Annotated in this window: 102 protein-coding genes, 1 tRNA gene and 1 riboswitch (2 of these 104 cut by a window edge); of the genes, 34 read left to right on the forward strand and 69 right to left on the reverse strand. The window is 65.2% G+C overall.

The window, feature by feature from the left end:
• On the forward strand, positions 1-2,675 hold the 3' portion of the coding sequence (gene uvrB, locus ACZ1A1_RS07325; protein ID WP_463619353.1) for an excinuclease ABC subunit UvrB. It extends 388 nt beyond the left edge of the window; only the last 2,675 of its 3,063 coding nucleotides appear in the window; the start codon falls outside the window, past its left edge; the stop codon is at positions 2,673-2,675.
• A 316-nt stretch (positions 2,676-2,991) separates the two neighbouring features.
• Here uvrB and ACZ1A1_RS07330 read toward each other — a convergent pair whose 3' ends face one another.
• A complete protein-coding gene (locus ACZ1A1_RS07330; RefSeq protein WP_313193113.1) occupies positions 2,992-3,567 on the reverse strand; it encodes a DnaJ domain-containing protein in 576 nt (191 codons plus the stop codon).
• A gap of 124 nt (positions 3,568-3,691) precedes the next feature.
• Positions 3,692-4,777: a tRNA dihydrouridine(20/20a) synthase DusA gene (gene dusA, locus ACZ1A1_RS07335; protein ID WP_463619354.1), complete on the reverse strand. Its 1,086-nt coding sequence runs from the start codon at positions 4,775-4,777 to the stop codon at positions 3,692-3,694.
• Positions 4,778-4,881: 104 nt separating this feature from the next.
• Between dusA and ACZ1A1_RS07340 the strand changes: the two genes are divergently transcribed.
• Positions 4,882-5,412, forward strand: a complete 531-nt coding sequence (locus ACZ1A1_RS07340) for a gamma carbonic anhydrase family protein (RefSeq protein ID WP_463619355.1) — start codon at positions 4,882-4,884, stop codon at positions 5,410-5,412.
• Between the two features lie 60 nt (positions 5,413-5,472).
• Here the strand turns inward: ACZ1A1_RS07340 and ACZ1A1_RS07345 are convergent, their stop codons facing one another.
• Genes ACZ1A1_RS07345 through ACZ1A1_RS07355 form a run of 3 tightly spaced genes read right to left on the reverse strand, consistent with a single transcriptional unit; the run spans position 5,473 to position 7,623 of the window.
• Complete coding sequence (locus ACZ1A1_RS07345) at positions 5,473-5,868, reverse strand: Fur family transcriptional regulator (protein ID WP_203319755.1); 396 nt, start codon at positions 5,866-5,868, stop codon at positions 5,473-5,475.
• 8 nt (positions 5,869-5,876) lie between these two features.
• Positions 5,877-6,698 (reverse strand): zinc ABC transporter permease subunit ZnuB, encoded by an 822-nt coding sequence (gene znuB / locus ACZ1A1_RS07350; RefSeq protein WP_313192920.1) that lies wholly within the window; start codon positions 6,696-6,698, stop codon positions 5,877-5,879.
• Complete coding sequence (locus ACZ1A1_RS07355) at positions 6,691-7,623, reverse strand: ATP-binding cassette domain-containing protein (protein WP_463619356.1); 933 nt, start codon at positions 7,621-7,623, stop codon at positions 6,691-6,693. Before ACZ1A1_RS07355 ends, znuB begins: the two co-directional genes overlap by 8 nt.
• 100 nt (positions 7,624-7,723) lie before the next feature.
• Here ACZ1A1_RS07355 and znuA point away from each other — a divergent pair, with 100 nt between their 5' ends.
• A complete protein-coding gene (znuA, locus tag ACZ1A1_RS07360) occupies positions 7,724-8,758 on the forward strand; it encodes a zinc ABC transporter substrate-binding protein ZnuA (RefSeq protein WP_463619357.1) in 1,035 nt (344 codons plus the stop codon).
• A 6-nt stretch (positions 8,759-8,764) separates the two neighbouring features.
• Here znuA and mgrA read toward each other — a convergent pair whose 3' ends face one another.
• The 8 genes from mgrA to ACZ1A1_RS07400 form a co-directional block, all read right to left on the reverse strand.
• Entirely contained in the window at positions 8,765-9,796 is a 1,032-nt protein-coding gene (mgrA, locus tag ACZ1A1_RS07365) for an L-glyceraldehyde 3-phosphate reductase (protein WP_463619358.1), read from the reverse strand.
• 202 nt (positions 9,797-9,998) lie between these two features.
• The gene (locus ACZ1A1_RS07370; RefSeq protein ID WP_463619359.1) at positions 9,999-11,132 is read right to left on the reverse strand and encodes a Gfo/Idh/MocA family protein; all 1,134 of its coding nucleotides are present in this window, start codon (positions 11,130-11,132) and stop codon (positions 9,999-10,001) included.
• A gap of 11 nt (positions 11,133-11,143) precedes the next feature.
• Positions 11,144-11,905, reverse strand: a complete 762-nt coding sequence (locus tag ACZ1A1_RS07375; protein ID WP_463619361.1) for a sugar phosphate isomerase/epimerase family protein — start codon at positions 11,903-11,905, stop codon at positions 11,144-11,146.
• Between the two features lie 15 nt (positions 11,906-11,920).
• Positions 11,921-14,374: a beta-mannosidase gene (locus ACZ1A1_RS07380; RefSeq protein WP_463619362.1), complete on the reverse strand. Its 2,454-nt coding sequence runs from the start codon at positions 14,372-14,374 to the stop codon at positions 11,921-11,923.
• A 152-nt stretch (positions 14,375-14,526) separates the two neighbouring features.
• The gene (locus ACZ1A1_RS07385; RefSeq protein WP_463619363.1) at positions 14,527-15,615 is read right to left on the reverse strand and encodes an ABC transporter ATP-binding protein; all 1,089 of its coding nucleotides are present in this window, start codon (positions 15,613-15,615) and stop codon (positions 14,527-14,529) included.
• A gap of 3 nt (positions 15,616-15,618) precedes the next feature.
• Entirely contained in the window at positions 15,619-16,527 is a 909-nt protein-coding gene (locus ACZ1A1_RS07390; protein WP_313192912.1) for a carbohydrate ABC transporter permease, read from the reverse strand.
• Positions 16,520-17,422, reverse strand: a complete 903-nt coding sequence (locus tag ACZ1A1_RS07395; protein WP_463619364.1) for a carbohydrate ABC transporter permease — start codon at positions 17,420-17,422, stop codon at positions 16,520-16,522. The genes ACZ1A1_RS07390 and ACZ1A1_RS07395 overlap by 8 nt, the downstream gene beginning before the upstream one ends.
• Positions 17,423-17,499: 77 nt before the next feature.
• Positions 17,500-18,735 carry an ABC transporter substrate-binding protein gene (locus tag ACZ1A1_RS07400; protein WP_463619365.1) on the reverse strand — a complete coding sequence of 412 codons (1,236 nt, stop codon included), beginning with the start codon at positions 18,733-18,735 and terminating at the stop codon, positions 17,500-17,502.
• A gap of 411 nt (positions 18,736-19,146) precedes the next feature.
• Between ACZ1A1_RS07400 and ACZ1A1_RS07405 the strand changes: the two genes are divergently transcribed.
• A complete protein-coding gene (locus ACZ1A1_RS07405) occupies positions 19,147-20,181 on the forward strand; it encodes a LacI family transcriptional regulator (protein ID WP_463619366.1) in 1,035 nt (344 codons plus the stop codon).
• Between the two features lie 264 nt (positions 20,182-20,445).
• Here the strand turns inward: ACZ1A1_RS07405 and gndA are convergent, their stop codons facing one another.
• The 5 genes from gndA to ccoG form a co-directional block, all read right to left on the reverse strand.
• Entirely contained in the window at positions 20,446-21,876 is a 1,431-nt protein-coding gene (gene gndA, locus ACZ1A1_RS07410; RefSeq protein ID WP_463619367.1) for an NADP-dependent phosphogluconate dehydrogenase, read from the reverse strand.
• 168 nt (positions 21,877-22,044) lie between these two features.
• Positions 22,045-22,200, reverse strand: coding sequence for a cbb3-type cytochrome oxidase assembly protein CcoS (gene ccoS / locus ACZ1A1_RS07415; protein WP_313192907.1), 156 nt, complete (start codon positions 22,198-22,200; stop codon positions 22,045-22,047).
• Complete coding sequence (locus tag ACZ1A1_RS07420; RefSeq protein WP_463619368.1) at positions 22,197-24,491, reverse strand: cation-translocating P-type ATPase; 2,295 nt, start codon at positions 24,489-24,491, stop codon at positions 22,197-22,199. The genes ccoS and ACZ1A1_RS07420 overlap by 4 nt, the downstream gene beginning before the upstream one ends.
• Entirely contained in the window at positions 24,488-24,988 is a 501-nt protein-coding gene (locus ACZ1A1_RS07425; protein ID WP_409529982.1) for a FixH family protein, read from the reverse strand. The genes ACZ1A1_RS07420 and ACZ1A1_RS07425 overlap by 4 nt, the downstream gene beginning before the upstream one ends.
• Positions 24,985-26,556 (reverse strand): cytochrome c oxidase accessory protein CcoG, encoded by a 1,572-nt coding sequence (gene ccoG, locus ACZ1A1_RS07430; RefSeq protein ID WP_463619369.1) that lies wholly within the window; start codon positions 26,554-26,556, stop codon positions 24,985-24,987. The genes ACZ1A1_RS07425 and ccoG overlap by 4 nt, the downstream gene beginning before the upstream one ends.
• Positions 26,557-26,769: 213 nt before the next feature.
• Here ccoG and ACZ1A1_RS07435 point away from each other — a divergent pair, with 213 nt between their 5' ends.
• The 3 genes from ACZ1A1_RS07435 to ACZ1A1_RS07445 all read left to right on the forward strand — a co-directional run bounded on the left by ACZ1A1_RS07435 (position 26,770) and on the right by ACZ1A1_RS07445 (position 28,491).
• Entirely contained in the window at positions 26,770-27,186 is a 417-nt protein-coding gene (locus ACZ1A1_RS07435; RefSeq protein ID WP_463619370.1) for an SRPBCC family protein, read from the forward strand.
• Complete coding sequence (locus ACZ1A1_RS07440) at positions 27,183-27,539, forward strand: VOC family protein (protein WP_463619371.1); 357 nt, start codon at positions 27,183-27,185, stop codon at positions 27,537-27,539. The genes ACZ1A1_RS07435 and ACZ1A1_RS07440 overlap by 4 nt, the downstream gene beginning before the upstream one ends.
• Before the next feature lie 214 nt (positions 27,540-27,753).
• Positions 27,754-28,491, forward strand: coding sequence for a GGDEF domain-containing protein (locus tag ACZ1A1_RS07445; RefSeq protein WP_463619372.1), 738 nt, complete (start codon positions 27,754-27,756; stop codon positions 28,489-28,491).
• 310 nt (positions 28,492-28,801) lie between these two features.
• On the opposite strand, the gene ccoP is transcribed toward ACZ1A1_RS07445, so the two are convergent.
• The 4 genes from ccoP to ccoN are packed head-to-tail and all read right to left on the reverse strand — an operon-like array spanning position 28,802 to position 32,198.
• A complete protein-coding gene (gene ccoP / locus ACZ1A1_RS07450; protein WP_463619373.1) occupies positions 28,802-29,665 on the reverse strand; it encodes a cytochrome-c oxidase, cbb3-type subunit III in 864 nt (287 codons plus the stop codon).
• 2 nt (positions 29,666-29,667) lie between these two features.
• The gene (locus ACZ1A1_RS07455) at positions 29,668-29,820 is read right to left on the reverse strand and encodes a cbb3-type cytochrome c oxidase subunit 3 (RefSeq protein WP_119256127.1); all 153 of its coding nucleotides are present in this window, start codon (positions 29,818-29,820) and stop codon (positions 29,668-29,670) included.
• Positions 29,821-29,832: 12 nt separating this feature from the next.
• A complete protein-coding gene (ccoO, locus tag ACZ1A1_RS07460; protein WP_313192899.1) occupies positions 29,833-30,564 on the reverse strand; it encodes a cytochrome-c oxidase, cbb3-type subunit II in 732 nt (243 codons plus the stop codon).
• An 11-nt stretch (positions 30,565-30,575) separates the two neighbouring features.
• Positions 30,576-32,198 (reverse strand): cytochrome-c oxidase, cbb3-type subunit I, encoded by a 1,623-nt coding sequence (gene ccoN, locus ACZ1A1_RS07465; protein ID WP_313192898.1) that lies wholly within the window; start codon positions 32,196-32,198, stop codon positions 30,576-30,578.
• Between the two features lie 210 nt (positions 32,199-32,408).
• Here ccoN and ACZ1A1_RS07470 point away from each other — a divergent pair, with 210 nt between their 5' ends.
• Positions 32,409-32,891: a hemerythrin domain-containing protein gene (locus tag ACZ1A1_RS07470; RefSeq protein WP_415213164.1), complete on the forward strand. Its 483-nt coding sequence runs from the start codon at positions 32,409-32,411 to the stop codon at positions 32,889-32,891.
• 105 nt (positions 32,892-32,996) lie between these two features.
• Here the strand turns inward: ACZ1A1_RS07470 and ACZ1A1_RS07475 are convergent, their stop codons facing one another.
• The 8 genes from ACZ1A1_RS07475 to hemN form a co-directional block, all read right to left on the reverse strand.
• Complete coding sequence (locus ACZ1A1_RS07475) at positions 32,997-33,623, reverse strand: PAS domain-containing protein (protein WP_463619374.1); 627 nt, start codon at positions 33,621-33,623, stop codon at positions 32,997-32,999.
• A gap of 321 nt (positions 33,624-33,944) precedes the next feature.
• On the reverse strand, positions 33,945-34,874 hold the full coding sequence (locus tag ACZ1A1_RS07480; protein ID WP_463619375.1) for a lipid A biosynthesis lauroyl acyltransferase: 930 nt from the start codon (positions 34,872-34,874) through the stop codon (positions 33,945-33,947).
• A gap of 11 nt (positions 34,875-34,885) precedes the next feature.
• On the reverse strand, positions 34,886-35,914 hold the full coding sequence (locus ACZ1A1_RS07485) for a zinc-binding dehydrogenase (protein WP_463619376.1): 1,029 nt from the start codon (positions 35,912-35,914) through the stop codon (positions 34,886-34,888).
• 13 nt (positions 35,915-35,927) lie between these two features.
• Complete coding sequence (locus ACZ1A1_RS07490) at positions 35,928-37,214, reverse strand: beta-ketoacyl-ACP synthase (protein ID WP_463619377.1); 1,287 nt, start codon at positions 37,212-37,214, stop codon at positions 35,928-35,930.
• Between the two features lie 10 nt (positions 37,215-37,224).
• Positions 37,225-38,424 carry a beta-ketoacyl-ACP synthase gene (locus ACZ1A1_RS07495; protein WP_463619378.1) on the reverse strand — a complete coding sequence of 400 codons (1,200 nt, stop codon included), beginning with the start codon at positions 38,422-38,424 and terminating at the stop codon, positions 37,225-37,227.
• Positions 38,425-38,426: 2 nt separating this feature from the next.
• Entirely contained in the window at positions 38,427-38,909 is a 483-nt protein-coding gene (locus tag ACZ1A1_RS07500) for a 3-hydroxyacyl-ACP dehydratase FabZ family protein (RefSeq protein ID WP_203319165.1), read from the reverse strand.
• Between the two features lie 112 nt (positions 38,910-39,021).
• Positions 39,022-39,306, reverse strand: coding sequence for an acyl carrier protein (locus ACZ1A1_RS07505; protein WP_134650064.1), 285 nt, complete (start codon positions 39,304-39,306; stop codon positions 39,022-39,024).
• A 122-nt stretch (positions 39,307-39,428) separates the two neighbouring features.
• Complete coding sequence (hemN, locus tag ACZ1A1_RS07510) at positions 39,429-40,778, reverse strand: oxygen-independent coproporphyrinogen III oxidase (RefSeq protein ID WP_463619379.1); 1,350 nt, start codon at positions 40,776-40,778, stop codon at positions 39,429-39,431.
• Between the two features lie 208 nt (positions 40,779-40,986).
• Between hemN and ACZ1A1_RS07515 the strand changes: the two genes are divergently transcribed.
• Positions 40,987-41,712, forward strand: a complete 726-nt coding sequence (locus ACZ1A1_RS07515) for a Crp/Fnr family transcriptional regulator (protein ID WP_313192889.1) — start codon at positions 40,987-40,989, stop codon at positions 41,710-41,712.
• Positions 41,713-41,950: 238 nt separating this feature from the next.
• Positions 41,951-43,579 carry a phosphoethanolamine transferase gene (locus ACZ1A1_RS07520; protein ID WP_463619380.1) on the forward strand — a complete coding sequence of 543 codons (1,629 nt, stop codon included), beginning with the start codon at positions 41,951-41,953 and terminating at the stop codon, positions 43,577-43,579.
• Between the two features lie 23 nt (positions 43,580-43,602).
• On the opposite strand, the gene ACZ1A1_RS07525 is transcribed toward ACZ1A1_RS07520, so the two are convergent.
• The 6 genes from ACZ1A1_RS07525 to ACZ1A1_RS07550 form a co-directional block, all read right to left on the reverse strand.
• Positions 43,603-44,031, reverse strand: a complete 429-nt coding sequence (locus ACZ1A1_RS07525) for a L,D-transpeptidase (protein ID WP_313192888.1) — start codon at positions 44,029-44,031, stop codon at positions 43,603-43,605.
• A gap of 141 nt (positions 44,032-44,172) precedes the next feature.
• Positions 44,173-45,153, reverse strand: coding sequence for an adenosylcobinamide-phosphate synthase CbiB (gene cbiB, locus ACZ1A1_RS07530; protein WP_463619381.1), 981 nt, complete (start codon positions 45,151-45,153; stop codon positions 44,173-44,175).
• Entirely contained in the window at positions 45,150-46,160 is a 1,011-nt protein-coding gene (gene cobD, locus ACZ1A1_RS07535; protein ID WP_463619382.1) for a threonine-phosphate decarboxylase CobD, read from the reverse strand. The genes cbiB and cobD overlap by 4 nt, the downstream gene beginning before the upstream one ends.
• Positions 46,157-47,464, reverse strand: a complete 1,308-nt coding sequence (locus ACZ1A1_RS07540; protein WP_463619383.1) for a cobyrinate a,c-diamide synthase — start codon at positions 47,462-47,464, stop codon at positions 46,157-46,159. Before ACZ1A1_RS07540 ends, cobD begins: the two co-directional genes overlap by 4 nt.
• A complete protein-coding gene (gene cobA, locus ACZ1A1_RS07545; RefSeq protein WP_463619384.1) occupies positions 47,461-48,303 on the reverse strand; it encodes a uroporphyrinogen-III C-methyltransferase in 843 nt (280 codons plus the stop codon). Before cobA ends, ACZ1A1_RS07540 begins: the two co-directional genes overlap by 4 nt.
• Positions 48,303-48,779: a cobalamin biosynthesis protein gene (locus ACZ1A1_RS07550; protein WP_463619385.1), complete on the reverse strand. Its 477-nt coding sequence runs from the start codon at positions 48,777-48,779 to the stop codon at positions 48,303-48,305. The genes cobA and ACZ1A1_RS07550 overlap by 1 nt, the downstream gene beginning before the upstream one ends.
• Before the next feature lie 244 nt (positions 48,780-49,023).
• Between ACZ1A1_RS07550 and ACZ1A1_RS07555 the strand changes: the two genes are divergently transcribed.
• Positions 49,024-49,809, forward strand: a complete 786-nt coding sequence (locus ACZ1A1_RS07555) for a TSUP family transporter (RefSeq protein ID WP_463619386.1) — start codon at positions 49,024-49,026, stop codon at positions 49,807-49,809.
• 138 nt (positions 49,810-49,947) lie between these two features.
• Here ACZ1A1_RS07555 and cobO read toward each other — a convergent pair whose 3' ends face one another.
• The 7 genes from cobO to ACZ1A1_RS07590 all read right to left on the reverse strand — a co-directional run bounded on the left by cobO (position 49,948) and on the right by ACZ1A1_RS07590 (position 60,998).
• A complete protein-coding gene (gene cobO / locus ACZ1A1_RS07560; RefSeq protein ID WP_119256107.1) occupies positions 49,948-50,589 on the reverse strand; it encodes a cob(I)yrinic acid a,c-diamide adenosyltransferase in 642 nt (213 codons plus the stop codon).
• Between the two features lies 1 nt (position 50,590).
• On the reverse strand, positions 50,591-50,977 hold the full coding sequence (locus ACZ1A1_RS07565; RefSeq protein ID WP_463619541.1) for a GFA family protein: 387 nt from the start codon (positions 50,975-50,977) through the stop codon (positions 50,591-50,593).
• Positions 50,977-55,029, reverse strand: coding sequence for a cobaltochelatase subunit CobN (gene cobN / locus ACZ1A1_RS07570; RefSeq protein ID WP_463619387.1), 4,053 nt, complete (start codon positions 55,027-55,029; stop codon positions 50,977-50,979). The genes ACZ1A1_RS07565 and cobN overlap by 1 nt, the downstream gene beginning before the upstream one ends.
• 302 nt (positions 55,030-55,331) lie before the next feature.
• Positions 55,332-56,381, reverse strand: a complete 1,050-nt coding sequence (cobW, locus tag ACZ1A1_RS07575) for a cobalamin biosynthesis protein CobW (RefSeq protein WP_463619388.1) — start codon at positions 56,379-56,381, stop codon at positions 55,332-55,334.
• 3 nt (positions 56,382-56,384) lie between these two features.
• On the reverse strand, positions 56,385-56,909 hold the full coding sequence (gene cobU, locus ACZ1A1_RS07580; RefSeq protein ID WP_463619389.1) for a bifunctional adenosylcobinamide kinase/adenosylcobinamide-phosphate guanylyltransferase: 525 nt from the start codon (positions 56,907-56,909) through the stop codon (positions 56,385-56,387).
• Between the two features lie 182 nt (positions 56,910-57,091).
• A riboswitch (cobalamin riboswitch) is annotated at positions 57,092-57,453 on the reverse strand.
• Positions 57,454-57,515: 62 nt separating this feature from the next.
• Positions 57,516-59,387: a peptidoglycan-binding domain-containing protein gene (locus ACZ1A1_RS07585; RefSeq protein WP_463619390.1), complete on the reverse strand. Its 1,872-nt coding sequence runs from the start codon at positions 59,385-59,387 to the stop codon at positions 57,516-57,518.
• A gap of 147 nt (positions 59,388-59,534) precedes the next feature.
• Positions 59,535-60,998 (reverse strand): cobyric acid synthase, encoded by a 1,464-nt coding sequence (locus ACZ1A1_RS07590; protein WP_463619391.1) that lies wholly within the window; start codon positions 60,996-60,998, stop codon positions 59,535-59,537.
• Between ACZ1A1_RS07590 and ACZ1A1_RS07595 the strand changes: the two genes are divergently transcribed.
• The 4 genes from ACZ1A1_RS07595 to ACZ1A1_RS07610 all read left to right on the forward strand — a co-directional run bounded on the left by ACZ1A1_RS07595 (position 60,982) and on the right by ACZ1A1_RS07610 (position 64,420).
• On the forward strand, positions 60,982-61,206 hold the full coding sequence (locus tag ACZ1A1_RS07595; protein WP_463619392.1) for a hypothetical protein: 225 nt from the start codon (positions 60,982-60,984) through the stop codon (positions 61,204-61,206). The genes ACZ1A1_RS07590 and ACZ1A1_RS07595 overlap by 17 nt on opposite strands.
• A 37-nt stretch (positions 61,207-61,243) precedes the next feature.
• Complete coding sequence (locus ACZ1A1_RS07600) at positions 61,244-61,387, forward strand: hypothetical protein (RefSeq protein ID WP_313192876.1); 144 nt, start codon at positions 61,244-61,246, stop codon at positions 61,385-61,387.
• A 600-nt stretch (positions 61,388-61,987) separates the two neighbouring features.
• Positions 61,988-62,986, forward strand: coding sequence for a glycine betaine ABC transporter substrate-binding protein (locus ACZ1A1_RS07605; protein ID WP_463619393.1), 999 nt, complete (start codon positions 61,988-61,990; stop codon positions 62,984-62,986).
• A gap of 390 nt (positions 62,987-63,376) precedes the next feature.
• Positions 63,377-64,420, forward strand: coding sequence for a quaternary amine ABC transporter ATP-binding protein (locus ACZ1A1_RS07610; protein ID WP_463619394.1), 1,044 nt, complete (start codon positions 63,377-63,379; stop codon positions 64,418-64,420).
• Positions 64,421-64,664: 244 nt separating this feature from the next.
• Here ACZ1A1_RS07610 and ACZ1A1_RS07615 read toward each other — a convergent pair whose 3' ends face one another.
• A complete protein-coding gene (locus ACZ1A1_RS07615; protein WP_463619395.1) occupies positions 64,665-65,798 on the reverse strand; it encodes an aminotransferase class I/II-fold pyridoxal phosphate-dependent enzyme in 1,134 nt (377 codons plus the stop codon).
• Positions 65,795-66,442, reverse strand: coding sequence for a helix-turn-helix transcriptional regulator (locus ACZ1A1_RS07620; protein WP_415213260.1), 648 nt, complete (start codon positions 66,440-66,442; stop codon positions 65,795-65,797). The genes ACZ1A1_RS07615 and ACZ1A1_RS07620 overlap by 4 nt, the downstream gene beginning before the upstream one ends.
• A gap of 127 nt (positions 66,443-66,569) precedes the next feature.
• Here ACZ1A1_RS07620 and ACZ1A1_RS07625 point away from each other — a divergent pair, with 127 nt between their 5' ends.
• Complete coding sequence (locus ACZ1A1_RS07625) at positions 66,570-66,917, forward strand: hypothetical protein (RefSeq protein ID WP_463619396.1); 348 nt, start codon at positions 66,570-66,572, stop codon at positions 66,915-66,917.
• Here ACZ1A1_RS07625 and ACZ1A1_RS07630 read toward each other — a convergent pair.
• Positions 66,902-67,786, reverse strand: coding sequence for a LysR family transcriptional regulator (locus tag ACZ1A1_RS07630; protein WP_318912270.1), 885 nt, complete (start codon positions 67,784-67,786; stop codon positions 66,902-66,904). The two genes, ACZ1A1_RS07625 and ACZ1A1_RS07630, sit on opposite strands and share 16 nt — an antisense overlap.
• Before the next feature lie 100 nt (positions 67,787-67,886).
• On the opposite strand from ACZ1A1_RS07630, the gene ACZ1A1_RS07635 reads away from it, so the two are divergent.
• Positions 67,887-68,192, forward strand: coding sequence for a hypothetical protein (locus ACZ1A1_RS07635; RefSeq protein WP_463619397.1), 306 nt, complete (start codon positions 67,887-67,889; stop codon positions 68,190-68,192).
• A gap of 338 nt (positions 68,193-68,530) precedes the next feature.
• Here ACZ1A1_RS07635 and ACZ1A1_RS07640 read toward each other — a convergent pair whose 3' ends face one another.
• The 5 genes from ACZ1A1_RS07640 to ACZ1A1_RS07660 all read right to left on the reverse strand — a co-directional run bounded on the left by ACZ1A1_RS07640 (position 68,531) and on the right by ACZ1A1_RS07660 (position 72,937).
• The gene (locus tag ACZ1A1_RS07640; protein WP_463619398.1) at positions 68,531-70,564 is read right to left on the reverse strand and encodes a vWA domain-containing protein; all 2,034 of its coding nucleotides are present in this window, start codon (positions 70,562-70,564) and stop codon (positions 68,531-68,533) included.
• Between the two features lie 14 nt (positions 70,565-70,578).
• A complete protein-coding gene (locus tag ACZ1A1_RS07645; RefSeq protein ID WP_463619399.1) occupies positions 70,579-71,100 on the reverse strand; it encodes an RNA polymerase sigma factor in 522 nt (173 codons plus the stop codon).
• An 80-nt stretch (positions 71,101-71,180) separates the two neighbouring features.
• On the reverse strand, positions 71,181-71,873 hold the full coding sequence (locus ACZ1A1_RS07650; RefSeq protein WP_463619400.1) for a phosphodiester glycosidase family protein: 693 nt from the start codon (positions 71,871-71,873) through the stop codon (positions 71,181-71,183).
• 116 nt (positions 71,874-71,989) lie between these two features.
• Positions 71,990-72,682: a ferredoxin gene (locus ACZ1A1_RS07655; RefSeq protein WP_463619401.1), complete on the reverse strand. Its 693-nt coding sequence runs from the start codon at positions 72,680-72,682 to the stop codon at positions 71,990-71,992.
• Positions 72,683-72,778: 96 nt separating this feature from the next.
• Positions 72,779-72,937 (reverse strand): entericidin domain-containing protein, encoded by a 159-nt coding sequence (locus ACZ1A1_RS07660; protein WP_119256090.1) that lies wholly within the window; start codon positions 72,935-72,937, stop codon positions 72,779-72,781.
• Between the two features lie 186 nt (positions 72,938-73,123).
• On the opposite strand from ACZ1A1_RS07660, the gene ACZ1A1_RS07665 reads away from it, so the two are divergent.
• Positions 73,124-73,906: a formyl transferase gene (locus tag ACZ1A1_RS07665; protein WP_463619402.1), complete on the forward strand. Its 783-nt coding sequence runs from the start codon at positions 73,124-73,126 to the stop codon at positions 73,904-73,906.
• A gap of 25 nt (positions 73,907-73,931) precedes the next feature.
• Here the strand turns inward: ACZ1A1_RS07665 and ACZ1A1_RS07670 are convergent, their stop codons facing one another.
• The gene (locus ACZ1A1_RS07670) at positions 73,932-74,849 is read right to left on the reverse strand and encodes a LysR family transcriptional regulator (protein ID WP_119256089.1); all 918 of its coding nucleotides are present in this window, start codon (positions 74,847-74,849) and stop codon (positions 73,932-73,934) included.
• 115 nt (positions 74,850-74,964) lie between these two features.
• Between ACZ1A1_RS07670 and ACZ1A1_RS07675 the strand changes: the two genes are divergently transcribed.
• Entirely contained in the window at positions 74,965-75,183 is a 219-nt protein-coding gene (locus ACZ1A1_RS07675; RefSeq protein ID WP_463619403.1) for a hypothetical protein, read from the forward strand.
• A gap of 107 nt (positions 75,184-75,290) precedes the next feature.
• Entirely contained in the window at positions 75,291-75,494 is a 204-nt protein-coding gene (locus ACZ1A1_RS07680) for a hypothetical protein (RefSeq protein WP_463619404.1), read from the forward strand.
• Positions 75,495-75,579: 85 nt separating this feature from the next.
• Here the strand turns inward: ACZ1A1_RS07680 and ACZ1A1_RS07685 are convergent, their stop codons facing one another.
• A complete protein-coding gene (locus tag ACZ1A1_RS07685) occupies positions 75,580-76,182 on the reverse strand; it encodes a GNAT family N-acetyltransferase (RefSeq protein ID WP_463619405.1) in 603 nt (200 codons plus the stop codon).
• A gap of 284 nt (positions 76,183-76,466) precedes the next feature.
• Between ACZ1A1_RS07685 and ACZ1A1_RS07690 the strand changes: the two genes are divergently transcribed.
• Positions 76,467-77,474 (forward strand): GlxA family transcriptional regulator, encoded by a 1,008-nt coding sequence (locus ACZ1A1_RS07690; protein ID WP_313192859.1) that lies wholly within the window; start codon positions 76,467-76,469, stop codon positions 77,472-77,474.
• A gap of 92 nt (positions 77,475-77,566) precedes the next feature.
• On the opposite strand, the gene ACZ1A1_RS07695 is transcribed toward ACZ1A1_RS07690, so the two are convergent.
• The 5 genes from ACZ1A1_RS07695 to ACZ1A1_RS07715 form a co-directional block, all read right to left on the reverse strand.
• Complete coding sequence (locus ACZ1A1_RS07695) at positions 77,567-78,811, reverse strand: GGDEF domain-containing response regulator (RefSeq protein ID WP_463619406.1); 1,245 nt, start codon at positions 78,809-78,811, stop codon at positions 77,567-77,569.
• A gap of 215 nt (positions 78,812-79,026) precedes the next feature.
• Positions 79,027-79,854, reverse strand: coding sequence for a response regulator (locus tag ACZ1A1_RS07700; RefSeq protein WP_119256085.1), 828 nt, complete (start codon positions 79,852-79,854; stop codon positions 79,027-79,029).
• Between the two features lie 190 nt (positions 79,855-80,044).
• Entirely contained in the window at positions 80,045-80,308 is a 264-nt protein-coding gene (locus ACZ1A1_RS07705; RefSeq protein WP_313192856.1) for a hypothetical protein, read from the reverse strand.
• Between the two features lie 144 nt (positions 80,309-80,452).
• Positions 80,453-82,906: a mechanosensitive ion channel domain-containing protein gene (locus tag ACZ1A1_RS07710; protein WP_463619542.1), complete on the reverse strand. Its 2,454-nt coding sequence runs from the start codon at positions 82,904-82,906 to the stop codon at positions 80,453-80,455.
• A gap of 108 nt (positions 82,907-83,014) precedes the next feature.
• Positions 83,015-83,572 carry a DUF924 family protein gene (locus ACZ1A1_RS07715; RefSeq protein WP_463619407.1) on the reverse strand — a complete coding sequence of 186 codons (558 nt, stop codon included), beginning with the start codon at positions 83,570-83,572 and terminating at the stop codon, positions 83,015-83,017.
• 178 nt (positions 83,573-83,750) lie between these two features.
• Between ACZ1A1_RS07715 and ACZ1A1_RS07720 the strand changes: the two genes are divergently transcribed.
• Entirely contained in the window at positions 83,751-84,248 is a 498-nt protein-coding gene (locus ACZ1A1_RS07720; RefSeq protein ID WP_313192854.1) for a cupin domain-containing protein, read from the forward strand.
• Here the strand turns inward: ACZ1A1_RS07720 and ACZ1A1_RS07725 are convergent.
• Positions 84,245-85,999: an alpha/beta hydrolase gene (locus tag ACZ1A1_RS07725; RefSeq protein ID WP_463619408.1), complete on the reverse strand. Its 1,755-nt coding sequence runs from the start codon at positions 85,997-85,999 to the stop codon at positions 84,245-84,247. The genes ACZ1A1_RS07720 and ACZ1A1_RS07725 overlap by 4 nt on opposite strands.
• 153 nt (positions 86,000-86,152) lie before the next feature.
• Here ACZ1A1_RS07725 and ACZ1A1_RS07730 point away from each other — a divergent pair, with 153 nt between their 5' ends.
• The gene (locus tag ACZ1A1_RS07730) at positions 86,153-87,397 is read left to right on the forward strand and encodes a glycoside hydrolase family 5 protein (RefSeq protein WP_463619409.1); all 1,245 of its coding nucleotides are present in this window, start codon (positions 86,153-86,155) and stop codon (positions 87,395-87,397) included.
• On the opposite strand, the gene ACZ1A1_RS07735 is transcribed toward ACZ1A1_RS07730, so the two are convergent.
• Both ACZ1A1_RS07735 and ACZ1A1_RS07740 read right to left on the reverse strand, forming a co-directional pair.
• Positions 87,391-88,854, reverse strand: coding sequence for a phenylacetate--CoA ligase family protein (locus ACZ1A1_RS07735; protein WP_463619410.1), 1,464 nt, complete (start codon positions 88,852-88,854; stop codon positions 87,391-87,393). The genes ACZ1A1_RS07730 and ACZ1A1_RS07735 overlap by 7 nt on opposite strands.
• Entirely contained in the window at positions 88,806-89,921 is a 1,116-nt protein-coding gene (locus ACZ1A1_RS07740) for a glycosyltransferase family 4 protein (protein WP_463619411.1), read from the reverse strand. The genes ACZ1A1_RS07735 and ACZ1A1_RS07740 overlap by 49 nt, the downstream gene beginning before the upstream one ends.
• A gap of 124 nt (positions 89,922-90,045) precedes the next feature.
• Between ACZ1A1_RS07740 and ACZ1A1_RS07745 the strand changes: the two genes are divergently transcribed.
• Together ACZ1A1_RS07745 and ACZ1A1_RS07750 are read left to right on the forward strand one after the other, a co-directional pair.
• Positions 90,046-91,476: a lipopolysaccharide biosynthesis protein gene (locus tag ACZ1A1_RS07745; protein ID WP_463619412.1), complete on the forward strand. Its 1,431-nt coding sequence runs from the start codon at positions 90,046-90,048 to the stop codon at positions 91,474-91,476.
• Positions 91,477-91,652: 176 nt separating this feature from the next.
• Entirely contained in the window at positions 91,653-93,050 is a 1,398-nt protein-coding gene (locus tag ACZ1A1_RS07750) for a glucosamine inositolphosphorylceramide transferase family protein (protein WP_463619413.1), read from the forward strand.
• On the opposite strand, the gene ACZ1A1_RS07755 is transcribed toward ACZ1A1_RS07750, so the two are convergent.
• On the reverse strand, positions 93,007-94,335 hold the full coding sequence (locus ACZ1A1_RS07755; protein ID WP_463619414.1) for a VpsF family polysaccharide biosynthesis protein: 1,329 nt from the start codon (positions 94,333-94,335) through the stop codon (positions 93,007-93,009). The two genes, ACZ1A1_RS07750 and ACZ1A1_RS07755, sit on opposite strands and share 44 nt — an antisense overlap.
• Positions 94,336-94,474: 139 nt before the next feature.
• Here ACZ1A1_RS07755 and ACZ1A1_RS07760 point away from each other — a divergent pair, with 139 nt between their 5' ends.
• The 5 genes from ACZ1A1_RS07760 (at position 94,475) to ACZ1A1_RS07780 (ending at position 101,997) form a co-directional block, all read left to right on the forward strand.
• On the forward strand, positions 94,475-95,998 hold the full coding sequence (locus ACZ1A1_RS07760; RefSeq protein ID WP_463619415.1) for a GumC family protein: 1,524 nt from the start codon (positions 94,475-94,477) through the stop codon (positions 95,996-95,998).
• Between the two features lie 7 nt (positions 95,999-96,005).
• On the forward strand, positions 96,006-97,142 hold the full coding sequence (locus ACZ1A1_RS07765; RefSeq protein ID WP_463619416.1) for a glycosyltransferase: 1,137 nt from the start codon (positions 96,006-96,008) through the stop codon (positions 97,140-97,142).
• Between the two features lie 299 nt (positions 97,143-97,441).
• Positions 97,442-98,710: a nucleotide sugar dehydrogenase gene (locus ACZ1A1_RS07770; protein ID WP_463619417.1), complete on the forward strand. Its 1,269-nt coding sequence runs from the start codon at positions 97,442-97,444 to the stop codon at positions 98,708-98,710.
• A gap of 8 nt (positions 98,711-98,718) precedes the next feature.
• Complete coding sequence (locus tag ACZ1A1_RS07775) at positions 98,719-99,969, forward strand: glycosyltransferase family 4 protein (protein WP_463619418.1); 1,251 nt, start codon at positions 98,719-98,721, stop codon at positions 99,967-99,969.
• Positions 99,970-100,047: 78 nt separating this feature from the next.
• Positions 100,048-101,997 carry a heparinase II/III family protein gene (locus ACZ1A1_RS07780; RefSeq protein ID WP_463619419.1) on the forward strand — a complete coding sequence of 650 codons (1,950 nt, stop codon included), beginning with the start codon at positions 100,048-100,050 and terminating at the stop codon, positions 101,995-101,997.
• Between the two features lie 118 nt (positions 101,998-102,115).
• Here ACZ1A1_RS07780 and ACZ1A1_RS07785 read toward each other — a convergent pair.
• The 4 genes from ACZ1A1_RS07785 to ACZ1A1_RS07800 form a co-directional block, all read right to left on the reverse strand.
• Positions 102,116-102,191, reverse strand: a tRNA-Lys gene (locus ACZ1A1_RS07785).
• 118 nt (positions 102,192-102,309) lie between these two features.
• Complete coding sequence (locus tag ACZ1A1_RS07790; RefSeq protein WP_463619420.1) at positions 102,310-103,224, reverse strand: PhzF family phenazine biosynthesis protein; 915 nt, start codon at positions 103,222-103,224, stop codon at positions 102,310-102,312.
• An 82-nt stretch (positions 103,225-103,306) separates the two neighbouring features.
• Positions 103,307-104,413 (reverse strand): endonuclease/exonuclease/phosphatase family protein, encoded by a 1,107-nt coding sequence (locus tag ACZ1A1_RS07795; RefSeq protein WP_463619422.1) that lies wholly within the window; start codon positions 104,411-104,413, stop codon positions 103,307-103,309.
• 84 nt (positions 104,414-104,497) lie between these two features.
• Positions 104,498-104,914, reverse strand: a complete 417-nt coding sequence (locus tag ACZ1A1_RS07800; protein WP_119256069.1) for an Lrp/AsnC family transcriptional regulator — start codon at positions 104,912-104,914, stop codon at positions 104,498-104,500.
• Between the two features lie 140 nt (positions 104,915-105,054).
• Between ACZ1A1_RS07800 and ACZ1A1_RS07805 the strand changes: the two genes are divergently transcribed.
• The gene (locus ACZ1A1_RS07805; protein ID WP_463619423.1) at positions 105,055-106,698 is read left to right on the forward strand and encodes a M20/M25/M40 family metallo-hydrolase; all 1,644 of its coding nucleotides are present in this window, start codon (positions 105,055-105,057) and stop codon (positions 106,696-106,698) included.
• 157 nt (positions 106,699-106,855) lie between these two features.
• On the opposite strand, the gene ACZ1A1_RS07810 is transcribed toward ACZ1A1_RS07805, so the two are convergent.
• The 3 genes from ACZ1A1_RS07810 to ACZ1A1_RS07820 all read right to left on the reverse strand — a co-directional run bounded on the left by ACZ1A1_RS07810 (position 106,856) and on the right by ACZ1A1_RS07820 (position 110,282).
• The gene (locus ACZ1A1_RS07810) at positions 106,856-108,079 is read right to left on the reverse strand and encodes an aminotransferase-like domain-containing protein (RefSeq protein ID WP_463619424.1); all 1,224 of its coding nucleotides are present in this window, start codon (positions 108,077-108,079) and stop codon (positions 106,856-106,858) included.
• A gap of 478 nt (positions 108,080-108,557) precedes the next feature.
• A complete protein-coding gene (gene ilvC, locus ACZ1A1_RS07815) occupies positions 108,558-109,577 on the reverse strand; it encodes a ketol-acid reductoisomerase (RefSeq protein ID WP_313192835.1) in 1,020 nt (339 codons plus the stop codon).
• A 57-nt stretch (positions 109,578-109,634) separates the two neighbouring features.
• Complete coding sequence (locus ACZ1A1_RS07820) at positions 109,635-110,282, reverse strand: TetR/AcrR family transcriptional regulator C-terminal domain-containing protein (RefSeq protein ID WP_463619425.1); 648 nt, start codon at positions 110,280-110,282, stop codon at positions 109,635-109,637.
• Positions 110,283-110,685: 403 nt separating this feature from the next.
• Here ACZ1A1_RS07820 and ACZ1A1_RS07825 point away from each other — a divergent pair, with 403 nt between their 5' ends.
• The 3 genes from ACZ1A1_RS07825 to ACZ1A1_RS07835 all read left to right on the forward strand — a co-directional run.
• Entirely contained in the window at positions 110,686-111,066 is a 381-nt protein-coding gene (locus tag ACZ1A1_RS07825) for a BRA0787 family protein (protein WP_463619426.1), read from the forward strand.
• 156 nt (positions 111,067-111,222) lie between these two features.
• The gene (locus ACZ1A1_RS07830) at positions 111,223-111,528 is read left to right on the forward strand and encodes a hypothetical protein (RefSeq protein ID WP_463619427.1); all 306 of its coding nucleotides are present in this window, start codon (positions 111,223-111,225) and stop codon (positions 111,526-111,528) included.
• Positions 111,529-111,798: 270 nt separating this feature from the next.
• Positions 111,799-111,904 carry the 5' portion of a cold-shock protein gene (locus ACZ1A1_RS07835; RefSeq protein ID WP_313192831.1) on the forward strand. 104 nt of this gene lie beyond the right edge of the window, so only the first 106 of its 210 coding nucleotides appear in the window; the start codon lies at positions 111,799-111,801; its stop codon lies off the right edge, out of view.

The raw sequence follows: 111,904 nt of genomic DNA on the forward strand, positions 1-111,904 counted from the left end.
ACGCCGCCGCGCTGGACAAGGGCTCCGGCGTCACCGCCACGGTGGAAGCCCTGTCGAAGCTCATCGAGAGCGGCAACCCGCTGTTCAAGGACGGCAAGCTCTGGACACCGCACCGCCCCGCCCGGCCGGAAAAGTCGGAAGGCGGCATCCCGATCCGCATGATCAGCGACTACCAGCCCGCCGGCGACCAGCCGACCGCCATCAGGGACCTCGTCGACGGCCTCGCCGAGGGCGAGCGCAGCCAGGTCCTGCTCGGCGTCACCGGCTCGGGCAAGACCTTCACCATGGCCAAGGTGATCGAGGAGACGCAGCGCCCCGCCGTCATCCTCGCGCCGAACAAGACGCTGGCCGCGCAGCTCTATTCCGAATTCAAGAACTTCTTCCCGGAAAACGCGGTCGAATATTTCGTCTCCTACTACGACTATTACCAGCCGGAGGCCTACGTCCCGCGCTCGGACACCTATATCGAGAAGGAATCCTCGATCAACGAGCAGATCGACCGCATGCGCCACTCCGCGACGCGCTCGCTGCTGGAGCGCGACGACTGCATCATCGTCGCCTCGGTCTCCTGCATCTACGGTATCGGCTCGGTCGAGACCTACACCGCCATGACGTTCCAGATGCAGGTCGGCGAACGGCTCGACCAGCGCCAGCTCCTCGCCGACCTCGTCGCCCAGCAATACAAGCGCCGCGAGATGGATTTCCAGCGCGGCTCCTTCCGCGTGCGCGGCGACACGATCGAGATCTTCCCCGCCCACCTTGAAGACGCGGCATGGCGCATCTCCATGTTCGGCGACGAGATCGACGCCATCACTGAATTCGACCCGCTGACCGGCCAGAAGACCGGCGACCTGAAATCGGTGAAGATCTACGCCAACAGCCACTACGTCACGCCCCGCCCGACGCTGAACGGCGCCATCAAGAACATCCGCGAGGAGCTGAAGCATCGCCTCGTCGAGCTGGAAAAGGCCGGCCGCCTGTTGGAGGCCCAGCGACTGGAACAGCGCACGCGCTACGACCTCGAAATGCTGGAGGCCACCGGCTCCTGCGCCGGCATCGAGAACTATTCGCGCTACCTCACCGGCCGCCGCCCCGGCGAGCCGCCGCCGACCCTCTTCGAATACGTGCCCGACAACGCGCTGATCTTCATCGACGAAAGCCACGTCACGATCCCGCAGATCGGCGCCATGTACCGCGGCGACTTCCGCCGCAAGGCAACGCTGGCCGAATACGGCTTCCGCCTGCCCTCCTGCATGGACAACCGCCCGCTGCGCTTCGAGGAATGGGACGCAATGCGCCCGGACACGGTCGCCGTCTCGGCGACGCCCGGCGGCTGGGAGCTGGAACAGTCCGGCGGCGTGTTCGCCGAACAGGTCATCCGCCCGACCGGCCTCATCGACCCGCCGGTCGAGGTGCGCCCGGCAAAAAGCCAGGTCGACGACGTGCTGGGCGAGATCCGCGAGACCGCGCAGGCCGGCTACCGCACCCTCGTCACCGTGCTCACCAAGCGCATGGCCGAGGACCTCACCGAATACCTGCACGAGCAGGGCGTGCGCGTGCGTTACATGCATTCCGACATCGACACGCTGGAGCGCATCGAGATCATCCGCGATCTGCGCCTCGGCGCCTTCGACGTCCTCGTCGGCATCAACCTGCTGCGCGAAGGCCTCGACATTCCCGAATGCGGCTTCGTCGCCATCCTCGACGCCGATAAGGAGGGTTTCCTGCGCTCCGAGACCTCGCTCGTCCAGACCATCGGCCGCGCGGCGCGAAACGTCGACGGCAAGGTCATCCTCTATGCCGACCAGATCACCGGCTCCATGCAGCGCGCAATGGACGAGACGACCCGCCGCCGCGAAAAGCAGGTCGCCTACAACGAGGCGCACGGCATCACCCCGGAATCGGTGAAGGCGAAGATCTCCGACATCCTCGACTCTGTCTACGAGCGCGACCACGTCCGCGCCGACATCTCGGGCGTCACCGGCAAGGGCTTCGCCGACGCCGGCCACCTCGTCGGCAACAACCTCAAGGCCCATCTCGAAGCGCTCGAAAAGCAGATGCGCGACGCCGCCGCCGACCTCGACTTCGAAGCCGCCGCCCGCATCCGCGACGAGATCAAGCGCCTCAAGGCCGCCGAACTCGCCGTCATGGACGACCCGATGGCGCGCGACGAAGCACGATCGCAGGAAGGTGGAGGAAAGGGCAAAAGCTCGGCGAAGCCGCAAGGCCAGGCGGCCGTCGCCGGTCGTCCGGCGCCCCGTGCGGAGGCCAGCCCGAAGAGCGGTACCGCCGTGAGCACGGAAGAGAATGGCAAAAGCTATTTTGCCAAACCCTCGCTCGACGACATGGGCCCGGGCACCGACACCGAACGCCCGCTCTTCCGCAAGCCCGACCTCGACGAGATGGGCCGCGACGTCGCGACCCCGGCCGGCAAGTCCCTCTTCCGCAGGAACACCCTCGACGAAATGACCGTCGGCCGCACCGAAAAACCCGTCACCGGCGACCTCCCCCAACGCCCGGACGAAACCCTTTCGACCAAGAAACGCACTGCACCGTTGCCCGACGAACCGAAGCCGGTTCGCCGGGAAAGGATCGGCGTGGGAAGCTATGAGGATCCGGGTGAAGCGAAGCGCAAGGGGCGCACCAAGGGCAAGACGGGGCGGCCGGGGCGGTAAGCCGCCACGCCGAAGCGGGCCCATTTGGCGGCGAGCCGCCCTTGCCGCGCCCATTTGCCGGATTATCGCGTAAGAATTGGGCGTTGCCGCTTTCCCTTCTCCCCTCGGGGAGAAGGTGGCCCGAAGGGTCGGATGAGGGGGTATCCCCCGCGAGACCCTTGGGGTTTTCCGCCTTCGGCGCCCCCTGTCCCGCCTGCCGGCACCGTCTCCCCGAGGGGAGAAGGAAAGGTGTGGCAACGGCTTCCCTTCAAATGCGATGGGACTGCGTTCTCTGAGGAAGACCTCGCAAGGTCACATTCCACAAGCTATTGCGCCCCTACTCCGCCGCCTCGCCCTTTACCGGCTCCAGCGCCGCGGCCAGCTCGTAGGAATAGCCTTCCAGCATGGCATAGGCCTGCTCTATGGCCTGGATCTGCCCTTCCGCGTTGCGGATCGCCTCGGCGATCGACTGCGAGCGGGCGCGCAGCATGGAGCCGAGGAAATCCGTGCCGGCCTTGCGGCCGAGGCGGTCGATGTGCTGCCGGACGCGGTTGCGGTGGCGTTCCAGTTCGAGGATGTGGAAGCGGCTCTTGACGATGTCGTCGGAGAGTTTCCGGCGCATCGCCGCCAGCGGGTCGAAGCTGCCGGGCTCGCGCTCGTCGAGGATGACGTCGTTGACCAGCGGTTCGAGCAGCATCAGGCCCTTGAGGTCGCGCGGGTCGGCAAGCTGCGGGTCGAAGCCGGTATCGTCGAAGACCTTGCGGCGCACCGGGTCGCGCAGGAGGTCGTAGCAGGCCTGCAGGCGGGCGAACTGGTCGGTATCGCCGCCCGAATCGGGATGCATGCCCTTGGCGGCCTTGCGGTAGGCGGTCTTGATCGCGCCGTCGTCGGCGTCGCGCTCCAGTCCGAGCATGGCGTAGGGATCGATCACGCGGCCACCTGTCTGTTTCTCTGCACTGCTTCGTTCGTTGTTTACGCCGTTTTCCGACCCGGAGGGGACGAAATTGTGGTGACGCGGCGGCGATGCACAGAAAGCGCTATTCCGCCGCCTCGGTCCCGGTCTCGGCCTGGGCCCGAGCCGACAGTACCGCCGCGAAAGCCGCCGCGATCACCTCCGGCCCCGCGCCGGGCTTCGTGGCGTCGGCCGAAAGAATCTGCCGGTAGCGCCGCGCGCCCGGAAACCCCTGGAAGAGGCCGATCATATGCCGCGTCACATGCGCCACCCGCCCGCCGCGCGCGATCACCTCGGCCGCATAGGCCATCATGGCGTCGCGCACCGCTTCCCAATAGTCGGCCGGACGATCCTGCGGAATGGAGGGAATACCGGAAGGCTGGCCTCCCAGAAGCGGATGCGGAAAAAGTTCGTCCACGCCCGTCAGGACGCCGCTATCCTGATAGGCAGCCCTTCCGAGCATGACACCGTCGAGGCCTTCCATCTCTTCAACAGCCTGGCTCAAAGTATGAAGCCCGCCATTGAGACCAATGAAAAGATTCGGGTTTTCCGCCTTCAGCCGCCGCACCAGACCATAGTCGAGCGGCGGGATATCGCGATTCTCCTTCGGCGAAAGCCCCTGAAGCCACGCCTTGCGCGCATGGACCCAGACGGCATCCGTGCCGGCCGCCTTCACCTTCGAGACGAGGTCGCGCAGCGCCACGTCCGGATCCTGATCGTCGACGCCGATGCGGCATTTCACGGTCACGGGAATGGCAACCGCCGTCTTCATCGCCGCCACGCACTCGGCCACCAGGTCCGGCTCGCGCATCAGGCAGGCGCCGAAGGTGCCGGATTGCACCCGGTCCGAGGGGCAGCCGACATTGAGGTTGATCTCGGCATAGCCGAACCCCTCGCCGATCCGCGCCGCCTCCGCCAGCTTTTCCGGGCTGTTGCCGCCGAGCTGGAGCGCCACCGGCTGCTCCACCGCGTCGAAGCCGAGCAGCCGCTCGCGATTGCCGCGCAGGATCGCATCGGCGACGATCATCTCGGTGAAGAGCAGCGCGTTCTTCGTGACCTGCCGCGCGAAGACGCGGTACGCCCGGTCGGACCAGTCGATCATCGGCGCGGTGGCGAAGATCTTCGTCCCCGTCTCCACGGCCCGCTGGTAGAATGTGCCTGTCTTCGTCATGGCGCGGCTCATACTCCATATGGCCGGGAAAAACCACCCTCGGCCTTTCCTCGCCCCGCCGGATGGATGCTAGAGTGGCCGCGAGGATTCGAAGGAGGAACCCGATGCCGCTCTACGCCCTTGACGACCGGACGCCCACGCTTCCTGCGGACGACCGCTACTGGGTGGCGCCCGATGCCAATGTCATCGGCAAGGTCATCCTCGGCGAGGATGTCGGCATCTGGTTCGGCGCGACGCTGCGCGGCGACAACGAGCCGATCATCGTCGGCGCGCGCTCGAACATCCAGGAAGGCACCGTCGTGCATACCGATCCCGGCAAGCCGGTGATCATCGGCGAAGGCTGCACCATCGGCCACGGCGCCATCGTCCACGGCTGCACCATCGGCAGCAATTCGCTGATCGGCATGGGCGCGACGGTGCTGAACGGCGCGGTGATCGGCAACAACTGCCTCGTCGGCGCCAATGCGCTGGTGACCGAAGGCAAGGTCTTCCCGGACAATTCGCTGATCGTCGGTTCCCCGGCGAAAGCCGTCCGCACGCTGGATGCCGAGGCCGTCGAGGGCCTGAAGCGCTCGGCCGAAGGCTATGTGCGCAACTGGCAGCGCTTCAAGAGAGGCCTGAAGCCGATCGGCTGAAGCATTTCCAGCAAAAGTGCGCAGCGGTCCTGCGTCTGGAAGTGCGGGAAAATCCAGATTTCAGGCGCAGCCGGCGCAGGTGCCGCGGATCTCGATGGTCGTCTTGCCGGTCTTGAAGTTGCGGTCCCTGGCAAAGCTTTTCAACCGCTCCTCGATCACGTGGTCGTGGAACTCCGTCACCTTGCCGCAGGTCTCGCAGATCGTGAAGGCCGTCAGGCCATGGGCATGGCAGCCCTCGTCCGGATGGGCGCAGGCGACGAAGGCATTGATGCTTTCGAGCCGGTGCACGAGGCCGAATTCCAGCAGCTTGTCGAGCGCCCGATAGACCTGCAGCGGCGCGCGGAACCCGTCGTCCCGCAGCTTGTCGAGGATGGTATAGGCGCTGAGCGGGCTGTCGGAATGCGACAGTACGTCGAAGACGAGGCCCTGGTTGCGCGTCAGTTGCTGCGTGGTCATGGGGCTTGTCATGCCGGGCCTCCTTCACTTGCGGCCACTCCGCTCGTCCTCGGCTTCGTCAGCAGGCTTAGTATGAACAGGCCAAGCGCTGCAACCACGATCGAGGGACCGGAGGGCGTGTCGAATTTCAATGAACCGAACAGCCCGCCGACCACCGCCAGCGCCCCGACGACGGAGGCGAGCACGGCCATGATCTCGGGGCTCGTGGAAAAGCGCCGCGCCGTCGCGGCGGGAATGATGAGCAGCGAGGTGATCAGCAGGATGCCGACGATCTTCATGGCGATGGCGATGACGAGCGCCATCAGCAGCATGAAGACGAGCCGGGTCTTCTCCGGCTGCATGCCTTCGGCCTCCGCCAGTTCCGGGTTGACCGTCGAGGCGATCAGCGGCCGCCACATCCAGATGATGGCGAAGGTGACGAGGATGCCGCCGCCCCAGACGAGGTCCACATCGGCGCGCGAGACGGCGAGGATGTCGCCGAACAGGAAGCCGACGAGGTCGATGCGCACCCAGGTCATGAAGGAGACCATGACGAGGCCGATGGCGAGCGTCGCATGCGAGAGGATGCCGAGCAGCGCATCGGTGGAAAGCGTGCCGCGCTTCTGGAGCAGCAGCAGCAGAACGGAAACAGTCGCCGCGACGACGAAGACGCTGAGCAGCAGGTTGACGTTCATCAGCAGCGACAGCGCGACGCCGAGCAGCGCCGAATGGGCCATCGTATCGCCGAAATATGCCATGCGCCGCCAGACGACGAAGCAGCCGAGCGGGCCGGCGGTGACGGCAAGCCCGACGCCGGCGACGAGCGCGCGCATGAAGAAATCGTCAAGCATCGCGCCGCTCCTGACTGTCCGCCCCGCGCGGAGCTTCGTGGCCGCAGCCGCAGTTCGGCCCGTGCACATGCCCGAGGCGCATCGGCCCCGCCCGGCCGCCGTCCGGCAGGATATCGACGGGATGGTGGCCGTCGTCCGGCCGGCAATCGTCGGTGATCGAGCCGTCGGCATGCAGCACGCGGCCGTCCGGCAGATGCGTGTGGTCGTGGTGGTGGTTGTAGAAGGCGAGCGTCTGGCCCGCCCGCGCGCCGAAGAGGCGCTGATATTCCGGGCTCTGGCTCACCGTTTCCGGCGTGCCGCGGCAACAGACATGGCCGTTGAGGCAGATGACGGTATCCGTCTCGGCCATCACGACATGCAGGTCGTGCGAGATGAGCAGGATGCCGCAGCCGGTCGAGTTGCGGATCGTCTTGATGAGGTCGTAGAGCGCGATCTCGCCGGAAAAGTCGACACCCTGCACCGGCTCGTCGAGCACCAGCAGGTTCGGCTTGCGGGCAATGGCGCGGGCGAGCAGCGCGCGCTGGAACTCGCCGCCGGAAAGGTGCTGCACCTCCGCGCGCGCAAGATGCCGGATGCCCGTCGCCTCCAGCGCCGCGTCGATCTCCGCGCCCTTGAGGGGGGAGGTCAGCGTCATCAGCCGGTCGACGGTAAGCGGCATGGTCCAGTCGACGGCGAGCTTCTGCGGCACATAGCCGACCTTGAGCCCGGCCTTGCGTTCCACCCTGCCCTCGTCCGCCTTCAGAACGCCGATCGCCGTCTTGGCGGTGGTCGACTTGCCGGAGCCGTTGGGGCCGATCAGCGTGACGATCTCGCCGGGCGAAATCGAGAATTCCACGCCGCGCACGAGCCAGCGGCCCTGGCGGCGCACACCGACACCCGCGAGCGAGACGAGCGGCTGGAGGGTCCTGGTGGAGGTTTGCAGCATCATTTTTTCCGAAAAGCCTGTTGCCACCCGATATGGCACACGTTATAGCATAACGCAATTGATGTAATAACATTACATCCACATTCAAGATGGAGATTCCATGCAAAAGGCCGTTCGCACCCTCCTTCTATCCACCGCGCTCCTTGCCGCCGGCACGCTCGCCGCGCGGGCCGCGGCGCCCGATGTGGTGGTTTCGATCAAGCCGATCCATTCGCTCGTCGCCGCGATCATGCAGGGCGTCGGCGAACCCGGCCTCATCGTCGAGGGCGCCGCCTCGCCGCACACCTATTCGCTGAAGCCCTCCAATGCGGCAGCGTTGCAGGATGCGGATGTCGTCTTCTGGGTCGGCCATGGCCTGGAAGCCTTCCTGGAAAAGCCGCTGAAAACGCTGGGCAGCAAGGCGACCGTCGTCGAGCTGGAAGACGCGCCGGGCCTCGAAAAGCTGCCTTTCCGCGAGGGCGGCCCCTTCGAGGCGCATACGCATGAAGGCGAGGACGGCCACGACCACGCCCATGAGGGCCACTCGCACGACGCGGACGGCCATGACCATGCCAAGGAGGCCGAGGGCCACGATCATGGCGAGGAAGCCGGCCATGAGGACCACGAGCACGGCGAATTCGACATGCATCTCTGGCTGAGCCCGGACAATGCCCGCGCCATCGCCGCCGAGGCCGCCAAGGTGCTTGCCGAGAAGGACCCGGCCAATGCGGAAACCTACAGGAAGAACCTCGCCGGCCTGAACGACAGGCTCGATGCGCTCGACAAGGAGATCGCCGAGACGGTCGCCCCGGTGAAGGACAAGCCCTTCATCGTCTTCCACGACGCCTATCAGTATTTCGAGCACCATTACGGCGTTTTGACCGCCGGCTCCATCACCGTCAGCCCGGAAACCCTGCCCGGCGCCGAGCGCCTGACGCAGATCCGCGACAAGGTGAAGACCCTCGGCGCGACCTGCGTCTTCGCCGAACCGCAGTTCGAGCCGAAGCTGGTCAACGTGGTGATCGAGGGCACGCCGGCGAAATCCGGCACCCTCGACCCCGAAGCCGCCACGCTCGACCCCGGTCCGGACCTCTACTTCACCCTGATGAAGGGCATCGCCACATCGCTGCGCGATTGCCTTGGACAGGGCGGCTGAGGCGCGTCAGTCGCGCTCGGCGGAGCTGGCCCAGAGATTGATGTCGGCCTCCCGGGCATAGACATCGATCTCGGCCAGTTCCTCGGCCGTGAAGTCGGCCTTTTCCAGCGCCTTGACGCAATCGACGATCTGCGCGGAGCGGCTGGCGCCGATCAGTGCCGAGGTGATGCGTCCGCCGCGCAGCACCCAGGCGAGCGCCATCTGCGCCAGCGTCTGGCCGCGCCGCTCGGCGATGGCGTTGAGCTTGCGGATATTGTCGATGATCTCGGGGCGGATGAAATCCTTCTTGAGGAAGTGGTTCAGCGCCGCGCGGCTGTCACCCGGAATGCCGCCGAGATATTTCGTGGTCAGCATGCCCTGCGCCAGCGGCGAGAACACGATGGAGCCGATGCCGAGGTCTTCGAGCGTATCGACGAGGCCGTCCTCCTCGATCCAGCGGTTGAGCATGGAATAGCTCGGCTGGTGGATGAGGCAGGGCGTGCCGAGGTCCTTGAGGATCGCCGCGGCCTCGCGGGTGCGCTGCGAATTGTAGGAGGAGATGCCGACATAAAGCGCGCGGCCGGAGCGCACGATATGGTCGAGCGCGCCGCAGGTCTCCTCCAGAGGCGTGTCCGGGTCGAAGCGGTGGGAATAGAAGATGTCGACATAGTCGAGGCCCATGCGCTTCAAGCTCTGGTCGCAGGAGGCGATGAGATACTTGCGGCTGCCCCATTCGCCATAGGGACCCGGCCACATGTCGTAGCCGGCCTTGGAGGAGACGATCAGCTCGTCGCGCAGGCCCTTGAAATCCGTGCGCAGGATCTCGCCGAAGGCGGTTTCCGCCGTGCCGGCCGGCGGGCCGTAATTGTTGGCGAGGTCGAAATGGGTGATGCCGAGGTCGAAGGCCGTGCGGCACATGTCGACCTTGCGCTCATGCGGCGTGTCGTCGCCGAAATTGTGCCAGAGGCCCAGCGAGATCGCCGGCAGCTTCAGGCCGGAGCGTCCCACGCGGTTGTAGGTCATCGTGTCGTAACGGTTTTCCGCCGGCTGCCAGGCCATGGTGTGTTCCTTCTCTATGTAGGCGGACTTCCATACCCCTCCCCAACCCCTCCCCACAAGGGGGAGGGACTTAACCCGTCGCCCCGCTTCAAACTCATCGACCGGTTCTGCCGGCAGCGACGTTCAAAGGAGACCGCATTGGGAGCGGCATCGTAAAGCCCCTCCCCCTTGTGGGGAGGGGTTGGGGAGGGGTTTTCACCGGTTACCGCAGCAACGCCCGCGCCTCCTCGATCCCCAGCGCCGCCGGCTGGGTGCAGGTGGTCACGATGTCGATCGCCCTGCCCTCCTCGGCCGAACGCAAGATGGCCGTAAGCACGTCGATCGTGTGCAGCGAGCGGTCGAGCGAGCAGCGATAGTCGCGGCCTGTCGTCACCGCCTCCATCATGTCGGCAAGGCCGATGCCGCGGTAATTGGCCTGCATGCCCCAATCGAACTGGTAGTTCTGCGCCGTCAGCGGATGGTCCCAGACCTCAACCTCCTTCGGCTCCTTGTCGTCGCCGGCGACCTCCACCGTGCCGCCGAAGAAGTTCGGATCCGGCACGAAGACGGCGCCGTCGGTGCCGTAGAGCTCCATGTTCTGGTGGCGATGCGCCCAGACATCCCAGCTCGCCATCAGCGCCACCTGCGCGCCGCTGACGAATTCGAGGATGGCATGGATGTTCGTCGCGACCGCCACCGGCACCTTTTCCCCGAGGCGCGGGCCGTTGGCGATCACCCGTTCCTCGCGCGCCCTGTTAGCGAGCGCCACGACGCGCTTCACCGGTCCGACGAGGTTGACGAGGTTGTTGACGTAATACGGCCCCATGTCGAGGATCGGCCCGCCGCCCGGCGCGAAGAAGAAGTCCGGATTCGGATGCCAGCTCTCCATGCCCGGCCCCAGCACATGCGCCGTGCCCGACATAATTTTTCCCAGCCTGCCGCTGTCGATGAGATGGCGCACGAACTGGTGCGCGCCGCCGAGATAGGTGTCCGGCGCCGAGCCGACCTTCAGGCCCTTGGCATCCGCGATACGGCGCAGGTCCTCGCCCTGTTCGAGCGTGAGCACGAAGGGCTTTTCCGAATAGACATGCTTGCCCGCCTCCAGCGCCTGTTTCGAGACCGGGTAATGGGCCTCCGGGATCGTCAGGTTCACGACGACATCCACATCGGGATTGGCGAGCAGCGCGCCGATCTCCTGCGCCGGCACGCCGAATTCCTCCGAACGCGCCTTGGATGCGGCGGGGTTGATATCGGCGCAGGCGACGAGCTTCAGGTTCCTGAAGGTCGGGATCAGCTTGAAGTAGGCGCCCGAGATATTGCCGCAGCCGATGATGCCGACTCCGTATTCCTTGCTCATGACGATGATCCTCAGAACGCCTTGATGGTCGCGATGGAGCGGGTGGCAAGCCGGGTGATGTCCTTCGGATTGTCATGCTCGACGATGAAATTCTTTACCGGCGAGCCGGCGAGCGCCCTGGCGAGATCGCCCCAAGGAACGGTGCCGTGGCCGACATCGGCCCAGCCGTCCTCGTCGGCATTCTCGCCCTTCGGCGCGATGTCCTTGACATGCACGGCGGTGATGCGGTCGCCGTATTTCGCAATCCACGCGAAGGGGTCGGCGCCACCGCGGATGATCCAGGCGATATCCGCCTCCCAGGCAAGGTCCGGCCCGCCTTCGAAGAGACGATCCAGCGGCACCGTACCGTCCGGCAGCGTGAAGAACTCGAAATCGTGGTTGTGCCAGCCGAAGGTAAGGCCCGCCGCACGGATCGGCGCGCCCGCCTTTTGCAGCCGCTCGCCGAGCGCATGCCAGCCAACGGCGTCCGTCGGGCGCTCCTCGGGCAGGAGATAGGGGCAATAGACCGCCTCGATGCCGAGCGTGCGGCAGATCGCGATCACACGCTCCGGCTCGGCCTCCAGCATGTCGAGGCTGAAATGGGCGGTCGGCATGGCAAGGCCGTTGGCGTCGAGATCGGCCCTCACCTGCTGGATGGCCGCATCGTCGAGCGCGGCGTAGAGCGCGCTGTAGCCCTCCACCTGCTTGTAGCCGGCATCGGCGAGGATGCGGAACACCTCGGCGAAGGGCTGGAAGTTGCGGGCGCTGTAGAGCTGGAAGCTGACTGTCTGCATGATTGTCTCCTCGGACTATTCGGTATTCGTCTGGCAGGAATGAAGGTCGAGCCAGCGGATTTGCGGAACCCCGCCGGTCTCGGCGGGCGTGAAGATGACGGTGCGGCGCTCGCCGGCCGTGAGATCGAAGGCATTGTCGGACCAGCGTCCGGCAATGTCCGCTTCAAGCATGACGTGCAGCGCAAGGCCGGTCGCGGAGGCGGTGACGGCGAAAGCGCCGTCGTCGCGCGATACGACATCGAGTGTCAGGCCGGAGGCTTCGAGATCGAGCGCCTTGTAGTTGACCGGGACGTGATGCCCCTCGCCTTTCATGCCGTTCGATGCCTCGAAGGACCAGAAGAGCAACGTGTCCTCCGGCAGGTCGGCCGAAAAGACGGAGAATAGCATTTCCGCCTTGTCCGGCCCGCAGACGCCTTCCGCGCTGCGATAGGGCCGGCGCTCGCCGGCAAGCGAGACGAGCCATGTTTCGAGCCGGATGGTGACAGTCTCCGCCGTGTCGTTGACGACGGAAAAGCCGATGGTCTCGCCGTCCTTCGAGGGGATGGCGGCGACCGCGACGGGCTGGAAGAAGCGGCGCACCATGTAGTGCATGGCCTTCCAGCTTCCGCCATAGTCGAGGCTCGACCAGGAGGCGACGGGCCAGGTGTCGTTGAGCTGCCAGTAGAGCGTGCCCATGCAATGGGGCTTCAGCGAGCGCCAGTATTCGACGGCCGTGCGGATGGCGAGGCCCTGCTGGATCTGGCTGAGATAGACGAAGCTCGCAAAATCCTTCGGGAAGCGGAAATAGCGAAACATGGTGCCGGCGATGCGCTCGTTGCCGCCGGCGTTCTTCTGGTGGCTCTCCATGACGGGGGACGCGATGTTCATGTCCTTGCGCTCGGCGAAGGTCTTCATCACGGGCATGGAGGTGTAGGACTGGAAGCCGAATTCCGAGCAGAAGCGCGGACGCACTGTGCGGTAATTGTCGAAGGACTTGTTCTCGTGCCAGACGGACCAGTAATGCATGTCGCCGGAACCGTCCGCATGCCAGGCGTCGCCGAAGTCGAGATAGCCGGAGGCCGGGCTGGAGGGCCACCAGATCGCGCCCGGCGCGGCCTTCTTCATCGCCACTTCGATGGTGCGGTTGAGGCGGTCGTAGGAGACGAGGTAGCGGTCACGGTTCTCGCGGCTGGCATCGAACCAGGTCAGCGCGCCGACCAGTTCGTTGTCGCCGCACCAGAGCACGATGGAGGGATGCGAGGCGAGCCGCCTCACCTGATAGTCCACTTCGGCGGCGACATTGTCGAGGAAATCGACGGTCGAGGGATAGAGGTTGCAGGCGAACATGAAGTCCTGCCAGACCATCAGGCCGAGCTCGTCGCAAAGGTCGTAGAACCAGTCCGGCTCATAGAAGCCGCCGCCCCAGACGCGCAGCATGTTCATGTTGGCGTCGGCGGCCGATTGCAGCAAGTCGCGCACGCCGGACGGCGTGATGCGGGACGGCAGGGCGTCGGCCGGAATCCAGTTCGCGCCGCGGCAGAAGATTTCGCGGCCGTTGACCTTGAGCGCGAAGCGGCTGCCGGCCTCGTCCCTGTCGGTGATCAGCTCCACCTGCCGGAGACCGACGCGCCGCACCACCGTCTCGGACGGCGTCTCGACCCGTACGGCATAGATCGCCTGCTCGCCATGCCCGGCCGGCCACCAGAGCGCCGGCCTCTCGATACGGAACATATGGGTAAGCTGCGTCTCGCCGGCATCGATGCCGATATCGAGCCGCACCCGCTCCTCGCCGAGCGCAAAATGCACCGGCAGGATGCCCGGCTCCCCGGCATGGAAGGTGGCGGTCACATAGAGGTCGACCGCGCCGTCCGCATGGTGGAACTGCCGGGTCGTGACATGCTCGATGCGGGCGACGTTCAGCTTGCGCAGCGTGATCTCGCCGTAGATGCCGAGCGGGGCGAGCGCGATGTTCCAGTCCCAGCCGAAATGGCATTGCGGCTTGCGCAGCATGTTGCCGTTGGGGATCGGCGAATTGCCCGTAGACCAGGGAATGAAGAAGGGTTGCTCCGCCTGCCGGATGGCGCCAGCGGTGACGCTGGAATGGATCAGCACCCTGACCGTGTTCTCGCCGGCCTTCAGCGCCTCGGTGACATCGGGCCGGTAGCGGCGGAAGCAATTGTCCGTGTCCTCGACCAGCACGCCGTTCACATAGACGGAGGCGACGGTGTCGATGCTGCCGATATCGAGATACCAGTCGCCCTCCAGCATCTCGGGCGCGAGGTCGAAGGTGCGCTCGATGGCCCAATCCTTCTCCGCCACCCATTGCACGTCCCGCTCGTTGCGGCCGGCATAGGGATCGGGGATGAGACCGGCGGCAAGCAGCGCGCTGTGCACGTCGCCGGGCACGCGCATCGGCGCGCTGTGGGCGGCGTCGGTGCTAGCGAGCCGCCAGGTGCCGGAGAGGTCGATGGTGTCGGTCGTCTGGGTCATGGCATTGTCTCTGAACTTGTGCGTGGGGCCTTGCCCCTCACCTTGCCCCTCTCCCCGCAAGCGGGGAGAGGGAATGGCGACGTTTCCGCAAGTCTCCTTCTCTCCGCCTGGGGGAGAAGGTGGCCGGCAGGCCGGATAAGGGGCAGCGTCCTCTAGATCCTCTCCTCCGTCCCCGCATCGAACAGCGAGGCCAGCTCCATGTCGAAGGACAGCCTCACCGCCGTGCCCGGCGCAAAGCGCCGCGCCCCGCCGACGCGGACGGAGAGCGTATGGCCGGCATGTTTCAGCCAGAGCAGGTTGTCCGCCCCCATCGGCTCCTCGATATCGACGGTCGCCTGATGGGTATCGACGCCGGGCACGTCCTCGTTGACCTTCACATGCTCCGGCCTGACGCCGAGCACGACCTTGCGGCCCGGCTGGAGCACCTCGCCGGTCGCGTAGCCATCCAGCGAGAAGTCCACGCCGTTGGTGGCGAAGACCGGCTTGCCGCCCCTTTCCACGATCTCCCCGCGCAAAAAATTCATCGAGGGCGAGCCGATGAAGCCGGCGACGAACATGTTCCGCGGCGCGTTGTAGATCGTGTTCGGATCGGCGAGCTGCTGGATGACGCCGCTCTTCATGATGGCGATGCGGTCGGCTAGCGTCAGCGCCTCGATCTGGTCATGGGTGACATAGATCATCGTGTTTTTCAGCGACTGGTGCAGCCGCTTGATCTCCACACGCAATTCCGAGCGCAGCTTGGCATCGAGATTGGAGAGCGGCTCGTCGAACAGGAAGACATCGACGTCACGCACCAGCGCCCGGCCGATCGCCACGCGCTGGCGCTGGCCGCCTGACAGAGCCGAGGGCTTGCGTTTCAGGAGCGGGCCGATCTGCAGGATTTCGGCGGCGCGGGCGACGCGCTTGTCGATCTCGGCCTTCGGCATGCGGGCGACCTGAAGGCCGAAGGAAAGGTTCTTCTCCACCGTCATCTGCGGATAGAGCGCATAGGACTGGAAGACCATGCCGATGCCGCGGTCCTTCGGCTCCTCCCAGGTGACATTTTTGTCCTTGATGAAGATCTGCCCGCCGGTCGGCTCCAGCAGGCCGGCGATGCAGTTGAGCAGCGTGGACTTGCCGCAGCCGGACGAGCCGAGAAGGACGAGGAACTCACCCTCCCCGATATCGAGGTTGAGGTCCTGCAAAACGTTGACCGCGCCGAAGGAGAGCGAGAGGTCCCTGATGGAAACGGAATGCTGCATGGCTTAACCCTTGACTGCGCCGGCGGCGATGCCGCGGACGAAGAGCCGTCCCGACACGAAATAGACGATGAGCGGGACCGCGCCGGTGAGCAGCGTCGCGGCCATGTTGACGTTGTATTCCTTCACGCCCTGAACGGAGTTGACGATGTTGTTGAGCTGCACGGTCATCGGATAGGTATCCGGCCGGGTGAAGACGACGCCGAACAGGAAGTCGTTCCAGATGCCGGTGATCTGAAGGATCATCGCGACGACGAAGATCGGCAGCGACATGGGCAGCATGATGCGGAAATAGATCTGCCAGAACCCCGCCCCGTCGATGCGCGCCGCCTTGAACAGTTCCTCCGGCAGGGACGAGAAGTAGTTGCGGAAGAGCAGCGTCAGGATCGGCATGCCGAAGATCGTGTGCACGATGACGAGGCCGGTGAGCGTGCCGTAGATGCCCATTTCCCGGAGCACGATGACGATCGGATAGATCATCACCTGATAGGGGATGAAGGCGCCGAGGATGAGGATCGTGAAGAAGATATCCGCGCCCTTGAACTTCCAGTTGGCGAGCGCATAGCCGTTCACCGAGGCGACGAGGATCGAGATCAGCGTCGAGGGCACGGTGATGCGCACGGAGTTCCAGAAGCCGCGCGAAAGGCCGTCGCAGTTGAGACCCGTACAGGCGCTGGCCCAGGCTTTCGACCAGGGTTCCAGCGTGATCTCCATCGGCGGCGAGAAGATATTGCCGAGACGGATTTCCGGCATGCCCTTCATCGACGTGACGATCATCACGTAGAGCGGCAGAAGATAGTAGAGCGCCGCGACGAGAAGCGTGCCGTAGAGCATGATGTTGCGGCCGGAGAGCGCGCGGCGGGGTTTTGCGCCCCACGGCTCGGCGGCAGCCTTGAGAGAAGCGGTGTCAGCCACGCTTGCGCCCTCCGAATTCGAGATAGGCCCACGGCACGATGATGATGGCGACCGTGACGAGCATCATGGTGGAGGCGGCGAAACCCTGGCCGAGATTCTGGGCCTGGAACATGTAGTCGTAGACATATTTCGCCGGCACTTCGGACGCGATGCCCGGCCCGCCGCTGGTCTGCGCCACCACGAGGTCGTAGACCTTGACGATGCCGCTCGCGATGATGACGAGCGTGGTGATGAAGACGGGGCGCATCATGGGGATGACGATGAAGAGATAGGTCCGCCACATCGGGATGCCGTCGACGCGCGCGGCCTTCCAGATGTCCTCGTCGATGCCGCGCAGGCCCGCGAGCAGCAGGCACATGACGAGACCCGTGCCCTGCCACAGCCCGGCGATCAGCACGCCGTAGATGACGATCTTGGAATTATACAGCGGATCGAAGGTAAAGCTCTCCCAGCCGAGCGCGCGCACGACGGACTGCACGCCGTATTCCGGGTTGAGGAGCCATTGCCAGACGAGGCCGGTGACGATGAAGGAGAGCGCGAAGGGATAGAGGAAGATCGTGCGGAACGTGTTCTCGAAGCGGATCTTCTGGTCCATCAGCGCCGCCAGCACGAAGCCCATGACGAGGCTGAAGATCAGCGTCAGGACGCCGTAGATGGCGAGGTTCTGGATCGAGACGATCCAGCGCGGCGCATCCCACAGCCGCTCGTACTGGTCGAGGCCGACGAACTTGGCGCGCGGGAGCAGCTTGGAATTGGTGAACGAATAGACGACCGTCCAGATCGTGCCGCCGAGAAAGATCACGACGGCGGTCAGCACCATCGGAATGGAGGCGATCTTGGCGCTGAGATTGCGCAGCAGTCTGCTGGGGCGACCGGTGTGTGCCTGGCCCGTCATGGGTCACTCCTCCTTGGTCTTCGATCGGCGGTGAACGGCTGGCGGCAAAACCGCCAGCCGGGGTCACGCGGGCCCGATCACTCCGCCGAAGCGATGATCTCGGCAAAACGCTTCTGGGCGTCTTCCGGCGTCATCGAGGGATTGGCGAAGAATTCGGAGAAGAGGTCTTCCTTCTGCTTCTGGCTGTCGGCGGAAAGAAGCTGGTCGGTCCAGTCGACGACATTGCCCTTGGCGAGAATGTCGAGGCCCTTCTTCATGCAGTCGTTGGCGGCGGCAAGATCCACGTCGCCGCGCACCGGCAGCGAGCCCTTCTTGAGGTTGAAGGCGACCTGCGCGCCGGGGCTGACGAGCGTGGAGGCGAGAACCTCCTGCGCCTTCGACTTCTCCTCGTCCTTCAGGACCGGGAAGTAGAAGGCATCGCCCCCGGTGGCGATGACGTCGGTCACGCCGAGGCCCGGAAGGCAGGTATAGTCCTTGCCGGCGGTCTGGCCGGCGAGCGCGAACTCGCCCTGCGCCCAGTCACCCATGATCTGCCCGCCGGCCTTGCCGGTGATGACCATGTTGGTGGCCTGGTTCCAGTCCTGAACATTGGTGCCCTTGGACATGCGCCGCGCATCGTCCGCCGCCTTGAAGACCTTGGCGATCTCGGGGCCGGCCGCGACGTCCGCATCCTTGTCCTTGAACACCTTGTAGAACGTGTCCTTGCCGCCGACGGCGAGCAGCAGCACATCGAAGGCGCCGGACGCCTGCCAGGCCTGCCCGCCGACGGCGAGCGGCACGATGCCGGCCTTTTCCAGCGCCGGGGCGGCCGCGACGAACTCGTCCCAGTTCTTCGGCACGGCGACGCCCGCCTTCTCGAAGGCGGCGTTGGAAAGCCAGAGCCACTGCCAGGAGTGGATGTTCACCGGCGCGCAATAGATCTTGCCGTCGATGGTGCAGCTGTCGAGCAGGCTCGCCGGGCGGATGACCTCCTTCCAGTTCTCGCGCGTGGCGACATCCGTCAGGTCGCGCATCAGGCCGGCCTCGACCAGCTCCTCGGCCTGGCGGCCGTGATTGAACTGCGTCGCGGCCATCGGGTCGCCGCCGGTGATGCGGCTGACCATGATCGGACGCGCCGTGCCGCCGGAACCGGCGATGGCGCCGTCGATCCATTTGTTGCCTGTGGCGTCGAATGCCTTTGCCAGTTCGGCGACCGCCGCGGCCTCCCCGCCGGACGTCCACCAATGGGTCACTTCCAGATCGGTCGCATTGGCTGCGGCGAACGGCAGGACCACGGTCGCTGCCAGGACAGCAGCCATATGGCGAATTTTCATGAGTCTCCTCCCTCACTGAAACGTTGCAGTAAAAAGGTAGACCAATCGATTTGAACACGCAACCGGCCCGGGCGGCGTTTGTACGTTTTCCGTTGTACGGCGGCCGTTTGCGCCTCGATGTGAACAGGTGAGTACAAAGACGAGAGAGAAATATTACGCTGTTTTCGTTATATTTTTTCAGGAAATAGCAATGTTTTCCACACCCGCAATTCGCAACTGCATGAATTATCGCTTTGCGGTGCAATATCGCGCGAGCAGGACGAAAACATCGAACCTGCGGAAATTTCGTCTCGACAAAGCACCTGTATCGTTTCAGATTTACGGATGCTTCCGGCAGGGAGTGGCGGGCGGAAGCAAAATCTGTATAACCGGCCGCTAATGCGAAGAGGTGGACAGGCGGGGATGGACAGAATGAAAAGCGGGGGCCGGGCGGCATCGACGCCCCCCTCCAGCGAGCGGCCGACGCTGAAGACCATCGCCTTCATGACGGGCCTCGGCATCACCACCGTTTCGCGGGCGCTGAAGGATGCGCCCGACATCAGCAGCGAGACGAAGGAGCGCGTGCGCCTCGTCGCCCGGCAGATCGGCTACCAGCCGAACCGGGCGGGCGTGCGCCTTCGCACCGGCAAGACCAATGTCATCAGCCTGATCCTCAGCCTGGAAGAGGAGATCATGGGCCTGACGAGCCCCATGGTCGTCGGCATCTCGGAAGTGCTCGCCGCAACGCAGTACCATCTCGTGGTGACGCCCTACCGCACGCAGGGCAATGCGCTCGATCCGGTGCGCTACGTGCTGGAAACGGGCGCGGCCGACGGCGTGATCATCTCGCGCACCGAGCCGAAGGACCCGCGCGTCGCGCTGATGATGGAGCGCAACTTCCCCTTCGTCACGCATGGCCGCACCGAGATGGGCCTTGCCCATCCCTATCACGACTTCGACAACGAGCGCTTCGCCTACGAGGCCGTGCGCAAGCTGGTCGAGCTCGGCCGCAAGCGCCTGGTCCTGCTCCAGCCGCCGCCCTACCTCACCTTCTACCTGCACATGCGGGCGGGCTTCGAGAAGGGCATCCGCGACTTCGGCGCGACGGCCCTGCCCTTCAACACCGTCAACCTCGACAACAATCTTCGCGAGATCCGCAGCGCCGCCGAGGCGCTGTTCGACACCACCGACGGGCCTGACGGCATCGTCTCCGGCAGCGGCTCGGGCGCGGTGGCGCTGATCGCGGCGCTCGAGGCCAGGGGCCGCAGGCTCGGGCAGGACATCGACATGGTCTCCAAGGAGCCGCACATGTTCCTGCAATGGCTGCGGCCGGAGGTCGTCACCATGCGCGAGGACATCCGCCTCGCCGGCCGCGAACTCGCCAGGGCCGTCATCGCCCGCATCGAAGGACGTCCGCCGGAGGAGTTGCAGACGCTGAGCTATCCGATCCCGACGGGAGAGGTGTAGCGGGTCGGCCCCGCGCAGAGTTTTTAACGCGGACTGCCCCTCACCTGCCTGCCGGCATCCTCTCCCCGCAAGCGGGGCGAGGAAGGCAGGAGGCACTGTTTTCCTCCCATCGATCGCAAGGAGAAAGGAAACCGGCGCGGCATATCTCCTTCTCCCCGCTTGCGGGGAGAAGGTCCCGGCAGGGGGATGAGGGGCAACCCTCCGCCCAAACAAAACGGCCCGGTCTTGCAACCGGGCCATTCCATTTCAGACTTCCACCAGCTCTCAGCCGTTCAGCCCCGAGCCCCACGGGCCATGGTGGCTGTCCGCACCGTCCACGCGGTCGAAGCCGTGCGCGCCGAAGAAGTCGCGCTGCGCCTGGATGACGTTGGCCGTCCCGCGGCCGCGGCGGTAGCTGTCGAAATAGCCGAGAGCCGAGGCGAGCGCCGGGACCGGCAGGCCGTGCAGGGCGGCGGCGGAGACGACGCGGCGCAGCGCCCCGTCGGTTTCCTTCACCATGTCGGCGAAGGCCGGGGTGACGATGAGGTTGGCGGCATCCGGCGTCTTGGTGAAGGCGCTGGTGATCGCGTCGAGGAACTGCGAGCGGATGATGCAGCCGGCGCGCCAGATTTTCGCGATCGTCGGCATCGGCAGGTTCCAGCCGTATTCCTTCGAGGCGGCGGACATCACGGCGAAGCCCTGCGCATAGGCCCCGATCTTACCGGCGAGCAGCGCGCTTTCGAGGTCCTTGAGGAAGGCGGCCCTGTCGGCGACCTTGAGTTCGGGAACGGCCGGCAGGCCGAGGATCTTCTCGGCGGCCTCGCGCTCGGTCTTGAAGGAGGAGATCGAACGGGCGGCGACGGCGGCCTCGATGCCGGTGGCCGGCACGCCCATGTTCTGCGCCTCGATGGCGGACCACTTGCCGGTGCCCTTCTGGCCGGCCTTGTCGAGGATCATGTCGACCATCGCGTTGCCGCTGATCGGATCCCTGGCGGCCAGCACCGTCGCGGTGATCTCGATGAGATAGGATTCGAGGCGCCCCTTGTTCCATTCGCCGAAGACGGCGCTGATCTCGGAGGCGCTCATCTTCAGGCCGTCGCGCAGGATGCCGTAGATCTCGGCGATCATCTGCATGTCGGCATATTCGATGCCGTTGTGGATGGTCTTGACGAAGTGGCCGGCGCCGTTCTCGCCGAGCCAGGCCACGCAAGGATCGCCGTTGTACTTGGCGGCAATCGAGGTCAGCACCTTCTCGACGCGCTTCCACGAATCTTCCGTGCCGCCGACCATGATGGAGGGGCCGTGGCGTGCGCCCTCCTCGCCGCCGGAGACGCCCATGCCGATGAAGGTGAGGCCCGAATCCTTCAGCGCGTCGAAGCGGCGCATCGTGTCGCGGAAGTTCGCGTTGCCGGCATCGATCATGATGTCGTTCTTTTCCAGATGCGGGCGCAGCAGTTCCATCTGCTGGTCGACCGCGGCACCGGCCTGGATCATGATGATGATCGGGCGCGGCGGGCGGATGGCGGCGACAAATTCTTCAATCGTCTCGCAGGGCACGATGCGGTCCTTGAGGTCGCCCGCCTCCTCGTAGAATTCCTTCGTGCGCGTCGCCGTGCGGTTGAAGACCGCGATCGTGTTGCCCTTTTCGGCAATGTTGAGCGCAAGGTTCGACCCCATGACGCCGAGACCGATAAGACCGATTTCCGCCTGTGCCACGATAATACCTCCGTAGAATGGCGCGGCGGGGATTGTTTCGGGCTCATGCCGGAAACGCCGCGCAAGAAGAGACTGAGGAGCTTAGCTCCAGCGGAGGTGTTTTGGCATTCAAATCGATTTACGACAAGCAATTGTTTGTTCGAACAGCGTTTTTAGAACCGCTCGAAATCACGTCCCCGGCTTGTCGTCGCCGTCGTCGAGCACGCGCCAGGCGGCGCCCTCGACATCGTCGTACTGGCCGCTCTTGAGCGACCAGAGAAAGGCCCCGAGGCCGAGCGCGCCGAGGAAGAGCGCGATGGGGATGAGGAAGATCAGCGTGTTCATGCGGCTCGCACCATGGTCTTGACCGGGCGCGCCTCGTCCGCGGCGCGGGCCGCGAAGGCCGGCATCCTGCCGCGCAGGCGAAGCGAGTTCACAACCACGATGATCGAGGAAGTGGACATGGCTATGGCGGCGATGAGCGGCGTGGCATGGCCGAGGATCGCGATGGGCACGGCGATGACGTTATAGCCGATGGCGAGCGCGAAGTTCTGCCGGATGAGCCGGCCGGCGCGCCGCGCGGTCTCATAGGCGAAGGGCACGGCTTCGAGGCTCTCGTGCAGGAAGACGAAATCCGCCGCCTGCCGGCCGACATCGGCCGCCGTCGCGGGCGCGATGGAGACATGCGCGGCGGCGAGCGCCGGCGCGTCGTTGATGCCGTCGCCGACCATCAGCACGCGATGCCCGGCTGCCGCCCGCTCGGCCACCGACTCCGTCTTCTCGCGCGGCGAGAGCGCGGCACGCCAGCGGCCGATGCCGAGAAGGCCGGCGATGCGCGAGACGGCGGGGGCGCGGTCGCCCGAAAGAATCGCCATTTCGATGCCGTCCTGCCGGAGGGCGGCGATGGCCTCGCTCGCGCCGGCCCGCAGCGCATCCTCGAAGCGGAAGGTTTCGAGCACCTTGCCGTCGCAGGAGAGCACGACCTCCGAAAGACCGTGCGCCTCCTCGCTCGCGGCCGCCCGGCCGCAGGCGAAGGCGCGGTTGCCGAGGCGCAGCACGCCCTGCCCCGTCACGGCTTCGAGCCCGCCGCCGGCAACCTCCGTCACCGCGTCGATCACCGGCGCGGGGCCGGCATTGGCGCCGGCCAGTGCCATCGACAGCGGATGGCGCGAATGGGCGGCGAGCGCGGCGGCAAGGGCAAGATGCGCGCGGTTCAGCTTGTCCCGGTCGACGAGGCGCGGCTTGCCGAGCGTCAGCGTGCCGGTCTTGTCGAAGACGGCGGTGTCGATCTCGGCGAGGCGCTCCATGGCCGAGCCGTCCTTCACCATCACCCCGCCGGCAAAGAGCCGTCCGGCCGCGACCACCTGCACCACCGGCACGGCAAGGCCGAGCGCGCAGGGGCAGGTGATGATCAGCACCGCGATGGCGACGAGCATGGCATGCTTCCAGTCGCCGTCGAGAAAGCCCCAGCCGAGGAAGGAGACGAGCGCCAGCAGATGCACGGCGGGCGAATAGATCTGCGCGGCCCGGTCGGCGATGCGGCGATAGCGGGCCCTGCCGCCTTCGGCGGCCTCCATGAGGCCGATGACCTCGGAAAGGAAGGAGTTGCGCGCGGTGGCGACGGCCTCGACGGTGAGCGAGCCGGTGAGGTTCATCGCCCCGGCTTCCAGCTGCGTGCCGGGCGCGGCGGCGAGCGGATCGCTCTCGCCGTTGACGATGGAGCGGTCGATATCGCTCACGCCCGAAAGCACGCGGCAATCGACCGGGATGCGCTCGCCGGCCGCGATGGAGAGATGTTCGCCGACGGCGATCTCCTCGACCGGGCGATAGTCGCGCGAGCCGTCCGGCCTCACGACCATGGCCCCGCGCGGCGAAAGGCGGGCAAGGCCGGTGATGGCCGAGCGGGCGCGGTCGCGCATCACATGGTCGAGCGTGCGGCCGATGAGCAGGAAGAAGAGAAGGCTGACGGTCGCGTCGAACCAGGCATGCTCGGCGCTGTGCAGCGTCTCCCAGAGCGAAACGGCATAGGAGAGCGTGATGGCGAGCGCGATGGGCACGTCCATGTTGGTGCGGCCGTGGCGCACGGCGTTCCAGGCGGACTGGTAGAAGAAGCGGCCGGAATAGATCAGCGTCGGCCCGGCGATGAAGGCAGAGATCCAGTGGAAGAGGTCGCGCGTCGCGTCTTCCGCGCCCGACCAGACGGAGACCGACAGCAGCATGATGTTCGTCGCGGCAAAGCCCGCGACGGCGACGGCGCGGATGAGCTGGTTGCGCAGCCGGTCGTCGCCCTCGGCGGCGAGCGAGAAGAGATGCGTGTCGTAGCCCGTGGCGCGGATGGCGGCGGCAATCGCCTGCGGATCGGTGCGGCGGCCCTCGACCTCCTCCTTCCAGACGACCGAGACGCGGCGCGTGGAGAGGTTGACGCGTGCCCGCGCGACTTCCGGCAGGGCGTTCAGAGCGCCCTCGACGGTGGTGATGCAGGTGCCGCAATGCACGCCCGGCACGCTGAGGTCGCTCTGGCGCAGCCCCTCGCCCACCGTGCGACTGGCAAGCATCAGCTCCTCCGAGGACGGCAGCGCGTGGCTGGCGCGCTCGGCCTCCATCGCGCCTTCCGTGCCGGGTGCGCAGCAGCTCATTTCGCGCCTCCCGCGACCACGGTGCGGACAGTCTGGTGGAACACCTTCCTGCCGTCCTTCCTCGTGGCGATATCGACGACCCACTGGCCGGAGGCGATGTCGCGCTCGGCCGTGAAGAGCCCCTGCCCGTCCGGCTGGAGCGCGAGGGTGAAGTCGTCGCGTTCGTCCACCGGGCGCTTGAAGACGGCGGAGACGTCGTCGGCGACGAGCGGCGCGCCCTTGGCGTCCACCACCCGATAGGCGACGCGGCCCGCCTCGATGGTCAGGCTGCCCTCGATGCCGCTGGCGGCGAGCGCCTTGGCCTCGGCGACCTTGCCGTTGAACTGCTGGCTGGCGACATAGGTGTTGGGCACGACGAGGCCGCTCCAGCTATGCGAGGCGTTCCACGCCATGATGAGGTTCACGGTGATGATCGTTCCGAAGAACAGCACCATGACGCCCAGCATATGCCAGCCGGTGAAGACGAAGCCCTGTTCCTTGCGTTCTGCGGCCATCACTTTGCTCCCGGCGTGTTGAATTTGGCGGAATAGACGTCGCGCTCGTGACCCTGCCGGTCCTCGGCGATAATCTGGAAGCCTTCGGCGGCTTCCGCAAGCCGATCCTTGGGCAGGGTGACGAAAACACGCAGCGCCGTCACCTTGTCGGGGTCGGCCGGCACGTCGACGCTGCGGCCGTCCGCGCTGTCATGGCCCGCTATCTTCATCGTCGCGCCCGGCATGCCCTCGATGGAGACGGTGATGACGCGCGGCTCGGGAATCATGTTGAGCAGCTTCACAGCATAGCCGTTGCGGATCGAGCCGTCCGATTCGACGACGAATTGCGGGTTGCGGTCGTGGATGACGTTGAGGTCGAGCCGGTCGCGCGACAGCAGCGCGAAGACGAGCGCAAGGCCGGCCAGCGACCAGATGCCGAAATAGAGCAGCGTGCGCGGGCGGAAGATGATGCGCCAGTCGAAGTGCCTGATCGCATCGATGAAGCGGCCGTCGGCATCGCGCACGCGCTTCGGGTCGACGGGAACCGTGCCGCCGGCGGTCGCCAGCGCCATGTTGGCCGAATAGTCCGAAAGAGTGGCATAGGCGATGAGGCCGCGCTCCTTGCCGAGCTTGTCCATCACGTTGTCGCAGGCATCGATGCAGAGCGCGCAGGTGATGCATTCGAGCTGCTGGCCATCGCGGATGTCGATGCCCATGGGACAGACGACGACGCAGGCATTGCAATCGACGCAGTCGCCGACGCTCTCGCCGGCGGCGATCGCCTTCTTGGCGTGGCGGGTGCGCGGCTCGCCGCGCCAGTCGTTATAGGTGACGACGAGCGAGCTCTCGTCGAGCATCGCCGCCTGGATGCGCGGCCAGGGACACATATAGGTGCAGACCTGCTCGCGCATCAGCCCGCCGAAGACATAGGTCGTGGCCGTCAGGATGGCGACGGTGATATAGGCGACGGGCGGCGCCTGCAGCGTCACGAACTCGACGAGCAGGGTCGGCGCATCCGCGAAATAGAAGATCCAAGCGCCGCCGGTCGCCACCGCGATCACCAGCCAGGTGACGTGCTTGCTGACGCGCTTCCAGATCTTGTCGAGCGTCCAGGGGCCGGCATCGAGCTTCATGCGCGCGTTGCGGTCGCCCTCGATGGCGCGCTCCACGACGAGGAAGAGATCGACCCAGACGGTCTGCGGACAGGCATAGCCGCACCAGGCGCGCCCGACCGCCGAGGTGACGAGGAAGAGCCCAAAGCCCGCCATGACGAGCAGGCCCGCCACGAAGAAGAATTCCTGCGGCCAGATCTCGATGAAGAAGAAGTAGAACCGGCGGCCGGCAAGATCGACCAGCACGGCCTGGTCCGGCGCGTGCGGGCCGCGATCCCAGCGGATCCACGGCGTCAGGTAGTAGATGCCGAGCGTGATCAGCATCACCAGCCACTTGAACTGGCGAAAGCGGCCTTCCGCGCGCTTGGGGAAGATCTTCTTGCGCTTCTCGTAAAGCGGCTTGCGCACCTTCGCCGAATTGACGGGCTCCGCGTCGTGACGCTCGACGGACGTGTAGATCGTGGTGGAAGTCTGTTGCATGGGATGGGCCGCACCTGTCGTTGTGCCGGCACAATGACGCCAACAGGGGCCGCTATCGTTGATCTACGTCAAGTTTTGCGCATCGCATGGCGTGGCGGGTTGCCGCACAAGCCGATGCGCGGCAAGCGTGGGACCCAATTGCGCGGCAGCATGTTCACTTTTTGTTCGACATTTTCCCGCTACCTGCCTATGATTGAAGAAGAGGAGACAGCCATGATCACCCTTCCCGCCCGCATCGTCCACCGGACGATTCGTCGTAACTGGCGCGCAGTCTACGATTTCGCGTCGAGGCCGGAAAACATGCAGTTCTGGGCTTCCGGTCTCGCCGCGGGCCTGACGCCCGACGGCGACGACTGGATTGCCGAAGGCGGCCCCGTCGGCAATGTGCGCGTGCGCTTCGCCCCGCCGAACGAATTCGGCGTCATCGACCATACGGTGACGCTGCCGGATGGCCTGCGGGTCGAGAATGCCCTGCGCGTCGTGCCGAATGGCGACGGCGCGGAGGTGATGTTCACCCTGCTGCGACAGGCGGGTATGGACGATGCGGCCTTCGCGGCGGATGCGGCGCACATCGCCCGCGATCTCGACGCGCTGGCGCGATTGATGGAAAACGAGGAGAGGCCGCGATGAGCAGCAAGGGCGCCGATCGCAGGATCGACTATATCGAATTCAACGTTTCGGACATCGCGAGGAGCAAGGCCTTCTACGGCGGCGCCTTCGGCTGGACCTTCACCGATTACGGCCCGGACTATTGCGAATTCCAGGACGGTCGCCTCACCGGCGGCTTCACGACGACGGCGCCCGTGGCGGCTGGCGACGGGCCGCTCGTCATCCTCTTCGCCGACGATCTGGAGGACGCCCTCGCACGCATCGAGACGGCCGGCGGGAAGATCGTCCGGCCGATCTTCGCCTTTCCCGGCGGCCGCCGTTTCCACTTCGCCGACCCCGACGGCTACGAGCTGGCGGTCTGGTCGGACCGATAAAAACCTGCCGTAACGTCAATATGATCGCGGAGTGACTTTTATCGAATGAATTCAGGCTTTTTCAATCATAGGCTCCTAGAGCATTTCCAGCAAAAGCGCGAAGCGGTTTTGCGTTCGGAAATGCGGCGAACAAAGGGTTAGAGCGTTTTCGCGATTCGGCAAAAAGCGGAAATGCCCTAGTGAGTGCTGCGATTGAAACGGACGGGCTCGTTCGATGTACAGGATCCTCGGCAAGACATTGACGGTGGCGGCGCTCTCGGTGCTGGCCTCGCTCATGATCAGCTTCGCCTTCGTGCCCATGCTAGGCGGCAAGGTCGCCGGCGCGGGCCTCGTCATGACCATCGCCTGCCCGATCGCCATCTCCATACCGGCCTCCATGCTGCACTTCTGGCAGGCGGAAAGGCTGCGCACGGCCAACACGGCCCTCGCCCAGGCGCGCGACGCGCTGGCGGCGGCCTATGATCGCCTGCAGGACCAGGCGCGGCGCGATGCGCTCACCGGCGTCCTCAACCGTGCGGCCTTCATGGCCGGGCTGGACGAGCGCAACCGGGCCGGCGTGCATGGCGGCCTGCTCTTCCTCGACGTCGATCATTTCAAGTCGGTCAACGACCGCTTCGGCCATGCGGCCGGCGACGACGCGCTCGCCTGTGTCGGCGCGGTGCTTTCGGGCCTTTCCGGCGACGGCGATCTGGTCGGGCGCCTCGGCGGTGAGGAGTTCGCCGTCTTCCTGCACGAGGCCGCGCCGGAGCACATGCTCGATCACTCACAGACGATCCGCGAGGCGGTTGCGGCAATCGACCTGCGCGCGCCCTCGGGCGTCCGCATCGCCCTCGGCATCAGCATCGGCGCCTTCCACTGCGCGCCCCACTTCGACCCCACCGAAGCCCTCGCCGCCGCGGACCGGAACCTCTACCGCGCGAAATCGGCGGGCCGGAACACGGTCGTGGCCTGACGGGTAGCCCTTGAGGCCACCGACATCGTTGGTCGTGCCGGTTGGCGGCAGTCGACCCGTTGCGGGTGCGACGTGGTTCCCCGCTTTAAGCCCGACCATGACGAAGAGGAGGAAAAGTCACCCGCCGATCAGGCGGCGCGACATAGGAAGTCGCTGCTTTCAGCGTCAAAAACTTCCTACTTGCGTCATCCTCGGGCTCGACCCGATCCACGCCACCCGGCACCTGCCCCGCCGATCCTGAACACCCCCTCACTCCACAAACAGAAAGGCCGCGGTCTCCCGCGGCCTTCCGTCCTGCATGTTGCGGCGTCTACTCGCCGCCGCCGAGCGAATGCACGAAGATGGCGAGCTGCTTGACGGCCGGCTCGCCGAGGCGGGGGAGCCAGGCGGGCATGACGCCGTGCTTGGGCGAACGGACCTGCGCGGCGATGGCAGCTTCGCCCTCGCCCTTCAGCCAGATGGCGTCGGCAAGGTCGGGGGCGCCCATCTCGCGGTTGCCCTTGGCGTCCTCGCCATGGCAGGAAGCGCAATTGTCGGCGAAGACCTGCTTGCCGGGCTCGACCAGGCTCGCATCCGACGGCGTTCCCGTCAGGCTGACGACATAGGCGGCGACTTCCTTGATCTGCGCCGGCTCGAGGATCTCGCCGAAGGCCGGCATTTCCGAGACGCGGGTCTCATCGTCGCCGGGATGGCGGATGCCGTGAGCGATGGTCTGGTAGATCTCCTCCACCGTGCCGCCCCAGATCCAGTCGTCGTCGTTGAGGTTCGGGAAGCCCGCGCCGCCGGCCGCGCCCGAGCCGTGGCACTGGGCACAGTTGACCTTGAAGGCCGAGGCGCCGCCCGAGATCGCGAACTGCGAGAGCTGCGGATCGGCCAGGATCTCCTCCAGCGACGACTTGGCGATGCGGTCGACATTGACGGCCTGCGCTTCCTTGGCGCTGGCAAGCTCGGCGGCGATGTTGGCGCGGCTCGACCAGCCGAGCATGCCCCGCGTCGCATCCGAGATCATCGGCCAGGCCGGGAAGGCGATGGTGTAGCCGATGGCCCACAGGATCGTCAGGTAGAACGTCCAGACCCACCAGCGCGGCATCGGATTGTTCAGTTCCCTGATGCCGTCCCATTCGTGGCCGGTGGTTTCGACGCCCGAGATTTCGTCGATATGCTTCTCGGCCATGATCAGTCCTCCTTGAGGGGGATTTCAGCGGCCCGTTCGGCAGCCTTGCGGCCGCCGGGGCGAAGGGTGAAGGCGAGGACGGCCACGAAGAACAGCGTCATGGCGAGCAGGCCCCAGCTATCGGCGAAGTGGCGCATGGCGGTATAGGTTTCCATGAGACGTCCTCCTCAACGGTAGCCGCTGGCATCGTCGTAGGTGGAGAAGTCCACCAGCGTGCCGAGCATCTGGAGATAGGCGACGAGCGCGTCCATTTCGGTGAGCCGCGCCGGATCGCCGTCGAAATCGCCGATCTTGGCCTTCGGGTAGCGGGCGAGAAGGCCCGCCGTGTCGGCGTTCGGATCGGCCTGCGCCTTCATGTCCGCCTCGGCGTTCTCGACCATCTCGTCGCTGTAGGGCACGCCGACGTCGCGGTTGGCCGTCAGGTGCATGGCGACGTTCTTCACCTCGAGGTTCGTTTCCTTGAGGAAGGAATAGCTCGGCATCACCGATTCCGGCACGACCGAGCGCGGCTCGATCAGGTGCTGGACGTGCCACTCGTTCGAGTAGCGGTCGCCGACGCGGGCAAGATCCGGCCCCGTACGCTTCGAGCCCCACTGGAACGGATGATCGTACATCGATTCCGCCGCCAGCGAGTAATGCCCGTAGCGCTCCACCTCGTCGCGGAACGGCCGGATCATCTGGCTGTGACAGACGTAGCAGCCTTCGCGGACGTAGATGTCGCGGCCGGCGAGCTCCAGCGGCGAGTAGGGCCGCATGCCCTCCACCTTCTCGATGGTGTTTTCCAGGTAGAACAGCGGGGCGATCTCGACGATGCCGCCGACGGTGACCACGAGGAGCGAGCCGACGAGGAGAAGCGTCGCGTTGCGTTCGAGGATGGCGTGTTTATCAAGAATGGACATTCTGTCCCCTCCTATTCGGCCGGCTGCAGGGCGGGCGCGGCGCCCGGGATCGGGGCCTCGTCACGCTGGTAGCCGAGGATTGTCATGGTCACGTTGTAGGCCATGATGATCGCCCCCAGGAGGAACAGCCCGCCGCCGACGGCGCGCAGCACGTAGTAGGGGAACATGGCGGCGACGGTTTCGGCGAACGAGTAGACCAGGAAGCCCTGATCGTCGTATTCGCGCCACATCAAGCCCTGCTGGATGCCGGCGACCCACATGACCGCCGCGTAGACGACGATGCCGAGGGTTGCGAGCCAGAAGTGCCAGTTGACCATACGGATCGAATAGAGCCGCTCGCGCTTCCACAGCTTCGGGACGAGGAAGTAGATCGCACCGAAGGTGATGAGGCCGTTCCAGCCGAGCGCGCCCGAATGCACGTGGCCGATGGTCCAGTCCGTATAGTGGCTGAGCGAGTTGACCGACTTGATCGACATCATCGGGCCTTCGAAGGTCGCCATGCCGTAGAAGGCGACGGCCATGACCATCATGCGCACGATCGGGTCGGTGCGGATCTTGTCCCAGGCGCCCGAAAGCGTCATCAGGCCGTTGATCATGCCGCCCCACGAGGGCATCCAGAGCATGACCGAGAAGACCATGCCGAGCGTCTGCGCCCAGTCCGGCAGCGCCGTATAGTGCAGGTGGTGCGGGCCGGCCCAGATATACATGAAGATCAGGGCCCAGAAGTGGATGATCGACAGGCGGTAGGAATAGACCGGACGGTTCACCTGCTTCGGGATGAAGTAGTACATCATGCCGAGGAAGCCGGCCGTCAGGAAGAAGCCCACGGCGTTGTGGCCGTACCACCACTGCGTCAGCGCATCCTGCACGCCCGAGAAGGCGGAATAGCTCTTCGAGCCGAGGAACGAGACCGGGATCGCCAGGTTGTTGACGATGTGCAGCATGGCGATCGTCACGATGAACGACAGGAAGAACCAGTTCGCCACATAGATGTGCGGTTCCTTGCGCGTCATGATCGTGCCGAGGAAGGCGATCAGATAGGCGACCCAGACGATGGTCAGCCAGAGGTCGACATACCATTCCGGCTCGGCATATTCGCGGCCCTGCGTGACGCCGAGCAGGTAGCCCGTGGCCGCCATGACGATGAAGAGCTGGTAGCCCCAGAATACGAACCAGCCGAGATTGCCGCCGAAGAGGCGGGCCCGCGAGGTGCGCTGCACGACGTAGAAGGACGTCGCGATCAGCGCATTGCCGCCGAAGGCGAAGATCACGGCCGAGGTGTGTAGCGGACGCGTGCGGCCGAAATTCAGCCAGGGCTCGATGTTGAGGTCGGGGAAGGCAAGCTGCAGCGCCACGAAGACGCCGACGAGGAAGCCGACGACGCCCCAGAACACCGTCGCGATGACGCCGTACTTGATAACCTCGTCGAAATAACCGCCGTCATCCTGCGAGGATGGCGCGGGACCGGCAGGCGCGAAGGACACGCGCCGCACCATGACGAGCGTGCTGGCGAGCAGCACGAAGAAGAGGACCCACATATGGGCCTCGAAGAGCTTGTCCTGGGCGAAGGCCACGCCGAGCAGCGCAAGGAAGGCGCCAACGGCCAGGACTATTGTTTCCGTTATGTATTTCATCGTTGGCATCCCCCAACCGGTCAAAGTACCGCAACGCCCGGTTCCCGCACGGAATCGGCCATTGCGCTCCATGGAGCCATCGCAGATGCGCGAGCCCGTATCCTTGACTTGGATCAAGGCGCGGATCGGAAGGTGGCGGCATCAAGGGACAGGTTGACGCAGCCGCGCGTCGAAAACACCGCGGCCCTCCCCTCAACGAGGAAGCACGACATGACGGATTACGCTGGCATCGCCCGGTTGCTCTCGGATCGCCCGACGGACACCGCTTCACTGGACTGGCTGAAAAAGGCCCATGACGCCCAGCTGGCGCTTTGTAGCGCACTGGAAGAAATCGCCGACAGCCTGCCGGCCAACATCAACCGGCAGAAATGCATCTACGCGGCCAAGTCCCTGATCCCGCTGATCAACGGCATCCACCGCTATGAAGAGGAAGCCCTGTTCCCCATGCTGGAAACGCAGGCATCGGGCGGCGGGGAAATGGCCGGGACGATCGCCCGGCTGAAATTCGAGCATGTCGAGGACGAGTGCTTCGCGGAAGAGCTGACCGACACGCTGACGCGCCTTGGCAGCGGCGACGGCAGCGTGAACGCGGAAGCCGCCGGCTACATGCTGCGCGGCTTCTTCGAATCGATCCGGCGCCATATCGCCTTCGAACAGCGGTTCATGCTGCCCGAAGCGGGCCTCGCGTCCTAGAGTATTTCCGCTTTTTCTCGAATCGCGAAAACACTCTAGCTCTTTATTTTAACGCAATTCCGGACGCAAAACCGCTTCGCACTTTTGCTGGAATTGCTCCAGCGTTCAGGCCGCCATCGGGTCGCGGAACTCCAGCATGTCCTGGAGCACCAGGATGGCGCCCAGCACATGTCCGGCCACCGACATGCAGGGCGTCATCCGGCAGCGGGTCATGCCCTTGCCCGGGCGGGTGGACATATAGTCATATTCCACCGCCTCCCCCGTAAAACAGCGATCCAGATGCCGCTTCAGCAGGTTTTCGAAACGCGGGCGGCCGACGAACTCGGCGATATGCCGCCCGACGAGATCGATGGGCTTGCCGCCGAAGCGCTCCGCATTCAACGGATTGGAATAGATGTAGCGATAGTCGGTGGTGACGACCGCCACGCGGTCCGGCAGGCTGTCGAGGATCGCCTCGTTGAGCAGCCCGTCCTCCATGACGCGCGGCGCCGCGACGGGGCGCATCCCGTCCGGCGGTCTGAAGCCGAAGGGCACGGCGGCCTCCTCGGTGCCGAAATAGCGGTCGAGCAGCAGCTTGAAATGATGCGCCTGCCGGAGCACGCAGGCCCTGTCTTCCGACTCTTCCCGCAGAAGGTCCACGAAGAACTGGAACTGGGAGCGGAACTCGGAGGCGTCACCCGCCTCCTTCTGCAGGACGGCCAGCAAGGCCGTTTCGATTTCCCTGTCCAGCATGGCGATGAGCTTCTCGTCCCCCGCCCTCACCGCATGCTGAAGTTGCGAATACTTAAACCAGAACAACCCTACAAGAGCTTTCAAATCATGCTCCATGAATTGCTGAGAACTACAGCAATTGCATCACCACTTTACTTATTGTGTCCGAATCGAGAGCTCTTTTTTGACCTTGTCCTCCGGCAAACCGCCGCCAAAGCAGGCGGTTCGACAAAATCATATAAGCGGAGGGAGAGATGTCAAACCCATAATGGGACAGTATACACGTAAATCCCGCGGCCGGCCGTGTTCAGCCGGCAAAATGAAGAAAGAAATTGGAACCCATCAAGTAATAAGGCTGCGCTTGATGTTCCAGCGGTCATGATACCACAGCCACTGGCCGGGATATTCCCGCACCCATTGCTCCACCTTGTCGTTGAGCATCTGGGCCGTCGCATCGACATCGACCGCGCCGTTCGCCTTGCGCGGGATCGCCATCGCCGGCTCCAGCTCCAGCCGGTAGCGGTTGCCCGGAAGGCGGATGCAGCGCGCGGGATAGACCTCGCAGTCGAACTGGCGGACGAGCTTGGCGAGCAGCGGATTGGTCTGCACGTCGCGGCCGAAGAACTTCGTGTGCAGGCCCCTGCCGAACTTCTGGTCGACGAGTACGCCCACCGGACCGCCCGCCTCGAGCTTGCGGGCAAGCGTGAAGGAAGAACCGGCATGGGAGGGCACGAGCTGGCCCATGCGCGCCTTGCGGAACTCGAACACCTTGTCGGCGACATAAGGGTTGTTCGGCGGGCGGAAGAGCACCGTCACGTCCAGCCCGAAGGCAGCACCCGCGACCGGCAGCAGTTCGAAATTGCCGGTGTGGGCGGTGAAGACGATGAAGGGCCGCGGATTGTCACGCAGGTCAACGAAAAGCGGAATGCCCGAGACTTCAATGCGACCCGGTTCCGGATTCTCCGGGTTAAAATCGAACAGCTCGTCAAGAAAGACATATTCGGCGGCAAGCCGGCCCATATTGCCCCAAGCATCGAGCGCGATCGCCTCGATCTCCGCCTCGGACTTATCCGGATAGGCGTTTCGCAGGTTCGTCAGCATCAGCTTGTGGCGCTTGGTTTTCGGCCCGATCCAGCGCACCGCCCGGTCGGCGAAATTGATCGCGCCGTCCGCCGGCAGGAGCTTCAGGATATTGAGTAGGCCGAAGGCGAGCTGCGCGACGAACCAGTCCTTCGAATTGCGCAGCGCCAGGACGAGGCGGGTGATCAGCATCCGCAACGGCGTCAGTCCAGCTTCAGGACGATCTTGCCGAAGATCTGGCGCGATTCCATGCGTTCCAGCGCCGTCGCGATGCCGTCGAAGGTGACTTCCGTGTCGATGACCGGATGCACGATGCCGCGCGCCATCTTCTGCATGGCGTCCGCCATGTTCTCCATGCGGCAGCCGAAGGAGCCGAGGAGCTTCAACTGTTGCTGGAACAGCATCATCAGGTTCATGTCGGTGGAAACGCCGGAGGTGGAGCCGCAGGTGACGAGGCGCCCGCCGCGCTTGAGGCAGAGCATGGAGCCTGCCCAGGTGTCCTTGCCGACATGCTCGAAGACGACGTCGACGCCCTTCTTCTTCGTCAGCTTGCGAACGACGCCTTCGAAGCGGTCCTCGCGGTAGTTGATGACGTGGTCGGCGCCCAGCGCCTTGGCCTTCTCGATCTTGTCGTTCGAGCCGACCGTGGTAATGACCGTGCAGCCGATCTTCTTGGCGAGCTGGATCGCCGCCGTGCCGATGCCCGAGCCGCCGGCATGGACAAGGATCGTCTCGCCGGATTCAAGCTTGGCGTTGTCGAACAGCATGTGCTCCACCGTGCCGAAGGTGACGGGCGCAAGCGCCGCGGCGACAGCATCGACGCCGGGCGGCGCGGGGACCAGCAGGCGGGCGGGAAGGTTCACCTTCTCCTGCGCGAAACCGTCGAGATGGAAACCGTGCACGCCGCCGACATGTTCGCAGAGATTGTCGCGGCCTTCGCGGCAGGGCTTGCAGAGGCCGCAGGTGCGCGCGCCGTAAATCGAGACGAGCTGGCCGGGCAGCACGTTGGAAACGCCCGGGCCAAGCGTCTCGACGACGCCGGCGGCCTCCGCGCCGATGACCAGCGGCATCTTGCGCTTGGCAAACGCCATGCCGCGCCAGCCCCAGACGTCGATATGGTTGAGGGCGACGGCCTTGACGCGCAGCGTCACCTCGCCGGGGCCGGGGGCTTCCGGTTCCGGAATGTCGGTGAGTTCGAGCTTGCGGTCGTCGAGAAGCTGGAGGGCGCGCATGGTAGAATTCCTATCAGGCCGGTTCGGCCGTCATCACGAGGCTGGCGTTCTGGCCGCCGAAGCCGAAGGAGTTGGACAGGACCGCCGTGACGCGCGCGTCGCGCTTCACGTTCGGCACGACGTCGAGGGGGATCGTCGGGTCGGGGTTCGTGTAGTTGATGGTCGGCGGCAGGGTGCCGGTCAGCATGGTCTGGATCGAGAACACCGCCTCGACCGCACCGGCGGCCGTCAGCGTATGGCCGATCATCGACTTGTTGGACGAGACCGGGATATTCGCCAGCGTGTCGCCGAAGACGGTCGACATGGAGAGATATTCCATCTTGTCGTTCTCAGGCGTCGAGGTGCCGTGGGCGTTGATATAGCCGATGCCGCTCTCGTCGATGCCGGCGTCTTCCAGCGCCGCGCGGATCGTCGCGATGGCGGGACCGCCGTCCGGCGAGGAGCGCGTGCGATGGAAATGATCCGCCTTCTCGCCGCAGCCCTTGAGGATGCCGAGCACCTTGGCGCTGCGCGCTATGGCCGATTCCAGCGATTCCAGCACGAGCGTCGCCGCGCCTTCTGCGATGACGAAGCCGTCGCGGTCCTTGCTGAACGGCTTGGATGCCTTGGTCGGCGGGTCGTTCTGCGTGGAGAGCGCGGAGAGGAGCGCGAAGCGGATCAGCGCTTCGGCGGTCACTGAGCCGTCGGTGCCGACGGTCAGCGCGCGGTCGGTGCGACCCTGGCGGATCGCCTCGACGCCGAGCTGGATGGCCGTCGCGCCGGAGGCGCAGGCGGTCGAGAGCGTGACCGGCAGGCCGCGCGTGCCGTAGCGGTCGGAAAGACGCTCGGAGATGGAGCCGAAGGCCCAAGCTTCATGCAGGGCCGCGCTCGGATGCTCGCGCAGCACGGCGAGGAAGCGGTCATAGGCATCGCCCGGGCGCTGCGACGGCGGCGCGCGGTCGGCGAGCGCGAAGCGGTCGCGCCAGTCCGGCTCGATCGGCGGGGCGGCGAGGAAGAGCGGGCCGCCGAATTCGCCGGAAAGGCCGGCCTGCGCCAGCGCCTCGTCCGTCGTCTCGCGGGCATAGGCATAGGAGCGCTCGACAGGGTTTTCGACCGGAACGTCGATGAAATCGACCGTTCCGGAAATGCGGGTGTTCAGCCCGTCGACCGGGAAGCGGGTGATGCCGTGGATACCCGAGACGCCGCCGGTGAGCGCGGCCCAGTTGTCCGCAAGGCCCTGCCCAAGCGAGGTGACGACGCCCATGCCGGTGACGGCGACGATGGGGCGGCCGAGATGATCCCTGTAAGCGGCATTCGTCATGGCCGGAACCTCACTTCTCTGCGGAAAGGATTGCGACGCCCTCGCCGCGCGAATGACCGACCGTCGTGACGACGGCCGTGGCGGCGGGTGCGCTCATGGCGGCCTCGGCGGCCGTGTCGAACGGCGCCACCTTGACGCCCGAACCGAGCGTCAGCGCGGCAAGCGCAAGACCGAGCGGAAACTGTGCTTCGAGCGACTGGCCGATGACGGCGCTGTAGCCGCGCAGGGCGCTGCCGGCGAAACGCTTGTCGAGCCATGCCTTTTCGCGGGCCGTCGCGTCATGCGCGCCGGAAGCGCCGGAGAAGACGATAGTCTCGCTACCCGTCGAAGCCCCTTCGGCAAGACGCTCCAGACGCGCCTCCAGCCGGCCTTCGTCACGCGAGCCGCGGTCGCCGCCGATGGCGTCGATGGTTGCGTAGATGCGGGCGCCACGGGCTTCGGCATGCTCGCGGGATTCGAGGATGAGGAAGGCGGCGGCCGAGCCGGTGACGATGCCGCCGCCAGCGTTCTGGTCGCGCGACCAGAGCGGCGTCCAGCCGCCCGTCGCATGCGCGCCGATGGCCTCGTAAAGCAGGATGACGTCCTGCCGCTCGGCGACGAGCGCGCTGCCGACGAGCGTATGCGTCGACTGGCCGGCGCGGATGCGGTGGAAGGCGGTCTCGACGGCGCTGATGCCGGCGGCTTCCTCACCCATGAAGGTGCGCGAGGAACCGGTGACCTTGTGCACGATGGAGATATTGCCGGCGAGGAGGTTGGAGAGCTGGGCGAGGAAGAGCGTCGGGCGCAGCTCCGTCGTCAGTTTCTCGTTGAGCAGGCGTTCGCGGTCGTTGCGCTTCAGCCCCTCGTCGACGATCAGCGAATCGACATTGATGTCGCGCTCGCCGCCGCCGGCCGCCACGATCATGTCCATCGTGCCGCAGGCGTCCACATCGTCCTTGAAGCTGGCATCGTCGAGCGCGAGACCAGCGGCGAAGACGCCGAGGCGCTGCCAGTTCTCCATCTGGCGCTGGTCGCCGCGCTTGGGGATCTGCTGGTTCCAGTCGATCTCGGGCATCGGGTGGACCGGATAGGGCGCGAAGCGCTCCGTATCGATCTTCAGCTCCGGCGCCTTCGCGGCACCCAGGATCTGCACATGGGCCTCGGCCCCGACACCGTGACAGGTGACGATGCCGACGCCGGTGATCACCACATCGTTCTTCGCCTTCGCCATGCTCACTTCCCTTCAGCGGACGCTGCCAGCGCCTCGAACAAACCCACCTCGCCCGCGCGCTTGCGCACGATATCGGCGAGCGGCACCTCGGCAAACGGCATGGTGCGCAGCTTGAGCTGCGCGTCGCACACCTTCTTGCCGGCCGATGTAATCCTCGTCTTCGTCACGGCATAGCCGGAACCGTCATGCTCCAGCACGGCCTCGATGTCGAGCACCGCGTCCGGCTCGACGAAGGTGCGCATCTTGGCCCCGTCGACGCTCATCAGGAAGGGCATGGCCGAAAAATCGGATGCCGCCAGCACGAGGAAGCCGGAGGCCTGCGCCATGGTCTCGATGAGCAGCACGCCCGGAACGAGCGGCATGCCGGGGAAATGCCCCTCGAAGACCGGGCTTTTGGACGGGACGACAGAGCGGGCGGTAAGCGTGCGGCGCGCGCCGTCGACGGCTTCCACCCGGTCGATCATCTGGAAATATTCTAGCAGCATCGGATATGCCTCCGCCGAAAACCGAAAGGCCTGCCGAGGACGGCAGGCCGATAGCCCCTTGCGCCGGGATCGTCCGGAACAGGGCCGCCAGCGGCGACCGGGCGCCGTCTGATCAGGCCTTGGCGGCCCGCAGTTCGTCGATCTTGGCGCAGAGGTTCTTCAGGACGAAGTATTCTTCCGTCGCGACCTTGCCTTCATTGACTTCCTGCGTCCACTGTTCCAGCGGGATCTTGATGCCGAATTCCTTGTCGATCGCGAAGACGATGTCGAGGAAGTCCAGGCTGTCGATGCCGAGATCGTCGATCGTGTGGCTTTCCGGCGTGATCGTCTCGCGATCGATCTCGCTCGTTTCAGCAATGATGTCGGCAACCTTGTCGAATGTAGCAGTCACGCCCATACCTCATGAATCTATAGTTGGGCGATCCTATATGGAAATCCGATGCGATTGCCAATGGGGTTGATGAGGGCCCTGCATGATCTACGCCCCTGTGTTGCGCAAAGAACATGCCGGAGCCGCCGTCAAACCGCGATGGAATGCCGCCCGCGCCCGCTCGAAAGATGCGCATCGAACGCTGCCGCGACCGTGCGGGCGAAGGGCTTGCCGGCCGCCGTCAGCATGAACCTGTCCCCCTCGATGCGGCAAAGGCCGTCCCTGTCCGAAGCGGCAAAGCCGCAGGCCTCCGCCCGGATCGTGGCTGCGAAAAGCGGATGACGGACGGCAAGATCGGCGAAGGAAAAGCCGAAATCACACATGACCCTCTCGATCACGAAGGCGCGGGCGCGGTCCTCGTCAGTCAGCGCATAGCCTCGGACGACGGCGACACCGCCCTCCTCCACCCGGCGCAGATATTCGCCGGTCGCCGGCATGTTCTGGAAATAGCCTTCCGGCAACTGGCCGATGGCCGATGCGCCGAGCCCGATCAGGGCATCGGCCTGATCGTCGGTATAGCCCTGGAAATTGCGGCGAAGCGTGCCGTTGCGCGCGGCGACGGCGAGCCGATCCGCCGGCAGGGCGAAATGGTCGATGCCGACGGCCTCGTAGCCGGCGGCGACCAGCATTTCCCCGGCCATCGTCATCTGGGCGAAACGCGCGGCGATATCCGGCAAGGCCGCCTCGTCGATCATCGTCTGGTGCTTCTTCATCCATGGCACATGGGCATAGCCGAAGAGCGCGATCCGGTCGGGGCCGAGCGAGATGACGGCGCGCACCGTCTCCGCCAGCGTCTCCATCGTCTGGTATGGCAGGCCATAGAGGATATCGCAGTTCACCGAGCGCACGCCCCTTTGCCGCGCCGCGTCCACGACGCCGCGGGTCTGCTCGAAGGTCTGGATGCGGTTGATCGCCTTCTGCACCTTCGGATCGAAATCCTGGATGCCGAGGCTGGCACGCGTCATGCCGATCGCGGCGAGCGCATCGTGCCGCGCCTCGTCCAGGTCGTTCGGATCCATCTCCACCGAGATTTCCGCCTCGGGCGAGAAGGCGAAGCTCTGCTCGAGACAGCCCTTCAGCGCCACCATGTCGTCCGGCCGCAGCAGCGTCGGCGAGCCGCCGCCGAAATGCAGCGCCGTGACGGGCGCCTCCCGCGAGACGCGCCGGCCGACGGCCGCAATCTCGGCATGAAGCCCCTTGAGATAGGCTTCGACCGGCTCGTAGCGAAGGGTCTGCTTGGTATGACAGGCGCAGAACCAGCAGAGCCGGTCGCAATAGGGAACATGCGCATAGAGCGACAGGCGGTTCGCCTTTCCCAGCCGTCCCAGCCCTTCCGAATAGACCTCCGGACCGATACTTTCGTTGAAATGCGGGGCGGTCGGATAGCTTGTATAGCGCGGAACCGGGGAAGAAAGGCGTCTTACGAGTGCGTCCTGCATGGGATATCTCCTTCGCATACGCAAATAACCCTGAAAGACGCGCCGCCATTTGATTTTGATCAAGTGAAAGCCGACGGGACTGCGCTACGATTTGACAATAGTCAGGAAGCGCTATTTTGCCGCGAGGCGGCACGCTTTATGTTCATGCCTGCGTGCGCTAGCACGGCATCGTTGCGCCGTCTGCCGCGAGGCGAAAGGAAAAGCCGACATGGAAGTTCGCCGCCAGGATATCCATAATTCCGACATTCCGCTGGTCTGCCGGGCCTGCGAGGCGCGCCATGGCGGCGTGTGCGGCGCGCTGACGGCCGAACAGCTCACCGAGCTCAACAAGCACTCCTCCCGCCATCGGTTGGAGACGGGCGCCGAGGTGATCGGCCAGGGCGAGACGATCGTCAACTATTCCAACATCATGCGCGGCGTGGTGAAGCTGACGAAGGTGATGGCGGACGGCCGCCAGCAGATCGTCGGCCTGCAGTTCGCCCCCGACTTCCTAGGCCGCCCCTTCCTGGATGAAAGCGCGATCACGGCGGAAGCCGCGACCGAAAGCGAAGTCTGCAACTTCCCGCGCAACGTGCTCGACCGCCTCGTCAGGAGGACGCCCGAGCTGGAGCACAAGCTGCACCGGCAGGCGCTCAAGGAGCTGGACGAGGCGCGCGACTGGATGCTGACCCTCGGCCGCAAGACGGCGCAGGAGAAGGTGGCGAGCTTCCTCTACCTCATCGCCACCCATATCGACCCGGAAAGTGTCGACATGTCGTCCTTCGACCTGCCGCTCTCGCGTGCCGACATCGCCGACTTCCTCGGCCTCACCATCGAGACCGTCAGCCGCCAGTTCACCAAGCTGCGCAAGGAGAACGTCATCCGCATCGAGAACAACCGCCACGTCACCGTTCCCGACATGGACCGGCTGATGCGCTTTGCGGGCAACGACTGATCCCTGCCCTCAGCGCGAGATGGCGATGCAGTGTTCGGCGGTAGCGACCGGCGTCGCCGACACACGTCTCCAGCAGAAATCTCCACAAAAAGCTCTGTGCTTCTGCTACAGGCACCGCTCACATTTTTTCTGCACTTTTTACGCCACGGGCCGCTCGATTCAACTTGCGGAATCTGCAACCTCTGATTAAGGAACTGATCAAAAATACATATGCGCGAACGGTGCGGCCTCAAAAACCATGTCCAAGCCCGGCTTTACGGCACTTGTCATCCTCATCTGTCTTGTCGTCATATCCCTGCTTTCAGGCATCGGCACTTTGCGGCTGATTACGCTCTTCTGCATGCCTTTTTTGATGATGCTCCCCGTTTTCGGCATCGCCAACCTGCTCGGAAGAAGGCCGCCATTTGCTTGGAGCATCTACGCATTATGGTCCGCTCTTTGGTGCGGCAGCGTCCTGATAGAATGCTATCTCAGTTTCAGATATGGCTTGCAGCCGCAATCGAGGCAGGTGGTCGAGAGTCTCGTCAACGCACCAGCAAGCGAAGCGCGTGAATATGCCGCCAGCTTGCCTCTACCCTTCGTCATGGCCACCGCCCTTTCGGCTGGATTGGCATGGGCACTCGTGCGGCTCGGACAAAAAACGGGAGAGAAAATCTTCCCAACCACAAGCCCGGGCAAAGGAAAGGTCGTGCTCGCAGTCGCCCTGATCGCACTCCCTTTGATTGCCCACAAGAACGTGATCGTCATGCGAGCCGATCCGGTAACGTTCTGGCCGTCCATCCTGCGTGAAGGACGGGCGATGCAGGAAGCACAGATGGCGCTGACAAAGCAAAGGCTGTCTGCCAGAGATCATATTTCCGAGTGGAAGCCGATTTACACCGGACCGGCCCAAAAGACCTTCGTGCTCGTGCTCGGCGAAAGCTCCAATCGATGGGACTGGTCTCTCTATGGGTATCCCCGCAAGACGACACCGAACCTCGATGCGATGAGAGATCATTTGCTAGTCTTCGAGGATGTCATTTCCTCCTACGGCAATACTCTCAATGAGATGACACGCATTCTGACCTCAGCCACAAAAAGCGATGACGAGAGCTGGCGGACGGAACCCAGTATCATCACCCTTGCCAAACAGGCGGGCTATAAGGTCTTCTGGTTGTCTAATCAGAGTTTTGTCTATGCGAACGCCATGTTCGGTGAAGACGCAGATGTCTTCAGGCTGGTCTATGACGGCAGGGTCAACAGGCACGACGACAGCCACGACGAAAAGCTGCTTCCCGAACTGAGCCAGGCCCTGCAAGATCCGGCACCGTTGAAATTCATCGTGCTTCACACGCTCGGATCTCATGAAAGCTACGCGGCCCGCTATCCCGACAGTTTCGCCGTCTTCAACGAGGCCCAGGACGCCGTTTCACAGGAAATGGCCGACAAATGGTTTTGGATAAGAGCCGCGCGAAACAATTACGACAATTCAATCCTTTACACGGACTACGTTCTCTCGCAGGCCATCGGCTTGGTGTCGAAGATAAGAAACAGCGACAGCAGCCTTCTCTATCTTTCTGATCATGCCCAGGATGTCGGTCATCTCACAGCGTCATTCGGGCATCAATTCTTCCTGGAATCGGGCTTTACGGTACCGGTCATTCTGTGGCGCAATCGTCCTGACTTTCCGACAGCGTCGGAAAAGGCCCTCACGACAAGGCCCTACCAAAGTGACGTCATGGATTGGACACTGCTTTCGTTGCTGGATATTTCAACGGCAAAGGACAGGCCGGAACTCAATCTTGTCGGCCCGGGTTACCAGCCTCAGCCGCGAGAAATAGCCCACAAGGCCTACATTCCCGGCAAAAGCCACCGGGTTGAAAAATGACTCTATAGCCGAATGCAATGCCCTCAGCGCGATATCACAATGCGGGTGTTCGAAAGCCCGCTGCTGTTCGCCAGCTGGAAGAACGTCGCGGCGTTCGAAGGATGCAGCCGCACGCAGCCATGCGAGGCGGGCCGGCCGAGGCGCTTGGTGTCGAAGGTCGCATGCACCGCATATCCGCCGTTGAAGAAGATCGCATAGGGCATCGGCGCATTGTCGTATTTGCGCGAGCGGTGGTTGCGCGAGGCCCATTTCGCCTTCCACGCGCCCGTCGGCGTGCCGAAGCCCTTGCGGCCCGTCGAGACGCGCCAGCGATGTTTCACGATACCGTTCTGAGTAACGATCATCGTCTGTGAAGAAAGGCTGACCTCCGCGACAAGGTTGGCGGAAAGTGCAGTCTCGGCCTGAAACAGGACCAGAAGGAATGCGACCGCGGTCGCAAGCAAGCCACGCATGATTTCCCCTCTATTCGTTCGCGCATGGCATCGGCGCCATGTCTGACAGCAAGACAGACTATAGACGTTCCAGCCTTCCACAATATTGACGGGGGTGGAGAAAAGAAAACGAAGTTAAGACGTAAAATTTTATCGTTGCGCCTAGATGCAGGCCGCAAGACCTGCCGCCAGCAGCACCGTGACGGCAAGAACGGCGCAGGCGGCCGAGAAGATACGCAGCGACAGATCGATGTCGGCGACCGTCGCGACGGTGCGGCCGGCGGCGTTCATCATCGGTTCGTCGACGCGCGCGCCGCCATAGATGCGGGGGCCGGCAAGGCCGATGCCGAGCGCACCGGCCATGGCCGCTTCCGGCCAGCCGGAATTCGGCGAGCGGTGCAGGCCGGCGTCGCGCAGCGCCGTGCCGATGGCCGCGCGCGCCGCCCGCCGGCCCTGCGCCAGCCATGCGCCGGCGGCGATGAAGAGAATAGACAGGCGCGCGGCGGGCCAGTTGGCAAGGTCGTCGAGCCGGGCGGAGGCCCAGCCGAAATCGAGATATTTCTCGCTCCTGTGGCCGATCATCGAATCGGCCGTGTTGAGCATCTTGTAGGCGAAGAGGCCCGGCAGGCCGAGAAGCGCATACCAGAGCGCCGGGGCGACGACGCCGTCGGAGAAATTCTCGGCAAGGCTCTCGATCCCGGCGCGGCAGACCGCCGGCTCGTCGAGCGTCGCCGGATCGCGGCCGACGATCATCGACACGGCCCGCCGCCCGCCTTCGAGGCCATCGTCCTTGAGGCCCGTCGAGACGGCGCGGACATGGTCGTGAAGGCTCTTCTGCGCGAGGAAGACGGCGACGACGACCACCTCGACAACCGCGCCGACGACGCCGAGCGGCGCGAAAAGCCGGTGGAGGACGAAGCCGGCGAAAAGGCTGGCGGCAAGCAGCACGGCAATGCCGGCAGCGCCGTTGAAGCGCCGCGTCCCGGGCGAAAGGCGCTTGCCGTTGAAAAGCGCATCCATCCCCCCGATCGCCCGGCCGAACAGCACGACCGGATGCGGCACGCGCTGCCAGAGCCTGTCCGGATCGCCGACGAGGCGATCCAGCAGCAGCGCGAAGAACAGGATCAGCAGCGCCTCCGTCATCGGCCCATCACATTCGCCAGCGCCGCGGCCAGCCGGCCGTCTCCCCTGGCGTCGGGAGAAAGGCCGAACCGCAGCCATCGCGGATTATAGTCGAAAGGACGCACCAGAACATGATGGCGGCAAAGACCTTCATGGATGGCGGCGGCATCCGCGTGGTCCACCAGCGAAAAGAGGCCCGTTCCACCGGCAACGGTGAGGCCGGCAGCTGCCAGCACCGCGTCGAGCGCGGCCTTGCGCCCGTCGATGGCGCGACGGATGGCGGACGTGTCGGAGGCCATGAGCGTGGTCGCGATCGTCAGCGCCGGGCCGGAGACGGCCCACGGGCCGAGCCCGTCCTCGATGCGATCGATGATCGCCGCCTCGCCAATGGCGAAGCCGAGGCGGAGGCCGGCAAGGCCGAAGAACTTTCCAAAGGAGCGGAAGACGAGAAGGCCCGGCCTGTCGTCGCCGGCAAGCGGCGCGATGCAACCTTCCGGGCGCATGTCGCCGAAGGCCTCGTCGACGACGAGAAGACCGCCATTCGCGGCGACGCGCGCATGAAGCGACAGCAGCGCCTCGCGCGGGAAAAGCCGGCCGTCGGGATTGTTCGGATTGACGACGACGACGAGACCGTGCGCGGCCGTCACCGCATCGAGGCTTGCGATCCGGTCCACCGCCACGCGGGCATTGGCGAGCACGCGGGCATATTCGCCATAGGTGGGGGAAAGCACAGCGGCGCGGCGGCCGGGCGCAAGGAGGCGCGGCAGGAGCTGGATGGCTGACTGCGTGCCGGGCACGGGAAGCGGAAGGGCTTGCGGCGTCGCATAATAACGCTGCGCGGCGATGCGGGCGGCATCCTGGCGGTGGCGATCCGGCAGGCGGTGCCAGGCGGCTATGTCCACCTCGGGAACGGTAACGGGATTGGGATTGATGCCGGTCGAAAGGTCGAGCCAGTCCTCGGGCCTTCCGCCGTAGCGGGTGGCCGCCGCGGCAATGCCGCCGCCGTGGACGATGCGCGGCGCGCTCATGCGGCCTCCGGTGCAAGGTCGATCAGGTGCATGTAGGAGCCGCTGACGGCACCCCGGCGAAGCCCGGCCATGCCGAGATCCTCGCCGACGGCGTCCGTGACGGCGAAGAGCCGTTCCGCCTCCCCCTCATGCACGAGGGTCGAATAATGGAACTCGTGCGCCGTCATCGGCGCGGCAAAGCCGGAACCCGCCAGCGGCGTGACGCGGCGATAACCGAGATGGCGGCGACGCTCGGCGAAGCTGGTGACGAGCGGAAGCAGGCCGAGCATGGCATGGCGCATTCCCGCCGCATCGACCAGCCCCTCCCCGAGTGTCATGTAGCCTCCGCATTCGCCATAGATGCGCGCGCCGCGGCGCGCGGCCTCCAGCATGCCCTGACGGAAACGGCCGGCATTGGCAAGCGTTCCTGCATGGAGTTCCGGATAGCCGCCGGGCAGGTAGACCGCATCGGCATCGGCCGCGGGTGCCTCGTCGGCAAGCGGGGAAAAGAACGAAAGGCTCGCCCCCGCCATGCGCCAGCCGAGCAGCAGGTGCTGGTAGGTGAAGGCAAAGGCCCGATCCTCGGCAATCGCGATGCGCTGGCCGATCGGCGGCAGGCGCAGGACGGCAGAAGGCGGCAGCGAGGCGGCACGGCCGGAAGCAAGGGCGGCGAGGCGGTCGAGATCGCAGTCACGGGCCACCACACCGGCGGCATGGATGATGAAGGCTTCCAACGCCCCATGCTCCCCCGCCTGGACGAGGCCGAGATGCCGCTCCGGCAGGGCAAGCGCCGGGTCGCTGCGCAGCACGCCGAAAATCGCGATGCCGGCGGCCTCCAGCGCCGCGCGCAGCATCGCCTCGTGCCGGGCACTGCCCACCTTGTTGAGGATGACACCGGCGACATTCACATCGCCGCGATGATTCCTGTATCCCCTCGCCAGCGCCGCGACGGACTGCGACATGCGGCTGCAATCGATGACGAGCACCACCGGCAGGCCAAGCGTTGCGGCCAGATCGGCCGGCGCGCCCGTGCCGTCGGCCGCCCCGTCGAAGAGGCCCATCATCGCCTCGACGAGCAGGAAATCCCCCTCGCCCGCCTGATGGGCGGCATTGGCACGGATGAGGTCCGGGCGCATGGCCCAGGGATCGTAGTTGAAGCAGGGTTTTCCGCTCGCAGCGGCATGGAAGGCCGGGTCGATATAATCCGGCCCCGCCTTGCCGGAAACGAGGCAGAGGCCGGCATCGGCCAGCGCGCGGGCAAGGCCGAGCGTCACCGTCGTCTTGCCGGAGCCGGAGGCGGGAGCGGCGATGAGCAGTCCGCTCATGCCGGATCCTTCCTTTCGCGCGAGCCGAAGGGATCGGGCGCGAGCCTGCGGCCGGCGGTCAGCTCGCCGATCCAGTCGAGCGAGGGGCGAAGGCGCACGACCTCGCCCAACACGACGATGGCGGGCGGCTCGATGCCGGCGGCGGCGACATCCGCCTCGGCGCGGGCGAGCGTCGTTTCCAACACCACCTGCTCGCTGGTCGCCGCATTGCAGACGAAGGCGACCGGCTCGTCCGGCGAGCGCCCGCCGGCAATGAGATTTGCGGCGATCTGGCCGATATGCTTCATCGCCATGTACATGACGATGACGGGAGACCCCTTGGCGATGCCCTCCCAATTGATACGATCCGGCACGAGCCCGGAGGAATCGTGCCCCGTCAGGAACGTGACGGCATGGTTGACCTCACGGTGCGTCACCGGAATGCCGGCATAGGCAAGCCCGCCGATGCCCGCCGTGATGCCCGGCACGATGCGGAAGGGTATGCCGTGCTCGACAAGCGTCAGCGCCTCCTCCCCGCCGCGCCCGAAGACGAAGGGATCGCCGCCCTTCAGCCGCAGCACGCGATGGCCGGCGCGGGCGAGCTCGACGAGCCGCAGCGAAATATCCCGCTGCTTGTGCGAGGGCTTGCCGCCGCGCTTTCCGGCAAATTCCAGCACGGCGCCGGGACGCGCCAGCGACAGGCAATCGGCATTGACCAGCGCGTCATGCACGACGACATCGGCCTGCTGCAGCGCATTGGCGGCATGGAGCGTCAGGAGGCCCGGATCGCCGGGGCCCGCGCCGACGAGCCAGACGGTGCCTCTTTCCATCGGCGGGAGGGCGGAGAACAGGGCGTGCATCAGATGTGCTCCCGGCTTGAATCGAAATGCGAGGACATGGAATCGCCTTGCGAGGAAACGGCGGCAAGCGATTGAAAGGATTCAGCCACCGCCGCCGTGGCATGGGCGGATTTCGTCTTCTCCACGACCAGCCGCCCGCCCGCGCCCGCCTGCGCCAGCGCCGCCGCCTCGGCAACACCATGGCAGCCCGCATGGGCGAAGACGATCTCCGACGGATTGGCAAGCCGCGGCGTCTCGGCTTCGAGGCGCGCGGCGGAGAAGGTCACGAGCGGCACGGAGAAGTGCCGGGCGACGGCCTGCATGGCCGGCTCCTCGGCGCGCATGTCCAGCGTCGCGACGAAGGCGATATCCTTTGGCCGGGTCACGATGGAGATGGCGAGATCGACGAGTTCGCCGGGCGGCGTGCCGCGCTCGCAGCCAAGGCCGAGAACGAGCGATCGTCGTCCGGTGTCGGGTGATGGGGCCTCGGCGCTCATGGCGGTCTCTTGCTAAATTCCACGCGAAAGAGCCCGGCCTTGCCGTTTCCGACAGCTCCGGATGAAGCCCCTCTGGGTCAGCCGCACCGGACACCGCTCGGCCCGCCTGGGGCACCGTCGCGTCTCCTTAGTATCGAAGGGCGAAAGGCCGGTCAAACCGGATCGGCCGATCATGGGCAGGCTTTGCTTTTGTCATGCAGTCTGACAGAAGGACGGCAGTCCCCTCATTTTCCCGAGTCCCGCCGTGGCCGATATCGCCCCCCATCTTCTCGTCTTCCTGTTCTTCGCCGCCTTCCTCGCCGGCTTCATCGATTCGATCGCCGGCGGCGGCGGCATGATCACCATTCCGGCCATGCTGCTCGCCGGCATTCCGCCGCTGGAAACGCTCGGCACCAACAAGCTGCAATCGCTCTTCGGCTCGGGATCGGCGACGCTCGCCTATGCGCGCGCCGGCCATGTGCGGCTCGCCGAGCAATTGCCGATGGCCGCGCTCTCGGCGCTCGGCGCGGTTTTCGGGGCCCTCCTGGCGACGGTGGTTCCGGGCGACGTGCTGAAGGCGATCCTGCCCTTCCTGCTGGTGGCCATCGCGGTCTATTTCGGGCTGAAGCCGAATATCGGCGACGTGGACAAGCACCGGCGCATGAGCGTCTTCCTCTTCACCGTCACCATCGTGCCGGTGATCGGCTTCTACGACGGCGTCTTCGGCCCGGGCACCGGATCGTTCTTCATGCTGGCCTTCGTCACGCTCGCCGGCTTCGGCGTCCTCAAGGCGACGGCGCATACGAAGCTGCTGAACTTCGGCTCCAATGTCGGCGCCTTCGCCGTGTTCCTGCTCTACGGCGTCGTGCTGTGGAAGGTCGGCCTCGTCATGGGCGCCGGCCAGTTCCTCGGCGCGCAGGCCGGCTCGCGCGTGGCGATGAAGAGCGGCGCGAAGATCATCAAGCCGCTTCTCGTCATCACCTCCATCGCGCTCGCCATCCGCCTGATGGCCGATCCGAGCCATCCGCTGCGGGTGTGGCTCGGCTGGTAGGCCGCACGACCCCTCACCTGCCTGCCGGCATCCTCTCCCCGCAAGCGGGGCGAGGAACACTGGGCGCACCGTTCTGCTCCCTTCTCCCCGCAGCCAAGGAGAAGGTCCCGGCAGGGGGATGAGGGGCGAAACCTTCCCTCAGTACTCCACGCCCTGCTGCGCCTTGATGCCCGAGCGGAACGGATGCTTCAGAAGCTCCATCTCGGTCGCAAGATCGGCGATCTCGATCAGCTCTTCCTTGGCGTTGCGGCCCGTCAGCACGACATGGGTCATGTAGGGCTTCTCGGTCTTCAGGAAGTCGACGACCTCCCTGATGTCGATATAGTCGTAGCGCAGCGCGATATTGATCTCGTCGAGCAGCACCATGGAATTGCGCTCGTCGCGAATGAGCTCCTTGGCCTTTTCCCACGCCTTCTGCGCCATCGCCACGTCGCGGGCGCGGTCCTGCGTTTCCCAGGTGAAGCCCTCGCCGAGCGTGAAGAACTGGCAGAGATCGGCAAAATGCGCCTCGATCAGGTCGCGCTCGCCTGTCACCATAGCGCCCTTGATGAACTGCACGACGGCGCAGGGCTTCCCGTGGGCGATATGGCGGAAGATCATGCCGAATCCGGCGGTCGACTTGCCCTTGCCCTTGCCGGTATGGACGATGACGAGGCCCTTCTCGTCCGTCTTGGTCGCCATGATCTTCTCGCGCGCCTGCTTCTTCTTCGCCATCTTCTCCGAATGGCGGGCAAGCTCGGCTTCGCTCATGCCGGCGGTTTCGTCGTGGTTGTCTGTCATGTCAGCCTTCCCGTTTCGGCAGGTCGTCCTCGCAATGCAGCCAGGAAACCCGCTCGTTCCAAAACCCGTGCTGGGTGATTTCGACGCCCGCCGCATCGTCCAGCGAGGCGACGTAGAGATCGACGATGCCGGGCCGTTTCTCGCTCTCGTAGCTCATCGGCGAGCCGCAATTGCCGCAAAATCCGCGCCGCACGCCGGGCGAGGATGCATAGTGCCGCAGCGTCCCGCCCTTGAATGCGACATCGCCCGCCGCCACGCAAAAGAAGGTCGTGACCGGCGAGGACGTGGCGCGCCGGCAACTCTCGCAATGGCAATGGCCCGTGCTGACGATATCGCCGGAAACGGAAAACGTCAGCGAACGGCAAAGGCAGCGGCCGGCAAGGTTCATCACGACGCCCTCCTCTTTCCCAGCATGTCGAGCTCATAGCGCGCCGAGTTGGAGCGCGGCGTCCAGAGGCCACGGTCGATCGCCTCGGCAAAGCGCGCCGCCATCTCGGCGAGCGCCGCCGGGTTCTTTTCCGCAAGGAAATCGCGCACGCGCGGATCCTGCACATAGGCCTGGTAGGCGGCCTCGAAATGATGATCCTTCACCGCGCCGGTCGTCGCCGCGAAGGCGAACATGAAATCGACCGTCGCGGCGATCTCGAATGCCCCCTTGTAGCCATGGCGCATGACGCCGTCGATCCATTTCGGATTGACGACACGGGCGCGCACGACACGGCCGATCTCGTCCTCCAGCGTGCGCACGACGGGCTTTTCCGGCCGCGACAGGTCGTTGTGATAGACGACGGGCTGCTTGCCGGAAAGATGCTCGGCGGCTGCGGCCATGCCGCCCTCGAACTGGTAGTATTCGTCACTGTCGAGCAGGTCGTGCTCGCGGCTGTCCTGGTTCTGGATGACGGCCTGAAGGCTCTTCATGCGCGCCTCCAGCCGCGCGCGCATCGGCACGCCGTCGCTCGTCCCGTCATAGGCGTGTGCGCCCCAGGCCAGCCACGCCTCGGCAAGGTCGCCGCGCTCGCTCCACAGTCCCTCGTCCATCATGGTCTGGAGGCCCGCGCCGTAGCCGCCCGATTGCGCGCCGAAGATGCGGAAGCCGGCCTGCCTCGCCGCCTCGTCATCGGAAGCGCCCTTCGCCGCCAGCGCCGCCGCCTCGGCGCGCATGCGCGCGGCGATGGGATTGTCCGCATCGTCCTCTTCCAGCGCGCCGACAGCGCGCACGGCGCGGTCGAAGAGCGCGATCTGCTCCGGGAAGGCATCGCGGAAGAAGCCGGAGATGCGCAAAGTCACGTCGACGCGCGGATGGCGGAGGCTAGCGGGCGGGATGATCTCGAAGCCGGTGACGCGGCGGGACGCCATGTCCCAGGTCGGCCTGACGCCGATCAACGCCATGGCCTGGGCGATATCGTCGCCGCCGGTGCGCATGTTGGAGGTGCCCCAGGCGGTGATGCCGAAGGAGGTCGGCCATTCGCCGTGGTCCTGCGCATAGCGCGTGACGATCAGCTCGGCGGATCTGCGGCCAAGCTCCCAGGCGGCGGGCGTCGGCACGGCGCGGCTGTCGACGGAATAGAAGTTACGCCCTGTCGGCAGCACGTCCGGCCGCCCGCGCGTCGGCGCACCGGAGGGGCCGGGTTCGACGAAGCGCCCGTCGAGGCCCCGCATCAGCGCCGAAATCTCCGCCGGGCCGCAGGCGGCGATGGCGGGGCGGATGGTCGTGTCGATGGTGTCGAGGACGGCGCGGGTAGCCTGCCAGCCGTCCGGGCAAGGCAGCGTGCCGTCCACCAGCCTTGCCGCCAGAAGCTCGATGCGCTCCACCGTGTCGCCATTGCTGCGCCAGGGGGCGACGGACTGGGAGGCGAGGATGTCGGGGCACGGCCCGGTCCAGGGATCGGAGGCGATGCAGTCGAGAGGGTCGAAGTTGAGGCCACCCTCCTCTGACCTGCCGGCCATCTCCCCCACAGGGGGGGAGATTGGCAGGTGGTGAGCTCCTCCCTTGGCAGCGACGTTCGTATTCCGGGAAACCGTCCCCCCATCGATCTCCTCCCTTGAGGGGGAGATGGCCGGCAGGCCAGAGGGGGGTGCCACCACAAGCGCATCCGCCGCGATCGCCCGCTGAAGACTCGCCTCGCCCCCTTCGCCCAATCCACGCGGCACCCGGGCAAGCGCCACCGTCAGGTCGGTGAGCAGCCGCCCCTCCGGCGAGACGCCGAAGACATGCAGCCCGTCGCGGATCTGCATTTCCTTGAGATCGCAGAGATAGGCGTCGAGCTTCTGCAACGCCGCCGCCTCGCCATCGGACCTGGCGATTCCGGCATCGCTGTCGAGACCGATATCGCGCACGAGATCGAGGATCTGCTTCGAGAGTAGCCTGATGCGCCGGGGATCTCCGCCAGAGGCGTCGTAATATTCGTCGACCAGCGCTTCGAGGTCCTTGAGCGGGCCGTAGGTCTCGGCACGGGTCAGCGGCGGCGTCAGGTGGTCGACGATGACGGCGGCGGAGCGGCGCTTGGCCTGCGTGCCCTCGCCCGGATCGTTGACGATGAAGGGATAGAGATGCGGCACCGGGCCGAGCACGGCTTCGGGATAGCAGGCCTCAGACAGCGCCAGCGCCTTGCCCGGCAGCCATTCGAGATTGCCGTGCTTGCCCATGTGCACGATGGCATGCGCGCCGTAATGGAGACGCAGGAAGGCGTAGAAGGCAAGATAGCCATGCGGCGGCACGAGGTCCGGAGAATGGTAGCTCTCCTTCGGATCGATATTGTAGCCCCGCGCCGGCTGGATGCCGACCAGCGTCTCGCCGAAACGGGCGAGCGGCAGGGCGAAGACGTCACCGATGACGAAGGGATCGTCCTCCGGCTCGCCCCAGCGGCCCGTCATCTCCTCTTGAATCGCCTTCGGAAGCGAGGCGAAGAAGGCCTTGTATTGATTCAGCGAAAACGTCTCGCGGATTTCCCGCCCGTCGCGCGCCGCATTGGTCGGGCCGGCCATGAGATGAGCGATCAGCGCATCGCCGGCCTCCGGCAGATCGGCGACCGCATAGCCCTCCGCCGCCATGGCGCGCAGCACTTCCATCGTGCCGGCCGGCGTGTCGAGGCCGACGCCGTTGCCGAGCCGGCCGTCGCGGTTCGGATAATTCGCCATGACGAGGGCGATGCGGCGCTCCGCCGGCCCTGCCCGCCGCAGCCGCGCCCAGCCGGCGGCGAGTTTCGCCACGAAACGGATGCGGTCCTCCACCGGATTGAGACTGACGATATTGGTCTCGACCCGCTCGTCGTAGCGCGCCGCCGCCTTGAAGGAAACGGCGCGGGAGAGGACGCGGCCGTCGACCTCCGGCAGGGAAACATTCATGCCGAGATCGCGCGCCGTCAGCCCCTGCCCCGACGCCTCCCAGGCTTCCCGCGAGGAACCGGAGAAGATGACCTGCAAGACCGGCGAACCAGTCTCGTCGAGCACCGTCGGCTTGCGGCCGGCGCCGGGGGCGGAGACGGCGAAGCTGGTGGCGTTGAGGACGATGTCCGGGTGGACATCGGCGAAGGCCGCGCGGACCGTCTCGATGGAGGCGGCTTCCTTGAGACTGGAAACAAATAGCGGCAGGGCACGGATGCCCTCGGTGGCCAGCGCCTCGATCAACATTTCGACGGGGCGCGTCTCGCCGCTTTGGACATAGGCGCGGTAGAAGCAGATGGCGGCGGTTGGGATACCCCCCTCTGGCCTGCCGGCCATCTCCCCCACAGGGGGGGAGATTGGCAGGCGGCACGCATTTGCTTCCGTAGAAGCGCCTGAATTCCGAGAAACCCCTCTTCCATCGATCTCCCCCCTTGTGGGGGAGATGGCCGGCAGGCCAGAGGGGGGTGAAACGCCGGCAACCTGCCGCCACGTGCCGATATCGACGACACCCTTCCCCGGCCACCAGATGCCGGCCTTGTCCAGCGGCATCGCCGGTTCCGGCTTTTCGCCGCCGAAGACCAGTGCATCCGCATAGGCGAGGAAGCGATCCGCGTTCTCCGCACCGCCCTCGTTGAGATAGGCCCAGAGCCGCTGGCGGTCCTCGTCGTCGATGCGATTGAAGGGGGTCAGGCCCTCGTCCGGCCGGTCGTCGCCCGGCAGCGCGACGAGCCCGACGCCATTGGCCACGGCGGTCGCCAGAAGGGCTTCCAGCACGTAGCGGAAATAGCTGGCCCCGCCGAGGGCGCGGATGACGATGAGTTTGGCATGCCGCGCCGTGCGCTCGACATAGGTGTCGACCGACATCGGATGCGACAGCGTGGCGAGACTGGCGAGGCGCAGGCGCGTCTCGCCGCCCCGCGCGCGATGGGCGGCGGCGATGGCGGCGAGTTCCGTGTCGGCGGCGGAGAGGAAGAGGATATCGCCCCGTGTCTGGCCAAGGTCGATGGCCTCCTTGCCGTCGGCGATGGTGCCTTTCTGGGCTAGCAGGAGGTGCATGGCATGCCCTTCGGCCCGGAGGCAGTCTCCCCCGCAGACGGAACTATCGAATGTAAAACGGCGCCCCATCCCCTTCTCCCCACCGGGGAGAAGGGGCCGGCAGGCGGATGAGGGGGATGCCGAAGGCAAGAAAGAGAAGTCATTCCGTGTCGTGCCCCCTCATCCGACCCTTCGGGCCACCTTCTCCCCGCTGGGGAGAAGGGAAAAGTGGCCACGCCGAATGCCATAGGCAAGCGCCCTGCCCCTGCGAGGGAGACGGCCGCCACGCCGAAGAGAGGAACCGCAGCACGCTCATGCCGAAATCACACCGCCGCCGCGATGGCGGCGCGGACGGCGGCTTCATCCATGTCGTGCAGGCCGATGACGACAAGGCGGGTGCCACGCGCTTCGCCGGGCGCCCAGGCGCGCTCGAAATAGCTGTCGATGCGGCTGCCGACGGCCTGGACGAGCAGGCGCAGCGGCTTGCCGGGCACGTCGGCAAAACCCTTGAGACGCAGCACGTCATGCTCGGCGATCACGCCCTTGAGGCGCTCGATGAAGGCGGCGGGATCGGCGACGGCGCCGAGCTCGACGACGAAGCTGTCGAATTCGTCATGGTCGTGCTCCTCGCCGTTCTCGTGCTCCAGCTCGTGGTGCGACTTGCGGTTGGCGATGTCGTCCTCCGTGCCGACGCCGAGGCCGAGCAGCACGGCGGCGGCGACCTCGCCGTTCCGCGCCTCGATCATCGAGGGCTTGCGGGCAATGCGCGAGGCGACTTCGTCGCGCACGGATTGGAGACCCGCGGCGTCGATGAGATCGGTCTTGTTGAGGACGATGAGGTCGGCGGCGGTGAGCTGGTCCTCGAAGAGTTCTTCCAGCGGGCTTTCATGGTCGAGATTCTCGTCTTCGACGCGCAGCGCATCCACCTTGTCGTGGTCGTCGGCGAAGCGGCCGGCGGCGACGGCGGCGCTGTCGACCACGGTGATCACGCCGTCCACAGTCACCTGCGTCTTGATTTCCGGCCAGTTGAAGGCGGCGACGAGCGGTTGCGGCAAGGCAAGGCCGGAGGTCTCGATGACGATGTGGTCCGGGCGGTTCTCGCGCTCCAGCAGCTTCGCCATGGTGGGGATGAAATCGTCGGCGACGGTGCAGCAGATGCAGCCGTTGGTGAGCTCGATGATGTCGTCCTCGGTGCAGGCCTCAGCGCCGCAGCCCTTCAGCACGTCGCCGTCGACGCCGAGGTCGCCGAACTCGTTGATGATGAGCGCGATGCGCTTTCCGCCGGCATTCTGCAGGAGGTTGCGGATCATCGTCGTCTTGCCCGCGCCGAGGAAGCCGGTGATGACGGTGGCGGGAATTTTCTGTTGCAGCATGGCTCAACCCTTCATTTTCAGCGGCAGTCCGGCCGCGATAAAATAGACTTCAGGCACGAGGGCGGCCACCTGTTGGTGCAGCCGCCCGGCATGGTCGCGGAATTCGCGCGCCATGCGATTGTCAGGCACGATTCCAAGGCCGACCTCGTTCGACACGAGGACCAGCCGGCCGGGGGCGCCAGCGATCGCGGCGAGAAGGCCGGAAAATTCGGCGGGAATGTCGCGCTCCTCCAGCATCAGGTTCGTCACCCAGAGCGTCAGGCAATCGACGAGCACCGCGCGGTCTTCCCGCGCTACCTCGCCGATGCGTGCGGCAAGGGCCAGCGGCTCCTCATGCGTCCGCCACCCGCCGCCCCGGTCTTCCCGGTGTTTTGCGATGCGCTGGCGCATCTCGTCGTCGAAGGCGCGGCCGGTGGCGATGTAATGGCGTTCGAGGCCGGTCCCGGCGACCAGCCTTTCGGCGAATGCGGATTTTCCCGAACGCGCTCCGCCCAGCACGAGCACGGCTCCGCCGTGAGGAACCGTCATCGTCCAGCGTTCCGGAAATTCATGTCGAAAGTGACCGCCATCGCGGCGGCCTCAGGCAGGCGCGATGGCAGGAGGCGCGCACGCGGCCCCGGCCGGACCGGCCCGGAGCCAAAGGGGTGATGTGGATAGCGCCATGACAACCTCCGTTCAGGCACAGGGGAAAAGCTCCCCGGATCGGGCGACATGCCCTCTGTCGGATGGCAGGTTTCCTGGCTCGCGGCGTCAGGTGCCAAGGCACCGGCGGAACGCTCTCACCTTCCCGGGCAGGCTTTGCGAAAGGCGGACGATTCGTAGAGATAGAGGCGTCCAACCCCGGCTTATCGCAAAAGAGCCCAGTGGCTTTTCCGATGGTTCTCCGGCGCCTTGTCGGGGTGGCACCATGCCGCCCCGCACGCCGTCGGTTCCATCGGCCGATCGTTCCTCGCCACTCTACAGTCGCGGGGTCGGCCGTGATTGCGGCGCCCGATCTGGGTCCACCGTGTCACGTTCCCTTCTCTCCCGGGCCGGTTTGCGGCCGTCGGGAACCATCCGATGGTCGGATGATTAAGCGTGCCCCGCCGCCAAGTCAATCGAGCGGCGGGCATAAGAAGCCCTTGTGCCCCGGCCTCAATAGCCGGGGATGATCACCACGCCGCCACGGCGATTGTAATAGCCGTCGTCGCGGTAGTACGGCCCGTCATAATAGCCGTCGACGGGGCCTTCCAGCATGTCGTATTCGCGCTGCCGCTGGTAGCGCCGCTGGCGGGTCTGGCGCGCCTCGGCATATTGCGCGGCCTCGCGCAGCACGCGGTACTGCTGGCGCGTGAGATAGCCGCTGGCGCGATAGCCCGACGCGCCCTGCCAGGCGGAGATCGCCGCGCGGGTGCGCGGACCGAAGACGCCGTCGGCGCCATAGGTGTTGTAGCCGAGCGCGCTCAGCCAGCGCTGGGCCTGGGCGCGCAGCGAGCGGTCCATATAGGCCTCGCGCGGATCGACCACGGGCTGCTCCACGGCCTTGCGCTCGGTGTCCGCGGTCGCCGTGCCGGTTTCCAGCCGCTTGGCCTTCGAGAGCGCGGCAAGTCGCTCGCGGGCATCCGCGAGGAAGCGGCCGTTCGGATAGGCCGCGATATAGGCGCGGAACGCCTTTTCGGAACCGTCGAGCACCGCCTTCTGGAACGTCTCCTCCTCGCGCCTGGCGTCCTCCGCCTTGCGGGCTGCGACGCCGCCGTCCTGACCGCCGGCGGCTTCAGCCTTGCCGGCATTCGCCGAGGCAGCGCCGCCTTCGGCCTGCTTGCGGGCGGCAGCGGCTTCTTCGGCGCGCTTTTCGGCCTCCTTGGCAAGGCGGGCGGCTTCCGCGGCCTTGGCCTCAGCATCCGCCGCCGCTTTCGCGGCCTCGGCCTTCAGGCGCTCCACTTCGGCCGCCTTCTCATCGGCAAGCTTGCGGGCGGCGGCAGCCTCCTGCTCGATGCGCGCCTTCTCGGCGGCAGCGGCCTTTTCGGCTTCGACGCGCTTCGCCTCAGCATCCCGGCGGGCGGCAGCTTCCTGCTCGGCGCGGGCCTTTTCGGCCGCGGCGGCCTCCTCGGCCTTCCTGCGGTCCACCTCGGCCTTGAGGCGCGCGGCTTCCTCCGCCTTCGCCTTGTCGGCGGCGGCCTGCGCTTGCGCCTTCAGGCGCTCGGCCTCGGCCGCCTTCTCCTCGGCGAGCTTGCGGGCCGCGGCTTCCTTCTCCTCGGCTTGAGCCTTCAAGCGGGCAGTCTCTTCGGCGCGGGCTTTTTCCGCAGCGGCGGCTTCAGCCTTCGCCTTTTCGGCAGCGGCGGCCTTCTCTTCGGCGAGCTTGCGGGCGGTGGCCTCTTTCTCCTCGGTCTCGGCCTTCAGGCGGGCCGCCTCCTCGGCGCGGGCTTTCTCCGCGGCAGCGGCTTCGGCTTTCGCCTTTTCGGCAGCGGCAGCCTTCTCTTCGGCGAGCTTGCGTGCGGCGGCCTCTTCCTCGGCCTTCTTCGCCTCGGCTTCCGCCTTCAGGCGCGCGGCCTCGTCGGCGGCCTTCTTCGCTTCCGCCGCCTTGCGGGCCGCCTCCTCCGCTTTCGCCTTCCCGGCTTCGGCGGCCTTCTTGGCCTCATCCGCCTTGCGGGCGTCTTCTGCCTTGCGCGCTTCTTCCTCTGCCTTGGCCTTTTCGGCGGCGGCCGTGTCCTCCGCCTTTGCCTTGGCGGCAGCGTCGTCGGTCGCGGCCTGCGCGTCCTTCGTCTTCGCGGCGGCCTGCAATTCGGCGATGCGCAGCCGCGCCATGGAGGCGAAGGTGCCCGTCGGGTATTGCTTCAGGTAGCGCTCGTACTGCGCAAGGTCGTTACCGGACGAGGCCTTCTGCCAGAAGGAGAACTCCTCCTCCCAGCGCTTTCCGGCACTCGTGGTTTCCTGGGCGCCCTGGGCGAAGCCGGCGGCCGGAAGACCGGCCAGCGACAGCCCCACAAGGCTGGCCAGAACGGAACGTGCGAGAGGTCCAGAACCCATGTATTCACCCTTTCGGATCGCGCGCAGGCGTCGGCGCCCGGAGGCCGGGCGGATTTTCGTCACTCCTTGCACCCAATTCTGGCGCAACTTTGGTGCGGCAGGCAGGGAGAGAAGGAACCCGATGGCTGTACGTTTCAGATGGCCGGTTTAATCAGCCGCGCCGAGAAGACCTTCGAGCCAGCCGCGGTCGAGGACGGCCTCCAGTTCTGCCGCGACGCCGTCGAGCGCCGCATCGACACTCGCGCGGTAATCGAACCCGCCGCCCGCGATGCCGAAATCGGCGAGCAGCCGCGCCCGGTAGGCGTCGCTGGAAAGCAGCCCGTGCAGATAGGTGCCCATTACCCGGCCGTCGGTCGAGCGCGCGCCGTCCGGCCGCCCGTCGATGCTGACGGCGGGGCGCAGCGCATCCGGCCCCGTCGTGCGGCCGAGATGGATCTCGTAGCCTTCCAGCGGCACGTCATATTGCAGCGAACGGGCGGCGCTGTTGCGCACGGTCTTTTCCGGCGCCATCTCCGTCTCGACGGCAAGCAGGCCGAGCCCTGCCACCTCCCGCTCGCCACCCTCGATGCCGAGCGGATCGGTGACGCGCTCGCCAAGCATCTGATAGCCGCCGCAGATGCCGATGACGCGGCCGCCGCGCCGCATGTGGAGGGCGAGGTCGCGGTCCCAGCCGGCGGCGCGGAAGGCGCGAAGGTCCGAAATGGTGGATTTCGATCCCGGTAGCACGACGAGGCCGGCATCGGCCGGCAGCGGCTCGCCCGGCCGGACGAAGACGAGATCGACCTGCGGCTCGGCCTTCAGCGGATCGAGATCGTCGAAATTGGCGATGCGCGGCAGGACGGGCACGGTGACCTTCAAGGCCCCCGTCCCGCTCCGCGCAAGCCGTTCCAGCACGACGGAATCCTCCGCCGGCAGCCGGCCGGCCTCCTTCAGCCACGGCACGACGCCGAAGCACGGCCAGCCCGTGAAGCGCCCGATCTCGGCGATGCCGCTGTCGAAGAGCGTCACATCCCCGCGGAACTTGTTGATGAGATAACCGGTGACCATGCGCCGGTCCTCCTCCGGCAGGATGGCATGGGTTCCGACCAGCGAGGCGATGACGCCGCCGCGGTCGATATCGCCGACCAGCACGACCGGCACGCCGGCGCGCGTGGCAAAGCCCATATTGGCGATATCCCCGGCGCGCAGGTTGATCTCCGCCGGCGAGCCGGCGCCCTCGACGACGACGAGGTCAGCGCCCTCGCAGACCGTCGCGAAGCTTTCCAGCACCGCACCCATCAGCCTCGGCTTCAGCGCCTGATAGTCCCGCCCCTTCGCCTGTCCGAACACCTTGCCCTGCACGACGATCTGGCTGCCGGTCTCCGACTGGGGCTTGAGGAGGACCGGGTTCATGTGGACGGAGGACGGCACGCGCGCGGCGAGCGATTGCAGCCATTGGGCGCGGCCGATCTCGCCGCCGTCGGCCGACACGGCGGCATTGTTGGACATGTTCTGCGGCTTGAAGGGACGCACCTTCAGCCCGCGGTTGACGGCGATGCGGCAGAGGCCCGCCACCAATACCGTTTTTCCGACATCGGAGCCGGTTCCCTGCAGCATGATCGTCTTGGTCATGGCGTCCTTCCAACACTCCATTTTGCCGCCGGAAAAGCCTGATTTACCGCAATATTGCCGCAATCCGGCCATGCCGCCCCGGCTCTATTCGAACGGTCCCGCCATGCGTTTCGAGCATGCCTGCCTTGATATCCTGTCTGCGACATTTTGCGCCGTCGGCGACCATGACTTTTCCCGCGTTCGAGCTTATATCCAATATATCGCATAGCCGAGGCAAGTGGCTTCGGGTTTCAAGGATCAAGACCATGCTGTATATCTTCAGCAAGCCGAATTTCGTTCAGATCGCCTGGAATGGCCAAGCCCCCAGAAGCGAATCCCGCGTGCGCAACGTCGTCATGGACGCGCCGCTCGGCCCGCTCGGCGTCATCCGCACCCGCAACGTCGGCTGATCCCTCCGAGCCACCGTCAGGTCCGCCCGCATCCCGCGTCGCCTTTCCCCGGAAGGCGGCGTTTTTTATTGCCCTCGAACGGCGAAAGCCGTGCATCCCGGAAGGATGCACGGCTTGCCAAAATACGCATGGCGGCTTCGACAAAAACGCATCGGAGCCCAGGCACCCCGGTACGCAAAACCTTTCCGGAGCAGGCGGCGGTGTCCCCCGCCGTGACAACACCAATAGCGGCACATCGTTACCGGACCGTTATCGGGACCTTAAGCAATGGTGAATCGCGAACTTTTTCGGGCGATTTCGAAAAATTCCCGCCCGGCGGGCCGCTGGCGCCGCCGTCGATCCGCTTGCAGGGTGCAGGAGGTTGATTTCTCAATAGGAACCCGTAGGCTTGTCGGGTGACGCACGAAGACGGGCGCCGGCAGCAGGGTTCCGGCGGCAAACATAAAAAGCTCGGCGTCACCGCAACAGGGAGACCGGCTCACCGATACGGCGCCGCGCCTTCCTGTCCGACAGAAACGTTCGGGCAGTCGGGACCACGCAGTAACCTGCGCTGCCATCCGGATCGATCGCTGCATGCCGAGACTGGGAGGTCTCCAGCCCATGAAGAAGCTCCTCGCCGCTGCTTTGCTTGCCGCCAGTCTGTGCGGCCTTGCCGGCCCGGCCGTGGCGGCGGAATGCGGCGCGGTCTCCATCGCGGAAATGAACTGGGGCTCGGCCGGCGTTGCCGCCCATCTCGACAGGCTCATCCTCGAAAAGGGATATGGCTGCACCGTAACCCTGGTGGCGGGCGATACCATGTCGACCTTCACCTCCATGAACGAGAAGGGCGAACCGGACCTTGCGCCCGAAATGTGGGTGAACGCCGTGCGCACGCCGCTCGACAAGGCGATTGCCGAAGGCCGCCTGATGCAGCTTGCCCCCCTCCTCTCCGAAGGCGGCGTCGAAGGCTGGTGGATCCCCAAATTCATCGCGGACGACAATTCAGACATCCGGACGGTGCAGGACGCGCTGAAGCATCCCGAGCTCTTTCCCGATCCGAAGGACCCGTCGAAGGCCGCGATCCACAATTGCCCGGCGGGCTGGAGCTGCCAGGTCACGACCGACAACCTCTATCGTGCGCTCGGCGCCGACAGGCTCGGTTTCCGCCTCGTCGAGACGGACTCGGCCGCCGGCCTCGACGGCTCGATCGCCAACGCCTTCGAGACGAAGACCGGCTGGCTCGGCTACTATTGGGCGCCGACCGCGATCCTCGGCAAGTACCAGATGGTCAAGCTCTCCTTCGGCGTCGAATTCGACAAGGCCGAATGGGACAGCTGCACGGCGGTGCCGGCCTGCCCTCATCCGAAGGTCAACTCCTACCCGACCTCGGACGTCTTCACCGTCGCCACGAAGGACTTCGCCGAAAAGGCGGGCGTTGCGATGGACTACATGAAGGTCCGCCAGTGGGATAACGGCACCGTCGCCAAGGTGCTCGCCTGGATGGAGGAGAATAATGCCTCCACGGAAGACGCCGCGAAGTACTTCCTGGAGACCTTCCCGGAGATCTGGACGCCTTGGGTCGCGCCCGACATCGCGGGCAAGGTCAAGGCCGCGCTTTGAACGCGGCCGCGGGCTCCGATGCGCGTCAGGAAACCGAAGAGGTCGCAAATAGCACAATATGAACCCGCGGTTCATGCAATGAAGAAGAGGCAAGCCGGGAACCATAAGAAGAATATCCCGCGCGCGCCGTTCTGTTCGCAAGGCCATCTCGCCTCGCGGTACGGGGCAGTCACTGCCGGAGAAGAGGGGAAACGGATGGCAGGCCTGCGCGAAGCATCGCCAGACTTACTTTGCAGATTTTCAGCCTTTCGCGACGCCCGCTTCCGCGCGGCGGACATCATCCAAGGACGGATATCCGCGGGCGCTTCGCGCGCGTGGCCATCGCCATCATTTTCGACCGCCGCAGCCATTCCCACGGCGCGCGGCGCCAGAAGCACTGGGAGATAATTCATGGTTAGTCATGCAATCGAGGTCCGCAATCTCTACAAGATCTTCGGGCCGCGCGGCAGCGATTACGTCGACGCCGTGAAGAACGGCCTCGGCAAGGCCGAGCTGAACCAGAAATACGGCCATGTCCTCGGCCTTCGCGACATCAACATCTCCATGCCGGCGGGCGGCATCATGGTGGTCATGGGCCTTTCCGGCTCGGGCAAGTCGACGCTGATCCGCCACATCAACCGCCTGATCGACCCGACGGCCGGCGAAGTGCTCTATGACGGCGTCGACGTCTGTCGGATGAACGAGAGCGACCTGCGCCAGTTCCGCCGCCACAAGACGGCGATGGTCTTCCAGAAATTCGCGCTGCTGCCGCACCGCACCGTTCTTGAAAACACGGTCTACGGCCTGGAGATCCAGGGCGTCGCCGCCGCCGAGCGGGAAAAGCGTGCCGGGGAATGGATCGCCCGCGTCGGCCTCGCCGGCTTCGAGAACCACTATCCGAACCAGCTTTCGGGCGGCATGCAGCAGCGCGTCGGCCTTGCCCGCGCGCTGACCAACGATGCCGACATCCTCCTGATGGACGAGGCCTATTCGGCGCTCGACCCGCTGATCCGCGTCGACATGCAGACCGTCCTTCTCGACCTCCAGAAGGAATTGAAGAAGACCGTCGTCTTCATCACCCACGATCTCGACGAGGCGCTCCGCCTCGGCGACAAGATCGCGATCCTGCGCGACGGGATGGTCGTGCAGCAGGGCACCGGGCAGGAAATCGTGCTGAACCCGGCGGACGAATACATCACCGCCTTCGTCAAGGAAGTGAACCGCGGCCGCGTGGTCAATGTCGAGACGATCATGGCACCGCTTTCCGGCAATCCGGAAGGCATGCCGCTTACCAAGGGCACCGTGCTCGAAACCGCCGCCCGCGCCATGACCGCAGGCAACCAGACGCTCGCCCATGTGGTGGACGAAGCCGGGCGGCCGATCGGCGCGCTCAGCATCAGCACGATCATCGCCGCCATGGTGACACAGACGAGCCACGAGACCAGGGCCGCCTGAAATCCGGGGAATGCGAATACGACAAGGGCGCCGAACGGCGCCCTTTGCTCGTTGACAACCGTCACCTCACCCACCGCCGTCATCCTCGGCCTTGTGCCGAGGATCTACCAACGCATCTAAAGATCGAGGCGTTGCAGATGCTCGGCACAAGCCCGAGCATGACGGAAGAGAGGGTTTCACGCTTTGCCAGCAGTCTCAGGGCGCCGACCGGCACCCTTTTTCGTGCCGGCGGCCGGCAATCCCGTCAGTCCTCGGCCAGGAATTCCCGCCATGCCGCAAGCCCCGCATCCATATTGCGGCGCCCGACACCGACGCGGAAACGGTCCATCGGAACGGGCAGGAGGTCGGAGACGAAGAGGCTGGAGGGCAGGAGCAGGACGCCCTTCTCCTCGACCAGCCGCCGGCAATGCTCCTCCACGCCGTCCTTGCCGAGATAGCGCGCGAAGGCGACGCAGCCGCCATCGGGCCGCGTCCACTCGTAGCGGTCCGGATGGTCGGCGAAGAAGGCGTCGAGCTTTTCCATGTTCTCTGCGCAGAGGGCGCGAAGCCGGGCGAAGATCGTCTCGCGCGCCTTGATCGCGATGCCGGCCAACACCTCCGAGGGACGCGCGTTGCAGATGGAGAGGTAGTGCTTCATCCTTTCCATGCGCGACAGCAGCGCGCGGTCGCGGCTGGCGATCCAGCCGATACGCAGACCCGGCAGGCCGTAGGCCTTCGACATCACGTTGAGCGAAATGCCCTTGTCGAAGAGGTCCGCCGCCTGCGGCAGGCGCTTGGCCGCATCGATCTCCAGCCCACGATAGACCTCGTCCGAAAAGAGATAGATGCCGCGCTCGGCGCAAAGATCGGCCAGCGCGCGGAAAATCTCCTGGTCGGCGATCGCACCCGTCGGATTGTTCGGGAAGTTGACGGCGATGACCCTGGTTTCGGGGCGCAGGGCCGCGCGCAGCTCGTCGAGATCGAGCTGCCAGCGGTTCTCCGGCCGCAGCGCGACGCCCGTTACATTGCGGGTGATGGTGACCGGCATCGTCTCCATCGACTGGTAGTTCGGCACGGTGACGATGGCGTGGTCGCCCGGCCCGAGCAGGGCCAGCATGGCGCAATAGAGCCCCTCCTCCGCCCCGGCGAAGGTGAGGATATCGGCGCCCGAAAGCGTCTCGTAGGTCGAGGCGATGGTATCGCGCAGCGCCGGCGCGCCCCAGGTCTCCGTATAGCCGAGCGAGACCCGGTCCCAGGCATCGAGGTCTTCGGGGCCGGCGAGCGCCAGCAGGTCCGACATGCGCATGGTCTCGGCGTCGCTCGCCGTCATGTGGTGGCGGGCCTTGAATTCCCAGCGCGAGAAATGGGTTTCGAGGCGGAAATCCGGCAGCGTGGTCACGAGGTCCTGTCCTTCTGGCTCTGGCGCCGGGCATCGGCGAGGTAATTGTAGATCGAGGCGCGCGAAGCGCCGATGAGACCGGCGAGATGATCGACGGCGTTGCGGGTCTGAAACAGGCCGCGCCGGTCGAGCTCGGCGACGAGCGCCACCCGGTCGCCCTTGCGCATCGCGGTCAGGGCCAGGCCGCGGGTGCGCAGCCAGTCGTGCAGCGCGGTGTTGATCTCCTCCCGCCAGTCGCCGGCAAAGAGCGAGGGCGGCCGCGGCGCGGTAGCGCCGGTGAAGGCCGCCAGCAGCTTGGCCGCAGCCTCGAAATGCGAAACGTCCATGTTGATGCACAGAAGGCCGACGGCCTGGCCGAAATCGTCCTTCAGCACCGCCGTCACGGATTTGAGGCGCCGTCCGTCCTCACCGGTCTTTTCATAGGGCCCGTAGACACCGCCCTCGCCCGCCTGGTCGAGCTCGTCCTCGACGAGCGATTCGGAACCCGGCTTGCGGCCGGAAAAGGCATTCCAGATACCCGCGATCAGCCCCGTTTCGAGGTCGTGCAGCACGACTTCGGCATGGGGATAGAAAAGCGTGGAGATGGCCGCGGCAGTCGCGGCATGGTGGCGCAGAAGCGCATCGGCATTTGCTGTATCGAACATGGCGACAAACAATCCAATATTGGATGATTTGTCAATATTGGATTTTCAATCCAATTCCGCCTTCTCCGCTTGCGGGCCGGTCGGGTGCGTCCTATTCCCAAGGAACCAACGATTCCAGGGGGACACCATGAGCACCGATCTTGCAGCCTTTCCGGACCGGGAAACCGTCGCCGACAAGCTTAGCACGCTCGGCGAGGCCGACCGGGCCTATCTCGCCCTCCTGATGGAAAACCCGCAGCAGGACGAGAACCTGCTCGAAGGCCTGGACCTCTATCTCAACCGCGCCGCGACCGCCCGCTTCCTCAATTCGCTGAAGCTGGAAAAGCTCGGCGAATGGCTCGGCCAGGCGGCACCGGCGCGCCTGCAGATAAGGCTCATGGAAACCGCCCGCTCCAGCCAGCACGCGGCCTACGGGGCCTTCCGCACCGGCCTCACGCGCTCCGGCGGCCTCGAACGCGCCTATCCGAAAGCCTGATCGCCCGTGGCCGCGAGCGGCCCGAAGGATTTGCGGATCATGTCCGCCATGCCCTCGATGGCCGGCCCGCCGCGACGCGGATTGCGCTTGAGGATGACGCGGGAGGAATCGATCGGCGGAAAACCGTCCGCGATCGTCAGCTCCCGCGCGCCGGGCGGAATGTTGCTGCGCGAGAGCGGCGCGATGGAAAGCCCGCTGGTCACGGCCGAGCGCAGGCCGCCGCTCGTATCGCAGGTATAGGCGATGCGATAGGGGATGGTGTGCCGCTCGAGCGAGCGGAGCGCAAAGTCCCGGCACCAGCTTGAGCGCCAGTAGACCGCCACCGGCACCGGCCGCTCCACATGCCGGTCATGCGTGACCGAGGCCACCCAGACGGTGGGATCGACCGCCAGCAGTTCGCCGGAGATTCCGTCGCACCAGTCGAAGATGATGGCAAGGTCCAGCTGGTCGGCTTCGAGCGCCGCCAATTGCTGCGCGGTATAGCCGCAAAGCACCGTCACCTCGATATTGGGATGGATTTCGGCGAAGGCGGCCAGCGCGTTCGGCAGGACCGTCTGGTTGTATTCCTCCGGAATGCCGACGCGCACCGGCCCGTCGAGCGGCGCCGTCCGCATGACGGCCGTCGTCTCGTCGACCAGCCCGACGATGCGCCGCGCATAGGGCAGCAGCCGCTTGCCCTCCGGCGTCAGCGAAACGCCGCGCGGACCGCGCTCGAACAGCACGGCGCCGACGGAATCCTCCAGCTTGCGCACCTGCATGCTGACCGCCGACTGGGTCCGCGCCAGCCTTTCCGCCGCATGGGTGACATTGCCGGCCTGCGCGACGGCGACGAAGATGCGCAGGAGATCGCTTTCAAGGGGTGGATACATGACACGCCATCGCTTTTCCTGATGCCTGCCATCATCGCTATTCGTTTGTGAAATGTCTATCGCCTTGATTGACTGATGCGCGGAACGAAGGGCAACGGCCATGGGCATCCTCGAAAACGCGCTGGAAAGACTGAGAGAATGGCATCGAAGGCGGGCGGAGCGGGAAGCCCTGCGGCTGCTCGTAGCCCGCAGGGACCAGCGTTTGCTGCGCGATGCCGGGCTGAACCTGATCGAGACGGAAAACGACGTCCTGCGCTGCGAGCCCCTGCCGCAAACGAAGGAAAGGCGCTGGGCCGCGCCCCTTATCCGCCTGCTACCGCCCTCTCCCTGCAAGCGGGACGAAGGGGATGCGGCAAGCGCATCCCCGGGCAAGTCAGGCAAGGAGCGGGAAAAGCCCGCCGCATAATCCTGTACACCGCAGGCAGCAGGACTATCGAATGAGTTCGGCATTGCCGCTCTTCCCTTCTCTCCTCGGGGAGAAGGTGGCCCGAAGGGTTAGATGAGGAGGCACGGCACCGAAAGATCCTTCTTTTGCCTTCGGTATCCCCCTCATCCGCCTGCCGGCACCTTCTCCCCGCAAGCGGGGAGAAGGGAGATGGGGCAATGCTTTCCTTTCATGTGCGACAGCCTTGCAGCAAGATACAGCCCCGCAGGGTATTGCTTGAGGAAACCAGCGCCGCATATCCCCTTCTCCCCGCTTGCGGGGAGAAGGTGGCCGGCAGGCCGGATGAGGGGCGGCCTGCCCTACTGCGCCGTCTCGCCCGCAAGACCGCGCGCAAGCTGCACGAGCTTCAAGAACTCCGCCCGGTAACCGAACGGATCGTTGCCGCGCGCGGCTTCCGCAAGGCCGAGGATCGAGCCATAGGCATAGTCCTGCAGGGCCGTCACGCCCTTGAGCTTCTGCCCGAAGGCCGCGACGGCGACCGAGAAGCGGACGTCGGCGGAAGCGGCATTCACGTCGGCGACCGCATCGGCATCCGTCACCGGCATCGTGGTAAGCTCGCTCGTATCGCCATCCGGCTTCTTCCAGCGCATCTTGAGGAAGGCCAGCTCGCCGCTTTCCGCCGCCGGCGTCGCGGCCGCCTCGCCCTTGCCGTAGCGCAGCGGATCGTTCAGCACGGCGGCGCTGCCCTTCGGCGTCACCTCGTAGATCGCGGTGACGCGGTGGCCGGAGCCGATATCGCCGGCATCCACCTTGTCGTTGTTGAAATCCTCGCGGTTGAGCACGCGGGTCTCGTAGCCGATCAGGCGATATTCGGCGATGCGCTCCGGGTTGAACTCGATCTGGAACTTGACGTCCTTGGCGATGGGGAAGAGCGAGGACCCCGCCTCCTCCACCAGCGCCTTCTGCGCCTCGGCGAGCGTATCGATATAGGCGGCCGTGCCGTTGCCGTTCTGCGCCAGCGTCTGCATCATGCCGTCATTGTAGTTGCCGCGGCCGAAACCCAGCACGGAGAGGAAGATGCCGCTCTTGCGGCGCTCCTCGATGATGCGCTTCAGGTCCTCGTCGCTGGCCGGCCCGACATTGAAGTCACCGTCCGTCGCCAGCATGACGCGGTTGACGCCATCCTTCCTGAACGCCTTCCCGGCCAGCCTGTAGGCCGTCTCGATGCCCTCCGCCCCGGCCGTCGAGCCGCCCGGCCGCAGCGTGTCGATGGCGTCGAGGATCTTCTGCCGCTCCTTTGCCGCCGTCGGCTCCAGCACGACGCCGGCATCGCCCGCATAGGTGACGATCGAGACCGTGTCGGTATCCTTCAGCTTGCCGACCAGGAGGCGGAAGGCGCTCTTCAGGAGCGGCAGCTTGTCCGGCTCGTCCATCGAGCCGGAAACGTCGATGAGGAAGACGAGATTGGCCGAAGGCTGCTCCGCCGGCGCGGTGTCGAACCCCTTGATGCCGATATGCAGGAGCTCGGTGCCCGTGTTCCACGGCGTCGGCATGACGGTGACGGTGGCGTTGAACGGCTTTTCCGCCGTCTCCGGCCCCTTCCAGTCATAGGGGAAGTAATTCACCATCTCCTCGACGCGCACCGCCTCGGGATCCGGCAGGCTGCCGCCGAGCAGCGACCGGCGCACATAGGAATAGGAAGCCGTGTCGACATCCGCCGAGAAGGTGGAGACCGGATCGGTCGCAACGCTCTTCACCGGATTGGGATCGGCGGAGGCGAAGCGCTCGCGATCCTCCACCGGCATCGGCATGGCAACAATGTCCGAGGACGGCACGGCCATGCGGCTCAGCGTCTGCAGGTTCGCCGCCCCGCCGACGGCAAGCGATTCCGGCATGGCGGCGACCGCCTCCTCCTCGCGGCTTTCGGCAAGCGGCGCGGGCTCGGCCGCAAGCGTGCCTGCGGCCGTATCGGCAGCCGACTTCGCCTTGGCATCCGCCTCGGCGGCGACTTGGGCCTCACCCTTCGCCGCCTCCTCGACCGGCTTGCGGGCGCGCTGGTCCGCATCGGCGGGCTTGGCGGCAATCCCGGTTTCGGTTTTCAGCGGCACCGTGCCGTTGCGCACCAGCTCATAGGTGACGAGGCCGGCGACGGGTACGACGAGCAGCGTGGCAAGCGCCGAGCCGGCGAGAAGTCTGCGGTTCATGATGGGGCTCCATATCCGGTTGAAGATGGAGCTTCGACGCCCGCCATCCGCCGAACCTTGGGGAGCATCCGCATTTTTTTCCGCACCGTCGAAAGCCTGCATGGCGGCGGCGAGCGCATCCGCGCGGGCGGCGGCGCTTGCGGCCGGAGGGCGGCGGCGGGAAAGTCTGTCGAGGTCGAGATCGGTCATCGTCTGTCCTTCCGTCACGCGGCCGTGTCGCGCAGCAGCACCTTCAGGCGCTTGCGGGCCTCGTGCACATGCCAGGAAATCGTCGTTTCGGCGCAGCCGAGCACATCGGCCGCCGCCGCATGGCTCAGCCCCTCGCCATAGATCAGCAGCACGGCATCGCGCTGCTTGTCGGGAAGCCGGCGCACGGCCTGCCAGAGTTCCTCGCCGCCGTCGTCATTGGAGCCGCCTTCCAGCACCGCCTGCTCGCGCAGATAGGCGGCGTCGCGCCACTCGCTCCGCCGCCGCTTGCGCATCTGGTCGCGCGCGGTGTTCAGCGTCACCGTATAGAGCCACGTGCCGAAGCGGCTCGCGCCCTTGAAGCCGCGGATGGCGCTTGCGAGGCGTATGCACACCTCCTGCGCCACGTCCTCGGCATCCTGCCGGTCGCCGCACCATCGCCAGGCGACGGCATGGATGAAATCATAGCGGCTCTCGACCAGCGCGGCGAATGCCTGCCGATCCCCCAAGGCCGCCTTTTCGACGAGTTCTGTTTCCACGGGTCCATCCCGATTGCGTGCACTATCCTTTCAGACGTGCGCCGGACCGCAATCCTTGGGTCGCGGCTGCAAATTTTTTCTCACCAGGGAAGATTCTTGACGACCGCGATGATCGTGCCCATGACGGCGCGGCGGTCGTGCCGCCGGATTTCCGGGGAATAGAGGCTGGAAATGCTGCCGTCGAGAAAGAGCGCGTTTCGGCATTGCAGCCGGTCGCGGAAGAGCGTCGCGAAGTCGTGGAAGCGCACCCGGTCGTTCGAGATGGCGAAGGCGACGCGCCCGTCCGGCAGGATGCCGACACCGTTGCGGATCTGCAGGCTCGTGGCATCCGGCAGGAAGCGCGGATGGATCTTGCCGTCGACCACCAGCATGGGCCCCGATTGCGTCGCCTCCTGCGGCGAAAGCCCGGCCTTGGCATAGGCCTCCGTTTCCATCACGCCCGCCTTGCCGTCCTCGATGAAGAAGACGCCGTTCGGCTTCATGAAGAAATTGCCGAAGGCATCCTGCCTGTTGAGCGCACCCGTCTCCCGGCCGTTCTCGACCAGCAGGCCGACCGGCCCGTAGTCCGGGTGATACATGCCGCCGTTCATGGCAAAGCTCATATGCTGGCCGTTGCGCAGGAGATAGGTGTTGAGCTGGTCGTAGGTCGCGCCGCGCACATCGAGCGTCTGCGTGCCGAAGAGACGGATCGTCTCCTTCGCGGGATCGAAGGTGCAGACGGTGTAGCGGCCGGACAAATGCTCGATCGCGGCGCATTTCGGCGTTTCGGCCATGGCAACGCTCCACAGGGCAGGCGTGAAAAACAGGAAAAGGACAAACAGAAGCGCTCGCATGACCCTCTGGCTCCGCCGGCAATGCGGCGAATTTAGCGGCGATTCCCGCCGAAAGGTCAAAGAGAGAGGGCCGCCATGTGAAAGCGGAGCTGGGCATCGCCGTAGCGATAATCCGCCCCGACGGGACAGGCCGCGCGGGCAAGACAGCCGAGCACCATGCAGCCGCCCTGCCCCTCCGGCCCGCGCAGATGCGACCGGCAGGCGGCGATGTCGAAGGCCTCGGGACGGACAGCGCCGGCTGGACAGGCCGCAAGGCACGGCTTGTCCGGACAGCGTTCGCAGGGATGCGGGCGCGGCGGCAAGGCCTCGCCCTCGACCGGCACGGAAAAACCGAGCGCGCCGCGATAGCCGTGCCAGAGCCCGTAGACCGGGTGGATCAGGATGCCGAGCGGCGAGGCTTTCAATCCTTCCGCGCGCATCGCCCATTGCTGGAAGGGCTGCCATGGCGCATCGGAGGGAAACCACGCCGTCGCCCCCGCCGACAGCGCAACGGCGCCGATGATCGCCTTCGACCAGGCATCGAGCGAATCGCTGCCGCCGCCGTCCGGCTGCGCGGCGCGCCAGCGGGAAAAGGCCGGCCAGATCGAGCCGCCGACATTGCCGACAAGCAGCACGCTTGCGGCGGGGCACCCATCCGAAAGGACCGGCGCCACATCGCCATCGGCGAAATTCACGACACCGCGCAAAAAAAGACCGTGCGGATCGAGAACCGCACGGATGCTCTCTCGGTCGGGATGGCTGGCTCTCACCGGACCAGATCCCCTTCATGCGCCGGGCCGGTCATGACCGATCCCCGAGCGCCGCCTCCTTGAGGCCGGCGGCGTCGGGGCTTGCCTTCAGGCGTCTCAGTTCGCGGCGCGCGCGATACGGTGGCCGGCATCCTTGGTCGCGTCCACGGTGTTCGCCGTGTCCCGGCCGAGGCCGCGGATCGTATTCCCGCAGGCGCTGAGCACCAGCAGCGCGGCAAACACGGCACCGAGACGGGCAAGATTCTTTGCGGTCATGGAAGATTCTCCTCGTGAATCACATCGAATGGAAATCTAGACCAGCCCGCGCCGGAGGGAAATGGGATCGGCAAGCAAAAAGTGCACTAACCAATCCTTAGCCCTGCCCGGAGAATCCCGCCGGCGGTTACCGCTTCCTAAGGCACCCCGGCCATCATGTCCAAAGGCAACAATGGAATGACGGACATGACGGAACGCGACGCAAGGATGGAAACGGTGGCCATGCTGATCCAGCCGGGCGCCAATCCCGAGATCGTCGTCAATGCCGTCAAGGCCGCCTTCCCCAACCTCGTCGTCATCGAGGAGCAGCCCGAGCCGAAATCGCTCTTTCTGCGGCGACGGGCGAAGACGCTCGGATGGTTCCGGGCGCTCGGCCAGTTCGCGACCATGGCCGTCTCGAAATTCGGCAAGCGCTTCACCGCGGGCCGCATCCGGGAAATCCTCGCGGCCCACGGCGCCGACGCATCGGTCGACCCGGCCGTCCGCCGCATCGCCGTTCCCTCCGCCAACAGCCCGCTATTCCTGGAAGCTTTCGACAGAATCCGGCCCGCTGCGCTGCTGCTCGTCAGCTGCCGCATGGTGAAGGCGGAGACGCTTGCGGCCATTTCCTGCCCCGTGCTCAACCTCCATGCCGGCATCAATCCGCAATATCGCGGCCTGCAGGGCGGCTACTGGTCGCGCGTGCTGGGGGACGAGGCGAATTTCGGCACGACCGTGCATCTGGTCGATGCCGGCGTCGACACCGGCGGCGTGCTCTACCAGCAGCGGATGAAGCCCGGCAAACGGGACACGATGCACACCTATCCGCTCCTGCAGACGGCGGCGGCGACGGGGATCGTCCTCGCGGCGCTGACGGACGCCGTGAACGGCACCCTGGCGCCGCGGAAGATCGAGGCGCCCTCGCGGCAATGGTATCACCCGCCGGTCTGGACCTGGCTGTGGAACGGCATCACACGCGGCATCTGGTAGCCGCGCGCGAAAGGAAGGCCAGGCTTCAGCAGGCGACCTGCAGCATGTCCATGGGCCGGCGCTCCATGCGGGCGAAGGCCGCGCGGATATAGTCGGCCACGGCCTGCGCCGGCGCCTCGGCCTCCTCGTTCACGACGAGGCCGATGAGATAGTGGCCGAGGTCCGGCAGGCCGTCCTTCTCGCCGAGCGCCACCATGTCGTCCCCCACCAGGAAGCGGGCGAGCGGGGCGACCGCGAGATCGGCCCGGATCGCCGCGCGCTGGCCCATGTGATGGGCGCAGAAATAGGCGACGCGGAAATCCCGGCCCGAGCGGCTCAGCTCCTCCAGCGCCCGCGCGCGCCAGATGCAGCCCTCCTCCCAGACTGAGACGGGCAGCGGGTTCTTCAGATGCGCGTTGCCGCAATTCTTGCCGGCCCAGACGAGCTGTTCCTTGAGCAGCACCTCGCCGGGGATCGGGATCGTGCCGTCCGTCGCGTTGAAGATGGCAAGGTCGAGCCGGCGCTCGGCGACCGCGCGGCGCAGGTTGCTGCTCGTCTCGATCGAGACGTTGACGGCAATCGACGGATAGGTTTCCGCAAAACGCCTGAGCACTTCCGGCAGGATGAGCTCGCCGACATCGTCCGGCGCGCCGAGCCGCACGACACCGTTCATTTCCGGCATCATGAAGCGCGAGACGGCCTCGTTGCTGAGGGCGATCAGCCGGCGGGCATAGGAAAGCAGCACCTCGCCGTGATGGGTCAGCACCACCGACCGGGCATCGCGGCGGAAGAGCGTGCAGCCGAGAAGCTCCTCGAGCTTCTTGATCTGCATGGAAACGGCGGACGGCGTCCGGTGCACCGTTTCGGCGGCCGTGGTGAAGTTTCCGGTCTCGGCGATCGCCACGAAGGTCCTCAGGATATCGAGTTCCAGCAGCGGGAGCGTCTGGCGCATCAGAAGGTTCATTGTCGCCTCCATGGATCAGAAAATCTGAAGCAAAACGTCACTTCATTTCGTTTGATTGAAAACCGAGACGGGCGGATAGTCAACCTGCAAAGCAAACGAACGTGAGGAAAACGCCATGAAAACGCAAAAGTCGCTGACCGAAGGTGCCAATCTTGCCGTGCTCGCCCGCGGAAACGGATTCTACTACGCAATACGGCGCTTCGTGGGCGAGGCCATCGAAGCCCGCCGCCGGCGCGCCGTTGCGCGCCACACGGCCGAGGAACTGGCGCAGCTACCGGACTACCTCAAGCAGGACATCGACTGGCCCGCCATCACGAAACATGAAGATCGCTGATCGATCCGATCATTTATATTCGTTTGATTGATGCGTGAGGTTGCGGAATAGTCACGATCAAGGTCGCGACCTTTCGATACCTCCCAAGCTCGAAAGGAACCCTGAAAATGGCAATTGCACTGGAACATCGTCCGGCCCGGCGCGCATCTGGCGCGCAGGTCTCCGGCAGTCTGGTCCGTCTCCTGCGGACCGTCCCCGGCCGGCTCGTCTCGGCCTGGCGGCGTCATCGCGTCGAACGCGAACTGGAAAGCCTGCCCTTCGACCTGCGCAAGGACATCGGCTTTCGCGCATGGGACAAGACGACACGATGACGGATGACTGTCACGGCGACATGCCGAAGGAAGACGACGCCCGATACCGCCGGAGATGACGAAAGTCCCTCCGGCGGTTTTGTTTCTAAAGCAGCGGAACGCCCGGCGCGACACCCGCCGGCAATGTGCCGGTCAGCCGCGGATCGTCGAAGATCTCGATCTGGCGCTTCACCGGCGAAAAGCCCGAGCGGATGTAGAAGTCGAGCGCCTGCGGCGAATCCAGCGTGCAGGTATGCACCCAGAAGCGCCCGATGGGCGGTTGCCCTTCCCGCGACCATGCCCGCGCGATCGCGCGGTTCATCAGCCAGCGGCCCGTGCCCCGGCCGATAGCTGCGGCGGTCAGGCCGAAGAAGGCAAGCTCGCAGACGCCCTCCTCCCGGAAATCGAGCTCCAGCAGCCCCTCCGCATGCCCGTCCTTCATCACCGCGTAGACCTCCACGTCCGGATGATGGAGAATGGCGGCGAGCGCATCCTCGGGCAGAACGAGACGGGAGGCCCAGAGCCAGTCCGTGCCGATGCGCCGGTAGAGATCGCGGTACCAGGCCGGGTCCGCCCTTTCGACATGTTTCAGCGTGATGCCGGGCTGCGCCGGGTCGGCGCGCCGGTCCGGCGGCTCGCGCATTTCGAGGCAGGTCACGACGGCCGCGAGCTTGCCCGCCGGCACGTCCGAATATCCGTCTGGCAGCATCGGCGTCTTCCTTGAAAATCCGGCTCGTTTTGGCCGAGCGCGCCGATCTTGTCAAACGGACAGCAAGCATCCGGCGGCCTGTCGCAATCTGACGATGCGAAGGCGCTGGTCGCAAATGCGCCATCACTGGACAATCGTCATAATTCCGCCGGAACACATTGACATTGCGGAGATACGAAGGATGTCGCAGTCGTATCCGTCCTTTTCAACGTCGCAAAAATGCTATCCGACCCCGGACCTGCCTGCGACCATTGCGACATCGCCCCATCAGCATGGACACACCGATGAACAAGCAAAACGTCAAGAAGCGCTCTCTCGTTTTCTTCCTCGTGCCCAACTTCTCCATGCTGCCCTTTTCGGCGGCGATCGAGACGCTGCGCATCGCCAACCGCATGCTCGGCTACGAGGCCTATAGCTGGCGCCTCGCCTCCACCGACGGCCAGCAGGTGCTGTCCTCCGCCGGCATCGGCATCGAGGTGAACTCCTCGCTCGCCGACGAGCGCAAGCATCTCGGCGGCGAGAACCGCCCCTCCATGGTGCTGGTCTGTTCCGGCGTCTATGTCGAGGATTTCAACAACAAGTCGGTCAATGCCTGGCTGCGCGAGGTCTATAACCGCGGCGTCGCCGTCGGGTCGCTCTGTACCGGCGCCCATGTGCTGGCCCAGGCGGGCCTGCTCGCGGGCAAGCGCTGTGCGATCCACTGGGAGAACCTGCCGGGCTTCGCCGAGGCCTTCCCGCAGGCGGACGTCTATGCCGACCTCTACGAGATCGACGGCAATATCTATACCTGCGCCGGCGGCACCGCCTCGCTCGACATGATGCTGAATCTCATCGACGAGGATTTCGGCGAGAACCTCGTCAACCGCGTCTGCGAGCAGGCCCTGACCGACCGGGTGCGCGGCCCGCACGACCGCCAGCGCCTGCCGCTGCGCGCCCGCCTCGGCGTGCAGAACGCCAAGGTGCTGTCGATCATCGAGCTGATGGAGAAGAACCTCTCCGAGCCGCTGTCGCTGCTCGACATCGCCGACGGCGCCGACCTGTCGCGCCGCCAGATCGAGCGGCTCTTCCGCCAGGAGATGGGCCGCTCACCCGCCCGCTACTATCTCGAGATAAGGCTCGACCGCGCGCGCCACCTGCTCGTGCAGTCGTCCATGCCGGTGGTGGAAGTGGCGGTCGCCTGCGGCTTCGTCTCCGCCTCGCACTTCTCCAAGTGTTATCGCGAACTCTACAACCGCTCGCCCCAGCAGGAGCGCGCCGAGCGCAAGCTGACCCTTTCGGCCATCGCGCGCTGACCTGAAGCATGTCGCGCAAAAGCGTGCAGCGGTTTTGCGACAACGACATGCGAAAAATCAGTTAGCTAAAGCGCCCCGCCTCGAAGGCGGGGTCAGCTGGCAAGCGCGTTCATCAGCGACAGTTCGGAGAAGACGCGGTTCCGCCCGGCATGCTTGGCCATGTAGAGGAACTGGTCGGCGGCATTGAGATAGTTGTCGAAGGTTTCCCGCACGGAAATGGCGGCAAGGCCGGCCGAGACCGTGATCGTCAGCGGCTCGCCGTCCGCGCTGATCGGCTGGGCCGCAAGCTCCGTGCGCAGCCGCTCGCAATAGTCGAGCGCCTCTTCGAGCCCCAGCCCGTGGAAGATGATGCCGAACTCCTCGCCGCCGAGGCGCGCGAGAAGATGGCGGTCGCCGACCCGGTGCTTGAGGCGGCGCGACACGGCCTTCAGCACGACGTCGCCGACCTCGTGGCCGTAGGTGTCGTTGAGGCGCTTGAAATGGTCGATGTCGAGGATGGCGATGGACATCTGCTCGCCGCGGCGCAGCGCCTGGTCGACGAGCCGGGGCCCGGCCTCGAAGAAGTAGCGGCGATTGTAGATGTCCGTCAGGTAGTCCCGCGCGGCGATGCGGTGGAGCGACTGCACGCGCTTCTGGATGGCCGCCACATGGAAGATGCGGCTGTTGAATTCTTCGATCAGGAACGGCTTCTGGATATATTCGTCGCCGCCCGCCCGCAGGAACCGCGCGGCGACCATCCGGTCCTCCGACTTCGCAAGCCCCACGACACGCACGGTGTCGTCCCCATGCCGCTTGCGGATTTCCTGCAGCAGCGTGAAGCCGTCCATGTCGGAAAGATCGAGGTCCGTGACGACGAGGTCGATGCCGCCATGGCTGTCGAGCGCCTCCAGCGCCGCCGCGCCGGTCTCGACCGCGACGATCTGGAAACGCTGCTTGGCGATGAGGCTCATCTGCTGCTGCAGGCTTTCCGGATCGGAATCGACGATGAGAACCTGCGTCTTGCCACTCGTCAGGATGCGGTCGACCGCGAGCACGAGCTGCTGCATGGCCGCCGGACTGTCCTTGACGACATAGTCGAGCACGTTCTTGGCGAGGATGGCGTCGCGCGTCGCGTCGCTGAAGGAACCGGTAAAGACCAGCGGCGAGATGCCCTTGGAGATCACGTAGTCGAGCGCTTCGCAATTGGGCGCGTCGGGCAGGTTGAGGTCGAGCACGGCAAGCGCGAATTCCGGCGCCTCCGACTGGAAGATCGCCCGCACCGCCGCCATGCTGGGGCAATGCGTGACGGAAAGGCCGAGCTCGGTCTCCAGGCGGTATTTCAACGCCGTGGAGAACATGCGCGAATCCTCCACGAGCAGCACCTGCTGGCCCGAATGGCGCAGAAATGCAGGCCCTCGCTGCGGATTTGGATCCACTCCCACCTCGTCCACTACCCCGTCTTGCTCCCGTTGGGCCGCATTACAAACCAGCGGTTTTACCAAGTGGTTAACTCGCTGAGAAATATCTCACGTAACGTGAGGACAGTCCTGGGTGGATGCGGCCGGCGCGCCGGTCAGCTCGCCAGCTTGAGCTGCGCCGACCGGATCTGAGCGAGCGTATCGAGGTTCTGGTTGACGCGGCAGTAGAATTCCTCGTCGATGAACGGGCGCATGATGAAATCGTTGCCGCCGGCCTTCAGGAACCGGGCGGACAGCAGCCGGTCCGTCGAGGACGAGATGCCGATGATGCGCAGTTGATGCGATCCGACCGTGCCGCGGATGCGCCGCGTCAGCTCGAAGCCGTCGATATCGGGCATGTTGTAGTCGGTGATCATCAGGCCGATATCGGGATTGGCTTTCAGCAGCGCCAGCGCGCTTGCGCCGTTCTCCGCCGTGCTGACACGGAAATTGTAGCGCTTGAGGCGCGTCGAAAGCAGCGCCCGCGCCGTCGCGCTGTCGTCGACGATCAGCACATGGTGCTGGTGATTGGTCAGGAACCGGCAGACGGATTCGGCCAGCATGTCGACCGCGAAGACATTGTCCTTGATGATGTAGTCGACGATCTCCTTCGACAGCAACTGGTCGCGCGTCGCCTGCTGGAACGTGCCGGTGAAGACGATCGTCGGAATGGAAAGGTCGACCAGATAGTTCAGCGCCTCGCCGTTCTCCGCGCCCGGCAGGTTGATGTTGGAGATCGCCAGCGTGATCTTCTCGCTGGACTTGTCATAGGCCAGTTCCAGCTCCTCGAAGCTGCGGCATATCTCGACATCGAGGCCAAGAAGCTCCTTAAGCCGCTTGGAGATCATGGACGTGAAGACATTGGAGTCTTCGGCAACAAGAATACGATGATGCGAAAGAGACGCGCCGGAATATTGCATTCCGGAAATGCCGATAAACGCCATGATATGCCTTCGTAATATGGATTTTCCCCAGCTTAAGGCGTAGCGGCAACCCTTTGCGAAAGCGTTAAATTCAGAAGGCATGAAAACAGGGGGAAGCAGGATTGGCCCGGCATCCGGTCCAATCTTCCGCACGAAGTAAAACGGCGCGGTTCTTCTTCCGCGCCGTCGTCGTGAAATCGGTATTCCGGATTTACTTGACCGAGGCGGCCCCGCCTTCGATCTCGACATCCTCGCCGCCGTTGAGGGCGATGCGGTCGCCGTTCGGCAGGGTGACGAAGCAGCCGGAGGGGCAGATCGTCTCGGTCGCGCCGGGCTCCAGCGCGATTTCCATGCGGCTGCCGCCTTCGACGACGACGAGCACCTGCGTATCGGCATCCTTGTTGGTCACGGAGGCAGCCATGGCCGGAGCCGACATCGCAGCCGACACAAGCAGCATCATGATCATTCGCTTCATTTTCGCCCGGCGCCGAGCGCCGCCCCTGTTCAAGCCCGAGGGGAACACTACCGTTCCCCGATCGGATTTGCATGTGTTTTATGGGGCAAGTGCTGAATGCAGCGTGAATGCGGCGTTCATGTGCCGGAAATCGGGCAGGCTACTTCAGGTCTGCGGCGCCTCTCCGTCAGGCTTGCCGCGGCGGCGGTTAGGAGCGGGACGCACCTTCTCCGTCGCCTGGTCGAGAAGCGCGGAGATGAGCTCGGCCCCCTCCTTCGAAATCTTGACCGGCACTTCCGGCGCGGCCGGCGCGCCGATGGCGATGCCTTCCGCGCGCAGCCGTTCGAGGATGGCGGCGCGCAGCTCCGACTTGACGCCGGTGCCGTTGAGGATATCCGCAAGGAAGGCGCGAATCTCGAAATCCAGTGTGGCGGCGGAAAACGCCTGGAACACGACCACCGGCTCGGGATTGCGCAGCAGCCCCTGCTGCGCCCGCACCACCTCGGTCAGGACCGCCTGCACGCGATGCGGATCGTTGCCGCCATGCACGCTGATCGCCACCTCCACGCGGCCGAGCTTGTTGCGGTGCGTCCAGTTACCGACCTGCCCGTTGATCAGCACGGAATTCGGCACGATGACCGTCTGGCGCTGGAAGGTCTCGATCTCCGTGGCGCGCACCGAGATGCGGCGCACGAAGCCCTCCGTCGTGCCGGCCACCACCCAGTCCCCCACCTTGAAGGGCCGCTCGGCCAGGAGGATGAGGCCCGAGACGAAGTTCGACACGATATTCTGGAGGCCGAAACCGATACCGAGCGAGAGGGCGCCGGCCACGAGCGCGAGGCTCGAAAGGTTGATGCCCGCCGCCGAGATGCCGACGAGCCCGGCAAGCGCCACGCCCGCATAGCCGACCGCCGTGCGGACCGAGTTGCGCACACCGGCATCGACCTGGCTGCGCGCCAGCACGTTGCCGTCCACCCATTTCTGGAACCATCGCGTGACGACGAGGCCGGCGACGAACAGCAGGATGCCCGCGAGAATGCCGATCAGCGAAATGGTGATCGTGCCGATGCGGATTTCCGTGAAGATGCGATAGGTCCAGGATTCGATGTCCGCGACCTGGAAGCCCCATTGCAGCAGGATGAGCGGCACGAAGAAGACGAAGAGCAGCAGGTAGATCGCCAGTCCCGCCGCAAGCCCGATCTGGTCGAGCGCGACCTGGCTGAGGCCGAAGCGCTCCTCCATCCGCTTGCCGACCGCCGTTTCCGCGAAGGCGTTGGGCGCGGAAACGGCGCGCCCGGACAGGAATCCGATATACATCGTCACCACCACCGCGCCGGTCACGACGATCTGGGTGGCGACGAACCGGGCCATGCCGACATAGCCGAGCAGCGCCGAGAAGATGAGGCCGAGGCCGATCAGGATCAGGAGAACGAAGATCGAGCGCGGCCAGGGCCGCCCCGGCGCGCCGGGCATTTCGCCCTGCCGAAGCACCGGCTTGATGAAGGCGGTCACCACCAGCAGGGCGCCGATGACGATGGAGGCGAAGAAGCTCTTCACCACCGTCAGCACCACCGGCGAACCGAGCACCTCGCTGATCGCGCCGAGGAAGAAGTCCGCGCCGTTGACGATGGCCATGCCGAAGATCAGCAGCCAGAGAAGCTGCGCGCCCCGGTCGGAAACCCGTACCAGCCGCCAGTGACCATCCCCCGGCGACAGCACCGCATTGGCGAGCTGCGCGACGAAATAGATGGCGACCGTCACGCCGAGCGCCACCGCCACGAGCGGCGCGATATCGCTCCGCAGCACCTTGAACGCGTCGAGGAAGAAATAGCTCGCCCCCGCGAAAGCGGCGGCCGCCGTCGTCGGCAGCACCGTCGACCAGAAGGCGACGGAAAGGCGGGTGATATAATGCGGCTTCTCCTGCCGGGCGGCGCGCGTGATATAGGGCGAGAACAGCCGGTAGCTGCCGGAAAGCAGCACCAGCGCGGCCATCAGCGAAAGCGCGACGGCGCCCAGAAGCTGCATGCGCTTGTATTTCCAGACGAACTGCGTCCATGCCGTGACGGTGCGGCCGAGCGTCTGCGTCTCGTCGGCAAGGGCGCCGGAGGCTTCGGCAAAGAGCGTGGAGCTGATCTCGGTGCGCTTGAGGATCGCATCGGTGAAGAGCTGCCGGCGGATTTCCGTGACGCGGTTGGAAAGCTTCGTCGCCTCGATGGAGAGGTTCTCCGCCTCGCCCGTCAGCGCGTTGATCTCGTTGCGCTCGGCCGCCAGCTTCTTGCGCTCGGCGACGACGACGTCCGCCTCGGCGGGCGCGCCCTCGGCCGGCGGATCGCCGAGCTCCGTCTGCCGCGCCTTGATCGCCTCCAGCCGCGGCCGTGTCGCCACCGATATCGCGATGATCGACCGGTTCAGCGCCTCGACCTCGACCTTCAGGTCGACGAGGCGCGTATCGTCATCCCTGAACTTCTCGACCCGCTCGCGAATGGAGGCGAGCTGCTGGCCGGCCTTGTCGAGATCGGCGCTCGCCTGCTGCAATTGCGTCGTCGCATCGGCGGCGGGCGCGGCCGCCGTCTGCGCGGCGGCGGGCGAAACCGCAAGCAGCAGCACCACGAAAAGCATGGAGAGAAGGCGGAGAATAGGCAAAGGCCCCTCGCTGAAAGAACGACGCATCGCGATCATGCGATTCCGCACTCTTCTAGCCATGAATGCGGCCATTTTAAACCGGTGCTAGAATCCGGCCCCCGGTTCCGCGAGATAAGCCTCCTCATGCGGCGTCGAAACCCGCCCGAGAAAGGCATTGCGGTGGGGAAAGCGGCCATATTCCGCAATGACCTCCCGGTGCCGCACCGCATAGTCGAGATACATCTCGTCGCCATGCGCCTCGAACAGCGCGACGCAGAGGTCCTGGTCGGCAAGATCCTCGGAATGCTCGAAAGGCATGTAGAAGAAATGCCGGCGGCCATAATCCACCAGCTTGTCCGCTCCCGCCTCCAGCGCGAGCCGCGCCTCGCGCCGGGCGATCCAGTCCGTGGCGAAGGCCATCGGCGAGGCGCGATACATGTTGCGGGGAAACTGGTCGAGCACGATGATCGCCGCAAGCCGTGCCTCGGGGCTCGCCCGCCATTCCGGCGAAACCTCGCGGGAAAGGGCAAGATGCGTGGCGGCGAACTGCTCGCGCACCCGCCCATCGAGCTCCGGCGTCCCCTGCCACCAGTCCTTCGCCGTCAGGGTCTCGCACCAATAGCCGACAACCTCTTCCGGCCGCCTGATCGCATCATAGCTCATCCCAAAACCTCCATTCGTCCTAGCCGCAATATGGCGTTATCGCGGGGCATGGCAAGGAGCGCGGTGGAGCGGCAGGCGGACGCTCGGAAAGCAGGCGGTTAAAATTTTAGTTTTCCACTCAACCGCTTGCTGATTCTCTCGCGCTATCATCCGCCCGGAAAAGATGGATGGAGCTCCGATGAACTGGCAATTTGTTACCGCGACCGCAGCGATCGCAACCGCCCTCTACAGAGGTTACACGCCTGCCCGCCCGGAGCCGGACACCTTCGTTGCCGCGAGTTCCAGCACCCTGCCGATGGAGCCGCGGCCGATCAAACCCGACTGGATACTTTCCGGCAATCCGGTCGCCCGCGCCGCCTTCCACTCCCAGCCGTCGGACAAATGCGCCTCGACGGTGGTCTGGGATTGCACGGCTGGCGAGTTTCGCTGGTTCTTCGGCTGGGATGAAATGGTCGTGATCCTCGAAGGCGAAGTCCATGTGACCGCCGAGGACGGCAGCGCCCGCACCCTGGCCGTCGGAGACGTCGCCTATTTCCAGGCGGGCAGCTGGGCGACCTGGCGGATCGACCGCTATGTCAGGAAAGCCGCCGTCACACGCAGGCCCTTCCCGCTCCCCCTGTCGCTGTTCTACCGGGTCCTCGGGCGGCTGCGCTCCGTGGCTAAGCAGGGGCTTTAGCGGGAAGTCAGCGACCGAATGGCGTCGAGATAGCGCACGCGGGCATGGGTCGGGGTAAAGTTATGGTCGGCGTCGGGAACGATCGAAAGTTGCACGTTCCCGAAGCGCCGTAGCCCGGCGGCATCCTTGCCGAAAAACAGCGCCAGTTCCTCGAGCCCCAGTTCGCCGGTGCCATAGAGAAGGGCGACCGGAACGCCGCGGCCCCGCAACGTGCGAAAATCCGACAACACGCCGCGTTCACGCGGCGAAACACCACCGAAAATCCGCGTCAGCGGTCGTGCTGCGCGCACGGCAAGCCGCCCGATGACTTCCCGGCCCTTGCGCATGACGTCGATCTCGCCCCTCAGGACCCGCCGTAGCGTGTCCATCTCGGCAAGGCGCCGACCGTAATGCTCCAGCGTCTGGACCGGATTTTCCAGCGCCTCATCGACGGAGCGCCCATTCTTCCAGCGGAAGACGATCGGATTGACCGCCACGACACCGACGATCCGCGGATCGGCCACGGCCGCCTGAATACCGAGATAGGCACCGCTGCAGCGCCCCGCAACGACGACAGAAGCCGTTCCGGCCGTTGCGAGGAAGTCCAATGCCTCCCGGACGTCCTCGACCTGCACTGCATGGTAAAGCACCTGCCCGGCAAAGCCTTTTGCCGGCGGACTGTCGGCGACATTGGCGCAATCGAACCGCAGGGAAGCGATGCCTTCCTTGGCTAGCGCACGGGCGAATTCCACCGTCGAGCGCCCCCAGCCGGCCGACCTGTCATAGCCCGATGACAGGAACAGCACCACCGGGCGTTCCTGCGCATGTGATTGCGAGGGCGAGCAGAGAATGCCGAACATCCGCTCGCCACGGCCGAGCCGCGTGGCGGTCTCGACATAGCCCTTGCCGCGATGGCTTGCCCCCCATACCCGCACGGGTGTCGGTGACAATGCGGGATCTCGGGAAGCAAGGCTTGCCGCCCAGGACACGAGGCCAGCAACGACCGGCTCGGGCACGACGGCAAGCGTTGGATTGGACGTGAGACTTTCAAACCCCTCGAATGGCGCTTCGAGGACATTCGCGCCAAGCGCGCGAAGATGCGTGGCAAAGGCTACGTCGTCTGGACGATTGGCGCGGGTAAAGACGGCAAGGTTATGCGCCGGCGCTTTCTCCCACTTCATCAGGTCGATGCCGCGCAGGCCCGCCGCGATCTCCTGCGGCAGGGCGAGCCCGGCGACTTCGAGAGTGGCCTCCGTGCCCTTCTTCAGTCCCAGTTTGTCGTCGATCAGACGGGAATAGACCGAAAGTTCGCGCAGATGCCCGCGTCCGGAAATGACGGGGGCGAGGAAGGCAATGCCTTCAAGGTCCGCCAGCCGGTCTGCCGCAAGGCTCGCGACCGCTGCTCCGATCCCTTCGGCAACGATCACCAGACGCGCGCATCCCGAGCGTTCCCGCAAAAGATGCGCGGCGGCAAGCAGCGCCTCCACCCAGGTTTCCATCCCGGGCCCGAAGACAGCCTCGTCCAGCGCATCACCGGTGTCGGGATAGTCGAAGCGCAGGCTTGCAATGCCCTCTCCGGCCAGCCGCTCGCACAGGATACGCCGGAATTTTCGCGTGCACATTTCCTCAAGCCCCCAGGGGCTGGCGAAGAGCACGCAAAGAGGCCGGGCGATGCCCTGCGCCGCGGTAAACAGGCCGACCGTTCCCGCGAAGGTCATGGGCTCGGCGGCCGGCTGCACACCGGGTGCCAAGGGGCGCAGCATGTCGGGCATGGAGGTCTCCTGTCTCGCCTGAAGCCGACCGGACGGCCGGACGGATTTCCGCCATGCCACTTCGGCATTTGCGTTCCGCCAACCTTTCGGGACAAGCGGTTCTGCTTTACACCAATCGGGTTAACATCCAATTCAAGCTGGGAGTTGCCCCGCATGAGGCTGATTGCCGCGCTGCTCGGTGTGCTGATGACAGCCATGGTCGTCCAGGCAGCGCCTTTGCGGCTAGGCCGTGGCGTCGGCCTGCATGAATGGCTCAACTGGTCTCCCGTCAACGAAGACCGCACCTACCGCCGCCCACCCTACCGCACGGTCGAGCAATGGCTATCTTCCGAGCGGCCCCTTTCGGACTGGCCGAAGGGCGATCCCTTCGTCCGCATCCGGGCGCTCGGTTTCGATTTCGTGCGACTGACCGTCGATCCGGGCCCCCTCCTCGCCGGCAACGACGCAGCGCGAAAGGAGGCGCTCGACGTGCTCTCCCGCGCCGTGCGGCGGGTGACGGCAGCGGGCCTTGCCGTCGTCTTCAACCTGCACGCCGTCAGCCAGGTGCCGGCCTACGGCATGGACGTCATCGATGGCGGAGCCGACAGCGAAGGCGTGATGCACTATCGGGCCATGGCAAAGACCGTCGCCGCGATGCTTGTGGAAATCGGGACGGACAAGGTGGCATTCGAGCCCTATAACGAGCCCGCCTACTACCCCTGCGATTCCGGCGGGACGGAAGACTGGCAGCGGATCATCGCCGGCACCATCGCCGACATCCGCTCCGTCAGCGCGGACCTCACCATTATCACGACGGGCGCTTGCGGCGGCAGCATCACCGGCCTCACCGATCTCGACCCGAGCTTCGACGACGCCAATGTCCTCTACAGTTTCCACATGTACGACCCGCACGAATTCACCCACCAACGAGCCGAGGATTCCGACGGTTTCTTCTCTGGCGTGCCGTGGCCGGCGCGCGGCAACTCGGCCGAGCGGGTGCGCCAGCGGCTTTCCGCCCGGATGCAGGCGGCGGGCTTCAGCCAGCTCAAGGAGATCGTTTCTCTTGCCAAGGCGGACGAGCGGATCGAAACCTATTTCAGGGAGAACTGGGACGATGCGATGCTGAAGGCACGCATCGGTGAGGCGATCGATTGGGCCAAGCACCATGCCCTTCCACCGTCACGGCTTTTCATGGGTGAGTTCGGAGTGATCCGGATGACCGCCGACGGCCGCTCCGGTGCCTATGACACCGACAGGCTGCATTACCTGCGCCTCGTGCGCGAGACGGCGGAGGAAAACGGCATCCCGTGGTCCATCTGGGAATATTCCAACCCCTATGGCATGACGGTCATAGAACCCAAGGGGCCGGCGATCCCGGACAAGGAGCTGATGCAGGCGCTGGACCTTGTGCCTCAATAGCGCGTGACGTCCAGCCTCTGGTCGACAAAGGCCCGCTTTCCGCCACGTCCGGCGACGAGCCGAGAGACCTCTTCCAGCCGGAAAGCAAGCTTTCCCCGGCATTTTTCGGTGAGATGCCGGCACAGTCGCTCGATATCCGAAAGGGAGCCTTCTCGGTCGAGGATATAGCGGATCACGACCTCGCCCGGTGCGTCCTGATAGAATTGGATTTCCGCGATGCCCTCAAAAAACGCCGGGTCTTCCGGCGTAAGGTCCACCGTCACCACCCGTTGCCCGTCGAAGGAAATCAGGAAGTCCGGCTTGCGGCGGGGCGCCAGCGCCCGGATGCGCAGCCGCTGGCCGTTGCCGGGCGTAGGTAGCTCGACGAGCCGGCCGAAATCGCCCGTATCGTAGCGGATGAACGGCATCCCCGTCGAAAGGAAGCCGGTGCCGACGATGCGTCCCTCACGACCCGGTTCCGTGACGGGCTCCCCCTTTCCGTCCACCAGCTCGGCAACTCCGTAGAGAGGATTGAATTCATAAAGCCCGTCCTCGCCCGGCACCTCGGCGGCAAAGGTCACCTTCTCGCTGAGGCCATAGAAGACGCCGAAGGCGACGTTGCCCAATACGCTGCGGATCAGGGCGCGCTGGTGATCGTAAAGCGGCTCGGAAATCGGCAATATGCCTGCGATGCCGGCGCGCGGCGTCCGCCCGAGTTGCCGCATGCGGCGGCACAGAAGCTCGATCGCCGACGGGTATCCGTAGAGAAACCGGATTTTCCGGCGGTCGATCTCATCAAGATAGGCGGAGACCTCAGCGGTCCCCATCGGAAAGACCGCCAGCTTCAGCTCGCGCAGGGCCGGATCCCAGTCATGAAGACTGGTCTCGCCCCCCTCAAGGTGAAAACCGCGAAGGCTCGCCCGCGCATCCTTCTCGCTGAAGCCCGCGCGGGACCATACGTCGTACACGAAAGCCATCTCCCGCGGACTGCGGTCCTTGTCGAGGAAGAAGGTGAAGGGCGGCGCAAGGTTCGACCCGCTGGTCTCGGCCTTGTCCAGCTGCCAGCGTGGTACCGCAAGCGCGGCCTCCCCGGCTTCCCGCAACTGGTCCTTGCCGAGAACGGGCAGGCGGCGCAAATCCGCCGGCGTGAAGGCCGAGGCGTCGAAACCCGACCCGAAAGCCTTGTCGATGAGCGCGCGATAGAAGGGGCTGCCGTCATGCGCCTTGGCGATCAGCGCCCGCAACGCCGCCAGATGCTGCTCATGCGCGAAGTGCAGATCGCCTGCCGCCCGCGCGATGCGCGCGCGTTCACGGGCATAGGTCTTGCCGAATTTCAGGCTGGTCGGCACCAGCGCCACCAATGGCTTGGCTGCCTGGCGAACGAACGGCGGACTGCGGACATAAAGGCCGCGCAGGATATCGAGAGGTTTCATCGTTTTTCCGCCCTGCTTTCGGCGGCTGCCCGCCAGATGTCGCACAACGCATCGGCAAAGGGCGAAACGTCGAGACTGGCCCGATGCCGCGCCTTGCCCGCCTCTCCCATCCGCCTGCGCAATTCCGGCTCCTCGACCAGCCGCGACAGCGCGTTCCTCAGCGCCGGCACGTCGCCCGGCGGCACGAGAAGGCCCGTTTCACCGTCGCTGACGATATCCGCCACCGCGCCAACCGGCGTCGCCACGACGGCGAGCCCCGCCGCCATGCCCTCGATGATCGAGATCGGCTGATTTTCCACGAAGGAGGGAAGCGTCAGGATATCCGCCTCGGACAATAGCCGCGCGACATCCGCCGCCGCCTGCCACCCCGGCACCGCCACCCGGCCTTCAAGGCCGAGTTCCTTCAATCGCGAGCGCAGTGCCTCCACCTCGCCTGCGCCGGCAATCGTCGCGCGCCAGCCCGGAAGATCGGCCATGAGGCCAAGCGCCTCGCAAAGCTCCGGCGTGCCCTTGTCCTTCTCGATCCTGCCAAGGAAGACGATATGAACCTCTCCCCCGCCGCCTTTGTGCGGCAGGGAGGGCGTCTCCGTGGCGTTCGGCACGATGACGACGCGGCCTTCCGCCTGCGGCACCTTGCGGAGAACGAAGTCCCGCCAGACTTTTCCAAGCACGATCACGCCGGCGGCCTTGCGAAACATCGCGCCGATACGGCGGCTGAGCAGCGTGTCCGCCTCCGGCCAGAAGCGCATGTATCCGCCGCCGTGCAGGTGAAGCACATAGGGAATGCCCAGCATCGCCGCCCATCCGGAGATGAGGAGCTTGCGGTAGGTGCTGCCATGGCTCGCCAGGTTGATGTGCACGACATCGACCTTTCCGCACAACCGCGCGGCAAGCATCCTGGCACAGAAAGCAACCGTGTGCAGGAGGGACAGGGCGATATGGCCACTGCCCCGGGTGGCGAGGAAGCGCACGTGGATATCCCCGCTTCCGCGCCGCTCGAGCTCATGCTTGAGCGAGGCCATGATCCTGTCGATACCGCCCTGCCCTGTCGCGCCGACGGGCGTTGCGACAAGGACATGGATGGCGCGGCCGGAACGGGCGCCCTGCAGCATGTCTTTCTCCTTATTTGATGCGGCCGGAACGGAAACACACTGCTGTTAACACTTTGCCACTAGGATTTCGTTAAATCCGCGTTCCGGCCACAACCATCGGCCGAACCATCCCAAGGAACTTCCCTTGCTGCTCAAATCCACCCTCATCTACGGCCCGGCCATCCTGCTGACGCGCATCTCCGCGCTCCTGTTCCTCATTATCGCCACGCGCCTGATCGACCAGACGGAATACGGCCTCCTGACGCTGGTGGTCACGGTGGGCGAGATGACGGATGTGGCGCTGACGAACTGGCTGCGCATTTCTCTCCTCCGGCTGGGCGGCAAGGGAGACGTCACCAGCGGAAGCCTTTCGCGCGCCGGCACGATCCTGCTCTGCACGACGCTGCTTGCCATCGTCGTCGCGATTGTCGCCAGCGGCTATGTCGCGCCGGAGCGCTGGCGCGATTTCTCGATCGCCGTCTGCGCCTATCTCGTTGCCGGCGCCATCGCCCGCTACGGCCTCGTCATCCTGCAGATGCAGCAGCGACACACCACCTATGCCACGATGGAGTTCCTGCGCGCCCTGCTGCAGCTCGTCTTCCCGGTCTTGACCATGCTGGTGGAGCACAATTCCTTTCTGGCGATCTCGCTTGCATCGAGCCTCGGCATGCTGACGACGGGCATTGTCTGCAGCATCGTCGCCGCGCGGAAGATCGTTGCCGGTCCGCCGCGCTTCACCCACCGCGAATTCTTCGCCCTCGGCGTGCCGATCATCGCGATGGCACTCTTCGGCTTCGGTCTTGCCAATGCGGAAAGGGTCTTCCTGAAGGTCTATCACGGCGCCTCCGCGGTTGCCGTGTTCGCCGCCGCCTATGCGCTGGCCCGCCAGCCCGTCGACATGATCGCAAATGCCATCAACATGGGCGCCTTTCCCGAGGCGGTCGGACGCTTCGACGAGGAGGGGCCGGCCGCGGCCGCCGCGGTGTTCAAGCAGTTCCTCTCGCTCATCTTCACCTTCAGCCTTCCGGTCGCCGCCCTCCTCGCGGCGCTCGGCCACGACCTGACGGAACTGCTGCTACCGAAGGATTACGACGGGCCCTATAACCTGCTGTTCGGCACCATCGCGATCAGCGCCGTCTTCACCAATCTGGCGGATTTCGTCTATGGCGCGGTGGTCTACGCCCATAAGAAGTCCTGGCTGCTCATCGTCAGCAAGCTATTCGGCTCCGTCAGCACCATTACCCTGTCCTTCCTACTCATCCCCACGATGAGCGAGGCAGGGGCCGCCCTGGCCCTGGCCGGTGGAGCGGCGGTGAACCTGCTCGCCTCCGTGGTGATCAGCGAACGGCTGACACCGGTTCCCCTTCCCTGGCGAGCCCTTGCGATCTCGCTTTCCACCTCGCTTGCCATGGGGGGGATCGCAGCACTCATCAGCCATTCCCTTGGCGATGCGAATGTCGTCCTCCGCCTGGCGCTTGCGGGATCGGCGGCCGGCATCGTTTTCCTCATCGCCAATGCTCTCTGCTATCCCGAAGAAGCCAGGCGTGGCCTGGCGGCCGTACGCAGCCGGCTATAGCGAGCAATCCGACGAAACGGCGAAGTTCGGACGCACCGCTCAACAGGCAAAAAGCTTCGGAAGCGAAGGGATTTATTAATATCGATTTGTGACCGTCATCAGGGGGAGACGGGATTTTGTCAAATATTCGGGCCGAATTTTCGAAAGTACGTATCGTATCTTTCCGAAACAGCATCATGCGATGGGAGCATACTCTGGCCGCACGTCTGCACGCGGCCGGATATGAGGTCCAGATCGATTATGCCGAGGCAGCACCTTCCGCGCGCTTCTTGGACTGCATCATGGCCTTGGAGTCCTTGTGGGTCGGTGCCCCGGCAGAGCCGGCGCCGTTCGTGCCCGCCGGGCCGTCGGCGAACGACGTGGATGTCATCCTCGACCTGACGGGAGGACTGGAACCGGGCAGGATACCTGTTCTCGCCATCGAGGTCGGCGGTTGCGCCCTTCTTTCAGAGGGGCTCTTGCGCCTGCGGTCGGACTGCGGTCCGGTCGAGCTTGTCGCCCGCTGTAACGGCAAGGCCGTCGGCCGCGCAGCACCCATGATACATGACCGGGTCTGGCTGTCGCGTGATATCGGGATGGTGCTGGTGAGCATCCAGTCGCTCTTCGTGCAGTCCCTCGCGCGCCTGCAGGCAGGCCTCCTCGACGAAATCACCGTGACCCCGGCAGCCGCGCCATCGCACCGCCCGGAAGCGGCCTATGCGAAACACCTCATCGGCGGCCTTGCCGCCCGCATGCTGAAGAGAATGACGCCGGGAAGCCGGAAGTTCTCCTGGAAAACCGCCTACCGTTTCATCGACGGGCCCGGGGTTGTCGAAACCCGTCATGTCGGCGGTGCCCCTTTTTCCTTCCTGGAAGATGACGGCGAGCGGTTCTACGCGGACCCGTTCCCCATCCACCATGAAGGACGGACCTGGCTGTTCGTCGAGGAATATCCCTATGCGTCCCGCCGCGGCGTGATATCGGTCGCGGAACTCCGCCCGGACGGTCGCTTCGCACGCCCACGCGTCGTCCTCGAAGAAGCGCATCACCTGTCCTATCCAAACGTCTTCGCGCATGAGGGGAACCTGTTCATGATCCCCGAGAGCGGCACCGCGAAGGAGGTCGTGCTCTATCGTGCCGCCCCCTTCCCCGACTGTTGGCAGCGGGAAGCCGTGTTGATCGAAGGCAGGAATTTCAACGACGCCACCCTTTTCCAGCATGAGGGGCGATTCTGGATGCTCGGGACCGAGCGCTATGCCGGCGGCAGCGCCTCCGACACGATGGCTATCTACAGCGCCGAACGCCTCCACGGCCCCTGGATCCCGCACCCGTTGAATCCCGTTGTGATCGACCGGGCCGGCGCACGGCCGGGCGGTCGGATCGTCCATGTGAACGGCAAGGCCTTCCTGCCCGTCCAGAACGGAACCGACACCTACGGCGGAGGACTGGGACTGCGCGAAATCCTCAGGCTGGATGCGACGGACGTCCGCTTCGGCCCTGTCCTTCCGATCTGCACGGCCGAGGGCAAAGGTCCCGCCAGCCTCCACACCGTCAACCGGACCGGCCGGCTGGAAGTGATCGATAGCTTACTTTAGCGCGCGTGTTGGGTTGCCGCGCGGTCGCGGAGGCGGGAACCGCCTGCGTGGCCTTGCCCAATCCGACGACCAGCACCGTGAGCAGCAGGATATCCACCGTCTTGGTCGCCAGGGCATTGTTGGTCATGTCGATCAGCAGGAAGATCACTGCCCCGATGCGCGCAGCTACCGCTGTGCCTCGCAGGATGCGCAGGAAATAGCCGACCAGGACGAGCGTGAAAACGATCGCCATCGGCAGCCCCATCAGCATGATGATGAAGACCGGCGCACTTTCGATGAATTCGAGCCCGACCTTCTCGTTGACGACCTTCAGCAGATCCGCCGCGTTCATGCCGAGCAGGAGCTCCTTCCATGAGACGTAGTGGAAGACCTCATAGATCTGCACGCGCGCCATGGAATTGGTATCGACCACCGAGCTGAACCGGCTGAGAAGACCGACGGACAGGAGGAGAACCGCAAGCGCCGCGCCGACGACCAGCGTGAAGAAGAGCACGATGAGCTTGGCCTGCAATTCGCGCCGGGGCGGAAGGTTCGGCCAGCGCAGGAAGAGGATTAGCGCCAGGATCTCAAGGGCCGACGCCATCAGCGCGACGCGGGCGCTCGCCGCCACGCAACCGATGAAAAGGACGAACAGGGCGACGATCTTGACCCAAAGGGGCCAGCGCGTCAGCGGCACGAAGCCGATCGCAAGGGCGCATTGTGCGCCGAGCACCAGCGGATGGCTGGAAAGGCCCGTGGCGCGGAAAACCGGCTCGCCTTCCGTAAACGGCATCAGGCGGCGTTGCAGGATCACCTCCCCAATCGCGACGATCGCGCTCGCAATCAGGATGGACAGCATCGCGGTCGCGGCAATGCGGCGGGCCTGTTCGCTCTGGACGAGCAGCAGGATCGCTGCGAGGACCGCCGCGAGATAGGTCTCGACAAGAAAGCCGATGGCGCTGAAGCGGCCGATAAGAACGAAATAGACCGCAAGTGCGCCCATCACGGCGGCATAGCGCACCAGCGAGCGGAAAAGAGCCACATCCTCGTCGGCAAGCGCAAGCGGGCGGCTCCAAAGGATCGCAAGAAGGAGTGCCACCGTGGTATAGGTGGCAAGGTGGAACTTCTCGTAGAACGGCCCGCCCTCGCTCGAATAGCTCGTCAGCATGTTCATCAGGTCGGGCGTCACGAGCTGACGCATGGCAAGCGTCGCAACCGTCAGGAAGAGAAACAGAATTCCGAGCGCATTGCTCCTGAGGTCGATTCGCCCCCGCTCCGGCCCGATGGCCGCCATGGGATAAGCCATTGAATTACCTCTTCAAAGCCCGCTGGTTTGCTTCTTTTTTCCGAGCACGGCCAACCGCTGGCGCGGCAGGCAGGGAAACGCCCCGTTAACCACATGTGTTTACAATTATCACCAACATAGGAAACGAGGCGTTAACCGGATGGCATCTTCCCTTCTCAACCAGCTGGCGGACAAGCCTCGCTGCCGCGTGTCCACGCGGGAGCGCTTCGAGGCCAAGCCCCGCCACGTCGAGACGCCGGTCGCCAGGGAAAGCGCCCCGCCGGTCGAGGAAGCCGTAACGCTCGACAGGATCGCCAACTTCATGGAACTCGATCTCAGGCGCGCGCTCGTCTGGCTGAAATCGGGTCTCAAGCTCGCCTTGGCGCTCTCGCTGTGCGGAGCGATCGGCGCTGTCGTGTGGGGCAAGACGACAACGCCCCGTTTCACCGTCACGACCGATATCCTCGTCAATCCGACCAATCTCCAGGTCGTCAACAACGATCCCCTCGTCGCACCGGGCGAGGCGAACGGCCAGCTGCTCAATTTCGGCAGCCGCGTGAGGATTCTGACTTCCGGCAATGTACTGCTGCGCGCGGTGAAGGACCTGAAACTTGCCGACGACCCGGAATTCTACAAGCCCGCCAGTCCCGGCCTGCTCTCGTTTCTCCGGCAGGAGAAGACGGCCGAGCCGAACCGCGACACCGCAGCCTTGAAGACCCTGCAGACCAAGGTTGGCATCGGCGCCGACGAAAAGTCGCTGATCGCAAGCCTCAGCGTTTCCGCGGAGACCACCGATAAGGCAATCGCGATCTCCAAGGCGATCGTCGGCAGTTTCCAGGAGGAGCTGGCGGCAGCGGATGCGGAGAATGCCAACCGCGCCGCCCGCTCGCTGGAAGATCGGCTGGGCGAGCTCAAGCGCGATGTGCTGGCCGCGGAAGCCCGCGTGGAGGACTACAAGCGCGCGCACAACCTGTCCGCCGGCGCGGACGGCCGTCTCGTGACGGCCCAGACTGTCAGCCAACTCAATAACGAGTTGCTCGCCGCCCGTTCCCGAAGCACCAATGCCCAGCTCAGCTACGACGCTCTGATGAAGGCAGGCAACGCGCCGCTCGGCGCCCAGGCGGCCGTTTCCCCGGCTCTTGCACAATTGCAGCAGGCAGCTGGCCTCATGCAGCAACAATATGACGATCAGGCCGCTGTTCTCGGCGCACGCCATCCCTCCATTCTTCGGCTGAAAGCGCGGCTCTCCTCGATCCGCCAGCAGATCGCAGCCGAGCTCGAGCGCGCCAGGAACACAGCCCGCGCCGAACTCGACAAGGCAAATGCCGCCCTTGCCGACCTGACCGCCCGGATGCGCGCCACGGAGGGTTCCGCCTTCGACGACAACCAGTCGCAGATCGACCTGCGCGAATTGCAGCGCGATGCCACCGCCAAGGCCGCGATCTACGAAAGCTTCCTCACCCGCACGCGCCAGATCACCGAGCGCGAGCAGATCAATACGAACAATGTCCGTGTGATCACCGAGCCCCTTCCGCCGTCCAGCCGCTCCTGGCCGCCGGGTTCCGCGACGCTGCTGCTGCTCGGCGCAGTCGCGGGCTTTATGATCGGCATCGGCCTTGCGCTGGTGCGGGGGCTTGCCGCGGATCTGCGCTCCGCACCGGGCACGCCGCTACGGACATCCTGATGACGCCATGAAGAAGCGCATCGTCTTTCACGCACCGAGCCTGCATGGCGGCGGCGCCGAACGGGTCTTCGTCCTGATGGCCAACGAATTGGCCTCCCGCGGCCATGCGGTGACGCTGTTCGTCTGGAGCGCGAAAGGCCCCAATGCCGAATTGCGCAACCCCGCCGTAAGGCTCGTCAGCCTCGACCTGCCGATGCGTGGCGAGGGCTTTGGAAAAACCGGAACGCTGAAAGGGCTGGTGCGGTCAGCGGCATTCCTGCACCGTGAGCGACCCGACGCGGTTTTCGCCGGCCCGGAATTCGCCAACCTGCTGATGGCTCTTGCGCTGACGATCGGGGATGTCGTTCCCGGCGGAACGCGGGCAGCCTTCTTCCCGAGCTACCATGCCGCGGCCGCGCTGCGGAGCAGCGGTCTCGGTTCGCGCATCGCGCCGGCGCTCACGCGGCTGGTCGCCTGGCGCGCGACCAGGGCAATCGCCGTATCCGACGGTGTGGGACGCGATCTGGCCGAACGGGGCTTCCGGGACAGGCAGATCGCGGTCATCCACAATCCGCTGCCGCCATCCCGTCCCCGAAACGAAGGGCCGCAGCCGTGGCAGGCAAGCCTTGCCGCCATGGGCGACGGACCGGTGATCGTCACCCTCGGTCGCCTCGTGCCGGTCAAGGACCACCGGACGCTGCTCAAGGCCTTCTCCCTGCTCGATCCCTCCGGAAAGCATCGTTTGGTGATCTTTGGCGAGGGTCCGCTCAGGGAAGAGCTGATCACCTATGCCGAAGAACTCAGCATCTCCGGCCGGACGCTCTTTCCCGGCTATGTCAACGATCCGGCCGCCTGCTATGCCTGCGCCGACCTCTTCGTCCTGTCCTCCATCAGCGAGGGCTTTGGCAATGTCCTGATCGAGGCTATGGCAGCCGGCGTGCCGGTCGTATCGACCGACGCGCCCTACGGCCCGCGTGAAATCCTCGTCAACGGACGTTTTGGCGCATTGCTGCCCGTCGGCGATGCACCAGCCTTGGCGCAAGCCATGGCGGCAACCCTTCTCGCCCCCGCACGGGCAGACGACCTTCGCCGGCGTGCGGCTGATTTCAGCATCGATGTCGCCGGTGATCGTTACGAGGCCCTGCTGGAAGCGAACATCTCGTAGGCAGGGCGCCGTTCCAGCCGCGCACTGCTTGCCCGAGAAGCACCCTGGCCGGCCGGCCCAAGACGGGAGGCAGGTTCCGCACCGTCCGCGGCAGGTTTCATTAATCATGAATGCGAATAGGCCTGTGGAAAGCCTACCGCCACCCGGTCACCGGGCGCTGCGAACTGCCTTGCAACCGGGATTTACACCAAAACGAAATATCTGACTGCTACGGATCACTGTTGAAATATTACCCCGGAACATCGCGCAACAATGAATGCGGCGCCGATTTCTTCGGACTTCGAAGTGAGGACTACTAAATGAAAGTCGCAATTTTTGGCCTCGGCTACGTGGGCTTCACCGCCATGTGCTGTATTGCGAAAGAAGGCCATGAGGTCATCGGCTTCGATATCAGCGAGAAGAAGGTCAATCAGATCAATCAGGGCGTCGCGCCGATCACCGAGCCCGGCGTCGAGGAGCTTCTGACCGAAGGCCTGAAGGCCGGCCGGATTTCCGCCCACACGGAGATCAGGAACCATCTCCACGATTGCGACATGGCGATCGTCTGCGTCGGCACGCCTTCCGCGCCGGACGGTGCGCACAACATGACCTATATCGCCGAGGTAACGCGCCAGATCGCAGCTGCAGTCGGAACGACACGGACCTCGCCGCTGACCGTCGTCTACCGCTCCACCATCCGTCCGGGCACGGTGGAAGGCCTCATTGCCCCGATCTTCGCTTCGATGCTCGGCGAAGCCTTCAAGCGCAGCGTCGAACTCGTCTACAATCCGGAGTTCCTGCGCGAATCCTCCGCCGTGCAGGATTATTTCGACCCGCCGAAGATCGTCATCGGCACGATCGACGGCCAGCCGAACGCCCGCATGGACCTCCTCAACCGGAACCTGAAGGCGCCGACCTTCTATGTCCATCTGGCAGAGTCCGAAATCACCAAATTCGTCGACAACACATGGCATGCCGTCAAGGTGGCCTATGCCAACGAGATCGGCCGCATCTGCATGCAGCTCGGGCTCAGCGCCAAGAAAGTGCATGAGATTTTCGTTTCCGACACCAAGCTCAACATCTCGCCCTATTACATGCGCCCGGGCGGCGCTTTCGGCGGCTCCTGCCTGCCGAAGGACGTGCGCGCCATGCAGTATATCGCCGCCGATTGCGGCGCCCATACGCATCTGGTCGATTCCCTCCTGCGTTCGAACGAGGCGCACAAATATCGCCTCTTCGAGCGGGCGACGCGCGGACTTGCGCCCGGCGCCTCCGTGCTCCTCGTCGGCCTTGCCTTCAAGGCGCATACCGACGACCTGCGCGAGAGCCCGAATATCGACCTTGCCCGCGGTCTCCTGCGCGAGGGCTACAAGCTTTCCATCTTCGATCCGGCCATTGACGCCAACAAGCTCGTCGGCGCGAACCTCGGCTATGCCTATACGCAGATCCCGACGCTCTCGCAGCTGCTCGTCTCCAAGGAGGCCGCGGAGAAGACCACCTACGACCGCATCGTCATCGCCAACGACACCCATCGCAAGCTCGATCTCGGCGACCACGGCGACGTCATCAACCTGAACGCACTGTCGTGAGGCCCGCGATGGACAGCACACCTCAAAGGAACAACACAGCGAGCATCCCGCCGAATGCCGACATTTCCGGCACGATGGCAGGCCGCAAGATCCTCATCATCGTGGAAAACCTGCCGGTGCCCTTCGACCGCCGCGTCTGGCAATCGGCCCGCACGCTGCATGCCGCCGGCGCGCAGGTCGCCATCATCTGCCCGACGGGCAAGGGATACACCGAGCGCTACGAGCTGCTCGAGGGTATCCATGTCTATCGCCATCCGCTGCCGCTCGACGCCGGCGGGGCGCTCGGCTACCTGCTGGAATATGGCGCGGCGCTGGTCTGGGAAACGCTGCTTTCCTGGAAGATCCTTTTCCGCCACGGTTTCGACACGCTGCACGGCTGCAACCCGCCGGACCTCATCTTCCTCGTCGCCTGGCAGTTCAAGCTCTTCGGCAAGCGCTACATCTTCGATCACCACGACATCAATCCCGAGCTCTATGAAGCCAAGTTCAACAAGCGCGGCTTCTTCTGGCGGCTGATGTGCGCCTTCGAATGGCTGACCTTCAAGACCGCCGATACCGTCATCTCCACCAACGAGAGCTATAGGAAGATCGCACTCGAACGCGGCGGGAAGAAGCCGGAAGACGTCTTCGTCGTCCGCAGCGGGCCGGACCTGACGCGCGTCAAGGCCGTCGCTCCCAATCCCACCCTCAGGAACGGTCGTGACTTCCTGGTCGGCTATGTCGGCGTTATGGGCGATCAGGAAGGCATCGACCTCCTGCTCGATGCGGCCCGCCACCTGGTCTTCGATCAGGACCGCAAGGACATCCAGTTCGTGCTCGTGGGTGGTGGTCCGAGCCTTGCCTCGCTGCAGGCGCTGTCGGAGACCATGGGGTTGAAGGATTACGTGACCTTCACCGGCCGGGCACCCGACCAGACCCTGTTCGAAGTGCTGTCGACGGCCGATGTCTGCGTGAACCCCGACCGGGTGAACCCGATGAACGACAAATCGACGATGAACAAGATCCTCGAATATATGGCCGTCGGCAAGCCGATCGTCCAGTTCGACGTGACCGAAGGCCGGTTCAGCGCCCAGGAAGCCTCGCTCTACGCCAAAGCCAACGACCCCGTCGACTTCGCGGGCAAGATCGCCGAACTGCTGGCCGATCCCGCCCTTTGCGCAAGGATGGGCGCCTTCGGCCGCGAGCGCGTCGAAACGAAGATGGCCTGGACCTACGAAATCCCGAAATTGATAGCGGCCTACAAGAACGTGCGGCCCTAGAGGCCGCACCGCAAAGACCGTCGCACGGCAGGCGCCGCCCCGCATCGGCACACTTAGCCGGCACATCTGGAGCTAGCGATGTCCATAACCTGGTATATCCATCGGCTGCGCGCCATGGGGCCGGCCGAAATCGCCCATCGCTTCGTCGAGAAGGGCAAGAAGCTGGCGGCGCGCGGACGGATGGAGGGCTGGTCGCGTTACCGCACGTCCGGTCCGCTACCCGTCCTGCCCGGATTGGCCGAAAACCTCGCCGCCGCCTCCGAGCGTGTGAAGCAGGATATTCTCGCGGCCAGCCGGGATATGCTTTCCGGCCGCTACAGCGCGCTCGGGGCGGACTGGCCGCCGCGTGATCCCGGCAAGCCTTTCCCACCCACACTCTGGCGGTTCGATCCCGTCACGGGGGGCCTTTGGCCGGGAAGCGAGGTCTATTGCTTCGATATTCCTTATCGTCATGAGCGCATGCTCGGCGACATCAAATATGTCTGGGAATACAACCGGCTGCAGTTCCTCCAGCCGCTTGCCGCGGATGCGGCGCTGACGGGAAATCCGGATGCGATCGAAGAGATCGAGGCGGCAATCGGCAGCTGGTACGAGGCCAATCCGCCCTTCCGCGGGATTTGCTGGAACAGCGGCATAGAGCTTGGCCTGCGCGCCATCAGCCTCCTCGTTGTCACGAGCCTGTGCGGCAGCCGTCTGTCCGATGCCACGGTCGAAAAGATACGAACGATCCTGCACGCTCACCAGATCTGGATAGCGCGCTATCCTTCGCGTTTCTCCTCGGCAAACAACCATCTCGTCGCCGAGGTGGCCGGCGAATTCCTGATCTCGCTTGCCATGCCAGAACTCCCGCTTTCAGGCAGGCTTCAGGCCAAGGGCCGGAAAATCCTGGCCGAAGAAGCGAACAAGCAGATTCTCGCTGACGGCGTAGGCGCCGAACAGTCACCGACCTATGGCGCCTTCACCGCCGAGTTCTTGCTTCTCTGCTGCTTCGCCGCGCGCGCCGCGGGCCGGCCGCTCGCGAAAGGGATCGAGGAACGGCTGGCGCTCTTTTCCACCTTCATCGCCTGGCTTTCCGATGCCAAGGGTAGAACGCCCGGCATCTGTGATGACGATGAGGGCCGCGTCATCACCCTGTCGCGGCACGAGCCGGCCTATGCCACCTCCGTCTCGGCGGCCATTGCCGGCTATCTCGGTACGCCGGCCAAAGGCCCACGCCCACCGGAAATCGAACTGCGCGACGCCCTGCTGCGGGCGCCGGCGGACAGCCCTGCCCCCCCCTCCGGCTTGCGGACCTTCGCACAGGGCGGCTACACCGTGGTTCGGGAAGCACGAAACGGCCGCGATCTCCATATCGTCGTGGACCACGCACCTCTCGGCTATCTTTCCATCGCGGCCCACGGCCACGCGGATGCCCTTTCCGTCATCGTGACCGTGAATGGAAAGCCCCTCTTCGTCGATCCTGGCACCTATCTCTATCACTCGGGAGGAGAATGGCGGGACTGGTTCCGCAGCACGCGTGCCCACAACACCCTCACGCTTGCCGGCGCCGACCAGAGCACGATGTCCGGGGCCTTCAACTGGTCCCACAAGGCCGTAGCCAGTCTCGACAGCGTCGAGGACGGAGAGAACTGGCGCATCGTCGCATCCCACGACGGATACCGGAATCGCTTTGGATGCCTCCATCGCAGAACCGTCGCGTCCACCCCCCACGGCTTTTCCATCCACGATGCCTTGATCGGCAACCCGGATCAGGCCGCCGAGATCGTCTTCCAATTATCCCCTAACTGCGAAGTGGAGATGGATGGGCAGGAGATACGCATCCTCTCCGATAAGCACTGGCTCGCGACCATGTCCTTCTCGCATCCGGGCCGGATAGAAAGCAACAGCGGCGGCCAAGCCGGCACCGGAGGCTGGCATTCTCCCCGCTTCGGCATAAAGCTTCCCGCCCCCCGAATCGCCTGGAAAGGCACGCTACCTTCGGAGGGACTGCTGACGAAAATTCATCTCGTTCCCGAGGATGCCGGGTAGCCCATTTCGGGCTCCGACACAGTCCGCGCAGGAGCGCGCAAGCTACCGCAATCGGCAAGCCTTATTTAAATTGTAGAATAAAGAAATCAGCGTAACTCATTCATCTTCAAGAGAAGAATGGTGGGTGATCACGGGCTCGAACCGTGGACCCGCTGATTAAGAGTCAGCTGCTCTACCAACTGAGCTAATCACCCACTTGACCGCTGCTGCGGTGCTGGAGGGGCGTATAAAGGCGTTCTCAGGGCTTGTCTATACCGCGGTTTGAAAAAAGTGCGTCTCGGCGCAAATTTCTTCCGCAGCGCAAAACAGGCGTCACAAATCCAGCGTTCCGGTGGCGATGCGGACGGCTTCTCCGCCGATGCGCGCGCCGGCGATCGTTCCGCCCGAGATGTCGAGATGGAGGTGGATGAGCGACGGGCGGCCCATTTCGACGCCCTGCTCGATGAGGAACGGGTGGTGGCCGTCGACGAGCTTGTCGAAGAAATGGATGGCGCCGGACATGGCGGCGACGGCCGAGCCGGTCGCCGGGTCCTCGGCGATGCCCATGTCGGGCGCGAACATGCGGGCGTGGAACTTCGCGTTGTGGTTCACGCCGGCGCGGCAGTAGAGATAGGCGGATGCGAGCCGTCCCTCGGCGAAGGGGGCGCAGCGCTCCCAGAGCATCGGATCGAACTCCACGGCCACCGCCGCGGCGAGATCGTGCACCGGCACCATCACGAAGGCGACTCCCGCGCTCCACAGCGATGGGACATGATTCTCGAAGCCGATCTGCGCCGGCTTCAGGCTGAAGGCATCCGCGAGCGCCTGCTTGTCGAAGGCGGCGTCGAGCCGTGCGGATTTGCGCGGCAGGTCGAATTCGGCAAAGGACACCTTGCCGCCGGCAAGGCGCGTGGCGCAACGCACCGGGCCGACATTCTCCTCCAGCACGCTGACCTGGTCGCGCGGTTCCGGCCCGCCCTCGCCCGCTTCGGCGATGGCGATCGCGGCGCCCACGGTCGGATGGCCGGCGAAGGGCAGCTCGCGGCCGGGCGTGAAGATGCGCAGGCGCGCGGTATGCCCCGCCTTTTCCGGCGGCAGCACGAAGACGGTTTCCGACAGGTTGAACTCCCCGGCAATGCGCTGCATCGAATCGTCGCCGAGACCCTCGGCATCGAAGACGACCGCCAGCGGATTGCCGGCAAGCCGCGTGTCGGTGAAGACGTCGTAGATGGCGTAGCGGCGGGACAAGGCGTTCTCCGTATTCGACTTTCGGCCGTAAGCCTGCCCGAGCCGCCGGCCGCGGGCAAGTGGAAATGAACCGCGGGACGGCTCACAGGTCGAGCGTCATGACCACCGGGCAATGATCGGAAGCCTTGGGCCGGTCCCAGCCGACGCGTGGATAGCGCTCCACCTCCTGCCCCGGCGGGAAGAGCGTGCGGAAGGGCTGGCCGGCGCGGATGATTTCCGGAACATGCTGGGCATTACGCTCGGCAAGCCACGGCGAGAGCCAGATATAGTCGAGCTGGCAGAGGTGGCGCTCCTCCGGCCCGCGGCTGTGATAGAGCGTCCAGCGGTCGTCCACCGGCCGGCGCAGCATCGGGTTCACGGCAAAGCCATCCGCGGTGAAGGCATCGAGCGCGCTGACGTCCTCCCGGCGCGGGATGAAGCGATAGCCGTTGCGCCTGTCGCCCTCGATGGCGAGCTTTTCCTGATAGTCGTTCATGTCGCCGCAGATGGCGAATGCCTTGTCCGCCGTGTGGCCGGGGCCGAAGCGGTCCTCGACGATGCGGCGCACAGCCCTCGCCTCCGCCATGCGCACGGGCATGGTGGACTGGCGCCCGTCCATGCCGTCCCGCCCCGGCCCCATCGACTTGAAATGCACGACATAGAGCGTCAGCGGCCGCCCGCCGATGCGCAGGTCCATTTCCAGGCAGTCGCGCTTGAAGATCTTGTCGTCCTGGTGGATGCCCGGCCCGAGATCAGGCGTGTAGAGGTCGAAATCGCGATAGGTGACGCCGGCATGGCTGCGGATATCGACGCATTCGATGCGCTGGCCGTCGCGTGTTTCCTCGCGCATCAGCACGGAGACGTCGATCCCGCGGCTGTCATTGCCCTCGATGAGGTATTTCTGCCGGTAGCCGTTGCCGACCATGCGGAAGAGATAGCCGTATTCGAAGGCCTGCAGGGCGGCCATGTTGTCGGTCTCCTGCAGGCACAGGATGTCGGCATCCGCATCGGCGATGGCGAGCGCCGAATGCTGGCGCGCATCGTCCGTATGCGCGATGGTGCGCGCCTCCTCCAGCCGCTGGTATTCCGCCTCGTTGCGGATGTCGAAGAGGCGCAGCACGCGATCCTGGCGAAGCTGGTTGCGGAAACCCGTGAAATCGAAACGGGTCATGAGGTTTTCGATATTGAAGGTGGCAAGGCGTAGCGACATGAGGTCCTTCCGGATAGGCCTGCCGAGTGTAACCGGCTGACCGGCAATGGAAAGCGCCTTTTCGCGCCAGCCGGAAGCGAAGCCTCAAAGCGTGGTCAGCAGCAGGCTGGTCTCGGATTTCGACACGCCGTCCATGGCGCGCACGCCGCGCAGCACCCGCTCGAACTCGACGAGGTTCTCCGCCTGGATTTCCGCGATGAGGTCCCAGGCGCCGTTGGTGGTGTGGAGCGCGCGCACTTCCGGTATGCCGCGCAGCGCCTTGATCGCGGCGAGCGTCTTTTGGCCGGTGATCTCGATCATCATGACGGCGCGCACGGCATGGGGATCGTCGGCCTCGGTCACCCGCACGGTGAAGCCGGCGATGACGCCGTCACGCTCCAGCCGGTCGATGCGGTTCTGCACGGTGCCGCGGGAAACCTTCAGCTCCGCCGCAAGCGCCGAAAGCGAGGCGCGGCCATCCTTGCGCAGAAGGGCGAGAAGCTTGCGGTCCGTCGTGTCCATCGATCCTGCCGAAATGCCAGTTTCACCTGCCGAAACGACAATACTGCCTGCGATTTTTCCAGGAAATTGCCGTTTCGCCTGCCATCGCTCTTGGCTAGCCTTCCCCTTCCTTCAATGCAACAGCTTTCGGCAGGCCCGTCATGACCAACGAAACCGCCCTCGGCAGCGCCGCCGCCCGCACGCGCGAACTCTCCCTTATGATGACCCGCTGGCCGAGCGTGACGGGCTCGCCGGACGAAGCGGAGTTTTCCGAACGGCTGCGGGCGCATCTTGCCGAAACGCCCTATTTCCGCCGCCACCCGGACCGGATCTTCACCGTAGACAGCCACGGCGAGCGGCTGACCCGGAGCGTCGTCGCGCTGGTGCGCGGAAGCGGGCGGAAAACCGTGGTGCTGGCCGGCCATTTCGATACGGTCTCCATCGCCAATTACGGCACGCTGGCGCCGCTCGCCTGCGATCCCGAGCCGCTGACGCGGGCCCTGACGAAGGAGCTTCGCAGCCGCCCCCTCAATGGAGCGGAGGCGAAGGCGCTCGAGGATTTCGAGAGCGGCGACTTCATCGCTGGGCGGGGCCTTCTCGACATGAAGAGCGGCCTTGCGGCAGGCATCGCGGCGCTGGAGCGCTTTGCCGGGCTGGAGGCGCCGGAAGGCAACATCCTCTTCGTCGCGACGCCCGACGAGGAAAACCGCTCGCGCGGCATGCGCAGCCTGCGCAATGCCCTGCCCGGAATCGCGCGCCGCTTCGATCTCGACATCGTCGCCGGCATCAATCTCGACGCGTCGAGCTGCGAGCGCGACGGCGAGGAAGGCCGGGCGGTCTATCTCGGCTCCATCGGCAAGTTCGCGCCCTTCGCCTTCGTCATCGGCCGGCCGACCCATGCCGGCTATCCGTTCAACGGCACCAGCGCCCACCGCATCAGCGCCGAGATCACCCGCGCCATGGACACCGTGCCGGAGCTCAGCGACGAGGCCTTCGGCGAGCGCTCACCGCCGCCCGTGTGCCTGGAAGCCCGCGACATCCGCGACGGCTATGACGTGACGACGCCGGACCGCGTCTGGCTGTCCTTCAACTGGCTGACGCATCGCCGCAGCGCCGGCGACATCCTCGCCGAGTTCCACGCCATCGTTTCCGGCGCGCTGCGAATGGCGCTCGATGCGCAGGACGCCAACGCCGCCCGCTACCGGGACCGCGAGCCCATCAGGACGGAAGGCCTCGTGCTGACCTATGCCGGGCTTCTGGAGCGGGTGGAAGCGCGCGGCGGGGCGGAGGCACTGGCGCGTCTCGCCACGCTCGACCGGGCGCTTTCCGGCGGCACTGATCCGCTGAAGGTCAGCCGCGAAATCGTCTCGGCCGCGGTCACCGAGGCGGGCATCGAGGGCCCGGCGGTGATCGTCGGCTTCGGCAGCCTGCACTATCCGCTGGTGCATCTTGAACAGTCCGAGGCGGGACGCGGCCTCAGGGAAAGGTTCCAGCGCGTGATGGACGAGACCGCGCGCAGGCACGGCACCGCGATCAAGTTCAAGCAGATCTTCGCCGGCATTTCCGACATGAGCTTCTTCGGCCACCGGCCGGATGCGGGCGAGACCGGATTGCTGGCCGCCAACACCCCGTCGGCCGGCTTCACAGACGATGTGCCGGAGGGGCTGCTTTCCTTCCCGACGGTCAATATCGGACCGTGGGGGCGCGATTATCACCAGAAGTGGGAGCGTGTGCACGCGCCCTATACGTTCGGGGTTCTGCCGGATCTGGTCTTCGAATCAGCGCTGGCCTGCTTGCGTGAATAAGGTGCCCCTCATCCGGCCTGCCGGCCACCTTCTCCCCGCAAGCGGGGAGAAGGAGATATGCCGCGAAGGCTTCCCAACCAATGACCCTTCATGGGGGCACGTCCCCTCTCCCCGCTTGCGGGGAGAGGGTTAGGGTGAGGGGCAAACCCGCCCTGCCTTAGGCAGCCATGCGCTCGCTGCCCAGCAGCCGGCCGAGGCGGGAAATGCCCTCCTCGATCGTCGCGGCATCGGCGCAGGAAAAGCTGAGGCGCAGCGTGTTGGCACCGCTGCCGTCGGCATGGAAGGCCTGCCCCGGCACGAAGGCGACCTTCTCCGTCTCGATGGAACGGGCGAGCAGCTTCGCGCCGTCCATCCCGGCCGGCAGCGTCACCCAGACGAACATGCCGCCCTCAGGCCTCGTCCAGCTCACGCCCTCCGGCATGTACCTGTCGAGCGCCGCCAGCATGGCATCGCGGCGCTGGCTGTAGGCGGCGCGGATCTTTGCGACCTGAGCGTCGAAGCCGCGCGCAGCGACATGGGCGATGGCGATCTGGTTGATGGTGGAGGAGTGCAGGTCCGCCGCCTGCTTCATCAGCACCAGCTTGCGGATGACCGGCGCGGCCGCGACGATGTAGCCGACGCGAAGGCCCGGCGCGAGCGTCTTTGAGAAGCTGCCGCAATAGATGGTGCGCGCGGCGTCGATATTGCCTTTCTTCGCGATCTCCAGCGCCAGGATCGGCGGGATGGCCTCGCCATCGTAACGCAGCGACTGGTAAGCCGCATCCTCGATGACGGGAATGTCCAGCTCCTCGGCAAGCGAAAGCAGCTTTTCGCGGCCGGCGCGGTCGACAGTCTCGCCGGTCGGATTGGCGAAGTCGGCGGAAAGATAGGCGAACTTGACCCGCCCGCCCGCCTCCGTCGCCGTGGCGCGGTAGGCTTCCGGCGTGCGGTTGCCGGAAAGGTTCAGCCGGTCATACGTCGGCTCATAGGCATTGAAGGCCTGCAGCGCGCCGAGATAGGTCGGCCAGGTGACGAGCGCCGTGTCCTTCGGCGAGAGGAAGAGCTTGCCGAGATAATCGAGTCCCTGCTGCGAGCCGGAGACGATGAAGACGTTTTCCGCGGTGCAGGGAATGCCGATGCTACCCATCTCGCCGGCCAGCCAGTCGCGCAGCGGCCTGTAGCCCTCGCTGACGGAATATTGCAGGCCCGCCGCCGCGCCCTCGCCCGCAAGCGCATCGGCATAGGCCGCCGCGAAGGCTTCCTTCGGGAACAGCGCAGGGTCGGGAATGCCCCCGGCGAAGGAGATGATGTCCGGCCGGTCCAGGAGTTTCAGCAATTCACGGATTTCGGACGCCTTCATCCGCGACGCGCGAGTCGCGAAGGCCTGATCCCATTCGAACATAGGGGTTTCCTCGGGCTGTTGTTTGACCCGCATCCCATCATGACGATGAATTTATGTCAACAATGCTGACCTAAATATTCTCGCCAAGACAAAGCGGGCGAACGCCCAAGGTTTTACGCAAAACTACTCTTACCGGCGGAAAGGCCGGCCGGGAGCCGTTTCACGTCAGCCGGGCTTCAGGTTGCCCGGTCGCTATAAAGGCTAAGCAGCACCAGTGCAGCTATACTGCAAAGGATGAAAAGGTCGAACCATGCGAAGTATTGGATAATCGTGGTCATCGCACTATCCTCCTGACAGCCGAACGAAACACTCTCGCATTTTGTTCCTAAAGGGAGGTTTGCGCAAGATTATTACTTGTTGCGCCGCAATGTTCGAAAATATGCACTGCAACATGCAGCGCCGGGAGAATGCGCGACCCGCATGAAAAAGCCGGGCGGAAAATCCGCCCGGCTTCCTGTCCTGCGGAAGGCAGGGACGATCAGTTGACGGCCTTGTCGACCAGCTTGTTCTTGCCGATCCAGGGCATCATGCCGCGCAGCTTCGCGCCGACTTCCTCGATCTGGTGTGCGTCGTTGTTGCGGCGGATACCCTTGAAGCGGGCGGCGCCGGCCTTCCATTCCTGCATCCAGTCCGAGGTGAACTTGCCGGTCTGGATGTCGTTGAGGACGCGCTTCATCTCGGCCTTGGTGTCGGCGGTGATGATGCGCGGGCCCGTGACGTATTCGCCCCACTCGGCCGTGTTGGAGATCGAGTAGTTCATGTTGGCGATGCCGCCTTCATAGATCAGGTCGACGATCAGCTTCACTTCGTGCAGGCACTCGAAATAGGCCATTTCCGGCGCATAACCGGCTTCGACCAGCGTTTCGAAACCGGCGCGGATCAGCTCGACGAGACCGCCGCACAGGACGACCTGCTCGCCGAAGAGGTCGGTTTCGCACTCTTCCTTGAAGTTGGTCTCGATGATGCCCGAACGGCCGCCGCCGACGCCGCAGGCGTAGGAGAGCGCGAGGTCGAGGGCGTTGCCCGAAGCGTTCTGGTGAACGGCGACGAGGCAGGGAACGCCGCCGCCCTTCTGGTATTCGCCGCGAACCGTGTGGCCCGGGCCCTTCGGCGCGATCATGACGACGTCGAGCGAAGCCTTCGGCTCGATGAGGCCGAAGTGGACGTTGAGGCCGTGGGCGAAGGCGATGGCCGCGCCGTCGCGGATGTTGCCGGCGATGTCGGCCTTGTAGATGTCGGCCTGCAGTTCGTCCGGCGTCGCCATCATCAGGAGGTCGGCCCACTTGGCGGCTTCCGCGACGGTCATGACCTTGAAGCCGTCGGCTTCGGCCTTCTTGACGGTCGGCGAACCGGCCTTGAGCGCGATCACGACGTTCTTGGCGCCGGAATCCTTGAGGTTGAGGGCGTGGGCACGGCCCTGCGAGCCGTAGCCGACGATGGCGACGTTCTTCGCCTTGATGAGGTTGAGATCGGCATCACGATCGTAATAGACGCGCATCGATGGTTCCTTCCCTTAGCTGGTCTGTTTGATCCGAACCGGCGGTTTCCTGCCGGCTTATCCTTTCGCACCGTGAAGCGTCAGGAAGGCTTCGACAGCCCTCTCCGCACGCGGCGAGAATTCCTTTTTGAGCGCTGCGGCATCTTCTCCCAGAAGCATGCGCAGGTGCATGTCCGAGACGATGAGGCCGTAGAGCGTGCCGTATGCCTCGTCTGCACTGTCGAAGGCAAGCAGCTTCGCCTTGCGGCCGGCCTCCAGCAGCGCTGCGGCGCGCTTGCCGATCTGCCGGCGGCCGCGCTCCTGCAAGAGGCGGCCGAGCCCGGCGCCCTCGCGGCTCGCCTGGCCGATGGCAAGGCGGTTCAGCGCCAGCGAGACATCGCCGGAAAGCACATCGATCAGGTCGCGCGCGAAGGCGACGAGATTCTGGCGCAGCGTTTCGGCCGTCAGCTTGCCGGCATCGACCTCGACGGTGCGCACCTTGCCGGCCTGGTAGGTGATCATGGCGGAGATCAGCCCGTCGCGGTCGCCGAACCACTTGTATAGGCTTTCCTTGGAACAGTTGGCCGCGCGCGCGACACCGGCCGTCGTCAGCGCCCGCTCGCCGCCCTCGACCAGAAGGCCGAGCGCACGCTCCAGCACCGCGCCCTGACGTTCCGTCAGTCCCGCGGCGGCTGCGCCTGCCCTGCCCTGTTCCAGCGTCTGCAAGATGTCGTCCACTTCAAATGCGTACCGTACCGTACGGTTCGGCATGTTCTAGCGATGTCCCCTCCCTCGGTCAACAGCCTTCTTCGCCGGAAGCGAAAGGAAGTGATTTGCGGGTGGGATCCACCATTTCGCCGTGCGCGACGGCGAGCCAGGATCGCTGCAACGCACAATGGGAACAAAAAAATTCTTCCCGCTATGTCGCTGTTTTGAAACAGAACTCCACCTTCGGCCGTCGGGCGGGCGGAAGCGCACAATATTTTTCGCTTCCCAATCCGTTTCCCGTTGTTAAGATTTGTGAGGCCCGCGACGCAGCAGAGGCCTGCGCCGACCCGCCGGCAAGCCTGCGTCCCGGGAATTCAGTAGGAGTACGAAGCGAAACGCCCTTACGCCAAGGAGACAGAAAATGTTGAATTTCCTGCCCGACCTTCACGAAGGACATGCTCCCATCACTCTGCAGCAACTTTTCGGCAATGCCCTCGAGGCCCTCGATGCCTGGGAAGACGAGCGCGCCGAACCGATGGTGATCTTCGAGGACCAGATCGTGCCCATCGGCACCGTTTTCGAACGCATGCGTGACTGCACCGATATCCTGCCGCGCACCATGGCGGATATCGTGACCGACACCCTCGCCCGCGCGCCCGAGAGCGCGGAGGCGGTGATCGTCACCTTCGGCGATGCCGCGCGCGTCGCCACATCCTTCACGCAGCAGCGCCGCCTTTACGGCGAGGCCGCGATCGCCGCCTTCCTCGACCATCACCGCGTCGACAAGCGGCGACCGGCCTGAAACGCCGGCTTGAAACCGATGAGAAAGGCCCCGCAACCGGGGCCTTTCTTCTTTCCGCCGCCCTGTTCCCGGGGTGACAGCGCGGCCATCGGCCTCGTGGGACTATCCGGTTCAAGAGCGAAACGAAGCGCTCTTTCAACCCAAGGAGAAAACCACATGCGCAAGATCACCCTCGTTTCCCTCGCTGTCGTCACCGTATTCGGCTCCATCGCAACGCCTTCCTTCGCCCAGGTCCGCGGCGGCGCCGCAGCCGGCGGCGGCCAACACACCACCAGCAGCACGCATCATGAAGGCCGCGGCGAATATATCGCGGTTCCTCCCCGCAAGCGGAAGCCGGTCATCACCATCAGCGCGAAGAGCGGCGCCTATTGCTCGACGAACCTGCGCGTCCTCTTCGACGAAAACGGCCGCCGCACCAGGGTTCGCCATTGCGACGAGCGCAATCTCATCGAAATCGATTGATCATCGGCACTTGAAAGGGGCGCGGCCGGCAGGCCGGGCCCCTTTGCCATTCCGTGGCTCCAAATTTTACGGGTTTGCCTGTGGCTCGCACGCGCACACGATCTTGACCGTTTCCATCGAACCTCCTATTTCTCCCGCATCGATTTGAACGTTGACTTCTGCATTTGCCGGCCACCGCCTGCACCTTGACGAACTTCCCTTCAAATTCGACCACCCATGGTCGCCTCCGGCGACCGACGATTGATTTGACGGTTCAGGAAAGGTTTCGTCATGGCAACTGGCACCGTAAAGTGGTTCAACACGACCAAGGGCTACGGCTTCATTCAGCAGGACAGCGGTGAACCGGACGTATTCGTCCACATCTCCGCCGTGCAGC

This window comes from Shinella sp. R2-11, from assembly GCF_055330205.1.

Bases quoted from the DNA above. Each gene is read 5' to 3' on its own strand.
- ACZ1A1_RS07830 (WP_463619427.1), top strand. From the start codon at position 111,223: ATGCGCAAGATCACCCTCGTTTCCCTCGCTGTCGTCACCGTATTCGGC.
- ACZ1A1_RS07690 (WP_313192859.1), top strand. From the start codon at position 76,467: ATGAACAAGCAAAACGTCAAGAAGCGCTCTCTCGTTTTCTTCCTCGTG.
- ACZ1A1_RS07810 (WP_463619424.1), bottom strand. From the start codon at position 108,079: ATGTTCGAATGGGATCAGGCCTTCGCGACTCGCGCGTCGCGGATGAAG.
- hemN (WP_463619379.1), bottom strand. From the start codon at position 40,778: ATGCAGGACGCACTCGTAAGACGCCTTTCTTCCCCGGTTCCGCGCTAT.
- ACZ1A1_RS07455 (WP_119256127.1), bottom strand. From the start codon at position 29,820: ATGGAAACCTATACCGCCATGCGCCACTTCGCCGATAGCTGGGGCCTG.
- ACZ1A1_RS07375 (WP_463619361.1), bottom strand. From the start codon at position 11,905: ATGCAGACAGTCAGCTTCCAGCTCTACAGCGCCCGCAACTTCCAGCCC.
- cbiB (WP_463619381.1), bottom strand. From the start codon at position 45,153: ATGACGGAGGCGCTGCTGATCCTGTTCTTCGCGCTGCTGCTGGATCGC.
- ACZ1A1_RS07770 (WP_463619417.1), top strand. From the start codon at position 97,442: ATGAAAGTCGCAATTTTTGGCCTCGGCTACGTGGGCTTCACCGCCATG.
- ACZ1A1_RS07400 (WP_463619365.1), bottom strand. From the start codon at position 18,735: ATGAAAATTCGCCATATGGCTGCTGTCCTGGCAGCGACCGTGGTCCTG.
- ACZ1A1_RS07620 (WP_415213260.1), bottom strand. From the start codon at position 66,442: ATGTTCGATACAGCAAATGCCGATGCGCTTCTGCGCCACCATGCCGCG.
- cobD (WP_463619382.1), bottom strand. From the start codon at position 46,160: ATGAGCGCGCCGCGCATCGTCCACGGCGGCGGCATTGCCGCGGCGGCC.
- ACZ1A1_RS07795 (WP_463619422.1), bottom strand. From the start codon at position 104,413: ATGTCGCTACGCCTTGCCACCTTCAATATCGAAAACCTCATGACCCGT.
- ACZ1A1_RS07640 (WP_463619398.1), bottom strand. From the start codon at position 70,564: ATGACCGATCTCGACCTCGACAGACTTTCCCGCCGCCGCCCTCCGGCC.
- ACZ1A1_RS07730 (WP_463619409.1), top strand. From the start codon at position 86,153: ATGAGGCTGATTGCCGCGCTGCTCGGTGTGCTGATGACAGCCATGGTC.
- ACZ1A1_RS07670 (WP_119256089.1), bottom strand. From the start codon at position 74,849: ATGAACCTTCTGATGCGCCAGACGCTCCCGCTGCTGGAACTCGATATC.
- znuA (WP_463619357.1), top strand. From the start codon at position 7,724: ATGCAAAAGGCCGTTCGCACCCTCCTTCTATCCACCGCGCTCCTTGCC.
- cobN (WP_463619387.1), bottom strand. From the start codon at position 55,029: ATGCACCTCCTGCTAGCCCAGAAAGGCACCATCGCCGACGGCAAGGAG.
- mgrA (WP_463619358.1), bottom strand. From the start codon at position 9,796: ATGGCCTGGCAGCCGGCGGAAAACCGTTACGACACGATGACCTACAAC.
- ACZ1A1_RS07420 (WP_463619368.1), bottom strand. From the start codon at position 24,491: ATGAGCTGCTGCGCACCCGGCACGGAAGGCGCGATGGAGGCCGAGCGC.
- ACZ1A1_RS07695 (WP_463619406.1), bottom strand. From the start codon at position 78,811: ATGTTCTCCACGGCGTTGAAATACCGCCTGGAGACCGAGCTCGGCCTT.
- ACZ1A1_RS07610 (WP_463619394.1), top strand. From the start codon at position 63,377: ATGGTTAGTCATGCAATCGAGGTCCGCAATCTCTACAAGATCTTCGGG.
- ACZ1A1_RS07380 (WP_463619362.1), bottom strand. From the start codon at position 14,374: ATGACCCAGACGACCGACACCATCGACCTCTCCGGCACCTGGCGGCTC.
- ACZ1A1_RS07520 (WP_463619380.1), top strand. From the start codon at position 41,951: ATGTCCAAGCCCGGCTTTACGGCACTTGTCATCCTCATCTGTCTTGTC.
- ACZ1A1_RS07650 (WP_463619400.1), bottom strand. From the start codon at position 71,873: ATGGCCGAAACGCCGAAATGCGCCGCGATCGAGCATTTGTCCGGCCGC.
- ccoG (WP_463619369.1), bottom strand. From the start codon at position 26,556: ATGCAACAGACTTCCACCACGATCTACACGTCCGTCGAGCGTCACGAC.
- ACZ1A1_RS07710 (WP_463619542.1), bottom strand. From the start codon at position 82,906: ATGCTTTTCGTGGTGCTGCTGCTTGCGGTTTCGCCCGCCGCCGCGCAG.
- ACZ1A1_RS07405 (WP_463619366.1), top strand. From the start codon at position 19,147: ATGAAAAGCGGGGGCCGGGCGGCATCGACGCCCCCCTCCAGCGAGCGG.
- ACZ1A1_RS07740 (WP_463619411.1), bottom strand. From the start codon at position 89,921: ATGCTGCAGGGCGCCCGTTCCGGCCGCGCCATCCATGTCCTTGTCGCA.
- ACZ1A1_RS07385 (WP_463619363.1), bottom strand. From the start codon at position 15,615: ATGCAGCATTCCGTTTCCATCAGGGACCTCTCGCTCTCCTTCGGCGCG.
- ACZ1A1_RS07595 (WP_463619392.1), top strand. From the start codon at position 60,982: ATGATCGTCTTGGTCATGGCGTCCTTCCAACACTCCATTTTGCCGCCG.
- ACZ1A1_RS07590 (WP_463619391.1), bottom strand. From the start codon at position 60,998: ATGACCAAGACGATCATGCTGCAGGGAACCGGCTCCGATGTCGGAAAA.
- ccoP (WP_463619373.1), bottom strand. From the start codon at position 29,665: ATGGCCGAGAAGCATATCGACGAAATCTCGGGCGTCGAAACCACCGGC.
- ACZ1A1_RS07680 (WP_463619404.1), top strand. From the start codon at position 75,291: ATGGCAATTGCACTGGAACATCGTCCGGCCCGGCGCGCATCTGGCGCG.
- ACZ1A1_RS07605 (WP_463619393.1), top strand. From the start codon at position 61,988: ATGAAGAAGCTCCTCGCCGCTGCTTTGCTTGCCGCCAGTCTGTGCGGC.
- ACZ1A1_RS07765 (WP_463619416.1), top strand. From the start codon at position 96,006: ATGAAGAAGCGCATCGTCTTTCACGCACCGAGCCTGCATGGCGGCGGC.
- ACZ1A1_RS07720 (WP_313192854.1), top strand. From the start codon at position 83,751: ATGAACTGGCAATTTGTTACCGCGACCGCAGCGATCGCAACCGCCCTC.
- ACZ1A1_RS07660 (WP_119256090.1), bottom strand. From the start codon at position 72,937: ATGACCGCAAAGAATCTTGCCCGTCTCGGTGCCGTGTTTGCCGCGCTG.
- ACZ1A1_RS07340 (WP_463619355.1), top strand. From the start codon at position 4,882: ATGCCGCTCTACGCCCTTGACGACCGGACGCCCACGCTTCCTGCGGAC.
- ACZ1A1_RS07755 (WP_463619414.1), bottom strand. From the start codon at position 94,335: ATGGCTTATCCCATGGCGGCCATCGGGCCGGAGCGGGGGCGAATCGAC.
- ACZ1A1_RS07345 (WP_203319755.1), bottom strand. From the start codon at position 5,868: ATGACCACGCAGCAACTGACGCGCAACCAGGGCCTCGTCTTCGACGTA.
- ACZ1A1_RS07480 (WP_463619375.1), bottom strand. From the start codon at position 34,874: ATGCTGATCACCCGCCTCGTCCTGGCGCTGCGCAATTCGAAGGACTGG.
- ACZ1A1_RS07685 (WP_463619405.1), bottom strand. From the start codon at position 76,182: ATGCTGCCAGACGGATATTCGGACGTGCCGGCGGGCAAGCTCGCGGCC.
- ACZ1A1_RS07630 (WP_318912270.1), bottom strand. From the start codon at position 67,786: ATGTATCCACCCCTTGAAAGCGATCTCCTGCGCATCTTCGTCGCCGTC.
- ACZ1A1_RS07505 (WP_134650064.1), bottom strand. From the start codon at position 39,306: ATGGGCGTGACTGCTACATTCGACAAGGTTGCCGACATCATTGCTGAA.
- cobO (WP_119256107.1), bottom strand. From the start codon at position 50,589: ATGACAGACAACCACGACGAAACCGCCGGCATGAGCGAAGCCGAGCTT.
- ACZ1A1_RS07675 (WP_463619403.1), top strand. From the start codon at position 74,965: ATGAAAACGCAAAAGTCGCTGACCGAAGGTGCCAATCTTGCCGTGCTC.
- cobA (WP_463619384.1), bottom strand. From the start codon at position 48,303: ATGCACGCCCTGTTCTCCGCCCTCCCGCCGATGGAAAGAGGCACCGTC.
- ACZ1A1_RS07715 (WP_463619407.1), bottom strand. From the start codon at position 83,572: ATGAGCTATGATGCGATCAGGCGGCCGGAAGAGGTTGTCGGCTATTGG.
- ACZ1A1_RS07470 (WP_415213164.1), top strand. From the start codon at position 32,409: ATGACGGATTACGCTGGCATCGCCCGGTTGCTCTCGGATCGCCCGACG.
- ACZ1A1_RS07760 (WP_463619415.1), top strand. From the start codon at position 94,475: ATGGCATCTTCCCTTCTCAACCAGCTGGCGGACAAGCCTCGCTGCCGC.
- cobW (WP_463619388.1), bottom strand. From the start codon at position 56,381: ATGCTGCAACAGAAAATTCCCGCCACCGTCATCACCGGCTTCCTCGGC.
- znuB (WP_313192920.1), bottom strand. From the start codon at position 6,698: ATGCTTGACGATTTCTTCATGCGCGCGCTCGTCGCCGGCGTCGGGCTT.
- ACZ1A1_RS07625 (WP_463619396.1), top strand. From the start codon at position 66,570: ATGAGCACCGATCTTGCAGCCTTTCCGGACCGGGAAACCGTCGCCGAC.
- dusA (WP_463619354.1), bottom strand. From the start codon at position 4,777: ATGACGAAGACAGGCACATTCTACCAGCGGGCCGTGGAGACGGGGACG.
- cobU (WP_463619389.1), bottom strand. From the start codon at position 56,909: ATGACGGTTCCTCACGGCGGAGCCGTGCTCGTGCTGGGCGGAGCGCGT.
- ACZ1A1_RS07780 (WP_463619419.1), top strand. From the start codon at position 100,048: ATGTCCATAACCTGGTATATCCATCGGCTGCGCGCCATGGGGCCGGCC.
- ACZ1A1_RS07705 (WP_313192856.1), bottom strand. From the start codon at position 80,308: ATGAAGCGAATGATCATGATGCTGCTTGTGTCGGCTGCGATGTCGGCT.
- ACZ1A1_RS07540 (WP_463619383.1), bottom strand. From the start codon at position 47,464: ATGAGCGGACTGCTCATCGCCGCTCCCGCCTCCGGCTCCGGCAAGACG.
- ACZ1A1_RS07515 (WP_313192889.1), top strand. From the start codon at position 40,987: ATGGAAGTTCGCCGCCAGGATATCCATAATTCCGACATTCCGCTGGTC.
- ACZ1A1_RS07525 (WP_313192888.1), bottom strand. From the start codon at position 44,031: ATGCGTGGCTTGCTTGCGACCGCGGTCGCATTCCTTCTGGTCCTGTTT.
- ACZ1A1_RS07725 (WP_463619408.1), bottom strand. From the start codon at position 85,999: ATGCCCGACATGCTGCGCCCCTTGGCACCCGGTGTGCAGCCGGCCGCC.
- ACZ1A1_RS07485 (WP_463619376.1), bottom strand. From the start codon at position 35,914: ATGCGCGCCCTCCAGCTTCTCGACGACCGCAAGCTCGAACTCACCGAC.
- ACZ1A1_RS07475 (WP_463619374.1), bottom strand. From the start codon at position 33,623: ATGCTGGACAGGGAAATCGAAACGGCCTTGCTGGCCGTCCTGCAGAAG.
- ACZ1A1_RS07825 (WP_463619426.1), top strand. From the start codon at position 110,686: ATGTTGAATTTCCTGCCCGACCTTCACGAAGGACATGCTCCCATCACT.
- ACZ1A1_RS07330 (WP_313193113.1), bottom strand. From the start codon at position 3,567: ATGCTCGGACTGGAGCGCGACGCCGACGACGGCGCGATCAAGACCGCC.
- ilvC (WP_313192835.1), bottom strand. From the start codon at position 109,577: ATGCGCGTCTATTACGATCGTGATGCCGATCTCAACCTCATCAAGGCG.
- ACZ1A1_RS07800 (WP_119256069.1), bottom strand. From the start codon at position 104,914: ATGGACACGACGGACCGCAAGCTTCTCGCCCTTCTGCGCAAGGATGGC.
- ACZ1A1_RS07775 (WP_463619418.1), top strand. From the start codon at position 98,719: ATGGACAGCACACCTCAAAGGAACAACACAGCGAGCATCCCGCCGAAT.
- ACZ1A1_RS07355 (WP_463619356.1), bottom strand. From the start codon at position 7,623: ATGCTGCAAACCTCCACCAGGACCCTCCAGCCGCTCGTCTCGCTCGCG.
- ACZ1A1_RS07565 (WP_463619541.1), bottom strand. From the start codon at position 50,977: ATGAACCTTGCCGGCCGCTGCCTTTGCCGTTCGCTGACGTTTTCCGTT.
- ACZ1A1_RS07700 (WP_119256085.1), bottom strand. From the start codon at position 79,854: ATGGCGTTTATCGGCATTTCCGGAATGCAATATTCCGGCGCGTCTCTT.
- ACZ1A1_RS07370 (WP_463619359.1), bottom strand. From the start codon at position 11,132: ATGAGCAAGGAATACGGAGTCGGCATCATCGGCTGCGGCAATATCTCG.
- ACZ1A1_RS07490 (WP_463619377.1), bottom strand. From the start codon at position 37,214: ATGACGAATGCCGCTTACAGGGATCATCTCGGCCGCCCCATCGTCGCC.
- ACZ1A1_RS07440 (WP_463619371.1), top strand. From the start codon at position 27,183: ATGAGCAGCAAGGGCGCCGATCGCAGGATCGACTATATCGAATTCAAC.
- ACZ1A1_RS07805 (WP_463619423.1), top strand. From the start codon at position 105,055: ATGACCAACGAAACCGCCCTCGGCAGCGCCGCCGCCCGCACGCGCGAA.
- ACZ1A1_RS07500 (WP_203319165.1), bottom strand. From the start codon at position 38,909: ATGCTGCTAGAATATTTCCAGATGATCGACCGGGTGGAAGCCGTCGAC.
- ACZ1A1_RS07635 (WP_463619397.1), top strand. From the start codon at position 67,887: ATGGGCATCCTCGAAAACGCGCTGGAAAGACTGAGAGAATGGCATCGA.
- ACZ1A1_RS07665 (WP_463619402.1), top strand. From the start codon at position 73,124: ATGACGGAACGCGACGCAAGGATGGAAACGGTGGCCATGCTGATCCAG.
- ACZ1A1_RS07445 (WP_463619372.1), top strand. From the start codon at position 27,754: ATGTACAGGATCCTCGGCAAGACATTGACGGTGGCGGCGCTCTCGGTG.
- ccoO (WP_313192899.1), bottom strand. From the start codon at position 30,564: ATGTCCATTCTTGATAAACACGCCATCCTCGAACGCAACGCGACGCTT.
- ACZ1A1_RS07435 (WP_463619370.1), top strand. From the start codon at position 26,770: ATGATCACCCTTCCCGCCCGCATCGTCCACCGGACGATTCGTCGTAAC.
- ACZ1A1_RS07550 (WP_463619385.1), bottom strand. From the start codon at position 48,779: ATGAGCGCCGAGGCCCCATCACCCGACACCGGACGACGATCGCTCGTT.
- ACZ1A1_RS07395 (WP_463619364.1), bottom strand. From the start codon at position 17,422: ATGACGGGCCAGGCACACACCGGTCGCCCCAGCAGACTGCTGCGCAAT.
- ACZ1A1_RS07600 (WP_313192876.1), top strand. From the start codon at position 61,244: ATGCTGTATATCTTCAGCAAGCCGAATTTCGTTCAGATCGCCTGGAAT.
- ACZ1A1_RS07495 (WP_463619378.1), bottom strand. From the start codon at position 38,424: ATGGCGAAGGCGAAGAACGATGTGGTGATCACCGGCGTCGGCATCGTC.
- ACZ1A1_RS07585 (WP_463619390.1), bottom strand. From the start codon at position 59,387: ATGGGTTCTGGACCTCTCGCACGTTCCGTTCTGGCCAGCCTTGTGGGG.
- ccoN (WP_313192898.1), bottom strand. From the start codon at position 32,198: ATGAAATACATAACGGAAACAATAGTCCTGGCCGTTGGCGCCTTCCTT.
- ACZ1A1_RS07750 (WP_463619413.1), top strand. From the start codon at position 91,653: ATGCGATGGGAGCATACTCTGGCCGCACGTCTGCACGCGGCCGGATAT.
- ccoS (WP_313192907.1), bottom strand. From the start codon at position 22,200: ATGAACACGCTGATCTTCCTCATCCCCATCGCGCTCTTCCTCGGCGCG.